Annotated in this window: 108 protein-coding genes, 2 tRNA genes and 4 pseudogenes (2 of these 114 cut by a window edge); 64 read left to right on the forward strand and 50 right to left on the reverse strand. The window is 61.2% G+C overall.

Annotated features, from left to right (window positions below):
* On the forward strand, window positions 1-709 hold the 3' end of the coding sequence (locus LOZ77_RS14755; RefSeq protein WP_230279751.1) for an ABC-F family ATP-binding cassette domain-containing protein. 1,157 nt of this gene lie to the left of the window's left edge; only the last 709 of its 1,866 coding nucleotides appear in the window; its start codon lies off the left edge, out of view; it ends in the stop codon at window positions 707-709.
* Here LOZ77_RS14755 and pyrC read toward each other — a convergent pair.
* Entirely contained in the window at window positions 706-1,743 is a 1,038-nt protein-coding gene (gene pyrC, locus LOZ77_RS14760) for a dihydroorotase (protein WP_230279752.1), read from the reverse strand. The two genes, LOZ77_RS14755 and pyrC, sit on opposite strands and share 4 nt — an antisense overlap.
* Between pyrC and LOZ77_RS17860 the strand changes: the two genes are divergently transcribed.
* The 5 genes from LOZ77_RS17860 (at window position 1,742) to LOZ77_RS14780 (ending at window position 7,272) form a co-directional block, all read left to right on the forward strand.
* Entirely contained in the window at window positions 1,742-1,864 is a 123-nt protein-coding gene (locus tag LOZ77_RS17860) for a hypothetical protein (RefSeq protein ID WP_255671136.1), read from the forward strand. The genes pyrC and LOZ77_RS17860 overlap by 2 nt on opposite strands.
* Before the next feature lie 127 nt (window positions 1,865-1,991).
* Window positions 1,992-3,356, forward strand: coding sequence for an amidohydrolase (locus tag LOZ77_RS14765; protein WP_230279753.1), 1,365 nt, complete (start codon window positions 1,992-1,994; stop codon window positions 3,354-3,356).
* A 118-nt stretch (window positions 3,357-3,474) separates the two neighbouring features.
* A complete protein-coding gene (locus LOZ77_RS14770) occupies window positions 3,475-4,782 on the forward strand; it encodes a DUF1254 domain-containing protein (RefSeq protein ID WP_230279754.1) in 1,308 nt (435 codons plus the stop codon).
* 9 nt (window positions 4,783-4,791) lie between these two features.
* Complete coding sequence (locus LOZ77_RS14775) at window positions 4,792-6,036, forward strand: DUF1214 domain-containing protein (RefSeq protein WP_230279755.1); 1,245 nt, start codon at window positions 4,792-4,794, stop codon at window positions 6,034-6,036.
* Window positions 6,037-6,291: 255 nt separating this feature from the next.
* On the forward strand, window positions 6,292-7,272 hold the full coding sequence (locus LOZ77_RS14780; protein WP_230279756.1) for an LOG family protein: 981 nt from the start codon (window positions 6,292-6,294) through the stop codon (window positions 7,270-7,272).
* Here LOZ77_RS14780 and thiD read toward each other — a convergent pair.
* The 3 genes from thiD to glmM are packed head-to-tail and all read right to left on the reverse strand — an operon-like array spanning window position 7,206 to window position 9,549.
* Window positions 7,206-8,018, reverse strand: a complete 813-nt coding sequence (gene thiD / locus LOZ77_RS14785; protein ID WP_230279757.1) for a bifunctional hydroxymethylpyrimidine kinase/phosphomethylpyrimidine kinase — start codon at window positions 8,016-8,018, stop codon at window positions 7,206-7,208. The genes LOZ77_RS14780 and thiD overlap by 67 nt on opposite strands.
* The gene (locus LOZ77_RS14790) at window positions 8,015-8,218 is read right to left on the reverse strand and encodes a DUF1272 domain-containing protein (RefSeq protein WP_230279758.1); all 204 of its coding nucleotides are present in this window, start codon (window positions 8,216-8,218) and stop codon (window positions 8,015-8,017) included. Before LOZ77_RS14790 ends, thiD begins: the two co-directional genes overlap by 4 nt.
* Window positions 8,218-9,549: a phosphoglucosamine mutase gene (gene glmM, locus LOZ77_RS14795; RefSeq protein ID WP_230279759.1), complete on the reverse strand. Its 1,332-nt coding sequence runs from the start codon at window positions 9,547-9,549 to the stop codon at window positions 8,218-8,220. The genes LOZ77_RS14790 and glmM overlap by 1 nt, the downstream gene beginning before the upstream one ends.
* A gap of 83 nt (window positions 9,550-9,632) precedes the next feature.
* Here glmM and LOZ77_RS14800 point away from each other — a divergent pair, with 83 nt between their 5' ends.
* Complete coding sequence (locus tag LOZ77_RS14800) at window positions 9,633-10,955, forward strand: dicarboxylate/amino acid:cation symporter (protein ID WP_230279760.1); 1,323 nt, start codon at window positions 9,633-9,635, stop codon at window positions 10,953-10,955.
* Window positions 10,956-11,062: 107 nt separating this feature from the next.
* A complete protein-coding gene (locus LOZ77_RS14805; RefSeq protein ID WP_230279761.1) occupies window positions 11,063-11,683 on the forward strand; it encodes a superoxide dismutase in 621 nt (206 codons plus the stop codon).
* A 68-nt stretch (window positions 11,684-11,751) separates the two neighbouring features.
* On the opposite strand, the gene LOZ77_RS14810 is transcribed toward LOZ77_RS14805, so the two are convergent.
* Genes LOZ77_RS14810 through LOZ77_RS14820 form a run of 3 tightly spaced genes read right to left on the reverse strand, consistent with a single transcriptional unit; the run spans window position 11,752 to window position 13,820 of the window.
* Window positions 11,752-12,948, reverse strand: a complete 1,197-nt coding sequence (locus tag LOZ77_RS14810; protein WP_230279762.1) for an AI-2E family transporter — start codon at window positions 12,946-12,948, stop codon at window positions 11,752-11,754.
* Between the two features lie 42 nt (window positions 12,949-12,990).
* Window positions 12,991-13,584: a sigma-70 family RNA polymerase sigma factor gene (locus LOZ77_RS14815; protein ID WP_230281891.1), complete on the reverse strand. Its 594-nt coding sequence runs from the start codon at window positions 13,582-13,584 to the stop codon at window positions 12,991-12,993.
* Between the two features lie 44 nt (window positions 13,585-13,628).
* Window positions 13,629-13,820, reverse strand: coding sequence for a NepR family anti-sigma factor (locus tag LOZ77_RS14820; protein WP_230279763.1), 192 nt, complete (start codon window positions 13,818-13,820; stop codon window positions 13,629-13,631).
* 293 nt (window positions 13,821-14,113) lie between these two features.
* On the opposite strand from LOZ77_RS14820, the gene LOZ77_RS14825 reads away from it, so the two are divergent.
* Window positions 14,114-15,961: a CHASE domain-containing protein gene (locus LOZ77_RS14825; RefSeq protein ID WP_230279764.1), complete on the forward strand. Its 1,848-nt coding sequence runs from the start codon at window positions 14,114-14,116 to the stop codon at window positions 15,959-15,961.
* Window positions 15,962-16,063: 102 nt separating this feature from the next.
* Here the strand turns inward: LOZ77_RS14825 and LOZ77_RS14830 are convergent, their stop codons facing one another.
* A complete protein-coding gene (locus LOZ77_RS14830) occupies window positions 16,064-16,861 on the reverse strand; it encodes a response regulator (RefSeq protein WP_230279765.1) in 798 nt (265 codons plus the stop codon).
* A gap of 175 nt (window positions 16,862-17,036) precedes the next feature.
* Here LOZ77_RS14830 and LOZ77_RS14835 point away from each other — a divergent pair, with 175 nt between their 5' ends.
* Window positions 17,037-17,783, forward strand: coding sequence for a Crp/Fnr family transcriptional regulator (locus LOZ77_RS14835; protein ID WP_230279766.1), 747 nt, complete (start codon window positions 17,037-17,039; stop codon window positions 17,781-17,783).
* Window positions 17,784-18,065: 282 nt separating this feature from the next.
* On the opposite strand, the gene LOZ77_RS14840 is transcribed toward LOZ77_RS14835, so the two are convergent.
* The 9 genes from LOZ77_RS14840 to LOZ77_RS14885 all read right to left on the reverse strand — a co-directional run bounded on the left by LOZ77_RS14840 (window position 18,066) and on the right by LOZ77_RS14885 (window position 27,502).
* Window positions 18,066-18,500, reverse strand: a complete 435-nt coding sequence (locus tag LOZ77_RS14840) for a response regulator (protein ID WP_230279767.1) — start codon at window positions 18,498-18,500, stop codon at window positions 18,066-18,068.
* A 186-nt stretch (window positions 18,501-18,686) separates the two neighbouring features.
* Window positions 18,687-19,844 carry an N-acetyltransferase gene (locus LOZ77_RS14845; RefSeq protein WP_230279768.1) on the reverse strand — a complete coding sequence of 386 codons (1,158 nt, stop codon included), beginning with the start codon at window positions 19,842-19,844 and terminating at the stop codon, window positions 18,687-18,689.
* A 14-nt stretch (window positions 19,845-19,858) separates the two neighbouring features.
* Window positions 19,859-20,704, reverse strand: a complete 846-nt coding sequence (locus tag LOZ77_RS14850) for a sterol desaturase family protein (protein ID WP_230279769.1) — start codon at window positions 20,702-20,704, stop codon at window positions 19,859-19,861.
* Window positions 20,705-20,969: 265 nt separating this feature from the next.
* Window positions 20,970-21,239 (reverse strand): hypothetical protein, encoded by a 270-nt coding sequence (locus LOZ77_RS14855; RefSeq protein ID WP_230279770.1) that lies wholly within the window; start codon window positions 21,237-21,239, stop codon window positions 20,970-20,972.
* An 84-nt stretch (window positions 21,240-21,323) separates the two neighbouring features.
* A complete protein-coding gene (lptG, locus tag LOZ77_RS14860) occupies window positions 21,324-22,421 on the reverse strand; it encodes an LPS export ABC transporter permease LptG (RefSeq protein WP_230279771.1) in 1,098 nt (365 codons plus the stop codon).
* Window positions 22,411-23,625 (reverse strand): LptF/LptG family permease, encoded by a 1,215-nt coding sequence (locus LOZ77_RS14865; protein ID WP_230281892.1) that lies wholly within the window; start codon window positions 23,623-23,625, stop codon window positions 22,411-22,413. The genes lptG and LOZ77_RS14865 overlap by 11 nt, the downstream gene beginning before the upstream one ends.
* 152 nt (window positions 23,626-23,777) lie before the next feature.
* On the reverse strand, window positions 23,778-24,212 hold the full coding sequence (clpS, locus tag LOZ77_RS14870) for an ATP-dependent Clp protease adapter ClpS (protein WP_230281893.1): 435 nt from the start codon (window positions 24,210-24,212) through the stop codon (window positions 23,778-23,780).
* A 184-nt stretch (window positions 24,213-24,396) separates the two neighbouring features.
* Window positions 24,397-25,368, reverse strand: coding sequence for a phasin family protein (locus tag LOZ77_RS17895; protein ID WP_304505994.1), 972 nt, complete (start codon window positions 25,366-25,368; stop codon window positions 24,397-24,399).
* 232 nt (window positions 25,369-25,600) lie between these two features.
* The gene (locus LOZ77_RS14885; protein WP_370638085.1) at window positions 25,601-27,502 is read right to left on the reverse strand and encodes a PHA/PHB synthase family protein; all 1,902 of its coding nucleotides are present in this window, start codon (window positions 27,500-27,502) and stop codon (window positions 25,601-25,603) included.
* A 427-nt stretch (window positions 27,503-27,929) separates the two neighbouring features.
* Between LOZ77_RS14885 and LOZ77_RS14890 the strand changes: the two genes are divergently transcribed.
* Window positions 27,930-29,120, forward strand: a complete 1,191-nt coding sequence (locus LOZ77_RS14890; RefSeq protein ID WP_230279773.1) for an LL-diaminopimelate aminotransferase — start codon at window positions 27,930-27,932, stop codon at window positions 29,118-29,120.
* Window positions 29,121-29,289: 169 nt separating this feature from the next.
* On the opposite strand, the gene LOZ77_RS14895 is transcribed toward LOZ77_RS14890, so the two are convergent.
* Window positions 29,290-30,639 (reverse strand): IS1380 family transposase, encoded by a 1,350-nt coding sequence (locus LOZ77_RS14895; protein WP_230279774.1) that lies wholly within the window; start codon window positions 30,637-30,639, stop codon window positions 29,290-29,292.
* Between the two features lie 243 nt (window positions 30,640-30,882).
* Here LOZ77_RS14895 and LOZ77_RS14900 point away from each other — a divergent pair.
* Together LOZ77_RS14900 and LOZ77_RS14905 are read left to right on the forward strand one after the other, a co-directional pair.
* Window positions 30,883-30,956 (forward strand) — tRNA-Cys (locus LOZ77_RS14900).
* Window positions 30,957-31,033: 77 nt separating this feature from the next.
* Window positions 31,034-31,109: transfer RNA gene (locus LOZ77_RS14905), tRNA-Thr, on the forward strand.
* A 137-nt stretch (window positions 31,110-31,246) separates the two neighbouring features.
* Here LOZ77_RS14905 and LOZ77_RS14910 read toward each other — a convergent pair.
* On the reverse strand, window positions 31,247-31,618 hold the full coding sequence (locus tag LOZ77_RS14910) for a hypothetical protein (RefSeq protein ID WP_230279775.1): 372 nt from the start codon (window positions 31,616-31,618) through the stop codon (window positions 31,247-31,249).
* Between the two features lie 5 nt (window positions 31,619-31,623).
* Window positions 31,624-31,995, reverse strand: a complete 372-nt coding sequence (locus LOZ77_RS14915; RefSeq protein WP_230279776.1) for a PH domain-containing protein — start codon at window positions 31,993-31,995, stop codon at window positions 31,624-31,626.
* A gap of 506 nt (window positions 31,996-32,501) precedes the next feature.
* On the opposite strand from LOZ77_RS14915, the gene LOZ77_RS14920 reads away from it, so the two are divergent.
* From LOZ77_RS14920 to LOZ77_RS14950, 7 genes are all read left to right on the forward strand, one after another.
* Window positions 32,502-33,059 carry a DUF805 domain-containing protein gene (locus LOZ77_RS14920; protein WP_230279777.1) on the forward strand — a complete coding sequence of 186 codons (558 nt, stop codon included), beginning with the start codon at window positions 32,502-32,504 and terminating at the stop codon, window positions 33,057-33,059.
* A 50-nt stretch (window positions 33,060-33,109) separates the two neighbouring features.
* Complete coding sequence (locus LOZ77_RS14925; protein WP_230279778.1) at window positions 33,110-33,361, forward strand: hypothetical protein; 252 nt, start codon at window positions 33,110-33,112, stop codon at window positions 33,359-33,361.
* A 102-nt stretch (window positions 33,362-33,463) separates the two neighbouring features.
* Window positions 33,464-33,868: a hypothetical protein gene (locus LOZ77_RS14930; RefSeq protein WP_230279779.1), complete on the forward strand. Its 405-nt coding sequence runs from the start codon at window positions 33,464-33,466 to the stop codon at window positions 33,866-33,868.
* 97 nt (window positions 33,869-33,965) lie between these two features.
* Window positions 33,966-34,355: a hypothetical protein gene (locus LOZ77_RS14935; protein ID WP_230279780.1), complete on the forward strand. Its 390-nt coding sequence runs from the start codon at window positions 33,966-33,968 to the stop codon at window positions 34,353-34,355.
* An 11-nt stretch (window positions 34,356-34,366) separates the two neighbouring features.
* Complete coding sequence (locus tag LOZ77_RS14940) at window positions 34,367-34,585, forward strand: hypothetical protein (protein WP_230279781.1); 219 nt, start codon at window positions 34,367-34,369, stop codon at window positions 34,583-34,585.
* A 460-nt stretch (window positions 34,586-35,045) separates the two neighbouring features.
* Window positions 35,046-37,640 carry a DNA-primase RepB domain-containing protein gene (locus tag LOZ77_RS14945; protein ID WP_230279782.1) on the forward strand — a complete coding sequence of 865 codons (2,595 nt, stop codon included), beginning with the start codon at window positions 35,046-35,048 and terminating at the stop codon, window positions 37,638-37,640.
* Complete coding sequence (locus LOZ77_RS14950) at window positions 37,589-38,845, forward strand: IS701 family transposase (RefSeq protein WP_119592595.1); 1,257 nt, start codon at window positions 37,589-37,591, stop codon at window positions 38,843-38,845. The genes LOZ77_RS14945 and LOZ77_RS14950 overlap by 52 nt, the downstream gene beginning before the upstream one ends.
* 87 nt (window positions 38,846-38,932) lie before the next feature.
* Here the strand turns inward: LOZ77_RS14950 and LOZ77_RS14955 are convergent.
* Window positions 38,933-39,705 (reverse strand): IS5 family transposase gene (locus LOZ77_RS14955; protein WP_156170621.1). Its coding sequence is split into 2 segments (ribosomal slippage): window positions 38,933-39,387 and window positions 39,387-39,705, totalling 774 coding nucleotides; the frame shifts between segments, so codons are not numbered across the junction.
* Between the two features lie 474 nt (window positions 39,706-40,179).
* Here LOZ77_RS14955 and LOZ77_RS14960 point away from each other — a divergent pair.
* The 6 genes from LOZ77_RS14960 (at window position 40,180) to LOZ77_RS14985 (ending at window position 44,175) form a co-directional block, all read left to right on the forward strand.
* Entirely contained in the window at window positions 40,180-41,346 is a 1,167-nt protein-coding gene (locus tag LOZ77_RS14960; RefSeq protein ID WP_230279783.1) for a site-specific integrase, read from the forward strand.
* Between the two features lie 85 nt (window positions 41,347-41,431).
* Window positions 41,432-41,710: a hypothetical protein gene (locus LOZ77_RS14965; protein WP_230279784.1), complete on the forward strand. Its 279-nt coding sequence runs from the start codon at window positions 41,432-41,434 to the stop codon at window positions 41,708-41,710.
* 92 nt (window positions 41,711-41,802) lie between these two features.
* On the forward strand, window positions 41,803-42,117 hold the full coding sequence (locus LOZ77_RS14970; protein WP_230279785.1) for an excalibur calcium-binding domain-containing protein: 315 nt from the start codon (window positions 41,803-41,805) through the stop codon (window positions 42,115-42,117).
* Window positions 42,118-42,218: 101 nt separating this feature from the next.
* Window positions 42,219-42,617, forward strand: coding sequence for a hypothetical protein (locus LOZ77_RS14975; protein ID WP_230279786.1), 399 nt, complete (start codon window positions 42,219-42,221; stop codon window positions 42,615-42,617).
* Between the two features lie 10 nt (window positions 42,618-42,627).
* On the forward strand, window positions 42,628-43,305 hold the full coding sequence (locus tag LOZ77_RS14980) for a hypothetical protein (RefSeq protein ID WP_230279787.1): 678 nt from the start codon (window positions 42,628-42,630) through the stop codon (window positions 43,303-43,305).
* Between the two features lie 315 nt (window positions 43,306-43,620).
* Window positions 43,621-44,175: an outer membrane protein gene (locus tag LOZ77_RS14985; RefSeq protein WP_230279788.1), complete on the forward strand. Its 555-nt coding sequence runs from the start codon at window positions 43,621-43,623 to the stop codon at window positions 44,173-44,175.
* A gap of 53 nt (window positions 44,176-44,228) precedes the next feature.
* On the opposite strand, the gene LOZ77_RS14990 is transcribed toward LOZ77_RS14985, so the two are convergent.
* Window positions 44,229-44,591, reverse strand: a complete 363-nt coding sequence (locus tag LOZ77_RS14990; RefSeq protein WP_370638020.1) for an excalibur calcium-binding domain-containing protein — start codon at window positions 44,589-44,591, stop codon at window positions 44,229-44,231.
* A gap of 605 nt (window positions 44,592-45,196) precedes the next feature.
* On the opposite strand from LOZ77_RS14990, the gene LOZ77_RS15000 reads away from it, so the two are divergent.
* Window positions 45,197-45,388, forward strand: coding sequence for a hypothetical protein (locus tag LOZ77_RS15000; protein ID WP_230279790.1), 192 nt, complete (start codon window positions 45,197-45,199; stop codon window positions 45,386-45,388).
* Between the two features lie 135 nt (window positions 45,389-45,523).
* On the opposite strand, the gene LOZ77_RS15005 is transcribed toward LOZ77_RS15000, so the two are convergent.
* Together LOZ77_RS15005 and LOZ77_RS15010 are read right to left on the reverse strand one after the other, a co-directional pair.
* Window positions 45,524-46,584 (reverse strand): IS630 family transposase gene (locus LOZ77_RS15005; RefSeq protein WP_230279791.1). Its coding sequence is split into 2 segments (ribosomal slippage): window positions 45,524-46,092 and window positions 46,092-46,584, totalling 1,062 coding nucleotides; the frame shifts between segments, so codons are not numbered across the junction.
* A gap of 40 nt (window positions 46,585-46,624) precedes the next feature.
* The gene (locus tag LOZ77_RS15010) at window positions 46,625-46,939 is read right to left on the reverse strand and encodes a hypothetical protein (protein WP_230279792.1); all 315 of its coding nucleotides are present in this window, start codon (window positions 46,937-46,939) and stop codon (window positions 46,625-46,627) included.
* A 73-nt stretch (window positions 46,940-47,012) separates the two neighbouring features.
* Here LOZ77_RS15010 and LOZ77_RS15015 point away from each other — a divergent pair.
* The 4 genes and pseudogenes from LOZ77_RS15015 to LOZ77_RS15030 all read left to right on the forward strand — a co-directional run.
* Window positions 47,013-47,336: pseudogene (locus LOZ77_RS15015) on the forward strand (IS5 family transposase); the annotation flags it as partial.
* 241 nt (window positions 47,337-47,577) lie between these two features.
* Entirely contained in the window at window positions 47,578-49,050 is a 1,473-nt protein-coding gene (gene istA, locus LOZ77_RS15020; RefSeq protein ID WP_230279793.1) for an IS21 family transposase, read from the forward strand.
* Window positions 49,047-49,883 (forward strand): IS21-like element helper ATPase IstB, encoded by an 837-nt coding sequence (gene istB / locus LOZ77_RS15025; RefSeq protein ID WP_230279794.1) that lies wholly within the window; start codon window positions 49,047-49,049, stop codon window positions 49,881-49,883. The genes istA (LOZ77_RS15020) and istB (LOZ77_RS15025) overlap by 4 nt, the downstream gene beginning before the upstream one ends.
* 101 nt (window positions 49,884-49,984) lie before the next feature.
* Window positions 49,985-50,206: pseudogene (locus LOZ77_RS15030) on the forward strand (transposase); the annotation flags it as partial.
* Window positions 50,207-50,333: 127 nt separating this feature from the next.
* Here the strand turns inward: LOZ77_RS15030 and istB (LOZ77_RS15035) are convergent.
* Both istB (LOZ77_RS15035) and istA (LOZ77_RS15040) read right to left on the reverse strand, forming a co-directional pair.
* Window positions 50,334-51,101, reverse strand: a complete 768-nt coding sequence (istB, locus tag LOZ77_RS15035; RefSeq protein WP_048578302.1) for an IS21-like element helper ATPase IstB — start codon at window positions 51,099-51,101, stop codon at window positions 50,334-50,336.
* Window positions 51,098-52,588 carry an IS21 family transposase gene (istA, locus tag LOZ77_RS15040; RefSeq protein ID WP_081261070.1) on the reverse strand — a complete coding sequence of 497 codons (1,491 nt, stop codon included), beginning with the start codon at window positions 52,586-52,588 and terminating at the stop codon, window positions 51,098-51,100. Before istA (LOZ77_RS15040) ends, istB (LOZ77_RS15035) begins: the two co-directional genes overlap by 4 nt.
* A 119-nt stretch (window positions 52,589-52,707) precedes the next feature.
* Here istA (LOZ77_RS15040) and LOZ77_RS15045 point away from each other — a divergent pair.
* Window positions 52,708-52,914 (forward strand): annotated as a pseudogene (locus LOZ77_RS15045) (transposase); the annotation flags it as partial.
* A gap of 152 nt (window positions 52,915-53,066) precedes the next feature.
* Here LOZ77_RS15045 and LOZ77_RS15050 read toward each other — a convergent pair.
* On the reverse strand, window positions 53,067-53,300 hold the full coding sequence (locus LOZ77_RS15050; RefSeq protein ID WP_230279795.1) for a hypothetical protein: 234 nt from the start codon (window positions 53,298-53,300) through the stop codon (window positions 53,067-53,069).
* A 480-nt stretch (window positions 53,301-53,780) separates the two neighbouring features.
* Here LOZ77_RS15050 and LOZ77_RS15055 point away from each other — a divergent pair, with 480 nt between their 5' ends.
* The 3 genes from LOZ77_RS15055 (at window position 53,781) to LOZ77_RS15065 (ending at window position 57,478) form a co-directional block, all read left to right on the forward strand.
* Complete coding sequence (locus LOZ77_RS15055) at window positions 53,781-55,223, forward strand: GMC oxidoreductase (RefSeq protein WP_230279796.1); 1,443 nt, start codon at window positions 53,781-53,783, stop codon at window positions 55,221-55,223.
* The gene (locus tag LOZ77_RS15060; protein ID WP_230279797.1) at window positions 55,220-55,690 is read left to right on the forward strand and encodes a hypothetical protein; all 471 of its coding nucleotides are present in this window, start codon (window positions 55,220-55,222) and stop codon (window positions 55,688-55,690) included. Before LOZ77_RS15055 ends, LOZ77_RS15060 begins: the two co-directional genes overlap by 4 nt.
* A gap of 333 nt (window positions 55,691-56,023) precedes the next feature.
* Window positions 56,024-57,478 (forward strand): DUF6538 domain-containing protein, encoded by a 1,455-nt coding sequence (locus LOZ77_RS15065; protein WP_370638021.1) that lies wholly within the window; start codon window positions 56,024-56,026, stop codon window positions 57,476-57,478.
* A gap of 351 nt (window positions 57,479-57,829) precedes the next feature.
* Here the strand turns inward: LOZ77_RS15065 and LOZ77_RS15070 are convergent, their stop codons facing one another.
* From LOZ77_RS15070 to LOZ77_RS15080, 3 genes are read right to left on the reverse strand one after another with little or no spacing between them, the layout of a single operon-like run.
* On the reverse strand, window positions 57,830-58,033 hold the full coding sequence (locus LOZ77_RS15070) for a hypothetical protein (RefSeq protein WP_230279798.1): 204 nt from the start codon (window positions 58,031-58,033) through the stop codon (window positions 57,830-57,832).
* Between the two features lie 10 nt (window positions 58,034-58,043).
* Complete coding sequence (locus tag LOZ77_RS15075; protein ID WP_230279799.1) at window positions 58,044-58,310, reverse strand: hypothetical protein; 267 nt, start codon at window positions 58,308-58,310, stop codon at window positions 58,044-58,046.
* Window positions 58,311-58,359: 49 nt separating this feature from the next.
* On the reverse strand, window positions 58,360-58,596 hold the full coding sequence (locus LOZ77_RS15080) for a hypothetical protein (RefSeq protein ID WP_230279800.1): 237 nt from the start codon (window positions 58,594-58,596) through the stop codon (window positions 58,360-58,362).
* A 48-nt stretch (window positions 58,597-58,644) separates the two neighbouring features.
* Here LOZ77_RS15080 and istA (LOZ77_RS15085) point away from each other — a divergent pair, with 48 nt between their 5' ends.
* The 4 genes from istA (LOZ77_RS15085) to LOZ77_RS15100 all read left to right on the forward strand — a co-directional run bounded on the left by istA (LOZ77_RS15085) (window position 58,645) and on the right by LOZ77_RS15100 (window position 62,264).
* Entirely contained in the window at window positions 58,645-60,135 is a 1,491-nt protein-coding gene (gene istA, locus LOZ77_RS15085; protein ID WP_081261070.1) for an IS21 family transposase, read from the forward strand.
* Window positions 60,132-60,899 carry an IS21-like element helper ATPase IstB gene (gene istB, locus LOZ77_RS15090; RefSeq protein ID WP_048578302.1) on the forward strand — a complete coding sequence of 256 codons (768 nt, stop codon included), beginning with the start codon at window positions 60,132-60,134 and terminating at the stop codon, window positions 60,897-60,899. Before istA (LOZ77_RS15085) ends, istB (LOZ77_RS15090) begins: the two co-directional genes overlap by 4 nt.
* A gap of 283 nt (window positions 60,900-61,182) precedes the next feature.
* The gene (locus LOZ77_RS15095) at window positions 61,183-61,743 is read left to right on the forward strand and encodes a hypothetical protein (protein WP_230279801.1); all 561 of its coding nucleotides are present in this window, start codon (window positions 61,183-61,185) and stop codon (window positions 61,741-61,743) included.
* Window positions 61,740-62,264 carry a hypothetical protein gene (locus tag LOZ77_RS15100; protein WP_230279802.1) on the forward strand — a complete coding sequence of 175 codons (525 nt, stop codon included), beginning with the start codon at window positions 61,740-61,742 and terminating at the stop codon, window positions 62,262-62,264. The genes LOZ77_RS15095 and LOZ77_RS15100 overlap by 4 nt, the downstream gene beginning before the upstream one ends.
* Window positions 62,265-62,267: 3 nt before the next feature.
* On the opposite strand, the gene LOZ77_RS15105 is transcribed toward LOZ77_RS15100, so the two are convergent.
* Window positions 62,268-62,891, reverse strand: coding sequence for a competence protein CoiA family protein (locus tag LOZ77_RS15105; RefSeq protein ID WP_230279803.1), 624 nt, complete (start codon window positions 62,889-62,891; stop codon window positions 62,268-62,270).
* A gap of 493 nt (window positions 62,892-63,384) precedes the next feature.
* On the opposite strand from LOZ77_RS15105, the gene LOZ77_RS15110 reads away from it, so the two are divergent.
* From LOZ77_RS15110 to LOZ77_RS15145, 9 genes and pseudogenes are all read left to right on the forward strand, one after another.
* Window positions 63,385-64,734: an IS1380 family transposase gene (locus tag LOZ77_RS15110; protein WP_230279804.1), complete on the forward strand. Its 1,350-nt coding sequence runs from the start codon at window positions 63,385-63,387 to the stop codon at window positions 64,732-64,734.
* Between the two features lie 239 nt (window positions 64,735-64,973).
* Window positions 64,974-65,708, forward strand: coding sequence for a type IIL restriction-modification enzyme MmeI (locus LOZ77_RS15115; protein WP_230279805.1), 735 nt, complete (start codon window positions 64,974-64,976; stop codon window positions 65,706-65,708).
* Between the two features lie 204 nt (window positions 65,709-65,912).
* On the forward strand, window positions 65,913-66,512 hold the full coding sequence (locus tag LOZ77_RS15120; protein WP_230279806.1) for a recombinase family protein: 600 nt from the start codon (window positions 65,913-65,915) through the stop codon (window positions 66,510-66,512).
* A 49-nt stretch (window positions 66,513-66,561) separates the two neighbouring features.
* Window positions 66,562-66,828, forward strand: coding sequence for a hypothetical protein (locus LOZ77_RS15125; protein ID WP_230279799.1), 267 nt, complete (start codon window positions 66,562-66,564; stop codon window positions 66,826-66,828).
* A gap of 10 nt (window positions 66,829-66,838) precedes the next feature.
* On the forward strand, window positions 66,839-67,042 hold the full coding sequence (locus tag LOZ77_RS15130; protein WP_230279798.1) for a hypothetical protein: 204 nt from the start codon (window positions 66,839-66,841) through the stop codon (window positions 67,040-67,042).
* A gap of 308 nt (window positions 67,043-67,350) precedes the next feature.
* Window positions 67,351-67,710, forward strand: a pseudogene (locus LOZ77_RS17970) (Arm DNA-binding domain-containing protein); the annotation flags it as partial.
* Window positions 67,711-67,781: 71 nt separating this feature from the next.
* The gene (locus tag LOZ77_RS15135; protein WP_230279807.1) at window positions 67,782-68,774 is read left to right on the forward strand and encodes an AraC family transcriptional regulator; all 993 of its coding nucleotides are present in this window, start codon (window positions 67,782-67,784) and stop codon (window positions 68,772-68,774) included.
* 101 nt (window positions 68,775-68,875) lie between these two features.
* Complete coding sequence (locus LOZ77_RS15140) at window positions 68,876-70,267, forward strand: DUF1254 domain-containing protein (protein ID WP_230279808.1); 1,392 nt, start codon at window positions 68,876-68,878, stop codon at window positions 70,265-70,267.
* Window positions 70,268-70,277: 10 nt separating this feature from the next.
* On the forward strand, window positions 70,278-71,801 hold the full coding sequence (locus LOZ77_RS15145) for a DUF1254 domain-containing protein (RefSeq protein WP_230279809.1): 1,524 nt from the start codon (window positions 70,278-70,280) through the stop codon (window positions 71,799-71,801).
* Window positions 71,802-71,844: 43 nt separating this feature from the next.
* Here LOZ77_RS15145 and LOZ77_RS15150 read toward each other — a convergent pair whose 3' ends face one another.
* Complete coding sequence (locus LOZ77_RS15150; protein ID WP_230279810.1) at window positions 71,845-72,459, reverse strand: LysE family translocator; 615 nt, start codon at window positions 72,457-72,459, stop codon at window positions 71,845-71,847.
* A gap of 24 nt (window positions 72,460-72,483) precedes the next feature.
* Here LOZ77_RS15150 and LOZ77_RS15155 point away from each other — a divergent pair, with 24 nt between their 5' ends.
* The 4 genes from LOZ77_RS15155 to LOZ77_RS15170 all read left to right on the forward strand — a co-directional run bounded on the left by LOZ77_RS15155 (window position 72,484) and on the right by LOZ77_RS15170 (window position 78,641).
* A complete protein-coding gene (locus LOZ77_RS15155; protein ID WP_230279811.1) occupies window positions 72,484-73,020 on the forward strand; it encodes an Lrp/AsnC family transcriptional regulator in 537 nt (178 codons plus the stop codon).
* A 142-nt stretch (window positions 73,021-73,162) separates the two neighbouring features.
* Window positions 73,163-76,456 (forward strand): DUF748 domain-containing protein, encoded by a 3,294-nt coding sequence (locus tag LOZ77_RS15160; protein WP_230279812.1) that lies wholly within the window; start codon window positions 73,163-73,165, stop codon window positions 76,454-76,456.
* A gap of 7 nt (window positions 76,457-76,463) precedes the next feature.
* Window positions 76,464-77,540: an LD-carboxypeptidase gene (locus LOZ77_RS15165; protein ID WP_230279813.1), complete on the forward strand. Its 1,077-nt coding sequence runs from the start codon at window positions 76,464-76,466 to the stop codon at window positions 77,538-77,540.
* Window positions 77,541-77,609: 69 nt separating this feature from the next.
* Window positions 77,610-78,641 carry a patatin-like phospholipase family protein gene (locus LOZ77_RS15170; protein ID WP_230279814.1) on the forward strand — a complete coding sequence of 344 codons (1,032 nt, stop codon included), beginning with the start codon at window positions 77,610-77,612 and terminating at the stop codon, window positions 78,639-78,641.
* A gap of 44 nt (window positions 78,642-78,685) precedes the next feature.
* Here the strand turns inward: LOZ77_RS15170 and LOZ77_RS15175 are convergent, their stop codons facing one another.
* Window positions 78,686-78,865, reverse strand: coding sequence for a hypothetical protein (locus tag LOZ77_RS15175; RefSeq protein ID WP_230279815.1), 180 nt, complete (start codon window positions 78,863-78,865; stop codon window positions 78,686-78,688).
* 71 nt (window positions 78,866-78,936) lie between these two features.
* Here LOZ77_RS15175 and LOZ77_RS15180 point away from each other — a divergent pair, with 71 nt between their 5' ends.
* Window positions 78,937-80,418: a site-specific DNA-methyltransferase gene (locus tag LOZ77_RS15180; RefSeq protein WP_230279816.1), complete on the forward strand. Its 1,482-nt coding sequence runs from the start codon at window positions 78,937-78,939 to the stop codon at window positions 80,416-80,418.
* Window positions 80,419-80,480: 62 nt separating this feature from the next.
* On the opposite strand, the gene ribA is transcribed toward LOZ77_RS15180, so the two are convergent.
* From ribA to LOZ77_RS15220, 8 genes are all read right to left on the reverse strand, one after another.
* Window positions 80,481-81,554, reverse strand: coding sequence for a GTP cyclohydrolase II (gene ribA, locus LOZ77_RS15185; protein ID WP_230279817.1), 1,074 nt, complete (start codon window positions 81,552-81,554; stop codon window positions 80,481-80,483).
* A 7-nt stretch (window positions 81,555-81,561) separates the two neighbouring features.
* Window positions 81,562-82,356 carry an exodeoxyribonuclease III gene (gene xth, locus LOZ77_RS15190; protein WP_230279818.1) on the reverse strand — a complete coding sequence of 265 codons (795 nt, stop codon included), beginning with the start codon at window positions 82,354-82,356 and terminating at the stop codon, window positions 81,562-81,564.
* A gap of 373 nt (window positions 82,357-82,729) precedes the next feature.
* Window positions 82,730-83,392 (reverse strand): outer-membrane lipoprotein carrier protein LolA, encoded by a 663-nt coding sequence (locus LOZ77_RS15195; RefSeq protein WP_230279819.1) that lies wholly within the window; start codon window positions 83,390-83,392, stop codon window positions 82,730-82,732.
* Between the two features lie 155 nt (window positions 83,393-83,547).
* Complete coding sequence (gene rpmG / locus LOZ77_RS15200) at window positions 83,548-83,715, reverse strand: 50S ribosomal protein L33 (protein ID WP_066764720.1); 168 nt, start codon at window positions 83,713-83,715, stop codon at window positions 83,548-83,550.
* A 209-nt stretch (window positions 83,716-83,924) separates the two neighbouring features.
* The gene (locus LOZ77_RS15205; RefSeq protein ID WP_230279820.1) at window positions 83,925-84,242 is read right to left on the reverse strand and encodes a hypothetical protein; all 318 of its coding nucleotides are present in this window, start codon (window positions 84,240-84,242) and stop codon (window positions 83,925-83,927) included.
* A gap of 173 nt (window positions 84,243-84,415) precedes the next feature.
* Window positions 84,416-84,667 carry a hypothetical protein gene (locus LOZ77_RS15210; RefSeq protein ID WP_230279821.1) on the reverse strand — a complete coding sequence of 84 codons (252 nt, stop codon included), beginning with the start codon at window positions 84,665-84,667 and terminating at the stop codon, window positions 84,416-84,418.
* A 118-nt stretch (window positions 84,668-84,785) separates the two neighbouring features.
* Window positions 84,786-85,040, reverse strand: a complete 255-nt coding sequence (locus LOZ77_RS15215) for a GlsB/YeaQ/YmgE family stress response membrane protein (RefSeq protein WP_230279822.1) — start codon at window positions 85,038-85,040, stop codon at window positions 84,786-84,788.
* A 62-nt stretch (window positions 85,041-85,102) separates the two neighbouring features.
* Window positions 85,103-86,947 carry an ABC transporter transmembrane domain-containing protein gene (locus LOZ77_RS15220; RefSeq protein ID WP_370638022.1) on the reverse strand — a complete coding sequence of 615 codons (1,845 nt, stop codon included), beginning with the start codon at window positions 86,945-86,947 and terminating at the stop codon, window positions 85,103-85,105.
* Window positions 86,948-87,185: 238 nt separating this feature from the next.
* Here LOZ77_RS15220 and LOZ77_RS15225 point away from each other — a divergent pair, with 238 nt between their 5' ends.
* The 4 genes from LOZ77_RS15225 (at window position 87,186) to LOZ77_RS15240 (ending at window position 96,126) form a co-directional block, all read left to right on the forward strand.
* A complete protein-coding gene (locus LOZ77_RS15225; RefSeq protein ID WP_230279823.1) occupies window positions 87,186-88,430 on the forward strand; it encodes a polyhydroxyalkanoate depolymerase in 1,245 nt (414 codons plus the stop codon).
* Between the two features lie 182 nt (window positions 88,431-88,612).
* A complete protein-coding gene (locus LOZ77_RS15230) occupies window positions 88,613-89,821 on the forward strand; it encodes a hypothetical protein (RefSeq protein ID WP_230279824.1) in 1,209 nt (402 codons plus the stop codon).
* Window positions 89,822-90,025: 204 nt separating this feature from the next.
* Entirely contained in the window at window positions 90,026-94,678 is a 4,653-nt protein-coding gene (gltB, locus tag LOZ77_RS15235) for a glutamate synthase large subunit (RefSeq protein WP_230279825.1), read from the forward strand.
* 11 nt (window positions 94,679-94,689) lie between these two features.
* Complete coding sequence (locus LOZ77_RS15240) at window positions 94,690-96,126, forward strand: glutamate synthase subunit beta (protein ID WP_230279826.1); 1,437 nt, start codon at window positions 94,690-94,692, stop codon at window positions 96,124-96,126.
* A gap of 18 nt (window positions 96,127-96,144) precedes the next feature.
* Here LOZ77_RS15240 and LOZ77_RS15245 read toward each other — a convergent pair whose 3' ends face one another.
* Complete coding sequence (locus LOZ77_RS15245) at window positions 96,145-96,822, reverse strand: uracil-DNA glycosylase (protein WP_230279827.1); 678 nt, start codon at window positions 96,820-96,822, stop codon at window positions 96,145-96,147.
* Window positions 96,823-96,939: 117 nt separating this feature from the next.
* Between LOZ77_RS15245 and LOZ77_RS15250 the strand changes: the two genes are divergently transcribed.
* Genes LOZ77_RS15250 through LOZ77_RS15260 form a run of 3 tightly spaced genes read left to right on the forward strand, consistent with a single transcriptional unit; the run spans window position 96,940 to window position 98,810 of the window.
* Window positions 96,940-97,560 (forward strand): ribonuclease D, encoded by a 621-nt coding sequence (locus tag LOZ77_RS15250; RefSeq protein WP_230279828.1) that lies wholly within the window; start codon window positions 96,940-96,942, stop codon window positions 97,558-97,560.
* 31 nt (window positions 97,561-97,591) lie between these two features.
* Window positions 97,592-98,236, forward strand: a complete 645-nt coding sequence (gene lptC, locus LOZ77_RS15255) for an LPS export ABC transporter periplasmic protein LptC (protein WP_230279829.1) — start codon at window positions 97,592-97,594, stop codon at window positions 98,234-98,236.
* A gap of 10 nt (window positions 98,237-98,246) precedes the next feature.
* Window positions 98,247-98,810, forward strand: coding sequence for an LptA/OstA family protein (locus LOZ77_RS15260; protein ID WP_230279830.1), 564 nt, complete (start codon window positions 98,247-98,249; stop codon window positions 98,808-98,810).
* An 11-nt stretch (window positions 98,811-98,821) separates the two neighbouring features.
* Here LOZ77_RS15260 and holA read toward each other — a convergent pair whose 3' ends face one another.
* The 5 genes from holA to LOZ77_RS15285 form a co-directional block, all read right to left on the reverse strand.
* Window positions 98,822-99,856, reverse strand: coding sequence for a DNA polymerase III subunit delta (holA, locus tag LOZ77_RS15265; RefSeq protein ID WP_230279831.1), 1,035 nt, complete (start codon window positions 99,854-99,856; stop codon window positions 98,822-98,824).
* On the reverse strand, window positions 99,843-100,370 hold the full coding sequence (gene lptE, locus LOZ77_RS15270; RefSeq protein ID WP_230279832.1) for an LPS assembly lipoprotein LptE: 528 nt from the start codon (window positions 100,368-100,370) through the stop codon (window positions 99,843-99,845). The genes holA and lptE overlap by 14 nt, the downstream gene beginning before the upstream one ends.
* Entirely contained in the window at window positions 100,370-102,892 is a 2,523-nt protein-coding gene (gene leuS, locus LOZ77_RS15275; protein WP_230279833.1) for a leucine--tRNA ligase, read from the reverse strand. Before leuS ends, lptE begins: the two co-directional genes overlap by 1 nt.
* Window positions 102,893-102,914: 22 nt before the next feature.
* A complete protein-coding gene (locus tag LOZ77_RS15280) occupies window positions 102,915-103,313 on the reverse strand; it encodes a DUF3576 domain-containing protein (RefSeq protein ID WP_230281898.1) in 399 nt (132 codons plus the stop codon).
* 168 nt (window positions 103,314-103,481) lie between these two features.
* Window positions 103,482-103,658, reverse strand: coding sequence for a hypothetical protein (locus LOZ77_RS15285; RefSeq protein ID WP_230279834.1), 177 nt, complete (start codon window positions 103,656-103,658; stop codon window positions 103,482-103,484).
* Window positions 103,659-103,999: 341 nt separating this feature from the next.
* On the opposite strand from LOZ77_RS15285, the gene LOZ77_RS15290 reads away from it, so the two are divergent.
* Together LOZ77_RS15290 and phbB are read left to right on the forward strand one after the other, a co-directional pair.
* Window positions 104,000-104,761 carry a hypothetical protein gene (locus tag LOZ77_RS15290; RefSeq protein ID WP_230279835.1) on the forward strand — a complete coding sequence of 254 codons (762 nt, stop codon included), beginning with the start codon at window positions 104,000-104,002 and terminating at the stop codon, window positions 104,759-104,761.
* 188 nt (window positions 104,762-104,949) lie between these two features.
* Window positions 104,950-105,672, forward strand: coding sequence for an acetoacetyl-CoA reductase (gene phbB, locus LOZ77_RS15295; protein ID WP_230279836.1), 723 nt, complete (start codon window positions 104,950-104,952; stop codon window positions 105,670-105,672).
* 109 nt (window positions 105,673-105,781) lie between these two features.
* On the opposite strand, the gene ctrA is transcribed toward phbB, so the two are convergent.
* The 3 genes from ctrA to lptB form a co-directional block, all read right to left on the reverse strand.
* Window positions 105,782-106,477, reverse strand: a complete 696-nt coding sequence (ctrA, locus tag LOZ77_RS15300; protein WP_230279837.1) for a response regulator transcription factor CtrA — start codon at window positions 106,475-106,477, stop codon at window positions 105,782-105,784.
* Window positions 106,478-106,713: 236 nt separating this feature from the next.
* Window positions 106,714-108,180: an RNA polymerase factor sigma-54 gene (gene rpoN / locus LOZ77_RS15305; protein ID WP_230279838.1), complete on the reverse strand. Its 1,467-nt coding sequence runs from the start codon at window positions 108,178-108,180 to the stop codon at window positions 106,714-106,716.
* 39 nt (window positions 108,181-108,219) lie between these two features.
* Window positions 108,220-109,008, reverse strand: coding sequence for an LPS export ABC transporter ATP-binding protein (lptB, locus tag LOZ77_RS15310; protein ID WP_370638086.1), 789 nt, complete (start codon window positions 109,006-109,008; stop codon window positions 108,220-108,222).
* 242 nt (window positions 109,009-109,250) lie between these two features.
* On the opposite strand from lptB, the gene LOZ77_RS15315 reads away from it, so the two are divergent.
* Complete coding sequence (locus tag LOZ77_RS15315) at window positions 109,251-110,594, forward strand: TldD/PmbA family protein (RefSeq protein ID WP_230279840.1); 1,344 nt, start codon at window positions 109,251-109,253, stop codon at window positions 110,592-110,594.
* A gap of 18 nt (window positions 110,595-110,612) precedes the next feature.
* On the forward strand, window positions 110,613-111,657 hold the 5' portion of the coding sequence (locus tag LOZ77_RS15320) for a BON domain-containing protein (protein WP_230279841.1). It continues 341 nt past the right edge of the window; the window shows 1,045 of its 1,386 coding nt (coding positions 1-1,045); it begins with the start codon at window positions 110,613-110,615; the stop codon falls past the right edge of the window.

Here is a 111,657-nt window from a genome sequence, read left to right on the forward strand (position 1 = left end):
GCCCAGCGATTCCACCCCGCTGGAACTGATGACCCGCGCGATGGAGGGCAAGACCCCTGCCGCCGTGCGCGCGCAGCTGGGGCGGTTCGGCTTTTCGGGCAATCGCGCCACCGCGCAGGTCGAAACCTTGTCGGGCGGCGAGCGCGCGCGGCTGGCGCTGGCGCTGATCACCCGCGACGCGCCGCATCTGCTGATCCTTGACGAGCCGACCAACCACCTCGACGTCGACGCGCGCGAGGCGCTGATACAGGCGCTCAACGATTATGCAGGGGCGGTCATTCTGATCAGCCACGACCGGCACATGGTCGAATTGACGGCCGACCGTCTTGTGTTGGTCGATGACGGCACGGCCCGCGAATATGCGGGCAGCATGGACGATTACATCGATTTCGTGCTGGGCCGGAACCAGCCGAAAGAGAAGAAGGCCTCCACCACCAAACCCGCTGCCAATTCGTCGAAATCGCGGGCGCAGGCGCGTTTCGTGAAATCGGAACTGGCAAAGGTCGAAAAGACCATGGCGAAGCTGCAGGGCCGGATCAGCGAGATCGACCGCGCCATGTATGAACCCGCCAATGCCGCCCCCGAATGGGCCGATCGCACGATGGGCGACCTGCTGGAACACCGCGCGCGTATCGCCGGCGAATTGCAAGGCGTCGAAGCCGAATGGCTGGCGCTGGGCGAGAAGCTGGAAGAAGCCGAAGCGGCTTAGTCAGCCAGCGTCCAGCGCAGGGTTTCGCCCGCGAAATAGGGCACGACGCAGGTCTCGCCTTCTCCCAGCGTGGCGGGGACGGGGTTGTCGCTGCGGGTCAGGGTGATTGTCCCTTCGTTCACCGGCAGCCCGTAGAATGCAGGCCCGTTGAGCGATGCGAAACCCTCGAACCGGTCCAGCGCGCCTTCTTCGTCGAACACCTGCGCATAGGTTTCGATGGCATAGGGCGCGTTGAAGATACCCGCGCAGCCGCAGGCGTTTTCCTTGCGCCCGATTTCATGCGGCGCGCTGTCGGTGCCAAGGAAGAACTTCGGCGATCCCGAAACGCCCGCCTTGCGCACGGCCAGCCGGTGCTTCTCGCGCTTGGCGATGGGCAGGCAGTAATTGTGCGGGCGGATGCCGCCGACAAGGATCGCGTTTCGGTTGATGATCATGTGCTGCGGCGTGATGGTCGCGGCGATATTCGGCCCGCTGCCTTCGACGAAATCCACTGCCTCTGCCGTGGTGATGTGTTCCAGCACGATCTTCAGCGCGGGATAATCGCGCACCAGCGGGGCCAGCGTGCGTTCGATGAACACCGCCTCGCGGTCGAAGATATCGACGTCGCCATCGGTCACCTCTCCATGGATCAACAGCGGCATGCCGATGCGCTGCATGGTGTCCAGCACGCCGGTCAGCTTCATGATATCGGTGACGCCATGGGCCGAATTGGTGGTGGCATGCGCGGGATATAGCTTGCACGCGGTAAACACGCCGCTGGTAAAGCCGCGCTCTATTTCCGCCGGATCGATCCCGTCGGTCAGATAGCAGACCATCAGCGGGGTGAAATCCGCACCTGCGGGCAGCGCCGCCATGATCCTGTCGCGATAGGCCTGTGCCGCCGCGACCGTGGTGACCGGCGGGGTCAGATTGGGCATGATGATCGCCCGCCCGAACTGCCGCGCGGTATAGCCTGCCACGGCCTGCAACATTGCGCCGTCGCGCAAATGGACATGCCAGTCGTCGGGGCGGCGGATCGTGATCGTATCGGTCATGCCCCGTCCCCTAGCGGCTTGGCGTCTGCCCGTCGATGCCCATGCGCTGATCGCGCTGGTCGCCCCGTGCCCCGCCTATATCGCTTTCGCCGACCGCGAATTGGCTGCACGGCAGGACTAAGGCCCAGCCTCGGCGCACTTGGGGTTTTTCCCCGATGGTATGCGTCTGGCCCCCTGTTGCAGTTTTGGTGTGCCGATTACCGGCGCGCGGCCCGCGTGCCGGTTTCGCAGAACGGGGGAAGAATCAGATGAAATACATGCTTCGTGCGGCCGCGGGGGCGACGGCCATGCTTGCTGCCATGCCGCTTTTTTCCGCACCGGTGATGGCCGGACCGGCTGCGGCAGAAATCGATCGGATCGACCGGTTGGTGATGGCCGATAGCGACAGGCTTACCGCGATATTCAAGGATATCCATCAGAATCCCGAACTTGCCTTTGCCGAAACGCGCACGGCCGGGATCGTGGCCAGGGAACTGCAGGCGCTGGGCTTTGAAGTGCAGACCGGCATCGCCGAAACGGGCGTCGTCGGCATTTTGCGCAATGGCGATGGTCCAGTGGTGATGTACCGCGCCGACATGGACGCCAATGCCGTGGCTGAGGCCAACGACCTGCCGTATAAAAGCACTGTCCGTGTAACGCGCGATGACGGGACCGAGGCACCCGTTGCCCATATGTGCGGCCATGACGCGCATGTGACATGGATGCTGGGCATGGCGCGCGCGATGACGCAGATGAAAGAGGCGTGGTCGGGCACTCTGGTGCTGGTCGGCCAACCAGCGGAAGAACCGATTACCGGCGCGCAGGCGATGATCGATGCGGGCATGTACGAAACCCATGGCGTGCCCAAACCGGATTATTTCATCGGTATCCACACCGCACCCTTGCCCGTGGGAACAGTGGTCAGCGCGCCGGGACCCTTGATGGCGGGAACCGATCAGGTCGACATCCTGTTCAAGGGCATCGGCGGTCACGGATCGATGCCGCAAATGACGAAGGACCCGGTGCTGATGGCCGCGCTGGCCGTGGTGGAATTTCAGGCCATCGTCAGCCGCACCGTAACACCGCAGGAAACGGCCGTGCTGACCGTCGGATCGATACAGGCCGGTTCGGACAATAATGTCATCCCCGCCACCGCACTGCTAAAGGCCAATCTGCGCTGGTACAGCGAAGCGACCCGCCAGCAGATGCTGCGCGGCATCAAATCGGTGAGCGAGGGCCTGGCCCGCACCTATGGCATGCCCGAAGACCAGATGCCCGACATTACGATGAAGGGCAGCTCGACGCCGCTGGTGAACGATGCGGACCTGTCCGCGCGTCTGGGCGGCACCCTGTCGGACGTTCTGGGCGAGGATGCGGTGATTCAATCCTTTCCGCCAGCGACGGGTTCGGAAGATGTCCATCTGCTGCTTGGTCCCCACACCGATGTTCCCTTTACGCTGCTGGTGGTCGGCGTGGCGGATCCTGCGGCCTATCGTCAGGCAGTCAGCGAAGGGAAGCAGTTCCCCTTTTCGGCGCATAATCCCAATTTCATGGTCGATCTGAAAGCCATTCCCGAAGGCACGCGCGTGGCCACGATATCGGTGTTCGATCTGATGCGGCCGGAAGCGCCGTAATCGTCCCGACGGCGGCATCGCGCGCGCGGTGCCGCCGCGACGGCCTTGGGGTAAACCCCGATACAAGCGCATTTGCGAACAATTATCGTGCAGTGCCTGACCAACGGAGGCCGCACGAATGACCCCTGACGACGCCCGCGCTCTGGCCGAGGAAGCCTATATCTTCGGGTTCGGAATTGTCGAAAATTACAAGTCGATGTTCGGAATGTCGATCTGGAAGGATTCGCCGCAATTCGCGGGATTCAACAATTACCTTCACGCGCGGCAATTGTTCGGGCCCGATTACGATCTGGTGGTCAGCCCCAACAACGACACGCTGTATTCGACGACGTGGGCGGATCTGCGGACCGAGCCGATCGTGATCACCGTGCCGCCGACGGGCGACCGTTATTTCGTGATCCAGCTGGTCGACATGTTCACCGATAATTTCGCCTATATCGGCACGCGCGCGACGGGGCGCGAGGGCGGGACCTTCCTGCTGGTCGGACCCGGATTTCGCGGGCCCTTGCCCGACAAGGAATTCACGCAGGTCATCGTCTCGCGCAGCCATTTCGCGGCGCTGGCGACACGCACGGCGGTGAATGGCACGGCCGATCTGGCCGCGGTGGCCGCCTTGCAGGACCAGCTGAAGATCGAGGCTTTGAGCGCGCATCTGGGCGAGCTGACCCCCGTGCCTGCCCCCGATATCGCATTTCCGCCCTATAAGGCCGCGGAAATTTACGGGAAACCCGCGCTGTTCGCGATGCTGAACCGGTTTCTGGCGTGGGAACTGCCTACTCTGGCCGAAACCCCGCTGATGGAGCGGCTGGCCGCGATCAATGTCGGCCCCTATCAGGATTTCGACCTGTCCGGCTTTCCGCCCGAGATTGCCACGGCGATCGGGGAAGGCGCCGCATCGGGCCATGCCAAGGTGGAGGAAAAAGGGAACCATCTGTCGCAGAACATTGGCGGCTGGCTCTATATGCCGCCGATGGGCGATTACGGGACCGACTACCTGTTCCGCTCTGCCGTGGCGTGGAAGTTCATCTATACCAACAGCCCCGCAGAAGCGCTGTACCCGATTGCCGAAACCGACGGCGACGGAGCGAAACTGTCGGGCGAGAACAAATATGTGCTGGAATTTCCCGCAGGCGCGCTGCCGCCTGTCGATGCGTTCTGGTCGCTCACCTTGTATGACGGCGTATCGCGGCTGATGGTGAAGAACCCGATCGACCGCTATTCGATCGGCGACCGCACGCCGGGACTGGAAAAGGGCGCGGACGGATCGCTGAAAATCGTAATCCAGCACGACGATCCTGGCGAGGCTGCACGCGCCAACTGGCTGCCTGCGCCCGAGGGTCCGTTCTATATCATCGCGCGCCTTTATATGCCGCGCGAAGAGGCGCAGGACGGCACCTATCGCCTGCCCGCCATCACCAAGGCCTGAGGTGGGAGCATGACGATGATTTCCGATGCGATCCTGTATGACGCCTATGTCTATCTGCTGTCGCGCGCGCTGGTCGTGCGGCAGGAACAGACCGATCTGGGCGCCGATGGGGCGGGTTATAACCGCGTCAAATACAACCCCGTCGGATCGGCGGATTTCGTCAATCCGAATCTGGATGTCGCCTATCTGGAATGCTGGTTCGGTGTGGACGACAATTCCGCCGCGCTGCTGACCGTTCCGCAGGTCGAGGGGCGCTATTACACCGCGCAGATCATCGACGAATGGGGCGAGGTGATCACCAATATCAACGAGCGGAACTATCCGCTGAACCCGTCCGGCCTGTTCGCGCTGGTCACGCCGGGGTCCGGTGTGGCGATCCCCGACGGCGCGGTGCGCGTGGAACTGCACGGGCAAAAGGCGAAGATGCTGGCCCGCGTGGAACTGCAGACTGACAGCGATGCGGCAGTGGCATTGCAGAAACAGTTCACCGTCACCGTACAGGGCGATCCCGATATTCCCGGCGCCATCGACCTGCCGGGGTTCGACAATGTCGCCCTGATCGGGGTGGAGATGTTCGACCATGCCGATGCACTGCTGGAATCGGCAATGGATGTCTGCCCGCTGGCCGCGCAAATGCAGGCGCAGGTGCGCGCCATCGCCTTGGCCATTGCCGATCCTGCCGAACGCGCGCGGATCGACGGGCAGCTTCGCGGCAAGATCGTGCCCGATTTCCTGAAGGCGGCGGTCACCACGGCGGGCAAGTACCAGTCCGGCTGGCTGGGCGTGCTGGTCGCGGGCAATTACGGCGCGGAATACCAGATCCGCACTGCCGCCAATCTGGTCGGCATCTGGGCCAATGCCAGCAGCGAGGTGATCTATTTCGTCGGCACCCGCGACGCGGCGGGTCAGCCGCTGGCGGGGGACAAGGCCTATAAGCTCAGCTTCGATCCCGCCGCGCTGCCGTCATCGGTGGTGGACGGTTACTGGTCGGTCATCCTTGTCGACCTGCCAGATTACCGTGTGGTGCCGAACGATCTGTCGCGCTTCAACTTCAATTCCTATTCCCCGCTTGAGACGGGGGAGGACGGTTCGCTGGTCATCCATGTCGCGCCCGAACCGCCCGCCGGTGTGCCACAGGCGAACTGGCTGCCAAGCCCTAAAGGCAAGGGATTTTCGCTGACCTTCCGCACCTATGTGCCGAGGGACATCGTGAAAACGGGTGAGTGGTTTCCGCCCGCGCCTGCACAAGCGTAAGGCGGATACATCGGCCTTACGCCTGGCCTGACAGCAACCGTTGCCCCTTCAAGGCTGATGTGCAGCGACACGGTTCGCAAGGCAGCGTCCTTAATCGCGGCAGGGCATATATCGCTTGCCAGTTCCCCTTGCGGGCAAAGGGACGGGCACCCCATATTGATCGGGCAGGCTTGGCGGAATGTCGCATGCGTGGCAGACCGGAAAGAAAACAAGGCGCAAACGGCATCGGTCCGGCATGCGCACGATGGAGATAGAATGAACGATCGCAAGGAACCGCCGGTGGAGCCGGGTAAACCCGGCCCGCACGGCAAGCCCGAGGCCGCCGACCGCGAACTGACCCCGCGCAAGTTTTACAAGGCAGAGGACGAGGCCGCATTCAGCGAGGCTTCGCCCAACGACACGGTGCAGACGCGCCACCCCGCCTATCGTCTGGCCTTTCAGGATACCGATTTCCTGCTGCGCGAAGATTTGCGCCCCGTGCGCTTTCAGCTTGAGCTGTTGAAGGCCGAAACCATGCTGGAAGAAGCCGGCGTCGGTTCGACGCTGGTCATCTATGGCTCTGCCCGCATTCCCGCACCCGACAAGGTGGACGAAATGCTGGCCGAAGCCGACGGCGACAAGCGCGGACGCAAGGTCGTCGAAAATCTGGTCGCCAAGGCCAAATATTACGACGAGGCACGCCGCCTTGCCTATATGGCCAGTTCCTGCGCGGTGATCGAGGACGGGCAGCGGCAATTCGTCGTCACTTCGGGCGGCGGACCCGCCATCATGGAAGCCGCCAATCGCGGCGCGACCGAGGCGGGGGCCGAGAGCATCGGCCTTAACATCGTCCTCCCGCACGAGCAGGCGCCCAATGAATTTGTCACTCCGCGCCTGTCGTTCCAGTTCCATTATTTCGCGCTGCGCAAGATGCATTTCCTGCTGCGCGCCCGCGCGGTGGCGGTGTTCCCCGGCGGCTTTGGCACATTCGACGAGTTTTTCGAGCTGCTGACACTGGTCCAGACGGGCAAGATGAAGCCGATCCCGATCTTCCTTTTCGGCAAGGATTTCTGGACGAAGGTCGTCGATTTCGACGCTTTGGCCGACGAAGGCGTGATCAGCCGCGACGATCTGAAACTGTTCCGCATCGTCGAAACCGCCGAAGAGGCGTGGGAACGGATCGTCGGTTTCTACAAGCTGTCGTGCCCCGTCACCGTCCCGATCCCCGAGAAAATGGCCGTCGGTTCCGAAGCCTGAAGCCGCACCGCCTGTTGCCCCAGCGGGCCGTTGCCCCGACCCAGTTGGGGCGCGGCCAGCATGGCGGCGCGGGTAAAAGCACGGCCCTGTTCGATCGCGGGCAGCAGGTCCAGCCCCGCGCCAAGGGCGGTGGCGATGGCGCTGGCCAGCGTGCAGCCGGTGCCATGGGTGTGGCGCGTATCGATGCGCGGGCTTTGCCAGGATAGCGGATCGTGTTCCGGCCGGTACAGCGTATCGGTTACCGGATCGTCCAGCGCATCGCCGCCCTTGGCAAGGAATGTAACGCCCTTTGCCGTCAGCGTAGCGGCCCCGCCCAGAGCTCCCAGTTCGGGGACATTGGGCGTGGTCAGCGTTGCCAGCGCCATCAGCCTTTCAAACGCCGCAATCGTGGCATTATCGGCCAGCACCGCGCCTGTCGTCGCCACCATTACCGGATCGAAAACGACGGGCGCATCGACGCCCGCAAGTAAATCCGCAACGGCTTCGGCAATGGCGGGCGATCCAAGCATGCCGATCTTGACTGCATCGACGCCGATATCGCCCAAACAGCTTTGCGCCTGCGCCACGATCATTTCGGGCGGCAGCACTTCCACCGCCTGAACGCCCAGCGTGTTCTGCGCGGTGATCGCGGTAATCGCCGTCATCGCATGGCCGCCCAGCATGGTGATCGTCTTGATATCGGCCTGAATGCCCGCCCCGCCCGACGAATCCGAACCGGCGATGACCAGAATGCGCGGTGTCGTCATTTGCGGGCCAGATGGGCTTGCACGTCCTTACTGCGCGTGGGCCGGTCGGCTAGCTCGCCGTCACAATTCGGGCATGTATCGTCCAGCGCCTCGGCACAAGGGACGCAAAATGTGCACTCCATGCTGCAGATGAATGCGCCATGCGCCTCGGCAGGAAGGGGCTCTCCGCAGCGTTCGCAGGCCACGCGCATTTCCAGCATCAGGCGTCACCCACCGCGTCGCAGATCGCATCGACCACGCTGTTCACCTCGCCCGCGTCGTCGCCTTCGGCCATGACGCGGATCAGCGGCTCGGTGCCCGATTTGCGGATCACCAGCCGACCGCGTCCTGCCAGCTGCGCCTCGGCATCGGCGATCAGCCGTTTGACCGCGTCGGTCTCAAGCGGGTTGCCAGTGAAACGCACGTTTTTAAGGACCTGCGGCACCGGATCGAACAGATGCAGCAGTTCGCTCGCCCGCTTGCCCGAAGCGACCAGTGCCGACAGCACCTGCAGCGCCGCCACCGTGCCATCGCCCGTGGTCGCATGGTCGAGCAGGATCATATGGCCCGATTGTTCACCCCCCACGTTGAACCCGCCGCTGCGCATTTTTTCCAGGACATAGCGGTCGCCCACCGCCGTGCGGATCAGCGACAGCCCCTCGCCCTCCAGAAAGCGTTCGAGACCCAGATTGCTCATCACCGTGGCCACGACGCCGCCGCCGCGCAGCCGCCCGTCGCGGTTCCAGTCGCGCCCGATCAGCGCCATGATCTGGTCGCCATCGACGGTGCGGCCCTTCTCGTCCACCACGATCAGCCGGTCGGCATCGCCATCCAGCGCGATGCCGATGTCGGCTCCTTCGGACACCACGCGTTCCTGCAGCGCCTTGGGGCTGGTCGATCCGACGCCGTCATTGATGTTGAGGCCATCGGGTTTCACTCCGATCGCGATCACCTCGGCCCCCAGTTCCCACAGCGCCGGGGGCGTAACATCATAGGCCGCGCCATTTGCGCAATCGACCACGATCTTTAATCCGTCGAGACGAGTCTCGTTCGCCAGCGAATTCTTGACCGCGTGGATATAGCGCCCGCGCGCATCCTCGATCCGCCGTGCCCGCCCGATATCCTTGGGCTGCACCAACAGCTGTTCCTGATCCAGCATGGCCTCTACTGCCAATTCATCCTCGTCCGACAGCTTGAAGCCGTCGGGGCCGAACAGCTTGATGCCGTTATCCTCGAACGGATTGTGGCTGGCGCTGATCATCACGCCCAGATCGGCCCGCATGGATCGCGCCAGCAGGGCGACCGCCGGCGTCGGCATCGGGCCCAGCAGCACCACATCCATGCCCACGCTGGTGAAGCCCGCGACCATCGCGCTTTCCATCATATAGCCCGACAGGCGCGTATCCTTGCCGATCACCACGCGATGCTTGTGATCGCCGCGCAGGAAATAGGTGCCAGCCGCCTGCCCCACCTTCATTGCCATGCTGGCGGTCATGTTCCCGCTGTTGGTGCGGCCGCGAATGCCGTCGGTGCCGAAATATTTGCGTCCCAAGTCGAATGCCTTTTCGATCTGCTGCCCGCCCTATGATGGCTGGCATCTTGCGCGCGGGGCCGCGCATTGTCATGGAACACTCCATGTCACTTGGCGGGCGCGCAGGAAAGGGCCCTATCATTCCCCACGACGCGAAACCGCACGCCGCCATGCTGGAAACCCCCGAAATCCGCATGCCCACATGGCTGACGCTGGGCGGGTTGCTGTCTGGCATCGCGCTGGGCGTGTTGCTGCGCGGTTCGGCGGCGGAAGCATGGATCGGCACGGTGCTGGGGCCGGTGGGGACGTTGTGGCTGAACGCGCTGCAGATCACTATCGTGCCGCTGGTCGCCGCGCTGGTGGTGACCGGCATGATGCATATGGCCCGCGCGGCACAGGCGGGGCGCATGGCGGCGCTGACCTTGGGAACATTCGCGGCGCTGCTGGTGGCCGGATCGGTCATGTCCGCGCTGGTTACCCCTGCCTTGCTGCGCATCTTTCCCGTCCCCACAGGTGTGGCCGATGGGTTTGCCGCCGATCTGGCGGGGGTAGAAGCGGGGCCGGTGCCTGTCTTTGCGGATTTCGTCACCTCGTTCATTCCGACCAATATTTTCGCCGCGGCCTCGCAAACCGCGATGATACCGGTGGTGATCTTTGCCGCGGCTCTTGCACTGGCGGCGACGCGGTTGGGTCCGGTGCAGCGCGATGCGATCGCCCTGTTCTTTGCCAGCATCGCCAATGCCATGCTGGTGATGATCGGCTGGGTGCTGCGGATCGCGCCGCTGGGCGTTTTCGCGCTGGGCGCAAAGCTGGGCGCCAGCACGGGGCTGGGCGCGATTGCGACGCTGGGCCATTACGTGCTGACCGTGTCGGCCATCGGCTTTGTGATCTTTGTCGGCGCCTATGTGCTGGCAGCTTTTCGGGTCAGAGCAGGCCTTGGCGCCTTTGCGCGCGCGGTTTTGCCTGCGCAGGCTGTGGCGCTGTCGACGCAAAGCTCGCTCGCCAGCCTGCCGCCGATGCTGGCGGCGTCGCGGCGGCTGAACATTGCAGAGGATACCGCCGATTTCGTGCTGCCCATGGCGGTCACCGTCTTCCGCGCGACCAGCCCTGCGATGAATCTGGCGGTCGCGATCTATACGGCCCATCTGATGGGGGTAGAGATCACGGCGGGAACCCTTGTGGCAGGCGTTATCGTCGCCTCGCTCACCACTCTGGGCGCACCTTCATTGCCGGGGTCGATCAGCTTCGTCTCCTCCATCGGGCCGATCGCCATCGCCATGGGCGTGCCGGTCGCGCCGCTGGCCATTCTGGTCGCGGTGGAGATGTTGCCCGATATCATGCGCACCATCGGCAATGTGACGATGAATGTCGCGGTGACGGGCGCGATCGACCGTTATACCCCCACGAAACCGGTGCCAGACGCATGAAACTTGCCCGAACCAGCGAATTTAGTCCGGTTTGCAACCCCATCGGCCCTTGTGAATTGATGTATCGAGCCCCAAGTCACCCCCGCGAGATCAACAGGAGAAAACCAATGGCGATTGCCTTTCCCGACCTTCCCTATGCCCATGACGCGCTGAGCCCCGCGATTTCGGACACCACGCTGCAAACGCACCACGGCAAGCATCACAAGGCCTATGTCGACAAGACCAATGCCGCCGTCGAGGGCACGCCGCTGGCCGAAGCCACGCTGGAAGAAATCATCGCAGAGGCCGACGCGAAGAAGAATGCGGGCCTGTTCAACAATTCGGCGCAAAGCTGGAACCATGCCTTCTATTGGCATTCGATGTCGCCCGCCGGCAGCGCGCCCTCGGGCGATCTGGCCGCGGCCATCGACGCCGCTTTCGGTTCGGCCGACGCGCTGATCGAAAAGCTGCAGACCGCGGGCGCGGGCCATTTCGCCAGCGGCTGGGTGTGGCTGGCCGCCGACAAGGACGGCAAGCTGTCGATCGAGGAAACGCATGACGCGGGCACGCTGGCCATTGGCGACAAGAACCCGCTCCTCACGCTAGACGTGTGGGAACATGCCTATTACCTCGACCACAAGAATGTGCGTCCCGATTATCTGAAGGCGGTTTCGACCGGCCACATCAATTGGGACTTCGCAGCGGAAAACTATGCGCGCGGCACGACCTGGGCCTATCCTTCGGCCTGAGCGTCAGGATTAGCGCAAAGATGAAAAGGGGCCGGGCGGAAACGTCCGGCCCTTTTTCGTTGCAGGCGCTATTCGGGTTCGTCCCCGTGCGGGTGCACAAACAAGGGTTCGCCGAACAGGAAACCAACGATGTTCGGGTGGCCCAGATGCTGGAAGATCGCGATCAGCGTGATCAGGATCGGCACCGACAGCAATGCGCCCAGCACGCCCCAGATCCATGTGAAATAGCTGATCGCGATCAGGATCAGCACCGGATTGACAGTGAAACGTTTGCCAAGGATCGCGGGCGTTACGACATTCGCTTCCACTGCATGCAGCGCAAGATAGGCGCTGGCGGGGATCAGGCCCAGGAACACCGTCTCCGCCGTGCCCATGCCGACCAGCAGCAGAATGCCCGTCATGATCAGCGGCCCGACATAGGGCAGAAAATTCAACAGCGCGGCCAGCCCGCCCCACATCACCGGCGCATCCAGCCCCAGCGCCCATGCGCCCAGCGCGGCAACCACGCCGACGCCCAGATTGATAAGCCCGACGGTAAGGATATAGCTGGCTACCCGGTCCTGCACGTCGCGGATTGCGCGGGCCGCGCGTAGCGACGATGTGAACTCGGCCCGTTCCAGCAGCAGGCGGCGGCGCAGGCGCACCCGCGCCTCTATCATGAAGAACGCCATCAGCAGGGTCAGCAGCGTTTCCAGAACCAGCAATGGCGTCGCCAGCGCCAGCCGCTCCACCATCGATGGGGTGGCCAGCACAACCTCGCGCGTGGAACTGCGCCCCGCCAACCTGCCGACGCGCTGGTTCAGCTCGTTGATCCAGTCGAGCTGTCCGCGAAACTGGGTGAAGGTTTCGTCGATAGAGGCGACAAGGACGGGAACGCGGTCGAACAAGGCGATTGCGGGGTTCAGAATCGTCGCCAAAGCCGTGACGACGATGGCGATGAACACGATCACCGCCATAAAGGACGCGATGATATTGGGAATGCCCATGCGCGCAAGACTGTCGGCCAAAGGCGACAGCACAATGGTCAGCACCAGCGCCGTCACCAGCGGCAGGAACAGCACCGAACCGATGGACAGCACGAAGGGCAGGGCGAGGAACAGTCCCAACCCGAGTATCAGCAAAAGCGCCGACGCCAGCCGGTTCAGGTCGCGCGAGACCCAGATGACCGTGCGGTTCGTTTCGCCGTCATGATCGGTGCGGTCGATGAAAATCGGTTCGGCGCCGGTTTCGGCGCGTGCATTCTCGGTTTCAACGGAATCGTCCATGGCGGCCCCCAACCCGCTCTGATTCCTGCGCTCGTGCAAGAATCAGCTGTTCCCGTTTACCTGCGGTTCGGCCATCTCGTCGAGTTCGCCCATGATTGCATTGTGCGCAACTACATCATCGGTCGACCGCTGCGGGACATCGCCGTCGTCCAGCATGGCATTCAGCGCGGCACGGGCGCGGCCTACGCGGCTTTTGATCGTGCCCACGGCGCAGCCGCAAATCTCGGCCGCCTCTTCGTAAGAGAAGCCGCCCGCACCGACCAGCAGCAAAGCCTCGCGCCGTTCGGGCGGCAAGGTCAGCAGCGCGCGATGCATGTCGGACAGATGCAGCGGCCCTTCCTGTCCGGCAGGGGCAGTCAGGATGCGTTCCGCCACCGTCTCGTCATAATCGGCGCGGAACCGGTTGCGGCGCATATCGGTCAGATAGGCGTTGCGCAGGATCACGAATGTCCATGCGCGCATCGATGTTCCGGGCTGAAACCGCTCTTGCGCGGCCCATGCCTTCATCAATGCTTCCTGAACCAGATCGTCGGCCAGATCGGGCCTGCCGCACAGCCCGCGGGCGAAGGCGCGCAGATGCGGGATCACCTCGGTCAACTCGCGCTTGAATTCGCGCGCGCGCTCGGCCTCGCTCATGACGTGTGTATCGCCGGTCTGCGCGGCGTCGGAAGCCTCGGACATCAGGCGCCCGCACCCTTGGTGCCGGCAGGTTTGGTCGACGCATCCTTGGCGTCGGGATCTTCCTCGTCGAACTTGGACAAAAGATCGCTGAAACTGTCGGGCAGGGGTTCCTCGACGACCGAGTCGTAAAGTTGGCGCAGGCCCGTCGCCCAATCGGGGCGCTTGCGGCTGCGCATCGGTTCGTCTGACATCTGTTCCTGTTTCACCCTGCTCTGACCTGTCATTCCATCATTTCGCCATCGGGGGCGGCAACCTGCCGGTCTGCCAGTACGCCCGTCCGTTCAATTCCTGCAGCGCCGGATAAACATGGAAAGCGGCCAGATACAGCCGTTCCCTCAACCTTGGACCCCGACGCCGACCCCGCTCACACCGGCATTATCGCCATGTATTTATCGGGGGCCTGAAATCGGGAACGAAACCGGTTGCGGTTGGTTCCCGCTGCAACAAAAGTTTACGCGACCCGTTCGATCTTGCCTGCTTGAATATGCAGGCGACCGGCGGCATCGCCGGGGCACAAGCGGCGGATCGGGCGGATCTTCTGCAGCCGAACGACACAAGGGGCGTTCCGATCGCCGACGGAGTGAAACAGGGGTTAGGGCCTGCGGGGCAGCAAGCGGGCGGACCGCAAGGCAGCGGGCTGACGCGGGCAGAGCGGCGGATGGGCGGAACCCTGCGCTGGTTCTCGCGCTTTCCGCGGGCGTTGCCACTGGCCATCTTCATCACGATTTTCGCCATGACCCTGCTGGGCGTGTGGGCGATCGAACGTGCCGAAAGCGATGCGCGCCGCGCCGATCTGGAGCAATTGGCAGTGGAAGCGGGGGCCGCGCTGGAACGGCGGGCCAATGCCAATGCCGCCTATCTGCGGTCGGGCGCGGCGCTGTTCGCCAGCCAGGACAGCGTGCCCGTGCCCATGTTCCAGACCTTCGTCGGTCAATTGCGGCTCGATTCCAATTTCCGCGGCGCCGACGGCATCGGCTGGGCCGCGCGGGTGAACACCGGCGATGTCGCGGCATTCGAAAACAGGATGCGCGAAGTGGGCGTAGCCGATTTTGCGGTCGACCCCTTGCCGAGCGCCGATCAGGCCTACGCCGTGCCGGTCACCAATCTGCAGCCCGAAACCGAACGGAACCGCCGCGCGCTGGGCTTTAACATGTTTTCCGAACCCGTCCGCCGCGACGCGATGATAGAGGCAGAGGAGAGCGCCCGCCCCACGGCATCGGGCCGCGTCGTGCTGGTGCAGGAAGGCGACGTCGATGCCGCGGGCTTTCTGGTCTATATGCCCGTGTTCCACACCGGCGCAGACGGGATGCGCGAATTGAAGGGCTATATCTACAGCCCGTTCAACGCGCAGGATTTCGTCGATTCCGCGATGCAGGGCATGGAAAACCGCGCCGTGCAAATGGCGATATACGACGAGACGGTCGCGCCCGACCGGCTGATGGCACAGCGCGCCACGGGCGAGGCCGGGGGTGAGAGTGTGCGCAAGATCGTGCAGATCGCCAATCGCGAATGGGTGCTGGAACTCCATTCGCTGCGTCCCGCCGCGCTGAGCCAGCTGTCGCTGATCGCGCTGATCGCGGGTCTGATCTGTTCGACGCTGGCGCTGGCTATTGCATGGTTGCTGACGCGGCAGGCGGTAGAGGCGCGGCAGGTGATCGAATTGCTGGAAGAACAGGCCGCGATCCGCAATTCACTGACCCGCGAACTGAATCACCGCGTCAAGAATACGCTGGCCAATGTGCTGTCGATCGTATCACTGACCCGCCGCCGCGCCGATTCCATCGAGAGTTTCGCCGAATCGCTCGACGGGCGTATCCGCGCGCTGTCGGCCACGCACGATCTGCTGACCCAGTCCGAATGGGGCACCACGCCCGTCCGTTCGGTGATCGAGGTCGAGATGGCCCCCTATGCACAAGGGCGCGATGCGGTGGTCGAAATGAACGGCCCGCATGTCGAGCTGGCACCCAACGATGCGCTATCGATGGGTCTTGCCATTCACGAATTGGCGACCAATGCCGCCAAATATGGCGCGCTGTCGACTGCCGACGGCAAGGTAGAGGTCGACTGGGATCTCATGTCCGACGATCTGGTGCGCGTCCGCTGGCGCGAGAGCGGCGGGCCCGAGGTTTCGCAGGACCGCAAGCGCGGTTTTGGTACCGATCTCATCGAGAAGATCGTCGCCCATGAACTGCGCAATCCGGTCGAGCTGGTGTTCGAACCGACGGGCGTGCGCTGTACCATGCTGATCCCCGTGCGCTCGCGCAGCGAATTCGTGCTGCGGGCCAAGCGCATGAAGCAGCGCATCGACCGCGCGCAATTCTGCCCTGACTGATTGGCGCCGGCCGATAACGCGTCCGCGTAGCTTGGTTACCAATGCAAAACGCCCGAAGATCGATGACCTTCGGGCGTTCGGGCGTGACCTGTTCGAAAATGGTTAGGGCAGCGGGCGGCTCGATCCGAAGAACAGCGCCTGGCTGATCGCGGCGCGCACCGTGCTTTCCTGAAACGGCTTGGTGACCAGATAGGTCGGCTCGGGCCGGTCGCCCGTCAGCAGGCGTTCGGGATAGGCCGTGATAAAGATCACCGGCACCGACCCGATGGAGAGGATGTCGTCCACCGCGTCGAGGCCCGACGAACCGTCGGCCAGCTGGATATCGGCCAGCACCAGACCTGGCATCGATTCCGCGATCACCGCCTGCGCCTGCGTGCGCGTGGCGGCGGTGCCGCAAATATCGTGGCCCAGCGAGCGGACGAGATCCTCAAGCTGCATCGAAATCAGCGGCTCGTCCTCGATAATCAGAACGCTGGTCGCGGATTCGCGGTCGATCTCGCTCACCGCTTCCTGCACCAGAGCCTCGACCTCGCCTTCGGTCAGATCCATGATCTCGGCCGCTTGCGGGATCGAGAAATCTTCCAGCGTGGTCAGCAGCAAAGCCTGCCGGTTAAGTGGCGTGATGACCGAAAGACGTTCCTGCGCGGCGGTTTCATGGTCGCCGACCATGTCGTCGCCGTCTGCGACCTGCAGAAACGCGCTCGACCACAGCTTGCTGAAAGCGCGGTAAAGCGGCACCCGGCCGCCTTCGGCAAGGCTTTCCTTTAATTCGGTGTCGGCAAGAATCGCCTCAAGCGTGGCACGCACAAATGCGTCCCCCGTGCTTTGCGATCCGGACAATGCGCGCGCATAGCGCCGCAGATATGGAAGATTGGCGGCAACCTTGGCCCCAAGAGACATGAAAACCCTTCCCTATTTGGCAGTTCCGGCATCAACGAACACGCATCGCTTCGGTTCCCGAGGCGATGGAATGCTTCGCGTGATGAATCATAAGTTATTGCGATGAACCGTGGAAACAATATGGAAAGCGATGAAATTTCGCTGATAGCCGTACAGCCGGGGAGGGCCGAGCGACATGATGACGGGAACCGCAACAACATCGTGCATCAGCTGCCCGCTGGTCGAATGCCCCGGTTTGCGGGATTCGGGTGCCGAACGCCGGCGCGAGATCCAGACGTTCAAACAGGGTGAGATCGCGCTGGAACGCGGCGGACAGGTTCTGACGCAAGGCACAAAGAGCACTGAGATCTATACGGTACTGTCAGGCGTGCTGATCCGGTTCCGCCTGATGGAGGACGGGCAGCGGCAGATCATCAATTTCCTGTTTCCCGGCGATCTGATCGGTCTGCAATCCATGCTGGACGAACCGATGACGCATGGGGTGGAGGCATTGACCCCCGCGCGGCTGTGCGTGTTCCCGCGCGACCGCTTTCTGAACTTTGTCGGGCGCAATCCGCAACTGGGTTATGACATCATATGGCTGGCCGCAAAGGAAGAGTCCGCGCTGGAGGAACATCTGGTCGCGCTGGGGCAGCGCAATGCGCGCGAACGTATCGCCTATCTGGCGCTGTTCCTGTTGAAACGGGCCGAGGGGACCTGCCTTGCCGGATCGGATCACCGCGTCGAATTGTCGGTCACGCAGGGGCAGGTGGCCGATATGCTAGGGCTGTCGCTGGTGCATACCAACCGGTCGATGCAAAGCCTGCGGCGGGACGGTCTGGTCCGATGGTCGCTGAATGCGATCGAAATCCCCGATCCTGAGGAAGTGAGCCGGTTCGTGCGATACGATCCCAGCCTGTCCGCGCCGCGGCCGTTCTTGTGACGGGGCGCTTTGTTTCAGAGTGTTTCTGGAAAAGAATCACCTAAAAACAGTCCTATATGAAAAAACTTGCGGCAATCGCAAAAAATTCGACCGCGCCATGGAACCGCTTGGCTGGCGGTTCATTATAGGCTTGTCACCCACCGAGACCCCCCTCCCGTCCAATGCGGTTGGTGATACGATCCCGAAAGGCCTTCGCCCCACCCAAGGGGGCGGAGGCCTTTTTACATGGCTGGCATTTGCGAGCGGAGTAGCGATTCCTCTGCGCCGCAAGGGCGAGGCGTTTCAGTCGTGCGAGATAGCGCCGCGCAGGCGTTGCAACAGGCCGGTGCGGCGCGTGTCGCGCACCGCTTCCAGCAGCGCTTCGGGGGCATAGGGCTTGACCAGCACCTTGCCCATTTCCTTGATCGCGGGCGGGATCGCTTGCGGATTGCCGGTAGAAAACACGATGCGCGGCACCTGCGGACCCAGTTCGGTGACCAGTTCCGCGACGGCCCAGCCATCGTCGCGGTCCACCAGATGCACGTCCAGCACCAAAACATCGGGCCGTTTGCGTTCCAGCGCAGCCAATGCCTGACGAGTGCTGGAACAGACGGTCACCTCGGGCGACCCGCCGCTCAGCAGGATGTCTTCTAGCGATAGGGCGAGAATGGGATCGTCCTCAACAACCAAGGCTGTACCGATCCGGTAATCGGTATCCCTGGCAGATGTGGTCGTCATGGACGGCGCTTCCCTGAACATGGCCGCGCGCGAACGGAAACGGCGGCGGCTCTTGCTATATCATCACTCGGACTGCGGGCGGAAGGAATTGCACGGTTTACCTGCGCCATCGCCGCCCCAAAGCAACGCGCAAAAGGGCAGGCAGGTTCCCGTGCAATGCCGCGAGCAGGCGGCCTGACGGGCTGATCAGCCGACCAGCGCCTTACCATAGATCGTATATTCGCGGTTGACCGTGGCGTCGATCGCCTCGGCAATGGCGTTCATCCCTTGATTATCGTCAAGGATCCAGCCGATCTCGCCCCGCTTCGATCCGTATTTCACCACCGCCTCGCGGCGGATATATTCGATCATCATAAAGGCCAGCTGACTGGCAAGGCGCGAGCTTTGCAAATGACTGCGCACCCCCATCAGCGGCACGCGCATGTCGGCGGGATAGGGATGGCGCAGCCAGCGCAGCAGCTTGATCCAGCCGAACGGGAACAGCTTTCCGCCAATCTCCTTGATCGGGCGGTTCAGGTCGGGCAGCGTCATCATAAAGGCGACCGGCTCGCCCTCGTACTCGGCTACGCGGATCAGGTCTTCGAACACCAGCGGCTTCAGCTTCTTGCCGGTATGCGCGACCTCTGCATCGGTGATCGGCACGAAACCCCAATTGCCCGACCATGCATCGTTGAGGATGTCGAGGATCAGTGCCGCTTCCTCGTCGAACCGGCTTTTGTCGACCTTGCGAATGCGGATCTTGTCGTTCTTTTCGCCCGAGGCGATGATGCGTTGGATCAGCTTGGGATATTCGACCCGCACGTCGAGGTCGAAGGTGCGCAACATCTTGGCCGCTTCATATCCCAGCGCCTCGATCCATGGCTGATATTGCGGCTTGTCATGGCCCATCATCACCATGGGCGGATGATCGTGGCCCAATGTCAGCAGGCCGGGTTCTTCCCAGATCGACAGCGAAATCGGCGCCAGCACGCGGGTCATGCCCTGATCGCGCAACCATTGTTCTGCCGCGGCGATCAGCGCGTGACAGACCGATTCGTCCTCCGCCTCCAGCAGGCCCCACTGGCCGCAGCCGGGGCCAAAGCCCTGCTCCACCGGCATTTCGAGCGCCAGCCGGTCGATATGGGCGGAAATACGCCCCACGACGCGGCCGTCGCGGCGGGCCAGAAACAGCTGCACATCGGCATGCTGGAAAAACGGGTTCTTCGCCGGATCGACCAGCTCCGCCGCTTCGGATCGCAGCGGCGGCACCCAGTTCGGATCGTCTGCGTTCAGCCTGTAGGCGAGATCGGTGAATTGCTTGCGACCGGCCTTGTCTGCCACCGGCGCGACGGTGATCTCACCCATTGTAATGGCAGCCCTCAGCCGATGGTGTTCTTGGAGGCGTTCGGGTCGAAACCCTCCTTGCCCTTGACCCGGCGACGCGGATGGCCCGACGCGATGCCGCCCGACAGATCCTTCACATAGGGCCATTTCGCGGCCACCGCCTCGTCATAGCCGAGGTTGAAGACTGTGGCCGAACGCTTGGGCCGGTCCTTCTTTTCGTAATAGGTGCCGAGAACGCGGTCCCAGAAATAATTCGTGATGCCGTAATTCCCGTCCTCGTCGAAATAATGATGTTCGACGTGGCGCTGCTTCATATGCTGCACCCATTTCCACTTCGGCTTGAAGGCCAGATGCTGGATGCAATGCATGAATTCGTAATAGCAGGTCGTCAGCAGCCCGCCCGCGAACGCAGCCGCCGCGCCCCCGATCCCGCCGATGGTATAGCCGATGGGTGCGGTCGCAAGGAAGATCGTGGGCACGGTGGTGTGCAGCGCGCCGAACAGCACTTCCAGATGGTTCGGGTCTTGGTGGTGATCGTAATGGATACGCTTCCACGTGCTGGCCAGCGGCTTGATCTTGTACATCCACTGACCGTGCAGCACATATTGGTGCAGCAGGTGCCACACCAGCGGATAGACAACCAGCGCCACCGCGAATGCCGCCAGCGCGCGCAGCGGCGTGGTGGGATAGAGCGCGAAAGCGACCACGCACAGCGCCGTCAGGCCCAGATAGGCGACGATCGTGTAATGCTGGAAATAGGCGACGATCAGCTGACGCAGCGTCATGCGGTCCAGATAATGGGACCTTTTCCAGAAGGGGAGCTTTTCGGTGCCGTCCCCGTTTGCCTTGGCGGTCGGAGTGGCGGTGTTGCTGTTTGCCATGTCTAAATGCTTTGTAGCGGACAGGCGGGTTTGACCCGCAATCGTCCCGGAACGCGCGGCCCTTAGCACAGTCGGCACCGCGCTGGCCAGCAAGGGCAGGCAGGGTGACTGTGCAAGAGCCGCGCGGCGTAACTAAGATGCAACGGCTGAATATCAACTGACTGGCATGTCAGCGCCTGATTGCCGCAAACCCCTGATTGCCGCGAACCACGACAAAGGGCCGCACGGTTGCCCGCGCGGCCCTTCGGTAATGCCGTGAACCGGATTATTCGGTTTCGACCGCCACCGACGGATCTTCGTCGATATCGACGGTGGTGGTGGTGTCGCCATCGGTAACGGTGGCGTCCATGCCGTCGGTGTCGATCACCACGCTGTCGCCTTCCACTTCGCCCATGGCGTCGGTGGCGACAGGCTCGGTCATCGCGGGTTCTTCCATGGTCTCATCCTCGACCACGACGGTATCGGCGGGCTCGTTACAAGCCGACAGGCCGATCACGGCAATCGAGGCGAGGGCGGGCAGTACGATCTTCTTCATTGCAGCGTCTCCATCAAATAAGGCGCAATTGTGGCAAAGACGCCCCAATCGCCAGATGGTTCCGCGAAAAGCCGAAAAGCGTTCCTATTCCTCGGTCTTGAGCAGCACGGTTTCGCCGATCAGCGCGAACAGCAGGAACGGCGCCCAGGCCGCCAGAAACGGCGGATATCCGCCGAAATTACCGATGGCGATGGCCGCATTATCGACCACGAAATAGGCGAAACCCAGCCCCATGCCGGTAACGGCGCGCACGAATAATTGCCCCGACCGCGCCAACCCGAATGCCGCCACTGCGCCCAGCAATGGCATCAGCAATGCCGACAGCGGGCCCGAAATCTTGTGCCACCATTCGCCGCGGATTTCCTGCGTCCGCCGTCCCGCCGCTTCCAGTGCATCGATGGATTCGGTCAGGTCGATCAGGTTTTCGGACTGCGCATCGACCTTGCTGATCGCGATTTCACGCGGGGTAATCCCCTCTGCCACAACGGCAGAGGCGTATTTTTCCTGCTTGGCAGTGGCGATATTGAACCGGACCGGATTTTCCAGACGCCAGCCCGGATTGGCATAGGTGGCGCGATCGGCGCGCCATTGTTCGGACAGCATCAGTTGCGGGTCGCGGCGATACCATGTCACCCCGATCAGCTGCATCGCATCGCCCGTCCCCACTGCCGATCGCGCGGCCAGAATGGCATCGCCCTCGGCCAGATAGATATTGCTGCGCGTCTTCTCCCCCGCCGGGATCGCGCCATATTCGGCATCTTCCCATGCCGACAATGTGGCGGTGGCGCGCGTCACCACGCGTTCGTTGAAAACGAAACTGCCGACCGACACGATGGCCGCCGTCGCCACCAGCGGGGCAAGGATCTGATGCGCCGAAAGCCCTGCGGCCTTCATCGCGATCACTTCGCTGTTCTGGTTCAATGTCGCCAGCGTGATGATCGTTGCGAGCAGCACCGAATAGGGCAGGAAGCGCGCAATCAGCTGCGGCACGCGCAGGGTGACATAGGTCCATAATTCGCCCTGCCCGTTGCCCGGGGCGGCCAGAATATCGCCGCTGGTGCCCAAAAGGTCGAGCATTTGCAGCACCAGAACCAGCATGGCGAGCACCGCGAAAATGCGCACCGCGAACATCTTGGCCAGATAGACCGTCAGCCGCTTTGACGGAAAGAAATCAAGCCGCACGCGATTGCTCCGCATCGTGGGCCGCTTTGGCGCGGGCGGCCAGTTCGCGGTTGCCGGTGAAACGCAGCAGGCGGAAAATCACGGTCAGCTTCTTTGCCAACACGGCAGCGCCTTTTTCCAGCCAGCCGATCGCCTGACCGCCGGGGACATAGGCGACGCGCCAGTACATCCACATGATCAGCGCGGCGAACAGCACAAAGGGCACCCATAGCGAGATGATCGGGCTGACCAGCCCCAGCGCGGCGACGTCTTCGCCATATTGGTTCACCTTGTGATAGGCGACCACCATCACGATCGAAACGAACACGCCCAAGGTCGAGCTCGACCGTTTGGGCGGGATCGCCAGCGATACCGCGAGGAAGGGCAGAAGCAGCATCATCACCACCTCGACCAGCCGGAAATTCAGGCTGGCAAGCGTCTGGTTGCGCACTTCTTCCGACACGTCGCTGTTCCAGCCGAAATGCAGCAGTTCGGGCAATATATACTCCCGCTCCGCCCCGCCGCGCGTGCGAAAGCGTTCGATTTCGGGGAGATCGATGGGCAGGTCATAGCTGGCGAAACTGAGCACGCGGGGTGTGGGGATCGATGCCTGATCCTGTACGATGGTGCCGTCGGTCAGGCGCAGGATGATCGTGTTGGGCTCTTCCTCGTTCGCAAGGAATTGTCCCTGCCGTGCCGAAATCGACAGCATATCGCCATCGGGCTGCGTCACGCGGGCGAAAATGCCGCCCAATTCGCGCCCGTTATCGCGGCTTTCCTCGATCCGAAGCGCGGTGCGATCCTCCAGCGTGGTAAATTCGCCCACCTTGATCGATGCACCCAGAGCGCCCGATTGCAGTTCGAACGACAGGCGCGAATAATCGTAACGCGCCACCGGCTGCACGAAATAGACGAGCAGGAAATTGAGCCCGACCAGCGCGAACGTGATGATGAACGGCACGCGCAGCAGTCGCGTATAGCCCAGCCCGACCGCGCGCATCACATCCAGCTCTGAACTGGTTGCCAGCTTGCGGAATGCGAACAATATGCCCAGCATCAGGCCCAGCGGTATCGCAAGGCTCATATATTCGGGCAGCAGGTTCGCCAGCATGCGGAATATCACGCCGATCGGGCCGCCTTCGTCGGCAACCACCTCGAACAGGCGGAGCATCTTGTCGAGAACCAGCAGCGAGGCCGCAAGCGCCAGAGTCCCCAGCATCGGCATCAGCACGAGCTTGAAGATATAGCGGTCGACGTCGGTGATGAAGTTCTTGAACAAGTCCGGTCGGGCTTTCGGATGACTATGATCGGGCAGACATTGCGCCCGCCATAATAGCATCGGGCCGGAAGGTCACGCCCCAGACGCGACCGGTGCGATCAATCCTTTTCCAGCGTGCATTGCAACGGATGCTGATTCGCGCGGGCGAAATCCATCACCTGGTTCACCTTGGTCTCGGCAATTTCATACGGGAACACGCCGCACACGCCCACGCCGCGCTGATGCACATGCAGCATCACGCGGGTCGCCTGCTCCATATCCATCCGGAAATAGCGTTTCAGCACCATGACGACGAATTCCATCGGCGTGTAATCGTCGTTCAGCATCAATACTTTGAACTGGCTGGGCTTCTTCGGCTTGGCGCGAGTGCGCGTGGCGATGCCGACCTGTCCGGCACCGTCGCCGGTTCCGCTATCGTCGTCACCTTCATTGCCGTCCCCTTCATCGCCGCAAACAGGTGCGGGCCCGCGCGCATCGCTGGCCAGCCGCGATGCGGGGTCGAAAGGGGCAGGGGAATCGGATCGGAAAGCCATCATCACGTCCCAGAATATCGTATCGCGGGCCCGCCATACAAGAGGGCCATGCAAGAGAGACCTACAAGTGCACCCCGCAAGGCCGCCGCGTACCGGCATCAAACGGAAAGGGCCGAATGCGGCAATGCGCATCCGGCCCTTTCCTGTATCGCGCACCCGTTCGGGCGCGCTGCCGATCGTGCGATCAGGCAGCCTTGATCTTTTCCATGGCAAGGCTGACGCGCGTCGACAGCGGCTGCGTCGCGTCATTGGCCAGCTTCAGCATGGCTTCGGTGTTCTTCGACGACATGGCAACGGCCTTGTCAAAGTTCTTGCGCAGCAGGGCGCTCTGCAGCTGGAAGAAATCGGTCGGCGATTTCACCGATGCCATTTCCTTGACCTCGGCGGTCAGCGCTTCGAACTCGGCCTTGCTGTCGGCAACGGCGGCCTTGCCCATTTCCTGCATGCCGGCGGCGAAAATCTTGCTCGATTCGACCATGGCTTCGAAATTGCCTTTGGTGAACTCGCCTGCTTCCTTGAACATCTCGCTACCCTTTTTATAGGCGTCCTGCGACTTGGCGGTCATTTCCGACATCGCATTCTGGAACGACTTGGTCATCATTTCTGCATCGGTCATTGTTACGAACTCCTGGGTGAACTGTTTTATTTTCGCTGGCGCAACGGGGGTAAACGATGCCGGCTTTGCAGGAGCCGGATTGGCCGGGGTCTTGGCGGCCAGCGGCGCCTCCTCCTTGTGACCAGAAACTGGTTTGGTTGCGGGTTTCGCCGCAACGGGTGCGGGCTTCTTTGCGACCGGTTTCCTGGCGGCAGGCTTCTTTGCGACGGGCTTTTTCGGCGCCGCCTTTTTCACCGCCGCCTTTTTCACCGCCGCTTTCTTTGGCGCTGCCTTCTTGGCGACCGGCTTGGGAGCCACAGGTGCCACTTCCGCTTTGGCGGGCGCCGGTTCGGGTGCCTTTACCGGCTCGGCTGCCTTTTTATCCGCCTTTGTCGCGGCGGGCGCCTTTTTGTCGCCTGCCTTTTCGGGCGCTGGATTTTTCGCCTCTGCCTTCGGGGCTTCTGCCTTTACGGATGGGCTCTTGGCCGTTTCGTCCGCCAGCTTTCCGGCCGCTGCTTCATAGGCTTTGGCCGCGTTACTGTCCTGCTTGTCGTCTGCCATAGCAAACACCTTTGCGTTTCGGGTCCGGGGGGGTTCTCCCTTGCGCCGATCCGGAAAAGCTGGCCCGCGACGGGCCCGGCGCATGCATCGCATTTCCAGCGATGTTGCGCTGCACAATAGGGCGGCGAACCGTTGAAGTCAAAAGTTTTTGTGCAGTGCACAAAAAGTGGCGTCAGCGCTGCAGCATAAAATCCGAAACATGATTCGGATACCGATTAAAGCTGCGCCTTTTTCAGCCCCTTACGTACCGGCCGGGTGCATCCTCTATTACCTTGTCGCCGCGTCCGCCGGGCTTGCGCTTGCCGGTCGCATTTGTTTCGCCGTCGTCAAGATCGCGAATCCAGCCCAGCCAGTGGTCCCACCAACTGCCCGGATTCTCTATTGCCTGCTCTACAAACGAATCGAGCGTCGCTGGCAATGCGCGGGCGGATCCGGCCTTACTTTTCTTGTTGCCAGTTTGCGGTCCGGTTTCCGGCAGCGTCCAATATTGATATTTCTTCGCCTCGGGCGGGTTCACCACGCCTGCGATATGGCCCGATCCCGCCAGCATGAATTCCATCGGTCCTGAAAACTGTCCGGTCATCTTCCACACGCTTTGCGGCGGCGCGATATGATCCTCGCGCCCTGCCTGAATATAGCAAGGCGTTTCCACCTTTCGCAGATCGATGGGCGTACCGTTCAGCGTGATCGCATCGGGGACGACCAGCAGGTTCTGGTGATAGAGCTGCCGCAAATACTCGCGATGGAAACGCGCGGGAAGGTTGGTCCCGTGCCCGTTCCAGAACAGCAGGTCGAAAGGCTTGTAATCCTCGCCCAGCAGATAGTTGTTGATCACATAGGACCACAGCAGATCTGGGCTGCGCAGCAGGTTGAACGTCAGCGACAGATAGCGCCCGTCAAGGAAACCCTCGCTGGCCAATGTGTCGACCGCGGCCATCTGTTGCTCGTCGATAAAGGCTTTCAGCTCGCCCGCTTCGGAAAAATCGACCTGCGCGGTAAAGAACGTGGCCGACGCGACCTTCTCCGCCTCGCCCCGCCGCGCCAGCATGGCGAGCGTTGCCGCCAGCGTGGTGCCTGCCACGCAATAGCCGATGGTATGGACCGCAGGCACCGTCAGCCGGTCGCGCACCACGTCGATCGCCTCGGCCTGCGCGGCGACGTAATCTTCCCAGCCGACATCGGCCATCGACGCATCGGCCGATTTCCAGCTGACCATGAACGTGCTGATCCCGTGATCCAGGCACCATTTCACAAAGCTTTTCTTTGGCGAGAGGTCGAGGATGTAGAACCGGTTTATCCATGGCGGAAAGATCACCAGCGGCACATCCAGCACCTTGTCGGTGACGGGCGTATACTGGATCAGCTGGAACAGCTGCGATTCGTAAACGACCTTGCCGGGGGTCGCGGCGATGTTCTCGCCGATGATAAAGGCCTTGTTATCGGTATGGGTCAGCTGCCCCGCCTGAAGATCGGCGATGAAATGGGACATCCCTTTCACCAGATTCTCGCCGCCGGTTTCCAGCGTGCGTTCGATCACGACGGGATTGGTCAGCGGGAAATGCGCAGGGCTCAGCGCTTCGGTCAAAAGGCGGGTGAAAAAGGCCAGCTGCATCTTGCGCTCGGGGGGCAGCCCCTCGGCCTTGGCGGCGGCGTCCATGATCTGTTCGGCGGCCATCAGATAGGCCTGATGCAGCATTGCGAACACCGGATTGTCGCGCCACAGCGGATCGGCAAAGCGCCGGTCCGAACGTGGCAGACCGAGCAGCCCGGCTGGTCCGCCTTCCTTGCCGGTGGCCAGCATGAACTGGCCGATCACAGATTCCCATAATGCCAGAATATCGGTGAAGATTTGGCTGCCCGCATCGCCGTCGGCGGGCATGAACTGCCCCATCCATTGGCCCGCCATATCCATCCAGCGCGCCGGATCGGCCATGCCGCTGGCGGCAAGGGCGGGGTTCTGCTGCGCGAAATCCTGCCACATGGCGACCAGGCGGGCGGTCACTTCGTTCCAATCTGTGCCTTGACCCTTGGGTGATGCGCCTGTTTCCGTGTCTGCACCGGTCTTACCGCTGCCGCCCGCGGGCAGAAACGCATCCAGCATCTGCTGCGCCGCTTCGGATTGCAGTGCAAGCATGTCGCGCAGCGGACCCCCCATAAGATCCGCAAACGGACCCGCCAGCAGCGACGGGGGCAGCGTCGCCGTTTCGGCGGCAGCTTTCGGCTGGCTGGCTTCGGGACGGACGTCTTCGGGCTTTGCCTTGGCGGCAGCCGGTTTCGGCTTGCGCCCGGGCCGCTCTGCCTTGGGTCCGCCAGCCGGTTTGCCCGTCTTGGGTCCGCTTCGCTGCTTCGTGGCCATGGCATCCTTCCCGAGGGTTGCGCGTGTCTGTCGCCGATAGCTTAGACTGATGCGGCTTGCGCAGCAAAATGGCAACAGCATCATCGGTTTTGCGTAACATCGCGGCGCGAATTGCCTTGCGGCGGGAATATTCTGCAAGCATGGGCAACATCGGCGCGGGCCCGAAGTTTTCAGCCGCGCATCAATGCCTATGGACAAGAGAGAGATGAGTCAGGACTTTTACCGCATCAAACGCCTTCCCCCCTATGTCATCGCAGAGGTGAACGACATGCGGGCTGCGGCGCGTCGAGCGGGCAAGGACATCATCGATCTTGGCATGGGGAATCCCGATCTGCCGCCGCCCGCGCATGTGATCGACAAATTGTGCGAAGTCGCGCGCAAGCCCGATGCCCATGGCTATTCGCAGTCCAAGGGCATTCCGGGGCTGCGCCGCGCACAGGCGAATTACTATGCCAACCGCTTCAACGTAGAGCTCGATCCCGAGCGTGAGATCGTCGTCACCATGGGGTCAAAGGAAGGGCTGGCCAGCCTTGCCACCGCGATCACCGCGCCGGGCGACGTGGTGCTGGCTCCCAACCCATCATACCCGATCCACACTTTCGGATTCATCATCGCGGGCGCAACCATTCGCGAAGTGCCGACCACGCCGGACGAACGGTACTGGAAGGCGCTGGAATCCGCGATGCGCCACACCGTGCCGCGCCCGACCGTGCTGATCGTGAACTATCCCTCGAACCCCACGGCAGAGACGGTCGATCTCGCCTTTTACGAGCGGCTGGTCGCATGGGCGAAGGAGAACAATGTCTATATCGTCTCCGACCTTGCCTATTCGGAGCTGTATTACGACGGCAATCCCACGCGCTCGATCCTCGAAGTGCCGGGGGCCAAGGATGTCGCGGTCGAGTTCACCTCGATGTCCAAAACCTATTCCATGGCGGGCTGGCGCATGGGTTTTGCCGTGGGCAACCGCGAACTGATCGCCGCGCTGACGCGTGTAAAAAGCTATCTGGATTACGGCGCGTTCACGCCCATTCAAGCGGCGGCCTGCGCGGCACTGAACGGGCCGCAGGACATTGTCGAAAAGAACCGCCAGCTGTATCAGGCGCGGCGCGACGTAATGGTCGAAGCGTTCGGACGCGCGGGCTGGGAGATTCCCCCGCCGCCTGCATCGATGTTCGCATGGGCGCCGCTGCCGCCCGCGCTGAAAGACATGGGCAGCCTGGAATTTTCCAAGCAATTGCTCACCCATGCCGAAGTCGCGGTGGCACCGGGCGTCGGCTATGGCGAACAGGGCGAGGGTTTTGTCCGCATCGCCATGGTGGAAAACGAACAGCGTCTGCGTCAGGCCGCCCGCAACATCAAACGGTGGTTCCGCACGATGGGCATGAACGTCTAGCCCGTCCTATTCATGAGGCTACCGCTTCGTGTTGTTCGGACGGCGATGTGGCGGTGCCTGATTGATCAAGGCGCACGCCTCCACCGGCGTTTTTCACCGCGGCAGGAGCAATGGGCTTTTCGAGGTTGATGGACTGGGGCTCAGGGGTTCGGCGGCACCGCCGCTCTTGCTATGTGGGCGCTGGTCGCAGACTGGTGGTGATGGCCTTGAACACACCGGCATCCGGGCAAGCCGAAGCGAAGGCGACGCGGATACGCGTGGCGGTTTCGATGACGCGGGCAGCGACCTTGAGCAGGCGCAGGCGCAGCGTGGCGAACTCGGCGGTGGCGAGTGCGGTGGCTCTTGGGATTTCCTGCTGGATTCGCCACAGGAGCCAGTATGCGGCGGTGTGCAGGATGAGGCGCATCTGGTTGGCGCCCGCCGAGCGGCACGAGGTGCGATCGCTGGCGAGCTGGCTCTTGTGGCGCTTGATCAGGTTCTCGGCCTGACCGCGGGCGCAGTACAGCGTGTCGTAGATGTGCTCGGCCGAGCCTTCGGTCAGCGAGGTGACGACATAGCGGATGTCCATGCCCATCGTACTGGCCTCGATCCGGGCGACGACGCGGCGCTGGCACTTCCAGCTTTTGGCCCCGTAGCGGGTCTCGGCATAGGTGCGCAGGACCGGGTACTGGCGCTGAGCGCGTTTGACCGCACAGGCATCGGCGGCAACGACGATTTCGGGATGGGCACGCAGCACGGCGTTGGTCGGCAGACCAAATACGTAATCGACGCCGGTCGCCTCGCACAACGTCATGACCTCGGGCCGCCCATAGTGCCCGTCGCCGCGGATGGTGATGTGGGTATCGGGCCAGTGCCGCCGAAGATGGCGCACCAGGCGCCGAATGTGTCCGGCAGCCTCGGCGCCCGACGGTGTCTTGCCGGCGCGCAGCAGCATTGCCACCGGCCGACCGGTGGCGGTGTCGTAGACATGAATCGGCAGGAAGCAGCGCTCCCCGTGATGACCGTTCCAGAACGAGAGTTGCTGATAGCCGTGCACGACATCACAGGTGTCATCGATATCCAGCGTCACCGCCGCCGGCGCGGCGGGATAGCTGGCGCAGTAGATGTCGATCATCGCGGCCATCATCCTGGCCAACTCGCGCGTAGTCGGCGCATTTTCCCACCGGCTCATGGTCGGTTGGCTCGCAAGCCCCACGCCCGATCCCGGCAGCTTGCCCAGCGCCAGGCGGAAGCCCGGATCGTCGCGCAGAGCGTCGAGATCATCGGCGTCCTCATAGCCACAGCTGATCGCAAAGATGCGGGCGCGCAGGATATCGTCGAGGTGATGCACCACTCTGCCCGGGTCACGCGGATCGGAAATGCAGGCTGCAAGCCGCTGGCAGATCCCCATCGCTCGTTCGGCCTGTGCCAGCAGCAACACGCCGCCATCCGAGGTAAGCCGGCCGCCGTCGAAAGCGGCTGTGACTTTCTTGCGGCCGACTGCTGGGAATCCAAATGCGCTTGCGATATCGTTGTTCATGCGGGGGTGACCTGTGGCATTTTCTGCCCTGCGGCAGGTTCGGCTTAGACACCCAGTTCCTAATTCAGATCAGAGGCTTAGGCCACTCCCGCTAACCCTTTAGGACCGGTTTGGTGAATACGACGGGCTAGATTGATCTTTGCCCGATCCTTTTTGCCCTTCTGCCCGATTTGCATGATTGTCATGCGGGCAGAAGGGCGCTAGGGGCGCTTTCCTCACACCACATGCCCTTGCGCATACAGGGGCCCGATGGCGGAGTGGTGACGCAGCGGACTGCAAATCCGTATACGCCGGTTCGATTCCGGCTCGGGCCTCCATTATGCGCACGGCATCTTTACGCCTTGCCGCCCGCAGAACTTGCGGGTAACGGGCGCAAGGAACAGCATGGGTTTGGGCCGCTTTAGCTCAGTTGGTAGAGCATCGCATTCGTAATGCGGGGGCCACAGGTTCGAGTCCTGTAAGCGGCACCATCCTTCCCAAAGCATGATACGCCTTAGTGCGTCGGCGGTTGCTGGCGAACGAGCCTCGCCGTGGGTTCAGGCTGGGTGGCGTCTGAAAGTGGGTGTGAGCAGGAAGTAAGGCTCACCCACACTATACCGCAACGAAATCAGTCCCCGGTTTGCCAGCCTCGTTTAGCGGCTTCCGCCCATATGTCGCCCTGAGTGCGTACCAAGCGGTAGATGCGAGTTGTTGGGTGATAAGCGTCGTGATCTACTATGAGGAATGCGTCTCGATCTCCGCATGCAAGCCAATAGTTTACTCCTCCTGGGCCGGGGTCAAAGATTTGAATTACGCCATCGGGCCGGTTCTGGCGTTCGGCAAAAACACGACCATAGTCGAGGTAGAGAATAGAAAGCGCTGTGGGCTGAACTTCAACCGAAAATGCGACTTCAGCGTCTCGGTCGGTCGGTAAATAAGAATAGAATCCCGCGCATGGGGAAGCTGTGGAGAGTGCCGCAGCAAGAGCGAAGACGATCATGTGAGTTACAAGACCTGACCGAGATAGTCTGCAAGCTTCTTTATATCGAAACCTTTTGTGAACTGCATTTCCGCTCGTCCCCAGCCTGACCCATAGACTTTCAATTCAGCATCAAGATCGAACGTGCCCGAATTTTCGATCGAGAAAGCCGTTATTGACCGCAAAGGCAGCGAAGCAAATTCTATTTTTTTCCCGGTGATTCCCTGCCGATTTACGATCACGATTCGCTTGTTCGTGAAGACAGCGCCGTCTCTCAGTCCCTTTGTTGCTATTAATATTTCTTCGCCGGAAACGAGAAGCGGACGCACCAGATCTGCCGTGACTCCGCCATCACGCTCGTCTCCCAGAAATAAGCCTGTAAATAGTACCTCAGACATAGTGCGCTCCCCTTTATCAAGTCGGCATTGGGATCAACAATCGCCGAATGCGTCCTCTCGGCACAGCGATATGCTGCATCTTCTGAATGCGCAAAGCCAGCCATCTTATATGAACAGGCAGCAGGCGCACGTGAGAGCCCTATTGCGATCCCACTGAACTGGCGGCAAAGCTTGTCTCGCCTTCCGTGAAAGCCGGAAGGTGGGGCGTGGAAACCTCAAATCACTAGGAACTCGGCACCGATTATCGGGGCCGGGTGGCATACACGTATGTCCAGCCGGTAACGGTAAAGGTGTGTGCGCCTGATCCTAGTGACGGGTTTCCAACATCCGGCTTCGGCCGTCGCTCCGAGAGGTACATAGGGGCGGCTGGAAGGTTGAAGCCAACAATCGCTCTGCAACAGGGGGGCGAGATCCATGCGCGATCAGCAAGTTAGGGGGTCAGCTTTTTGCTGTCTGTTCGCCTGCGCCCATCGGGCCGGGACATCTCAAAATGGAAAGGACAGCATATGATTGATGATAATGCGCTCGCCAGCATCGAGCGACTTCATAAGATGAAGACCGAAGGCATCATCACCGAAGCCGACTTCGAAAAGGCGAAATCCGAAATCCTCAGCGGTCAGACCAGGGCAACGACAAGTAAACCTACTGTTGCGAGTCCTTCTGAAGCGCCGAAACCTGAAGACTTGATCGAGTGGGCGCTTTTACCGCTAAAGCGCTATGCCGACTTCAAAGGGCGCTCTGGACGAAGGGAATTCTGGAGTTTCCATATTCCGCTGATCATCGCGCTGATGATCACGGCCAGTGGAGCGGGGTCGAGCGACTGGGGATATGAGGGGGTGACTGCCAGCAGCGCGTTTTTCATGCTTATGTTCATTATCGTACTTCTAGGGTCGATTGTTCCGGTTCTAGCCCTTCAGGTTCGCCGGTTTCACGACATGGATAAGAGCGGTCTTTTGGCGCTGCTGAACCTCATTCCATATTTTGGCCTCTTGGTTGTGTATGTCATGATGATGCTCCCCGGTACCGAAGGCGACAACCAATACGGTCCGGCCCCATTGGGTTGAGCTTTTTCGCTTTCCACCATGCACCCTCGACCAAAATCAGGAATTACGCCATGACCACGATCCTTATCGTCGGCATAATCGTGCTCGGCATTCTCCATTATCTGTATCCGGAGCACCGCAAGAAGGTCAGGATCCCGATCGTGATCTTGATCGGTATCGTATTGCTGACGTTCGCATCACCTTCATTCAAATGCGCTATTAACCTGCCGCCGCGTTCGATCGCGACGCTAGATTGGGACAACATTAGCTACGGGCATCGCATATGCATGCTCAACCATCGATTGAGCGGTATAAGAGACTAGCGACCACACAATCACGGCGCGGTAGTTCTGCCGCCACCTGCACCCACTAAGCCCTCGGATAATTTCCGCGGGCTTTTTTGATTCCAGCAAAAGGAAAACCCCATGCACTATATCCGCACGGCGGAGGCGATGGCGCGCGTTCTCGACACGCAGCTTGAGCCCGAACTGACCAAAATCCTGTCAGAACATCAGGAACGGCTTGCCGCCTACTACGACTTTCCGTTCGAAGACCTGGCCGAATTCCTGATTGTCGAAGGCGGCGAAACGCTGGCCGACACTGAAGCAGCCTACGGGCGGCGGCTGGTCGAGAGCGACACCTTTATCATGCCGGTGGAACTGGCATTTCGGCACAGCAGATGGATTGAAGTGGTATTCATCCTGTCTGACGATGGCTTCGGCTTGGTCTTGCTGGCCGAGACGGGCGAGGGCACCGACGCTTTGCTGCTGTCTGCCTGTCAGCAAGCCCTCACAGAACGTGAAAACTTCGATCCCGGCCATGATGGCTGAATAAGCTTTGTGCCGGTGACTTCCCTGCTGACCGGTTCTCCAATTGCAAACCCATACAGCGCCTTACGGGCGCTTTTTTTATGGAAGGAATACACCCATGCTTTCCTTACCCAATGCTGCGGCCATTGAAGCCGCCTTGCTCCAGCCGCTTTCTGCCGAACTTGCGAAAATCCTTGCAGCGCGATTGCAGCACATGGAGGCACAGGGCCTTGCCGACCTGACGCACATCGTTGTGATCGAAGCCGAAGATTCCGATGCTGAAGTTGAACAAGCGATCGGTTGGTCACCCTTGTACCATCCCATCGATGGGACGCGTTATGACGACAGCGAGTTTCACCCATACTGGGCGTGGCTGAACGATCTGGGCGGCTGGTATGAGATTATAGAGCCAGTCGGTAATGATGGGTTCGCCTACATCCTTCTAATCAAACACGGCGAAAGCGCTTTTGCTGCGATGTGCAGGGAGGCGCTGCAATGCGCGTTCTAGGTTACCTTGCCATGGGGTTCGTACTGATCGCGGCCTTCAAGGCCGCCATCGTTCTTGGCGCTGTTGTCCTGCTAATCATGTTCCTATTCCAGTTGATCACCCGGCCAGCAGAAACCTTCGCCTTGGCGCTGGGGCTTACCCTGCTCGGTATGGCGCAAGCCCATCCCCTCGCAGGCTTAATCATCTTGGGAGGCATTATCGCCACTGGGCTGATTGCACGCGACAAGTAGGACAATTCCCGTTCCGGCGTTCACGTGCCGGAGCGTGGAATCTCTGCAGCACCTTTTTTGCCGAAGCTGCTCTTGATCCTCTAGGCACAACACCTATCTCAAGGTTTGCCCGGCAATAGGCAGTTCGCTGACCACCGCCGCGGAAGTCCTCACAGCAAGTGCACAGGGGGCGTCGTTCGAATCGAACACGCCACACTTGCGTCGAGGGCTGATTATGCCCCCAACACAGATAGTCGGTCGTGGAAGGTTCGACCTTTCGCTTCGCCCGCGAGAGGCTCGTTATCTAACGCCGGGGGGCGACCGGCATAACGATGAAATGAAACATGAATCGCATCACATCGCTGGGTCTAAAGATTGCCGTGACCTGGCACCAAATTATCGACCATCTAGACAAACTCACACAATTTGAACGGGATGCCCTTCAGGGCGAGCAGCCAGTGGACGGGGAGGGGGCAGACCGATGAGTCGTTCTCAAACCGATACGTCACACCGAATCGACCCAGCCGCAATTTCCGTACCGGGGGCGGCGAAAGCTGGAAAAGGGGGTGAAGGGGGAGACGCCACAGCCACCCCCTTTACCGCCTCTACCCCCACGAACGCGGACTTCCTTGCGGAAATATTTGGAACAGTGCCCAAAGACGCGACAATCGCAGTGGCGTCCAAGGAAGGTGATCCTCAGCAAGGTGGTTGGCACCCAATGGCAGGAGAACAGGTGGGGAAGGCCTGTCCCAACAACCGCAACAACTATTTCAACTGCGCCAGCTTGAACGCGACCGACGGAGGGATCGCAGCGAGAAAAGACCGGGCTGCGGCTTATCATGCACTCGTGCTGGACGACGTCGGCACAAAGGTTGATCGCAAAAGCCTTGGAAAAATTGAACCGACATGGGAACTTGAGACCAGCCCCGGCAATTTCCAGATCGGCTTCAAAATCAGCCCGCCAATGACCGATGCCAAGGCGGTAGAGCAATTACAGCAGCGGATTGCCGCCGCAGGAATGACCGACAAAGGGGCGCTCGGCATGGTCCGTTGGGCGCGGCTTCCCAACGGCATTAACGGTAAGCCGAAATACCGGTCGGTCGATGACAAACCGTTCGCATGCAAATTGCACACATGGAATCCAACGCGCTGCTATTCGGCAGAAGCCATTGGAAACCTGCTTGCCCCGGTTTCAACCAACACGGCAAGCAAAGCAGTTCCATCCGTCAAATCACCTAGGCAGATGAAGGGCCGTGAAACCAGCGGGGGAGTCTTTACCCCTGCATCGGAAGCAAACCCAGTTCTCGCCGCGTTTAAGGAGCGGGGCCTTTATAAGAAGGCGATTGGCGACGGCCGACATGAAGTCACCTGTCCATGGGTCGAAGAGCATACGGACAGCTTGGACACTGGGGCAGCGTATTTCGAACCGAGCGACGGTTACCCGATCGGAGGCTTTTGTTGTCAGCATTCGCACAAAGACAAATACCGAATCAGGCAGGTCCTTGATGCCATGGACCTTAGGGAATCGCAGGCGAGAAACCGTGCGCTGATCCGGTTGTGTCCCGGTGAAATGCCCGCGATTCAGGATGTATCCGAACGGCTGTTGGCCCAACGCGGCGATCTCTATCAGGCGGGCGGGCTGATTGTCGGCGTCTCACTAGATCACAAGACTGGCGACGCTAGAATTGTCCCGATCGGTGACTCCGCGTTGACATTGGCACTTTCGTCCGTTTGTGACTGGGAGAAGTTCGACGGCCGAAGCAAAAGTTGGGTGCGGTGCGATCCGCAACCTCGCCACGTCGGCCTTCTTTATAAGTCGGACACATACAGCCACCTGCCCGTGCTGCAGGGCGTGGCGCGGCAACCGTACTTCGACCCCAAGACTGGCAAGCTTGTGACGAAATCCGGATATGATCCAGATTCGCAGCGCTTGGGCACCTTCAATCCAGACCTGTTCAGTTTCCCGGAACCAACAGAGCAGGCAGCGCGTGAAGCTCTAACCTTGTTGCAGGACTTGATCGGGGAATTTCATTTCGCAACGGACCACGACCGGGCGGCAGCGTTGTGCGCGATCCTGACGGCCACGGTTCGCCCATCTCTCGATCTTGCACCTGCGTTCCATGTCACTGCGCCAAGTTCGGGTTCAGGCAAATCCTATCTATCGGAAGTGATTTCGCTGTTCGCCGGTCCAGCGGGGTCTTCACGGGTCAGCTATCCACGAACGTCGGAGGAAGCGACCAAGGTCATTCTGTCACTGCTGATGTCTGCACCTGCCGTGATCGAGTTTGACGATATGGACACGGATTGGCTCCCCCATGGTGCGATAAATCGCATGCTCACGTCTTCCTCGATGACCGACCGGGTGCTTGGTGTCAGTAAGGTGGCGACCGTAAGCACGTCGACGCTCGTTCTCGGTTCAGGAAACAACGTAGGGCCATTGCGAGACCTTGCGAGACGCGTCCTGACGATCAACCTGAACGCGAAATCGGAAGCCCCCGGAACGCTTACGTACAAAGGCAATCCGGTGGCGGCCATCAAAGTCGATCGTGAACGTTATGTAAGTGCCGCCCTAACCATCGTTGCTGCATGGGAAGCCGCCGGACGCCCGAGAGCGAGCGTTCCGTCCATTGCCAGCTACGGAGGGGCGTGGGCTGATCATTGTCGTCACCCCTTGATCTGGCTGGGGTTGCCCGATCCTGCATTTGCATTGCTGGAGCAAATGCGCAGTGACGTCGATGCTGATAACCTATTGCGCCTCTTGCAGGAATGGCATCAGAAATTTGGTGACAAGCCGATGTCGGTCCGACGCCTTTTGCAGGACGGCCATGGCACTTACGTACACGACGCGCTCTTAGAGTTGCCCGTTGTCGAACGTGGCGAGATCAACCGTTCCCGCCTTGGTCATTACTTCAAGCGCAATCGTGACCGCATCCTAGCACTACTTTGGCAGAAATCTGATTTTTGGGATTCCCAAGGTGGGATTCCAGTGATTCATAGGGAGCCAGCTTTTCGAAGGGGCTGGCGATGGATACGGATTGGCGTGGCGAACTGGACGAGTGGTTGGCACCGTTTGTAGCGGCGTTGCGACACAAGACGCGTGGCCGGATGTGTCCGGCGTATATCGCGGGACTGATCGGCCCGGGGGATCGCAAAAGCATACAGCCGATGGCCGCCCGGACAGATGATGTCAGCTACGATCGGCTGCATCATTTCATCGCCAGCGGCGTGTGGGACGAAGCACCGCTGGAGGCAGCTCTGCTCGCCGAGGCCGACCGGCAGGTAGGCGGCGAGAAGGCCTGGCTGATCATCGACGACACGGCGCTGCCCAAGAAGGGGCGCCATTCCGTCGGCGTGGCGCCGCAATATGCGTCGGCACTGGGCAAGAATGCCAACTGCCAGACGCTGGTGTCGGTGACGCTGGCATCTGGCGAAGTCCCCATCATGGTCGGCCTGCGCCTGTTCCTGCCCGAGAGCTGGACCGGAGACGTGGCCCGCCTGGAACGGACTGGAGTTCCTCTCGATTGCTGCCCCTACAGGACCAAGCCCGAGATCGCGCTCGCTGAGATCGATCGGGTCGGCGCTGCGGGTGTTCGTTTCGGCTGTGTCCTGGCGGATGCGGGCTATGGCATGTCCGCACCGTTCCGACAGGGGCTGAGTGAGCGCGGGCTTGCATGGGCGGTGGGCATACCTTTCAGACAGAAGGTCTACCCCGCCGATGTTGGGATGATCTTCCCGATCGCTGGAAGAGGTCGCCCTCGCAAGAACGCCATCCCCGACGCGAAATCGATATCCGCCAAGGCAATGCTGGAGATGGCAAGGTGGCGCAAGGTGAGTTGGCGGCGCGGTACCAAAGGGCCACTCTCGGCGCGGTTCGCTGCCGTTCGCGTGCGTGTCGCCGATGGTCCGCCCCAGCGCATCCGGGACATGGGTGCGCAACATCTGCCCGGCGAGGAGGTGTGGTTGGTCGGGGAGCATCGCTCGACTGGCGAGCGCAAATACTACCTCTCCAACCTGCCTGCCAGCACGCCAATCAGGCAGCTTGCCGGCGCCATCAAGGCCCGCTGGGTCTGTGAGCAGGGGCATCAGCAACTCAAGGAAGAACTCGGCCTCGATCACTTCGAGGGTAGATCATGGAAGGGGCTGCACCGACACGCGCTGATGTCCATGATCGCCCTGGCCTTCTTGCAGACCCAGCGCCTCAAGCAGGCCAAGGGGGAAAAAAAGGACTGCCGGTCCGCCTCCACAGCCGAGCTTACCAGCGATCAGACAGGCCATCATTGACCGCTTCTCCAAGCCACCGGATCGGCCATGCCCGCACTGCGGTCGCTGCATATCTGACCCGACACCAAAAAATCTGCCAAAGTAGTGCTAGGGCGTAGACTCATTAGCGGCGATCCATAGGCGTGTGCAGAAGAGCTTGATGGCAGCGAGGAAGTTATCGCTTCGTTTGTCGTATCTGGTGGCCAAGCCTCTGGCGTTTTTGAGTTTCCCGAAGAAACGCTCGACCAGATTACGGTAGCGATACAGGAAGCTGCTGAACGCGAAGCCTTTGCGACGATTGCGCTTGACTGGGATGTTGGCGAAGCCACCCTGCGCGGTGATCTGACTGCGAATGGCATCGCTGTCATAAGCCTTATCGGCGAGAAAGGTGGTGGCGTTCGGCACGGCGGCCAGCAGCCTCTCGGCCTCACGGCAATCGCTCGCCTGGCCTTCGGACAGATGCAGTTGGATCGGCAGGCCGCGACCATCAACCAGGGCATGGATCTTGGTTGTCAAACCGCCCCGGGAACGTCCCATGCAGCGATTTGGGTCCCCCTTTTTAGGGTCGCACCGTGCTGGTGGACCCGGATGGAAGAACTGTCGATCATGACCAACTCGCCGTCGAAGGCTTGGCTCACCGCTTCGAGAAGGCGGTCCCACACACCGGCTTTGCGCCAGCGCACGAAACGGTTGTAGCAGGTGGTATGTGGGCCATAGCGCTCGGGAATATCAGCCCAAGGACTGCCCGTGCGAAAGCGCCACAATATCCCGTCGATGACCCGCCGGTCATCCACACGCGGAACCCCGCGAGGCTTGTTCGGCAACAACGGCTCGATCACCAGCCACTCATCATCGGTCAGTTCAAATCTACGACGCGTCATCCAAAGCTCCTTCCCGAAGCCTTGAATCAACCGCGCCCGCGCCGCGCAAGTCAGTTTATGAGTTTACGGCCTAGGCGGATTTATGTTGCAGCGGGTCGAAAATTCAGAACGGACGGCTTGGCGAGTGATCGTCGTAGAGGGAGGCGTCCAAACTTCGCTTCCCGAGTCACCGGCTTCACCCGCTCTACCGGTAAAGGAAGCGCCGCCAGCCGCAAAGCCAATCGCGCCGGAGGACGAGTACTGATTAGGCGGCAGGGGGTGGGCAAGCGTCTGCCCCCATTTCGTCCGAGCATGTTTCCGCCGACGAAACCCCACCCTGCTCTCGTGCGCAGCCTGCCCCACCGTGGCCCAGAGTTGGCGACTGTGGACCGTTTCGTGCTGCCCGATACCCACCCCATCCGCGCCCGCCAGCTGTGCCTCTCCGGGGCTGTCAGCGGCTGGGCGTCAAACCCAATCTCACAAGGAAATCATACCATGCCCAAGCATAAGCTTGATGCCGCGTTTTGCGCGATCGCCACCTGTCCACCGACCAAGAAGCGGGTAGACTATTACGACACACAGACAACCGGCTTTGTACTGGAAGTCCGCCCGAATGGCGGAAAGACGTACTACCTGCGTTACCTTGATGCTTCTAACCGCCAAAAGCAGCACAAAATCGGCGGCTACACCGACATCACCTTCGATCAGGCCCGGAAGAAGGCCAGAACGCTGCGATCGGAGGTAGTGCTGGGCGAAGATCCAGCCGCCAAGAAGGCAAAGCACAAAGCCATTCCGCTGTATGGCGACTTGGCGAAGCAGCACCTCGCCGACGCCGAAACCTACCAACGCAGTTACGGAACGACCGAAATGTATATGCGCCGTCACATTATCCCGCGTTGGGGTAAGCTGCGGCTGGACGAAATCAAACCGCAAGCCATCAGCCAGTGGCTGGCGGAGAAGGGGCAAACCCTCGCTCCTGCCACAGTCGAAAAGCTTCGCGTCCTGTTCAGCCGATCGTTCGAACTCGGCCTGAAGTGGAACATACCGGGCTGCGAGCGCAATCCGGTCAAGGCAGTCCCCCGCAAGCGCTTCAACAACAAGCGGGAACGGTTTCTGTCTTCGGATGAGGCCGATAAGCTTTTGGCCGCAGCGGGTCGATCGAAGAACCCGCAGCTGCGAAACATTATTGCCTTGCTGTTGCTGACGGGGGCAAGGCGCAACGAACTGCTGACGGCAGAGTGGCAGCACGTCGATGTCGAAAGGCAGTCTTGGCTGATACCAGACAGCAAGACCGGCAAGCCAAGGTATGTTCCGCTGTCAAAAGCGGCGATCGAGGTGATCGAGGGGCTGCCTCGCTTTGAAAAGTGTCCTTACCTCGTTCCCAACCCGAAAACTCGCAAGCCGTTCGTCGGTCTGAAGACAGCTTGGGACTGGGTGCGCAGGGAAGCGGGAATGCCCGACCTTCGGCTGCATGACCTGAGGCATTCTGCCGCCTCTTTCATGATCAACGCAGGAATCAACCTGTTCGCGGTCGGAAAGGTGCTTGGTCACGCCGATCACCAGTCCACCATGCGCTACAGCCACCTTGCCGACGATACGTTGCTTGCCGCCGTAGAAGCGGGGGCAGCTAAGCTACGCGGTGACCAGCCGCAGACGATCTAACCACTTACCGGGCTCGGGTTTCCTTCGCGGGAGCTCGAGTCCGGTCCATCTTCTGCATCTTTTTTTTTTTGAAAGTGAGAAATCAATGAATGATGTAACGCCTGAATTCATCGCCGGTCTTCGCGCGCTCGACGCCGAGGTTGGATCAACCAGCAACAAGCATGACCGCGCAGTCGTCTTGATCCACGCCTGCATAGCTGGAGGTCACAACGACGGAAGCACGATCGTTAAAACGCTGACGAGCCTAAATTTTGATCCGAAACATGTCGGCCTCACGCTGAGCGCAGGCTGCGGTCCAAGCGCCGATCGGCATCATTGGGAAAAGTTGACTGACGGGAGCTACCGATCGCACGGCGTAAGCTGATCCGGTGTTTGTCGGAAGTTAAGCAGTTTTGCTGACCAGTTTGTTGGAAATCAACGCTAGGAGGCAGGCACAGGAAACGGCGAGGGTGAACGATGAGAAGTTTGGGATTGGCACTGGCGGCGTTGACGCTGCTTTCGGTTCCACCTGTCTCTGGTGTCGCCTTCGCCCATCCTGGTGGACTGGCTTCGGACGGCTGTCACAACGATCGTAAAAACGGAGGACGGCACTGCCATAGAGCTCCCAGTGGCCAAAGCAGTTCGCCCGCTCCTGTAAGCCGATTAAGCGCTGGGAGTGCGTACCCGAACTGTGCTGCGGCACGTGCGGCTGGTGCTGCGCCTGTCCGGCGGGGAAAACCGGGTTATGGCCGACACCTCGACCGTGATAATGACGGGATTGGGTGTGAGTAGGCCGTAGTCTCAAATCGGGAATTAGTCAGTTGCTATCTTGACTTACAGTTCTTGCAGGACAAGTTGGCGATTGCCGTCAGGGGGACGGCTGGAGGGTAAACATGAAAGCCAAGGTTATTTTGGCAGCCGTTGGGCTGCTAACCCTAAACGCGTGCGCAGCTACGCCAGCACCAGTCGACAATCGCAACAGTGCGCTCACGCAGGGCAATGTGCAAATGAATCTGGCAGTAGGGCAGACCACCAAGACGGAAGTTCTTGAGGTTTTTGGCGCCCCGAACGTGACGACACGCGATGCAAGCGGGCAAGAGGTTTGGAGCTACCAACGGCATGCGCAGGTTTCCCAATCGAGTTCGTCAGGGAGTTTTTGGACGATTCTCTTGGTCGGAGCAGGCTCCTCTGCATCTGGCTTCTCATCCACAAGTCGCACGATGACGCTTATAATAAAGTTCGATGATAAAGATGTGGTTTCCGATTTTAGAAGTCGGACAAGCGATTTTTAAGGGGCGGGTGATGTTTAAGAAACTGGTTTACTTTGCTCTTATGGGAGCAATTTTGGGTGGAACACCTGCTGCAGCAAAAAAGGGCGACCTCACTCCAATGGAGTTGCAGGCTATTCAAGCTCGAGAGTTTGAGGTTGATAAAGGTACTGCGTTCGGCGCTATCATGACGGTGATCCAGGACTTCGGGTACATTGTCGAATCAGCCGACGTTTCAAGCGGCTTCATCACCGCTGCTAGCCCGGTCGAAAACAAGACGGGATTTTTTGACGCGCTTGGGGGTATGCAGGCACACGGCAACACTCGTGTCACGGCATTCTTAATGCAAATGCCTAATGGTTCGACTAAAATCCGCTTGAATTTTGTAAACTCGAAAAGAAGTTCCGGTTCATGGGGGCGTTCAAACGAGCAGGAAAAGCCGATTTTGGACGGGGAAGTATATCGAAACGCGTGGGAGCGAATTGATGAAGCATTGTTCGTTATGGGCGCATTGACAGACACTGCTCCATCGGCCGCGCCGAGCGCTGCCCCGGTAGTAAACTCGACTACGACGGCTCCTGAGAATGTAGCAAGCCCGGTCATTCAAGAGACGCCGCTGGCTACAACTAGCGGTTCAGCACCCAAGTCGGAAGTCGTAAACGAAAATGCTAGAAAGCAAATCGCTCCCGGCGTGATTTGTGCAACCTGCTGATCGGCGCTAGAATCTGCTCAATTCGACAGCAGGTTGAGTAACTTCTCTATTCGCTTCTAGCGATAGATTGCGGTTGGATTCCTGGCCACAAAATGTGGTCAGGAATTGACGTGCCGAAATATGTAATGGGGCGATGCACTTCTGACCCTGGAACTCATGCCCCGTTAAGTCTGGCCGATCGAGATTAACATAAATATAATAAATACAACCTGTTGATAAATAAATCACGAAGTTGCGCAAGCGCGATTTTCAACTAGAGGCGCTCCTCGCCGCGTAAACACAAAACAGTGCGGCATTGTTCAATGAGGAGTAGTTATGAAGAAAATCGCTGTAGTCGCTGCAGCAGCAGTGGTCGCTTTTCCGGCCGCTGCCCACGCACAGGCCTATGTCCAGGTGCAGGCAGGTTTGGACAGCGTTTCGGTCGAAGGCGAGTCTGAAGAAGGCGTCGCGTATGGTGGCGCCATCGGTTATGACTTTGCCCTGACTGACAACTGGTTTGTCGGCGTCGAAGGGAGCATCGACGATAGCACGACCAAGGCCTGTGTGAGCGATGTTCTGTCGATTGACGATGAAGTTTGCGTCAAAACCGGCCGGGATCTGGCCGTAGTCGGTCGCATCGGGACAAAGCTTGGCGAAGCCAGCCAGATTTATGTTCTCGGCGGTTATACAAACGCTCGCATCAAAGCCACCTACGACGACGGTGTCGATAGCTTCAGCGAAGGTGACAACGGCGACGGTTTCCGCCTTGGCGCTGGTTATCGTCTCAACTTCAGCGAAAACATGTTCGGTAAGCTTGAATATCGCTATTCCAACTACGAAAGCGATTTCAGCCGTCACAACGCGCTTGTGGCAGTTGGCATGAGCTTCTGAACTTAGACAGGGGAGGTGCGGCCTGGACGTCGCGCCTCCCCCATAGTGCCTTTTCAAGGGTAGGGTTCGCATGCGATTCCGTCGCCGTCAGCGTCAAGGTCTGGTCGGTAGCCGGGAGAACCTCGATAGAGAGGGGCTGCGCCCGCATTTTGTGCCTCGGAACAGTACCGATAATAGACGCTGGTCTCAGAGTGGATAAATCTTTGAGATGAAGTGTCGGTCCTGCCGTCGATCCATTGCACCACGGTTGTTATGGCGAGTGCAACCGCAATCGCTGCAGTTAAGGCGAGTTTGATAGGGAAACGTCGTCTGCGTCGGCGTCCACCCATGCCATAGTAATTGAATTTGCGTTGCGGGGAACGGGGCGACCGACGACTTTGCACCTGCAATCCTCCCACTTTTACTACAGTCAACATTTATGACCGCGCCAATAGCGATCCCAACGAAGAGCAAATCCGCTATTGAGCATGGCACAGGAAAGGTCGCCGCCTAAAGGCGAAACGCACCAAGCGGCTGTACGACTGCCGCCACCTGAACCGTCAGACACACACGTCATGGTTGGTCCGGAAACTAGCACATGGCCTTCGCGAGATTTACCATAGGGTTGACCGACCAGTGCAACCAAGTAGTCCCTTGCTTCGCTTGCATCGGCGGCTGGACAGGGCTGGTTGCTGCGGCAACTGCCGTCCATTTCGCGTGCAGCGATGCCTGAAAGCCTTATGCGCGGCCCTTCTTTGCACCAAACCGGTCCATCGCCATCCCAGACGCGGATTGGTGTGCATTCAAAGGTCTGTCCAGCAGGGACAATGGCTTGAAGAAGGAGCAGGCTTGCGAACATGACATTCCTTTGAAACTGTACCCTAAGATTGGAAGAGCGGAAGTGATATCAAATGCGCGACTGGCTGACTGACGAAGAGCGGGCAAACGAAGAGCAAAACGCGTGGAAGCTGGAGTTGGAAGCCACTTTGCTCGGTATCCTCATGCTTGTCGCAGCATTGACGACTGTATTCGGATAGTCGTGATGCCGATTACCCGCGATAAAGAGCTTTGGATGGCAGCGCTCCTTCTCGAGAAAAAGCACGGTGCGGCCGCTGCGACGTATGTCGCGGGACGTTGTCGAAAGTTTGAAGCCGAAGGTGACGACGGCGGGGTTAAGCTTTGGACCGAGATTGGTCAAAAATTGCACGAACTGAAACCTGCAGGCCGAAATTAGGTCGTGAACCCATAAAGCGGGCTACGACACGGATTGCTGCGCAGCGAATTTTTGCCAACGCTTTTCCAGCTTTTGGACCATCGTAGCTTCGGTCGTTCGGATGTCGTCGATCGATCTAATACCAAGGCGCGCTGATCAGAACCCATGAGCCCATTGTCGCATTCCAATGGACATGATGCGCCACGGCTGATCGACGAGCTTGTTCCATGCGAAGCAGCAGTGGTCGACGATATCGTCGTAGGATTTGAAGATGCGGTTCGACAGCCAGTTGTCGCGCATGAACTGCCACAGGTTCTCGACCGGGTTCAGTTCAGGGCATCGTGGCGGCAGCGGCATCAGCGTGATGTTGGGCGGAACGATCAGTTCGGCCGATCCGTGCCATCCAGCCTGGTCGAGGATCAGTACGGCGTGGGCGCCCGGCGCGATATGGAAGGCGATTTCCTCCAGATGCATACTCATCGCTTCGCTGTTGCACCGGGGCATGACGATGCCGGCAGCCTTGCCTTCAGCGGGACAGATCGCGCCGAAGAGCCAGGCTGAAGAGCGCCGCTGATCTTTGGGCGCCGACGGTCTCGTGCCGCGCTTCGCCCAGCGCCGCGTGAGCTTGGTCTGCTGACCGATACGGGCTTCATCCTGCCACCATAGCTCTACAGGCGTTCCTTGCGGGAGGCTGCATCTGATTTGCGCCAGGCGGGCAGCGAACTCTTTTTAAAAATGGCAATGTCTTCACGCTTCTGGCCGCGATGGCGGGGTCGGGCCGAGAGCTTGCGATAACCCATCGCACGCAGTTCGCGCCCAAGAGTGTGGCGCGTGACCGACAGTTCGAATTCGTCCCAGACCCACTGCGCCAGATCACACAGCCGCCAACGCACTACGCCATGCGACGCGGGGATCGGGCCCGCCTCGACGATCTCGGCCAGCCGGGCGCGCTGATCGTCATTCAAGATCGAAGCCCGCCCCGGAGCCTTGCGAGTGGCAAGACCGTCGGGGCCACCCTCGTTGAAGCGCAGAACCCAGTCGCGCACGATCTGCAGCGTCACGCCGGCAATCTTCGCCGCTTCGCTGCGGCTCCCGCCGTCAAGAACCAGCGCAATGGCCAATAGGCGCCGGACCTGATCGGCATCATCGCATCGTCGCGCAAGCCCTCGCAAATCCGTCGAAGTGTAGTCAGATCTAATCTCAATCGCTGCCGCCATCGCAAGCCTCCTGTGCTTGCCATGGTGAATCAGAAAATCATCAACTTGGGAATCCCCGGCGTGAGTCAGCCTCAGCGCGCCTTGGTATAAGCCATTTGTCGAAAGCCGTTTTCACAAAGGCTTGGCCCACATCGTTCAACTCGGACCATTTGATCACGAGATCGGGTGAGCGGGCGATAACACTCCTTCCCGGTGTGAGCCCCTTGGCGGCCAATAGCTCTGCAAATACATATAGACTTGTGGAAACGTGACGGTGCCATTCTCCATCGTCGGGGATTTGGTTGCCGTCAGCGTCATAGGAACTCACCGGAACACTCAGCATTCCTGGGACGTCGATCACCTTAAAGTCCGTCATTGGCACCTCGTCGCCGTATGCAATCCGAACTTAGGACCTTTTATTCGACGGCGGAATCTGATTCAGGCTCCACATGAGCCGATATGACCTGACCGACTTTGAATGGCGCGTGATCGAACCGCTGCTGCCCAACAAGCCTCGTGGCGTGCCTCGAGTCGATGATCGGCGCGTTCTGAACGGGATATTCTGGGTGCTTCGTTCCGGTGCGCCGTGGCGCGATCTGCCCGAGCGTTACGGCCCACGTACCACCTGCTACAACCGTTTCGTGCGCTGGCGAAAAGCTGGTGTATGGGATCGGATGATGGACGCCATTACCGCTGCCCAAGACGGCGATATCCAGATGATCGACAGCACTTCCATTCGCGCCCACCAACAGGCCGCGACGGCAAAAAGGGGGATCGAGATCATTGTCTCGGTCGCTCCCGAGTGTCGCGCGACATTCACGGTGAGAATGCGCGACAATCAAGATGAGAATCTGGTGTGTCGGGGTTGGCGTAGGGCGTAGCCCGGAGCCGATCCCGACACACCGGAGCGCCCCTTTGTGGGGAGGCCGAAGATGATCGCGGCGTCAGGTATGGTTGGGTTTTCCCGGGAGGAGGACCTGCCGTGTGCCTGGCCGTCACATAACCGATCATCAGATGAGGCTTTTCATGAACATCAGAAGGAACGATCCCGTCACCGTTACCGCGGCGAAGGCGGGGTTCAGCACGGCGACGGGTTACCGGCTATTGGAGCGGGCAACGCTGCCTTCTCAGGCGAAGACACCGCGAGAGCGGCGACGTCCCGATCCGCTCGCCGGGATATTCGAGGAAGAGGTTGTGCCGCTACTGGAAGCCGCGCCCGCTCTTCGCCCGATCGCGATCTTCGAGGAACTGCGCCGTCGGCACGGCGATCTGCCGTTTGCGCGTCGGACATTGGAGCGGCGGATCAGGGGCTGGCGGGCGATTCATGGGCCTGAGCGCGAGGTCATGTTCCGCCAGGTGCACGAACCCGGCCGACTCGGCTTGTCGGACTTTACCGCGATGGCCGATCTGGGCGTCACCGTTGTCGGCGAGACGTTGGAGCATATGCTCTATCACTTCCGGCTGATCCATGGCGGCTTCGAGCATGCCCATGTGATCCTGGGCGGCGAGAGCTTCGTCGCGCTCGCCGAAGGGATGCAGAATGCCTTGTGGTCGGCAGGCGGCGTGCCCCGGCTCCACCGCACCGACAGCCTGTCGGCAGCGTTCCGCAATATCGGCGCCGATGCCCGTGCCGACCTTACCCGGCGGTACGATGCGCTGTGCCAGCATTACGGGATGGAGCCGACCCGCAACAACACTGGCGTAGCCCACGAGAATGGCTCGATCGAGAGCGCCCACGGCCACATCAAGGCTGCGATCAGGGATGCCCTGCTGCTAAGGGGCAGCAGCGACTTCACCGACCTTGCCGCCTACCGGCGGTTCATTGACGAGGTCGTGACCGCACGCAACCGGCGTCATGCCCCCTCGATCGATGCGGAGCGCCGCGCCTTGCAGCCGCTGCCTGACGTGCGCACAAGTGATTACGAGGAAGTTCTGGTCACCGTCACTTCGTCGGGCGGGTTCACGCTGCGCAAGGTGTTCTACACCGTTCCTTCGCGTCTGATCGGCCACCGGCTCAGGGCCCGGCTTTACGATGACCGGATCGACCTGTTCCTGGGCGGCACCCGGCTGATGACGCTGGTGCGCGGCCGCGCCGGCAGCAATGGCAAGCATGGCCATATCGTCGATTACCGGCACGTCATCCACTCGCTCAGGCGCAAGCCAATGGCGCTCATGGGACTGGTCTACCGCGATAGTCTGTTCCCGCGAGAGGCCTACCGGCGGATGTTCGAGCACCTGTTGGAATGCGAAGGAGAACGCAGTGCCTGCCGGATCATCGTCGACCTGCTTGCCATGGCGCACGAGCGGGCCTGCGAGGCAGAACTGGCGGGCCTTCTCCAAGCAGACCTTGTCGCAGGGCGAACCCCGGACATCGCCGCCTTGCGCGCCCGGTTCTCGCCAGATCCGGCAGCGCTGCCCGAAGTGGTGGTCGAGCTCGGCGAACTGGCTTCCTACGACAGCCTGATCGGCCTCGGAGAAGCGGCATGAGCGCGGACCCGGCGATCGACGCCCAGCGGCTCAGCCTGATGCTGAACGAACTGCGCCTGCCCGCGATCAAGCACATGTGGGGTGACTTCGCCGCGCGGGCCGATAAGGAAGGCTGGCCTGCGGCCCGGTTCCTTGCCGCGGTGGCCGAGCACGAAATAGCCGAGCGCGACCAGCGGCGAATGGAGCGCCACCTGAAGGAGGCCCATCTTCCCGCCGGGAAAACCCTCGACACCTTCGCGTTCGATGCCGTTCCGATGATCTCCAGGGCGCAGGTCATGGCCCTGTGCGCAGGTGACGGATGGCTCGAACAGGGCGCCAATCTGATCCTGTTCGGGCCGCCAGGCGGCGGCAAGACGCATCTGGCTTCCGCCATCGGCCTTGCTCTCGTGGAAAATGGCTGGCGGGTGTTGTTCACCCGAACATCCGATCTTGTGCAGCGGCTCCAGGTCGCACGCCGCGAACTTGCGCTGGAATCCGCGTTGGCGAAGCTCGACAAATACCATCTGCTGGTGCTCGACGACTTCGCCTACGTCAGCCGCGACCAGGCCGAAACCTCGGTCCTGTTCGAACTGATCAGCGCCCGATACGAAAGACGCTCGCTGCTCATCACCGCCAACCAGCCCTTCGGCGAATGGAACCGGGTCTTCCCCGATCCGGCCATGACGCTCGCCGCTGTCGACAGGCTCGTTCATCACGCGACGATCTTCGAGATGAACGTCGAAAGTTACCGACGCAAAACCGCTGAAACCCGGCGATCAGGACCAGGACGACCCGCAGCGTTCACAACGCCAAAGGTCCTGGAGGCCGTCCGCGACAATCAGGACGACCGATAAACCTTGCCAGCGACAATCAAAATGACCACAAACTGTCGCGCCGCGACAATCAACTTCTTATCCTGATAGTCGCGCTCTTCTCACCCAGATCGTCGCGCCACACCCGAGGCGGGCTCACGACCAAAATCCACGCGGTCGTCGATGGGCAAGGCCTCCCGATCCGACTGAGCCTGACCGCCGGGCAAAGCCACGACGGCCAAGCCGCCGATAATCTGCTTGGCCATGTTGGTGCCGGAACAATCGTGCTGGCGGACAAGGCCTATGATGCCGACCGCATCCGGGCATCTCTCCGCGATAAAGGCGCGTTCGCCAACATCCCACCCATGTCAACGGCGGCGTAAAAGTCGTCCATTGGGCGGAGCAAAACCAGGCCACTTGATCCGGGTGTTGGCGAGCGCCGGGAGGGCGTAGCCCGAGCGGGGGTCGCCAACACCCGGATTGCCGTTTCTGTCAGGGGTTGGGACGTGCTTTGCGTGCCTGGCTCTGGGCCAGGCGATAGCTCTCGCCGTTCATCTCGAGGATGCTGACGTGGTGGGTGAGCCGGTCGAGGAGCGCGCCTGTCAGGCGCTCGGAACCGAACGTCTCGGTCCATTCGTCGAACGGCAGGTTGCTGGTGATCAGCGTCGAGCCGCGTTCGTAGCGCTGTGAGATCAGCTCGAACAGCAGTTCCGCGCCGGTTTTGGAGAGGGGCACGAACCCCAGCTCATCGATGATGAGAAGCTTATAGCCGGTCATCTGCTTGTGTAAGCGCAGTAGGCGGCGTTCGTCGCGTGCCTCCATCATCTCGCTGACCAGCGCGGAAGCAGTGATGAACCCGACCGTCAGGCCCTTCTGGCAGGCCGCCAGGCCAAGACCGATCGCGACATGGGTCTTGCCGGTCCCCGACGGGCCAAGGGCGATGACGTTCTCGCGACGGGTAATCCAGTCACAACGCGCCAGTTCGAGCACCTGCATCTTGTTGAGCTTCGGAATGGCGGCAAAGTCGAAGCTGTCGAGGCTCTTGGCGGCCGGGAACCGCGCGGCCTTGATCCGGCGCTCGACCATCCGGCGTTCCCGGTCGATCAGTTCCAGTTCGACAAGCCGAGCAAGGTAGCGGACATGATCTACGCCCTCTGCTGCGCATTGCCGGGCCAGCTTGTCATGCTCGCGCAGGAAGGTTGGCAGCTTGAGCGTCTTGAGGTGGCTGGCGAGCAGCAGTTCGGGAGCTTGGCTGCTCATGCCGCTGCTCCGCCGGTCAACAGCCGCATGTACGAGCGCGCCGATGTTGTCTCCACTCTGGCCCTGGGCAGGTAGGGATAGATCGCCATGTCCAGTCGGGGCGGGCGGCGCTCCACCCGGCATAACAGGAGATGCTTCACCGCATCGAAGCCGATCGCGCCCATATCAAGGGCCTGCTTCACCGCGCCATGCAGATCGGCCAGAGCGAAGCTCTCCAGCAGGCGCAGTACCTGCACATATTCGCGCCGGCCATGCTTGCCCATGCGCGTCTCCATCAGCCGGCGCAGCGTTGTAAATACCTCGGGCAGGTCCCAGCCCTGCAATGGTGCGGCCTGATCGAGGGCATTGATCTTCTGTTCGATCAGGGGAAGGTAATGGATCGGATCGAAGATCACATCCTCGCGCTCGTAGCTGCGCACATGGCGGGCAATGATCTCGCCCCGGCAACCGATCACCACCTCGTCGACATAGCCCCTGATCCACACCTCCTGGTGGCCGAAGCGCACCGGCACCGAGTAATCGTTGGTCCGGTAACGCACCAGCGCCTGCGATGAGACCTGGCCGCTGGTCTGGTCACAGGCCTCGAAGGGGGAAGCCGGCAGTTCCTGCATCGCCGCCAGATCGCGCCGCAGCCTCTCGCCAATCGTCTCACTCTCGCCCCGCAGCCGGTCGTTCTGCCGTTTGCGGCATTGCTCCTCGAGCCACAGGTTGAACGCCTCCCATGTCGGGAACCGGGGGATCGGCACCATGAAGTTGCGCCGGCAATAGCCGACAAGGCCTTCAACGCCGCCCTTATCGTTACCCTTGCCGGGGCGGCCGTAACGATCACGGATCAGGTAGTGCGACAGGAAGGCGCTGAACAGCCTCGCGCGCAGCCGCGTCCCGTCAGGCAGGATCTTCGAGACCAGGCAGCGGTCGTTGTCGTAGACGATCGACAGCGGCACCGCGCCGAAGAACGCAAAGGCGTGGACATGGCCGTCCATCCAGGCCTCGGCAACGGCAGCCGGATAGGCGCGTACGTAGCAGGCGTCGCTGTGCGGCAGATCGAGCACGAAGAAGTGCGCCTTCTGCTCCACCCCGCCGATCTCGACCAGAGCTTCTCCAAAATCTGCCTGCCCATGGCCGGGTGCGTGTGCCAGCGGCACGAACATCTCCCGGCTGCGCTGATCCCGATCCCGGATGTAATCCTTGATGATCGTGTAGCCTCCGGTGAAGCCATGCTCTTCGCGAAGGCGATCGAACACACGCTTCGCCGTATGGCGCTGCTTGCGCGGGACCGACCGGTCCCCATCCAGCCAGCCGTCGATGATCGGTATGAACGCTTCCAGCTTCGGTCGCCGCACCGGGGCGCTGCGACGGTAACCGGGCGGCTCGGAATACGACAGCATCTTGCGGACCGTGTCGCGCGATATGTTGAAATGCTTCGCTGCCGCCCGGGCGCTCATGCCGCCCGCGCAGGCAAGACGAACCTTCAGGTAAAGTTCCACGGTGTAAATCCCTCATCCCTCCTCGCCAGCATCGCGAAAAGGGAAAAAGTGGACGACTTTTACGCCGCCCGCAGCAGCACTTCGCCGCCGCTACCGTGGTCTAATTTTGCACCGCCGTTCTCAAACCCAAGGCCAATCGGCGGTCGAAACCCTATTTTAGCACATGGCTGTACCGTGAGCGCAACCTGATCGAACGCTTCTTCTCAAAGCTGAAGCACTTCCGCAGGGTCGCAACACGCTATGACAAGCTGGCCGAAAACTTCCTGGCCATGGTCCAACTGGCTTCAATGCGCCTGTGGCTTCGCGTTTATGAGTCTACGGCCTAGCTGTCCTACATCGAACAAATAGTGAACATGAGGTGCCTCGAACGAATCGGAGGCTTTCTATGCTTATTCTCGATCCCGCGATGGTGGTCGCTTTAGCCCTCGCTCTGTCGGCAGCATCTGGTCTTGTATGGGCCGTCAGACGGAAGCCTTAGTTACTGGTCGTTATGGGCGACACATTCAAAAACGTCCGGCCCGGCCAGAAAAGCACAACGAACGTCCTGCTCTGTTCCGGCCACTGCGAGCCTGCGCACAAGCTCCTGCTCAGCAGCAATCAATTCATCCTCGCTCATATCAGCGAAGAAACCGAACTCCGGTCGATCAGCGATGTGCGCTAAGCAATCAATACGTTCAAGCCAGTCACAGAAATGTTGAACGCGGTAGTTCACCTATTAAATCTCGCTTGGATGCATGCAGCCGTTGTCTTCTAGGGCAGACTACCAGCCGCTCCTGAAGATTTGCTTAAATGGCATTCTGGTCGAGAGAGACACTTGCCAACTGCATTCGAGGTGCCGCGCTCGGTACGGCCGGCTCGAGAACGGGCGTTATGTGAAATGCGTTGGATGCCATTCGTTTGGGCGAACAATCTGCAGCTTAAAAGTTCCAATCTATCCAAGCTGGGCGCGTCCCCGGCAGATGAGTGCCACCTCACCCGATCAACCCTCGATCACAATGGATACGATTTTTTCTCGGCATGAACATCCGACCGAGATTGGCAAGTTGGCAGCCCTATTAACGTCAACTGCTTGTCAAGCGGTTTGAAGAAAGTTCTGCTATATTGGCTATTTCGTCTTCCGTTCAGATAGCCAATTATCCATAACCATCTGAACCAGTCCGATATTTGTCACCATTCGGAACAAGGAACGAGAATGATCCTGTCAGACGCCAGCAAATTGAGTGGTGCCACATATGATGCTATTATCGTTGGATCAGGTTTTGGCTCTTCATTCTTCCTTAGCGAGATAATAAAAAATAGAAGGTTCAAAAATATCTTGGTTCTAGAGTGGGGTCAGCATAACACCTACGACTGGCAGTGGGATAATCAGAAAAATACGCCGACTTCACCGTCAGAGACCTACAGTACAAATTCCAAGAAGTCTTGGAATTATACAATCGGTTTGGGTGGCGGAACAAATTGTTGGTTTGCACAGACGCCCAGATTGCATCCCAGTGATTTCGTTCTCCAATCGAAATATGGAATCGGTTCCGACTGGCCGATCAGTTACGATGAGCTAGAGCCCTTCTACGTCTCGGCGGAGGACATTATGTCGGTGTCAGGGGACAACGACATGCACCTATGTCTGCCCCGTTCTGCCCCCTTTCCTCAGCCCCCTCACAATCTTTCCAAGCCTGACCGGATTATGAAAGATGCGAGCCCCGACTTGCATTTTGCCATGCCAACCGCGCGTGCCCGTCTGCCAACTGAACAACGCAGTTCTTGTTGCGCTTCAATGCGTTGCTGGTTGTGTCCGGTGAATGCGAAATTTACTGCAAATAATGGCCTAATGCACCTGTTTGCAAATGATCGTGTCGAGGTCGTAACCGAGGCAGAAGTCCGCAGCTTCGAACACACAAGCAATACTATTTCAGCCGTAAATTTTCGCGCGGGTAATCGCGACTACCGGGTAGCAGGCGACCTTTTCGTATTAGGGGCCAATGCCATTCAAAGCCCAGCGATCCTCCTGCGGTCCGATCTTGGCGGAGGAAAAGTTGGATTGGGACTGCACGAATCCTATGGTGCGGAATTTGAAGCCATGCTGGACGGGGTGGATAATTTTGATGGCAGCACAATCACAACCGGATTGAATTACAGTCTCTACGACGGCGAGCATCGTCGAACCCATGGTGCAGCGCTAATCTACTTCGAAAATCGCTGGAAGCACGGGCTGCGCGCCGAAGTCGGTCGTCTTCGTCAAATCTTGCCGCTGACGATCGTGACCGAAGATTTGCTCGAGGACCACAATCGTGTGATCCTCAATGCTAAGGATCAGGCCTATGTGGAGTATCATGGTCCATCTGATTACGCCTTGCAGGGCATGGAATTGGCGCGTTCACGATTAGAGGATGTCTTGAGGGCATTGCCGATCGAAAAAATCGAAGATCGCGGGATCAGAGGAACAGAATCCCATTTGCAAGGCACACTAAGGATGGGCAACGATCCTGATGCGTCGGTTGTTGACGCCAATATGATACATCATAGGTTGCGTAATTTGATGGTTGTAGGAACTGCTGTGTTTCCTACTTCCTCTTGCTCCAATCCGAGCCTCACGGCAGCGGCACTTTCACTTCGGGCGGCGAGAAAGCTGGCATGACCCACTTTACGCGACGCGCCATTCTAGGCTCTACTGCCGCAGCCGCGATAACAGTCAGCGCTATAGGCGGCTGGACCTTAGCGAAAACATCACCAATTGGCCTTTTGCGGCAAACGCTTGAACGGTATTTGGGACCTGTTCCAATCTCGAATGACGAACTTGATAGATTCCTATCAGCGGTGACGGGGGACAAGCCTTGGCTATTCCCAACGAGAAAGTTGGCCGCAACGTACGAAGTAGCTCTCGACCACGGGATAACGGATATAATTACTCCATATCTTCCCGATGACGATCAAGCACAGATATTATTGTTTGAGCGTAGAATTTTGGGTGCTTTTGTTTCTATGACAAATTATGGTTTGCGATCCGGCCAAGATGACGAAGTAATATACATCGATAATCAGGCTTGCATCAATCCGTATGCCAATCTCGAAATTCTGAACAACTATCCTACATGGGCGCCATAGGGGCGCCGTATTCCTTGGATTGCGATATCACTGTCACAGTACCCCCGAAGCGGCATAGGCCGGGTCGAAAATTCAACTCTCATCCTGTGAAGGCGCTTTCGGTAGGATGACACCGACAAGAAGAATTTGCAGACTTTGGGTAATCGGTGGGTAATTTCTTTCCCGCTGCGAAAATGGATGACAACACCCTTGAAAACCCTAGCTTATCTTTAAGCCCTGATTTGATTTCGTAATGCGGGGGCCACAGGTTCGAGTCCTGTAAGCGGCACCAGTTTTCCTAAAATCGTTGAAAAACAGCCTCTTGAGCAGGCTCCGTGCGACGATTGTAGCACAATGGTGTCGCACACAAGCCGCCCTGATCGTGCCTTAAAGCATTCAAAACAATCAAGAATCGCCTCTTCAAACTGTAGCACAGGTGTGTCGCACAGAAGGCATGTCGGGCTATGGCGTCGTGGTGCCATCTATCAGTATCGCGTCCGCGTTCCTGCCGATCTGCGTTCGAGAATCGGCTCGACGCACATAAATCGTTCGTTGCGGACGGCTTCGTTCACCGAGGCGATACGCTGTGTGCGGATGCTCGCTTACGAAATCGAAAAGCGATTTGACGCTGTTCGAGATCAGCATGTCTTTGATCCGTCCGAGATACCGCAGAGGCAATCGCGGGCAGGGTCGATCAAGCGAGAAGAGCAGCGTCTCGTTCCCCCACAAACCTTTTCGGATATCGCCAACCAGTATCTCGATGACCCGACTTCCAGTCGCACAGCGAAAAGCAAGGCGATCTATCGGACGACCTACGCCGCCTTCGCGAGCATCTTCGAGACCGACATTCCCGCAGCTTCGATAACGCGAGAGATGTGTCGCGAAGCACTTGGAGTGCTGCAAACCCTGCCGTCCAACGCTTCCAAAAGGTGGCCCGATCTCACCTTGCGGGAATTGGCCGCAAAGGCTCGCGCGGAAGGTATTCCAGCCATGAGTCCAGCCAATGTGAACGAGTATATGAATAAGCTCTCAACGCTGTTCAATTGGGCGGTCAAAGAAGAGAAGATCACCCGCAATCCAGCCAAGGGTCTGCGCATTGCAGACCTCGTTGCTCGTCGCGATAAACGGAAGCCATTCTCGACCGTTCAGCTTCGACGCATCTTCAACGCGCCGATATATCGCGGTTGTCGAGATGATGGCGCTGGTTTCGCATGCGCGGGCGACGCAAAACCTCGACGTGCACGATTTTGGATTCCGCTAATCGCTCTATGGTCGGGGATGCGGCAAAACGAGATTTGCCAACTCCACACTGCCGATGTTCGAAAGGTCGAAGGCATCCTTTGCTTTGTCGTTGGACGAGGGGAAGCAGGCGACAAGCACCTCAAAACCGTCGCCAGTGAGAGATTGGTCCCGCTGCATCCTGAACTCATTCGGATGGGATTGCCCCAGTATGTAGATGAGCGGCGTCGTGCTGGCGACACGAGGCTGTTCCCTGAATTGAGTCTCGATGGATACGGGCATTATTCCAGCAGATTTTCGAAATGGTTCGCCCGCTTCCTTCTCTCTTGCAATGCTGCGGATGAACGAACCTGCTTTCACAGTTTCCGCCACTCATTCAGGGACGCTCTGCGCGAAGCCAAGGTCGAACGGGAGATCGTGTTGGCCATGGGTGGTTGGACTTCCCCACTCGGTTCGGGAGGGGCATCAGTCGCTGACACCTATGGGAAGGGTTTCAGCACGCAATTGCTTTTCGATGCGATAGCGAACGTGGAATACCCAGCGCTGGATTTGACCCATCTTCGCCTTTGATCAGGCGAAGATAGACATGCCTTCTGTGCGACACACCTGTGCTACAGTTTGAAGAGGCGATTCTTGATTGTTTTGAATGCTTTAAGGCACGATCAGGGCGGCTTGTGTGCGACACCATTGTGCTACAATCGTCGCACGGAGCCTGCTCAAGAGGCTGTTTTTCAACGATTTTAGGAAAACTGGTGCCGCTTACAGGACTCGAAACGGGATCGATGTCATGAGGATCAGTCATGGCGGGATTTATCCTGACAATTCAGTGGTGGTGAGTTTGAGTCCGCTTACAGGACCGTGATTGAGGACCGTTGCCATGCCGTGGGCGACGATGCGCAAGCGTTGTCGCCAGCGGCTTGACTACACGCTGCGTTGATCGTCGATCCATCGATGTTCGCAGTTTTGGCAGGAACGGTTTGGCGCATTGATTTCCTGCATGCAGCCTCCGAGGATGACTTCACCGCGTTTGGCTCGTTTGATGAGGCCCTGACTGGGATAGCCGTAGATAATCGGCACGCCCGCTTTCGTTTCGCATTCAGGGCAGTCGAAGCGCTTGCGGTTCATGCGGACCAGACTAGTGAAGCGTGGGATTATCGATCTCATCGTCGAGGAAGGTTTCCATGCCGTCTTCCTCAACGGCTTGCTCGAAGGCTGCGAACGCTTCCTCATCGGTATCGAAGGGATCGTCCCAGACCGATGAGGTGCCATGGATGTTCACCACTTCCAGCGCCCACTGCGTTTCGTGTTCGAGGCGATAGATGTGGACCTCGACGCTGATGTCATCGCGCGTGATGGCGCAGGACAGGGGCGAGGTGATGATGTTGGGCTCACGATCTGGCATGACAGGCTCCTCAACGAGAAGGCAGATATAGCCGCAGTTTATCGGACGGTCATGCAGCAATGGCTTCCTCGGCCATGCGAGTCTTGATGCGATGGACAGTGCCGACGCCGACCTTGAGCTTGCGGGCGGTCTCATTGATGGAAGTGCCAGATTTGAGTTGCCGCTCGATCTTGGCGACCTTCTGCGGATCGAGTGCGGGACGGCCTCCTTTTGAGAACGGCGGTGCAAAATTAGACCACGGTAGCGGCGGCGAAGTGCTGCTGCGGGCGGCGTAAAAGTCGTCCACTTTTTCCCTTTTCGCGATGCTGGCGAGGAGGGATGAGGGATTTACACCGTGGAACTTTACCTGAAGGTTCGTCTTGCCTGCGCGGGCGGCATGAGCGCCCGGGCGGCAGCGAAGCATTTCAACATATCGCGCGACACGGTCCGCAAGATGCTGTCGTATTCCGAGCCGCCCGGTTACCGTCGCAGCGCCCCGGTGCGGCGACCGAAGCTGGAAGCGTTCATACCGATCATCGACGGCTGGCTGGATGGGGACCGGTCGGTCCCGCGCAAGCAGCGCCATACGGCGAAGCGTGTGTTCGATCGCCTTCGCGAAGAGCATGGCTTCACCGGAGGCTACACGATCATCAAGGATTACATCCGGGATCGGGATCAGCGCAGCCGGGAGATGTTCGTGCCGCTGGCACACGCACCCGGCCATGGGCAGGCAGATTTTGGAGAAGCTCTGGTCGAGATCGGCGGGGTGGAGCAGAAGGCGCACTTCTTCGTGCTCGATCTGCCGCACAGCGACGCCTGCTACGTACGCGCCTATCCGGCTGCCGTTGCCGAGGCCTGGATGGACGGCCATGTCCACGCCTTTGCGTTCTTCGGCGCGGTGCCGCTGTCGATCGTCTACGACAACGACCGCTGCCTGGTCTCGAAGATCCTGCCTGACGGGACGCGGCTGCGCGCGAGGCTGTTCAGCGCCTTCCTGTCGCACTACCTGATCCGTGATCGTTACGGCCGCCCCGGCAAGGGTAACGATAAGGGCGGCGTTGAAGGCCTTGTCGGCTATTGCCGGCGCAACTTCATGGTGCCGATCCCCCGGTTCCCGACATGGGAGGCGTTCAACCTGTGGCTCGAGGAGCAATGCCGCAAACGGCAGAACGACCGGCTGCGGGGCGAGAGTGAGACGATTGGCGAGAGGCTGCGGCGCGATCTGGCGGCGATGCAGGAACTGCCGGCTTCCCCCTTCGAGGCCTGTGACCAGACCAGCGGCCAGGTCTCATCGCAGGCGCTGGTGCGTTACCGGACCAACGATTACTCGGTGCCGGTGCGCTTCGGCCACCAGGAGGTGTGGATCAGGGGCTATGTCGACGAGGTGGTGATCGGTTGCCGGGGCGAGATCATTGCCCGCCATGTGCGCAGCTACGAGCGCGAGGATGTGATCTTCGATCCGATCCATTACCTTCCCCTGATCGAACAGAAGATCAATGCCCTCGATCAGGCCGCACCATTGCAGGGCTGGGACCTGCCCGAGGTATTTACAACGCTGCGCCGGCTGATGGAGACGCGCATGGGCAAGCATGGCCGGCGCGAATATGTGCAGGTACTGCGCCTGCTGGAGAGCTTCGCTCTGGCCGATCTGCATGGCGCGGTGAAGCAGGCCCTTGATATGGGCGCGATCGGCTTCGATGCGGTGAAGCATCTCCTGTTATGCCGGGTGGAGCGCCGCCCGCCCCGACTGGACATGGCGATCTATCCCTACCTGCCCAGGGCCAGAGTGGAGACAACATCGGCGCGCTCGTACATGCGGCTGTTGACCGGCGGAGCAGCGGCATGAGCAGCCAAGCTCCCGAACTGCTGCTCGCCAGCCACCTCAAGACGCTCAAGCTGCCAACCTTCCTGCGCGAGCATGACAAGCTGGCCCGGCAATGCGCAGCAGAGGGCGTAGATCATGTCCGCTACCTTGCTCGGCTTGTCGAACTGGAACTGATCGACCGGGAACGCCGGATGGTCGAGCGCCGGATCAAGGCCGCGCGGTTCCCGGCCGCCAAGAGCCTCGACAGCTTCGACTTTGCCGCCATTCCGAAGCTCAACAAGATGCAGGTGCTCGAACTGGCGCGTTGTGACTGGATTACCCGTCGCGAGAACGTCATCGCCCTTGGCCCGTCGGGGACCGGCAAGACCCATGTCGCGATCGGTCTTGGCCTGGCGGCCTGCCAGAAGGGCCTGACGGTCGGGTTCATCACTGCTTCCGCGCTGGTCAGCGAGATGATGGAGGCACGCGACGAACGCCGCCTACTGCGCTTACACAAGCAGATGACCGGCTATAAGCTTCTCATCATCGATGAGCTGGGGTTCGTGCCCCTCTCCAAAACCGGCGCGGAACTGCTGTTCGAGCTGATCTCACAGCGCTACGAACGCGGCTCGACGCTGATCACCAGCAACCTGCCGTTCGACGAATGGACCGAGACGTTCGGTTCCGAGCGCCTGACAGGCGCGCTCCTCGACCGGCTCACCCACCACGTCAGCATCCTCGAGATGAACGGCGAGAGCTATCGCCTGGCCCAGAGCCAGGCACGCAAAGCACGTCCCAACCCCTGACAGAAACGGCAATCCGGGTGTTGGCGACCCCCGCTCGGGCTACGCCCTCCCGGCGCTCGCCAACACCCGGATCAAGTGGCCTGGTTTTGCTCCGCCCAATGGACGACTTTTACGCCGCCGTTGACAGTCTCAAGTTGCGAACGAGAGAATTGCTGCTTCATTCGGCAATTCGGCATGATACGCCTTACCGAGTCAATCACTTGTAGGATTCGTCATGCGAAGACCCGGATCAGTCTCTGCTTTGGAAGACCTTGGACGGGTCAGGTTGTCCGAGAACTTCTTCATGCGCGATATGCTCTATTCGGAGATTGCCAATCATTATGGCATACCGAATATCCCCGACGATCCCGACTTGGCCATCGCCGCTGGAACACGCCTATGCGAGGACTTGCTTGAACCGATTTGGGCGAAGCTTGGTCGCATCTCGATCCGCTCTGCTTTCCGATCCTGCGCTGTGAATGAGGCCGGTATCGGCAAGCACAACTGCGCCCGAAACGAAGCCAACTATGCGGGCCATATCTGGGATGTGCGTGACGCCGATGACTGCATGGGCGCGACGGCCTGCATCGTGGTTCACAGCTTCCTGTCCTATTACGAAAAGACAGGCCACTGGCAGGCGCTGGCTTGGTGGCTTCATGACAATATGCCCCACAACGGCGGCATCACATTTTACCCCAAACTCGCAGCGTTCAACATCAGTTGGTATGAGCAACCCGTTCGCCATATTTACAGCTATATACCACCCAATCGAGGCTGGCTGACCAAGCCCGATATGGAGAATTATGAAGGCTCGCACGAAGCGGAATATCAAGCTTGGATCGACGAGGCAGGAGTTGGCCGTTGAACGTTGACAAGATTATCGCGTCCCTCCCTGCCATGTCTCAGCAAGAGCGTGATCGGGTCCGAGCGAATGCGCAAAACCTCATTGAGAAAGGCTCGACGGTTCAACAAGCCGCCGCCGCAAAGGTTGTCGCCGAACTGGATGAAGTGGCCGAGGCCGAACATCGGCAACTGGTAGATCGGCTAAGCGGAATGGAAGTCAGCGCACGGGTTGTCGAGGCATTTACGACGCAGCCGATGACAGAGACCGAGGAGAAGATTGTCCGTGCCCTGATCGAGAACCCCAATTCGAGTTCGACCGAATTGTCGCGAAAGTGTGGCTGGGGTGGGCAGTCGTGGCACATGCACTTCGGCACCATGTGCTTCAACCGAGCCATCTATCTTTGGCCTGCACCGAAGTCAGAGGCTCGGGAGACCGATTTCTACTCCGGGATTCTGGCGGACTGGTCTGAGGAAAATCAGTGGACGATCAAGCCTGAGGTTGAGGCCGCGTTCGCTGAACTTGGCGTCACTGCGAAAGCCTGAGGCTCAGCGCTGCGCCGTTCTAAATATTTTCTCAAGCAGCGCCTCCTCCGTCAGTGGTGGGAGCAACATCCCATTTTCGTCAATTTTGGGAGACAGAGGCGTTAGCAGTTCGGGTTTCCATCGCCACCATTCGCGAGAGGCTGACCGGCAAAACGCGTTCCTCAATTCTTCATCAGACTTGGTCCTGTGGCAGACTAGTGAAACGAAGATCGCCGATAGCGTCGAACGCCCAATGAGTTCCCGCATTTCCCGCGCTCCTGATTTTTTCACCTCCACCACGACGAGCAGCTTTCGATCTGCTTGATCGTAAAGCAGCAAAACGATCAGTCCCGCGCGCACTACGGATTCCACGACAATCGCATCCACCATGCCCCGCCGATTATCCTTTGGTGGGAGTTCAATCCGAAAATCGAGAGCAGCGTTTTCGAGGAACCGTCTCATCTGACCATCGATGGCAATCCGACAGCTTTTCAAGCCCGCTTGGTGTGCGAAATGCCAATCGCGTTCTGGACCCTTCTTCGCGACTACTGGCACGCCGCAATCGCAAATGAGTCCGTCTCCGCCCCCACTTTCTGCCTCATCGACATCCACGGCAGTGCCGTCTTCGCGATAAGCGGTGGTGATCATCGCGGTGCCGGGTTCCCGCCACGGCCTCCCTATAGAAAAGCCTAAAGCATTCCGCGAAGTTTGAACCATCGGTGGGCTACCTCACCGAGGTAGTCGGTATCGAATGGTCAGCGACGCACCCTTCCCACTCTTCGGCGAGGAGATAATCTCATCTTCGCTTTTCAGGTGGCTGTGCATCACACCACAGCATGTTGGCATCTGGTGTTTCTGGCTCGGATAGCCGCCGAGCGCGCGATGCATTTCCCCCGAGTTCACCTCAACGCTATCCGCTCCCCGTTCGCGGGCTCGACGAAACCGTGCGCGCAATTCGGCATCGAACTCATCTTTTGTAGGCACGTGCGAGCCCCCCTTGATTCGCAAATCTAGCCCGTCGTATTCACCAAACCGGTCCTAAAGGGTTAGCGGGAGTGGCCTAAGCCTCTGATCTGAATTAGGAACTGGGTGTCTAAGCCGAACCTGCCGCAGGGCAGAAAATGCCACAGGTCACCCCCGCATGAACAACGATATCGCAAGCGCATTTGGATTCCCAGCAGTCGGCCGCAAGAAAGTCACAGCCGCTTTCGACGGCGGCCGGCTTACCTCGGATGGCGGCGTGTTGCTGCTGGCACAGGCCGAACGAGCGATGGGGATCTGCCAGCGGCTTGCAGCCTGCATTTCCGATCCGCGTGACCCGGGCAGAGTGGTGCATCACCTCGACGATATCCTGCGCGCCCGCATCTTTGCGATCAGCTGTGGCTATGAGGACGCCGATGATCTCGACGCTCTGCGCGACGATCCGGGCTTCCGCCTGGCGCTGGGCAAGCTGCCGGGATCGGGCGTGGGGCTTGCGAGCCAACCGACCATGAGCCGGTGGGAAAATGCGCCGACTACGCGCGAGTTGGCCAGGATGATGGCCGCGATGATCGACATCTACTGCGCCAGCTATCCCGCCGCGCCGGCGGCGGTGACGCTGGATATCGATGACACCTGTGATGTCGTGCACGGCTATCAGCAACTCTCGTTCTGGAACGGTCATCACGGGGAGCGCTGCTTCCTGCCGATTCATGTCTACGACACCGCCACCGGTCGGCCGGTGGCAATGCTGCTGCGCACCGGCAAGACACCGTCGGGCGCCGAAGCTGCCGGCCACATCCGGCGCCTGATGCGCCATCTGCGTCGGCACTGGCCTGAGACGCACATCACCATCCGCGGCGACGGGCACTATGGCCGGCCCGAGGTCATGGCCTTGTGCGAGGCGGCCGGCGTCGATTACGTGTTCGGCCTGCCAACCAACGCCGCGCTGCGTGCTGATCCCGAAATCGTCGTTGCCGCCGATGCCTGCGCGGTTAAACGGGCTCAGCGCCAATATCCGGTCCTGCGAGGCTATGCCGAGACCCGCTACGGCGCCAAAAGCTGGAAATGCCAGCGCCGCGTTGTCGCCCGGATTGAGGCCAGCACGCTGGGCATGGACATTCGCTATGTCGTCACCTCGCTGACCGAAGGCTCGGCCGAGCACATCTACGACACGCTGTACTGCGCCCGCGGTCAGGCCGAGAACCTGATCAAGCGCCACAAGAGCCAGCTCGCCAGCGATCGCACCTCGTGCCGCTCGGCGGGCGCCAACCAGATGCGCCTCATCCTGCACACCGCCGCATACTGGCTCCTGTGGCGAATCCAGCAGGAAATCCCAAGAGCCACCGCACTCGCCACCGCCGAGTTCGCCACGCTGCGCCTGCGCCTGCTCAAGGTCGCTGCCCGCGTCATCGAAACCGCCACGCGTATCCGCGTCGCCTTCGCTTCGGCTTGCCCGGATGCCGGTGTGTTCAAGGCCATCACCACCAGTCTGCGACCAGCGCCCACATAGCAAGAGCGGCGGTGCCGCCGAACCCCTGAGCCCCAGTCCATCAACCTCGAAAAGCCCATTGCTCCTGCCGCGGTGAAAAACGCCGGTGGAGGCGTGCGCCTTGATCAATCAGGCACCGCCACATCGCCGTCCGAACAACACGAAGCGGTAGCCTCATGAATAGGACGGGCTAGAATATCTGCTTGAATAACCTTCGCACAGGCTTGGCGGTTAGTCTTTCTCTTCCTATCCATTGCCGCATGAACCCCGTCGAGATCGAAGAAGCCGTCACCCAACTCGCCTCCGAGCCGTTTGACCGAGCCGACTTTCCATTTCAGTTCCTCGCGGCGTTCGGAAATAAAAAGACCACGATTGATCGGCTGAGAAAGGGCAATACGAACCAGTCCGATCTGATGGACGGCGTGCTTCAACGCAGCAACATCCACATCGCAACCTGCTCAAGCGGTGCGGTCGGGCAGACGCTCAGCGCCCTGAGGGACAGCCCGAAGACTGCCAGCAACAAGGCTAAGTTCATCCTCGCTACTGATGGTGAGGAGTTTCAGGCCGAAGACCTGACCAGCGGTGAAACCGTTGCCTGCGACTACGCCGATTTTCCCGACCATTTTGGCTTCTTCCTACCTCTCGCGGGCATCACCACGGTCGAGCAGATTCGCGAAAGCTCGTTCGACATCCGCGCGACCAGTCGGTTGAACCGTCTCTATGTCACGCTGCTCCAAGACAACCCGCAATGGGCGAGTGCCGAACGCCGCACCGACATGAACCATTTCATGGCGCGGCTGATCTTCTGCTTCTTTGCCGAAGATACAGATATTTTCCCGATCACCTCGGGGTTCACGCAGACGGTTGAGCGGATGAGCGCCGGGGGAGCGGACAACACTGCTGAGGTCATCAGCGAGTTGTTCCGCGCCATGAACACCAAGCATTCTGATCGCGACACTGCTGGGATCGCGCGGTGGGCGATCAATTTCCCCTAGCCGACGATCCGTCGCTGTTTGTCGCGTCCGATCAATTGCGATTGCGTCGTCTCGATGTAGCCGATGATCATGTGATGTTTATCGCGGATAATCTCTTCGGCCATACATCTCTCCTGCTGGGACCGCCGATCTACCGTAGGATCGAGAAAATATCGAACTAAAAGAACTACTTGACGCATTCCAGAACTGTGAGAGTCTTCTGGAATGACCAAGCGCATCGCCCTCTATACCCGCGTCTCAACCGACAATCAGACGACCGAGAACCAGCGCCGCGAGCTTCTCGCCGTCGCTGAGAAGAACGGTTGGGAGATCGTCGCCGAGTATGAGGACCACGGAATCTCAGGGGCCAAAGGTCGCGACAAGCGTCCCGGATACGATGCGCTCATGAAGGCGGTGGCTCGTCGTGAGATCGATCTGGTCGCAAGCTGGGCCGTGGATCGTCTGGGACGCTCACTCCAAGACCTTGTGTCCTTCCTCAACGAGATCAACGCTAAGAATGTCGATCTCTACCTGCACCAGCAGGCGCTCGATACCTCCACGCCAAGCGGGCGCGCAATGTTCGGGATGCTCAGCGTCTTCGCCGACTTCGAACGCGAGATGATCCGCAGCCGCATCATGGCGGGGTTGGCGCGATCCTCGAAGAAAGGAGGCCGTCCCGCACTCGATCCGCAGAAGGTCGCCAAGATCGAGCGGCAACTCAAATCTGGCACTTCCATCAATGAGACCGCCCGCAAGCTCAAGGTCGGCGTCGGCACTGTCCATCGCATCAAGACTCGCATGGCCGAGGAAGCCATTGCTGCATGACCGTCCGATAAACTGCGGCTATATCTGCCTTCTCGTTGAGGAGCCTGTCATGCCAGATCGTGAGCCCAACATCATCACCTCGCCCCTGTCCTGCGCCATCACGCGCGATGACATCAGCGTCGAGGTCCACATCTATCGCCTCGAACACGAAACGCAGTGGGCGCTGGAAGTGGTGAACATCCATGGCACCTCATCGGTCTGGGACGATCCCTTCGATACCGATGAGGAAGCGTTCGCAGCCTTCGAGCAAGCCGTTGAGGAAGACGGCATGGAAACCTTCCTCGACGATGAGATCGATAATCCCACGCTTCACTAGTCTGGTCCGCATGAACCGCAAGCGCTTCGACTGCCCTGAATGCGAAACGAAAGCGGGCGTGCCGATTATCTACGGCTATCCCAGTCAGGGCCTCATCAAACGAGCCAAACGCGGTGAAGTCATCCTCGGAGGCTGCATGCAGGAAATCAATGCGCCAAACCGTTCCTGCCAAAACTGCGAACATCGATGGATCGACGATCAACGCAGCGTGTAGTCAAGCCGCTGGCGACAACGCTTGCGCATCGTCGCCCACGGCATGGCAACGGTCCTCAATCACGGTCCTGTAAGCGCACCATTATCCTGTCTCTGAATACCCCCTAAAGCTTGAATTTCTGCGGGTTTCGGGTGATGTAATGTATCCCGACGGTTCGCAATGTTTCTGGCGATGCCCCCAAAATCCAGACAATCTGGGGGCATTGCACCAATTGCATTGAATAAATGCGCCCAAATCCCCTGACTGCCGCAGAGATTCGCGCCTTTTCGCCTGAGGCATCCAGATACCGATAGACGGACGAAAAGGGTGTTTATCTGGAAATCATGTCGAGCGGTTCGATGCTTTGGCACCTGACGTATCGCTTCAATGGTAAGGAGAAGCGGCTGTCAATTGGAGCATGGGTTAAAGTAAGCCAGCAGACGCTCGCGAGCTGCTTGATGAATCGCGGCGCAAGGGTCGGGCGACAGCTTTCAGAGTGTCGCGGATGGCTTCATCGATTTGAAGATGAACAAGAGCGAGGGCGGCGCCAACGATCAATAATGCTTGATGGTATCTCGCGCCCATCCTCTGCCGAAACATACGCCAAGCACTCGCAGCGGTTTTTCGCGCGCGGTGTAGGTTTTGCCCAAACCGCTCAGGGTTATTCCCGATGCGCAAGCAGCGGATAGGGACCTAGCCTTGCCGCCGCTGGCAGCGGGATGGTGGTATGGGTTCTTGGGACAGTAACGCGCAGGGTGGGATGGTTACGTCGACTTGGGCGCGCGCGTCCATCGACAGCATTGAACATTTGCAGGATGCCGTTTTGGGTGCCGGTCTGGAGGCGATCCAGTTGTCGCGCGGGCGGATGCGGGGCAGTCTTGCCTTTGCCAGCCATGACGACATAACTTACAGCAGCGGACGCATCGACGGCGATGTAGTGCTGTCGGGCGCGCTTTCGGAAACCATGGTGACATTGGGCGTCGGCGTCGTGCTGGCTCCGGGATCGCGGCACTGGTTCCGCGAAGTGGAAAGCGGCGGGATCGGTGTGTTTCTGGGCGGCGATGCCCATCATGCCGTTTATACTCCCGGCTCGGTCTATGCCTGCGCCACACTGCCTGCCGACCGGCTGGAGGGGATCGCGGCCGAGATGGGTCTGGTGATGGATAACTCGCAGCTTGGCGCGACGGGCATCAGCCCACGATCGATCCCGCTGGATTGCCTGAACTCCATGCAGCACGATTTTGCACTCCTGCACAGCGGGCGCGCGGATGCTTCGGGGGCCGAAGGCTTTAACGGTCGCGGCATGCTGGAGGCGATCATCGATATGCTGGCCCGCGAACCGCGCGCGATCCCTCCCGCATCGCTGCATGTCGGCTATGGCAGGCTGGTCGCGCGCGCGCTGGACTATATCATCGCCAATCTCGACGAACCGCTGTCCATCGCCGCGATTGCGCGAGAGGCGGGGGCATCGCATCGTACGCTTTACCGCGCGTTCCACTACGTGCTCGACGAAACGCCGCAAAGCTATATCCGCAAGCTGCGGCTCAATCGCATCCGCTATGAAATCGCCAATGATGCCGAGGCGCTTTGCACCATCACCATTATCGCCAATCGCTGGGGAATCAGCGAATTGGGGCGGTTTTCGGGTTGGTATCGCCAACTGTTCGGCGAATTGCCCTCCCAAACCCGCGCAAGCCTGAGCGCCGCGGCCCCGCGGATGGAGGCGGAAGGCAGTTTGGCATTATCTGCATAGCCCGTTCCGGCATGTTGAGAGAGTGTTGCAGGAAACCCCGAAGGCTGAACCTGATAGTTCCATAAAGCCGGTGAGGGGGATAATTACAGGAGCGTTCGAAAATGCGTGCGACTATGATTGCGGTAGCAGCCCTTTGTCTTGCAGGGTGCGGACAGGCCGATCAGGCCGAGACTTCGATCGCGGCATCTCCGTCCGAACTGACCGCAGAGCAGGCGCGGCAATATGCGCATGACAGCTATGTCTTCACCTACCCGCTCGCCCTCTATTACCGGACGATGTATAATCAGGCGATCAAGCCGGGTATGGCATTCGGCCAGTGGTTGCACCTTGGCACGTCCACCCCTGACGATACCGATATCGTCACCCCCAATAACGACACGCCCTATTCCTATGCATGGGTCGATGTGCGGGCAGAGCCATGGGTGCTGACCATGCCTGCCATCGACAAGGACCGGTATTACACCAGCCAGTGGGACGACAGCTGGGGTTATGTCATCGACAACCCCGGTTCGGTGCTCGATGGCAACGGAGGCGGCAACTATCTGCTGGCGGGCCCCGACTGGAACGGCGAATTGCCCGACGGGATCAATCGTGTGATCCGCGGCGAAAGCACGCTGCTGGGCACGATTACCCGCACCCAATTGCTGGGCGGGCCGCAGGACATGCCGGCCGTCCGCAAGATTCAACAGCAATACAAGCTCCAGCCGCTCAGCGCATTTCTGGGAACGGAACCGCCTGCGCCGGCACCGGCAGTGGAGTGGCCCGAATGGACCGAAGGGGATGAAAAGACCGAGAAATACTGGGACTACGTCGCCTTTATGCTGCCCTTTATCGCACCCAATCCGGACGATGCCGATGCAATGGCCAAGTTGTCCGCGCTGGGTGTCGAGGCCGGCAAGGACTGGAACCCCGAAACGCTGGACCCCGCGATCCGCGATGCCGTGGCACAGGGCGTGCAGGACGCGATTGCAGAATTCGACGAATGGGGCACCAATCCCAAGCTCGATTCGGGCAAGATCTTTGGCAGCCGCGCCACGCAGGGCACCGACTATCTGAACCGCGCGCTGGGCACCTATCTGGGCATATTCGGTAATGTCAGCCAGCAGGCGATGTATTTGCAGATCCCGATCGACGCCAGTGGCGAACCGCTGGACGGCAGCAAACATAATTACACGATCACCTTCCCCAAGGGAGAGACGCCGCCGGTCGACTATTTCTGGTCATTCACCATGTATAAGGTGCCCCAACGCTGGCTCGTCGCCAATCCGATCGACCGTTATTCGATCTCGAACCGGACGAAGGGCATCAAGACCAATGCCGACGGTTCGCTGACGCTGTATTTCCAGCATGAATCGCCCGGCAAGGACAAGGAAAGCAACTGGCTGCCCGCGCCCGACGGCCCGTTCTGGATGGTGCTGCGCAATTACGGTCCGGACGAGACGATCATCGACGGCACCTTCCCTGCGCCGCGCCCCGTGCCGACCGGTGAATAGGGGGGACGCCATGCAATCGAACAACCGCCTGCGCCGCGCCGTCACGGCAACGGCCATTTTATGCCTGCTGATCGCGGCCGGAACCAATGCCCATGCACGAGAGGACGAGTCCATGACCACCACGTTGGAACAGGCACGGTTGCAGGGGAATGAGACGATCGAAACCCCCATCGGCGCCATCGAACTGACGCATAATTATTTCGACGACGACGCCTCTGCGCGGTTGTTCGACGAGATGGATTACCAGCGTGCCGCCCAGGCCTATATCTGGAGCACGCCGATGACGAGCCTGACCACATGGCGCGACCAGCAGGCATCGGTCTATGGCGCGTCGGACATGGATTTCGTGGTCTATGAAACGCTGAAGGAAAAAATCGGCGTCGTTACCGGCAATCTGACTACGCCCTATATCATGAACTTCACTTCGCTAAAGGACGGGCCGCTCGAGATTGCCTATCCGGCAGGGCAGACGGCAGGCGGCATCCTCGATTTCTGGCAACGTCCGGTGTTCGATCTGGGGCTGACCGGCCCCGACAAGGGCGAGGGCGCGACCTATATCGTGGTCGGCCCGTCCGAAGATCCGGCGCAATATGAACGTGACGGCGCCTATGTCTATCAAAGCGCGACCAATAATATTTTCATCGGCATCCGCCTGCTCGACACGGCGGCGGGCGCGCTGGATGCATTCGGTGCCGCCTACAAGATGGGACCGGTGGGCCAGCCGCTGAAGGATGTCGGCATCATCAAGGGCAAGGATCTGGCGTGGAGCGGTACGGCGGCGCGCGGTCTGGATTACTGGAAAACATTGGCCAGCGTGCTGCAAGACGAACCCGTGCGCGACATCGACAAGCCGTGGATGGCGATGCTGGCCCCGCTGGGCATCGAACCGGGGCAACCGTTTCAACCAGACGCGCGGCAGGCCGCGATCCTGACCAAGGGTGCCGCGATGGGCGAGCTGATGGCGCGCAACCTGCAGGTCAATCCGCGCTATACCGAACCCTATTGGACCGGCACGCAATGGTACAAGAGTTTCGACTTTCATATCCCGCAGGAAACCGAGACCCGTCAGGAACTGGATGAACGCGCGACCTGGTTTTACGAGGCGATCGGCAGCACCGAAGGCATGGTGAACCCCACGCCCGGCGCGGGCCAGGTTTATATGACCACCAAACGCGACAGCAATGGCGACATGCTGCGCGCCGACCGCACCTATCGTCTGCATGTTCCTGCGAATGTGCCGGTCGCGCAGTTCTGGTCGCTGACGCTTTATAGCGAGAATACGCGCCGCCCCTATGAAAACGGCGGAACCGAAATCCGCAGCACCAGCCTTGACAGCCGCGACGACCAGCTGGCGTTCAACGACGATGGCAGCATCGACCTCTTTGTCGGCGTGAAGCCGCCTGCAGGCATGGAATGCAATTTTATGAAGACCGTCGATCAGGACGGCTGGTTCGTCTATTTCCGCCTCTACGCACCCGAACAGCCGTTCTTCGACAAGAGCTTTAGGCTGCCCGATTTCGAACGGATCGACTGATCTGGCATCAAGTCTGCTCTTCCGCCGGTCAAGTATGGCTTTCTCAAGACCATATCTTGTCGGCGGCAAGTGCAATGGCCAGAACGATCATGATTGCGCCCGAACACCGGCCGAAGACACGTGCGGCGTTCGGGCGGCTGCGAAGAACGGCACGCGAACCGAGGCCGACGAGGGCATACACCGCGCAGCAGTTCACGATATGGACAAAGCCCAGAACGCCAAGCTGCATGCCGACTGGCAAGACCGCGCCCAAGCTGGTGAATTGGGGTAATAAGGCAAGAAACAGTAACAATGCTTTCGGATTCAGCCCGCTGATGCCAAATCCGGTTGCGATCCGCTGCATGCCTGTCCGGCCATCGGATTGCGCTGGGGCCGGAACAGGTGGGTGCCGTAGCATGCCAATGCCGAGCCATATCAGGTAGCCCACGCCCAACGCCGTCAACGCTGCCATCAAGGATGGAGCCTGCGCCACCAATGCACCAACGCCTGCCGCGACCAAAATCGTGATTGCGACATAGCCCAGCATCAACCCCGATAACGCAGCGACAAGCGCGCGCTCCTTTAATCCGGATGCGATCACATAGGCCCAATCCGCCCCCGGCGTGGCAGCCAGCGCCAAGGAAACGACCCAAAACGACAGAAGAAGACCGATATTCATGCCTGCGTGCCACCTGACCAATTGATGGGCAATGGATTATCGTCGATCTCCGGCAAAGTGCTGCCTAATTTCTTCCATTGGGCAGACATTTTGGGTAGAAGTTTCTCGATGGACAGCTTTGACAGGAAGATTCTTTCGGCCCTTCAGGCCGACGGGCGGCTGACAATTACCGAACTGGCCGACCGCGTCGGTCTCAGCCTCTCTCCATGCCATCGCAGGTTAAGGCGGCTGGAACAGAACGGTTTGATTGCGGGATATCACGCGCGCCTCGCAGCACCGAAACTGGGGCTGAATTTTTCGGCTATCGTGTTTGCCACCGTGCGCAGCAGCCAGCATGACGAGCTGGAGTCTTTCGAACAGGCATTGCTGCGCGTTCCGGAAGTCATCACCGCACAGCGCCTGTTCGGAGATCCGGACTATATGCTGCATATTGTCTGCGCCGATCTGGGATCGTTTCAGCGGTTGTACGACGATCGCCTGGCAACCATGCCCAATGTGCAAAAGTTGACGTCGACACTCGTGATGAAGGACGTGATCAGGAACGGCCTTTTGCCACTGTGACATGCGTGGCGGGCCGTCGCCCGATCCGGCCCGCGCGCCATAGTGACAAATACCCCCTTTTCCCTAGGGACTTGCCCGATTGCGGTCGGGGTATCGACGGGCCTAATCTGCGGCGAACGGGCAACAGGCGGGGGCGGCGGGAATGAAAACTTGGGTGCGCAGGTCGGTCATCGCGCTGGCGTCGGTGGCGGCGCTGGTGGGGCTCTATGCGCTGGCGGGCTATTATCTGGTGCCGAAAATGGTCCGCAGCATGGCGACCGACTGGACGCAGGAGGAGCTGGGCAAGACACTGACGATGGGCGAAGTCGCCTTCGACCCCTTTACCCTAACGCTCGATATTGCCGATGCCGCCATTGCCGGGCCGACGAATGCGAACGGGGCAAAGCCCATGGTCGCGGCCAGCCATCTGCGCATCGACGCGCAGGCGTCCTCGCTGTTCACGGGCACCTATCACCTCAAGGAATTTACGGTCGAGGCACCCTATGCCGATGCGGTGCTTTATCCTGACGGCACGCTCAATCTGATAGAGCTGATGCCCGAAACCGATCCGGACGAACCGTTCCCCTCGCTGCGGATCGACCGTTTCACCATCGACCGCGGACATCTGGACTTTGCCGATCACAGCAAGACCGACAGGCCTGCCAAGGCGCTGAAGCCGATCAGCTTTACCCTGCTGGATTTCCAGACCGACAGCAGCGACGGCGGCCAGTTCAACTTCGATGCCAAAAGCGTGCGGGGAGAAGCGCTGGCATGGCGCGGCACGGCGTCCATGGCGCCCGTCGCGTCGAAAGGCGCGCTGACGCTTGACGATCTGCAGATGGAAACCGTCGCCAAGTTCTTTGGCGATTATCTGCCGGTGGGTCTGGATGCAGGCAGCGCCAGCCTTGCCCTGAATTACGATTTCGCCTTTCGCGACGGGGCAATGGCCGTGCGGGCCGATATGCCCGAAATCAGCCTGTCGGGAATGGAAATCAGCGGCAGGCCCGGCATGTTCAGCGGCGCGGTCGGCCTGGCCAGCGTGGAAACCTCTTTGCGTGGGATACGCTGGCAGGATGGCGGGATGACCGCGAAAGTGCCGATGGTCGCGGTAAAGGACCTGCGCGTCGCGGGACCGGGCGAAAGCGCGGATAATGCTGCCATCGCCGTGCCCGAATTGCGCGTGGCCGATATCGCCATCGACCAGCCCGCATCGCGCCTGACCATCGCCAGCCTTGTGATTGCCGAACCCAGCATGGCGGTCCGGCGCGAGGCGGATGGCTCGATCAGCCTGATGAAGATGATGCCCGCATCATTACCGCAAGCCGCACCCGCACCCGCAAATGACAATGGCGCGGCAGGCTGGACCGTCGAACTGGGCGAGGCACGGGTCGAAAATGCGCGCCTTGCGGTCGAGGATCGCGCCGTCTCTCCCGTCGCGCGGTTCAATGTCGCACCCGTCAATATCGCGGCGCGCGATCTGGGCAGCGATATGGCGCGCGCAGCCTCGGTCGAGCTCGACGGCAAGCTTGACGGGCGCACCGCCTTTCGCGCCAGCGGCAATGTGACCCCCGCGACGCTGGATGCCGATATCGATTTCCAGATGGCGGGCCTCTCGATCGATCAGCTGCGGCCCTATATGCCCGCGATGCAGGGGATGGAGGTGCGCAGCGCGCTGATGGGCGCGGCGGGCAAGATCCGCGTGGCGGGCGGCGATGCCACCAAGGCGCGGTTCAACGGCAGGATGCGGGTCGATAATCTGGCAGTCAACGATGCGGCATCGGGCGCGTCGCTGGTCGCATGGCGCAGCTTTGCGCTGAACGGCATGGATTATGCGCCCGGACGGCTGACCATCGCCAACGGCCTGCTGGTCGAGCCTGTGGGACGGGTCGAGATACTGGCCGACGGCACCTACAACTTTACCGGAGCTACCGGATTCGCGCCTGCCCCGACCGGCGCCGATGGCCCCACCGTTGGCGATGCCGCGATCGCCGAAGCGGAACCTGCCATTGCCGTGCCGCCCGCTATCGCAAAGCCCGAACAGGCCGGCGAAGGCGTATCGCTGGTCGAATTGCCCGCATCCAGTGCCACGGGCGAGAATTACCGTGTGGTCGACGGGCAAATCATGCCGCAAGTGGCAGGTTTTACGTCCGCGCCTGTGCCCGCATCGACACCCGCGCCGGTGAGGGCAGGCGGCGCATCGGCCATGCCCGATATGGATATCACCCTTAGGCGGCTGGACGTGCGCAACGGCACGGTGGGATTTGCGGACTATGCGATCGAGCCCAATTTTCAGGCACAGATCCAGTCGCTCTCCGGCTTGCTCACCAATATCACCACCAGTCCGGGCCAGCTGACGCAAGTGGATCTGGAAGGTTTCGTCGTCGACCGGTTCTCGCCCGCGACAATTGCGGGGACGATGGATGTGTTCGGCTATGACCGGCAAACAGACATGAACGTGGTGTTCCGCAATATCGAACTGCCTGTCTTCAATCCCTATTCGGGTCGCTATGCCGGCTATGCCATTGCGCGTGGCAAGCTGACGGCGGATTTCACCTATCATATCGAAAACCGTGCCTTGCAGGCCGAACATCTGGTTATCATCGATCAGCTGAAATGGGGCGATCCGACCGAAAGCCAGGAAAAGGCCCCGTTCCCCGTGCGGCTTGCCGCGTCGCTGCTGAAAGACAAGGACGGGGTGATCAAGCTGGACGTGCCGGTAAAGGGCACGCTGGACGACCCGACCTTCCGCGTCGGGCCGATCATCTGGCAGATCGTGGGCAATTTGATCGAAAAGGCGATCACCGCGCCCTTCCGTCTGCTGGGTTCGCTGTTCGCAGGGGCAGAGGATGCGAAAGTCGTCGATTTCGCGCCCGGCAACGCCGAACTGCCCGCCGCTTCGGGAGAGGCGATTGCCGCCCTGTCGAAAGCCATGGCGGACCGCGAGGAACTGCAGCTTGATATCCCCGCAGGCCCCGGCATTCGCGAGGATGCGGTCGCCATCGCGGACGAGCGGATCGATGCGCTGATGCTGGCCAAAGAGATCGAGGATGGCGAGGTGCCCGATCTTGCCAGCCTGTCGGTCGACAAGCGCTATGACCGGATGAAAAAGATCTACAAGGACCGCACCGGCACCAAGCCGGAGCCGCCCGATTTCGAAACCGGCCTGAAAGACGGCAGCATCCCCGCGCCAGTCGACGGTTCGGGCGAGGATGCGGGGGAGCTGGATGGCGGCAATGCGCGCAAATATCTGGAAACCGACTGGATGAGAGAGGAATTGCGCCCGTCCTTCATGCCGACCGACGCCGAACTGGACGAGTTGGGCATGGCCCGTGCCCGCGCGGTGCGCGATGCGTTGCTGGCCGACGGCACGGTCGCGCCCGAACGCGTGTTCACAAACACCGATCTGGCCGTTTCGGCGCATGAGGATTTTGCGCGGCTGGAATTGCAGATCAAGTGACGGGCCCTTGCGGCAGGCATGGCGGCCATCTGGCGCTGCGGGCGCGGCGTGCTATGGCGCGATGATGGCAAGCAGGCGGACGATCTTGGGGGCAGCGGCGGGAATGGCGCTGGGCGGCGGTTTCCCGGCTCTTGCGAAACCGGCCCGCCTGGCGACACGCCTGCCTCCGCGCTTGCGCACGGGCGATATTGTCGCGCTGGTCGAACCGGCCAGCCCGCTGGAGGACCCGTCGCAAATTGCCGAGGTGGCCGATATGGTCCGCGCCATGGGGCTGCGCCCGAAACTGGCGCCTCATGTCGGCGCGGTCGAAGGCTATCTGGCGGGCACCGACGATGAACGCGCATCCGACATCAATGCGATGATCGCCGATCCCGACGTGCGCGCCCTGTTCGCGGTGCGCGGCGGCTGGGGCAGTGCGCGTATCCTGCCGCTGATCGACTGGAACGCGGTGCGGGCCGATCCGAAACTGCTGATCGGCTTTTCCGACATCACCGGCCTGCATCTGGCCTTTGCCGCGCGCGCCGGTTTTCCCACGCTGCATGCCCCCAATGCGGGCGGTCGCTGGCCTGCGGATAGCTGGAACAGCCTGTGGTGGTTGGCCTTTGCCGGTTCGGCCCCCGTGCTGGATTTGCGGCGACATGGCGGCTGGCCGCACCCCGAGTTCGCAGTGCTGTCGGACGGGGTGGCACAGGGGCGGCTGCTGGGCGGCAATCTGTCGGTCCTGTCGGCGCTGATTGGCACGCCATGGATGCCCGACATGCGCGGCGCGGTACTGTTTCTGGAGGATGTGGGCGAGGCCCCCTATCGCATCGACCGGATGATGAGCCAGCTTGCGCTTTCGGGCATGCTGGCAGAGGTGGCGGGCGTGATATTCGGGCAGTGCACCAATTGCGCCGCGCGCACCGCCGACAGCGTCAGCGTGGCCGATGTGATGCGCCACCATCTGGGTGCGCTGGGCGTGCCGGTGTGCATCGGGGCCAATATCGGCCATGTGGCGAACCAGCTGAGCCTGCCGTCGGGCGCGCAAGTGCGCCTTGACGCGGGGCAGGGCACGCTGGCGATATTGCAGGCGATCGTCGCCTGACAGCGCGGCTGCCATTGCAACCGGCACCTTGCAAGCCTATGTTGCAGTGCAGCATAAACGGAGCCGCATATGCCCCACACGGTCCATCATCTCGACGTGGCGCTTCAGGGCGGCGGGGCGCATGGCGCGTTTACATGGGGCGTGCTCGATTTCCTGCTGGAACAAAAGAATATCCGCATCGGCGCGGTCAGCGGGGCCAGTGCGGGCGCGCTGAATGCCGCGGTGCTGGCGTCGGGGCTGGCCATCGGCGGTCCGGAAGAAGCCGGACGACGGCTGTGGGCGTTCTGGAAGGCGCTGAACCGTTCGGGCCGTGACGCGGGGCCGATGATCCCCATGGCCGAGGCATTCCCCTTTGCCTTTGAGGCAATGAGCGAATGGTGGACCGCGATGTTCAAGGACATATCGCTGCCCACATCGCCCGAATTGGGCCGTCCCGCGCAGGATATATTGCGCCGTCTGATCGATGAATTCGTCGATTTCGACGCGATCAGATCGAAAGGCGCGCCGCTGGTCTTCGTATCGGCCACCAATGCGCGCACCGGCGGGGCGCATATTTTCCGCAATGCCGATCTGTCGACCGATGCGCTGCTTGCCTCGGCCTGCCTTCCGCTGCTGTTTCCGCCGGTCCGGATCAATGGCGCGGATTACTGGGACGGCGGTTACAGTGCCAATCCGCCGATCATCCCGCTGGTGCAGGACAGCGCGAACGACGATCTGCTGCTGGTCACCATCAACCCGATCACGCGCGACACCACGCCGCACAGCCCCGCAGGGATCGCCAATCGCATTACCGAGCTGGGTTTCAACCAGACCCTGATCAAGGAATTGCGCGGGCTGGACCTGATGCAAAAGGCGGTTTTGCACCTGCGGCCCACGAATGGCCTGCTGGGCAGCCTGCAACGGCTGCGCATTCACGAGATTCACGATCAGCCTTTATTGGCGGGGATGGATCCGGAATCGAAACTGCTGCCGGTGTGGCGCATGCTGATCACCTTGCAATGCGCGGGTCGCCGCTCGGCCAAAGAATGGCTGCGCAAAAAGGGGCGGCAACTGGGTAAGGCCAGCACGGTGGACCTGACCGACCGTTACGGGCCTTCGTAAGGGTTAGCGGGGCGCCAGACCGGGGTCCGGCGCCCGTTATCGGCTCAGGCGGCTGCCTTCGCAGCATCCTGGGCTGCGATCTGGCGGGTTGCCCAAACCGAAGCGGCGAAGCTGACGCCGGTGCCGACGATGGCCATTGCGGTGATCATTACGGTTCTCCTGGTTGCGGCCCGATTGGCGGACCCGGTGAGAATATGGCGGCGAATGGTTAAAATTTTGGCCATTCGCGTTGCGCGGGGGTCAAAAGCTGTCCCTCGCTTGACCGTGCAGGGCGCGATGGGCACCCCTTTTCCCTATGCGGGAACAGGCGGACAGGCAGGACGAAACGCAGGCATTTCTGGCCGGCCTGCCGCAGCCTGCCGCCAGCCGCGGGCAGGATGTGTCGCTGGAATGGAAAGGGCGCGGCCAATGGCTTGAAGGGGGGCTTGGCCACGACGATCGGGCTGCCCCGCGCCTCTACCGCGATCCTGTGCGCGAGCCGCAGGAAGTCGCCCGCCTGCTATCGCCCAAGCTGCTGACGGATTTCGCCCGATGGGACGGCGGCGACATGCCGCAGCCCTGCACGCATCTGGATCTGAACGACAATCTGCTGGTTCAGGGCGAAAACCTGCAAGTCCTTGCCACGTTGCGCCACCGTTATCGCGGCAGGGTTACGCTGATCTATATCGACCCGCCCTATAACACGGCCAGCGGGTCCTTTGCCTATAACGACCGGTTCACGCGGGCCGACTGGCTGGGCTTCATGCGCGCCCGCCTGCTGTTCGCGCGCGACCTGCTGGCACCCGACGGCAGCATCTATGTGAACATCGATTTCAACGAGGCGCATTATCTGAAAGTGCTGATGGACGAAGTGTTCGGCCCGGCCAATTTCCAGCGCGAAATTATCTGGCGCATCGGCTGGCTTTCCGGCTTCAAGACGCGGGCACAAAATTTCATCCGCAATCACGACACGATCCTGTTCTACAGCCAAGACGCGCAGCGGATGAAGTTCAACAAGGCCTATCTGGGCCCCGACGATTTCGCCCCGCGCTTCAAACCGGCAGAGGCGGCGCAGCTGTCATCGCTGCTGGAGGGTGAGGGCCTGGCCAAAACCGCCGTGCGCCGCGTGATGAAAGCCGCGCAAACCATCGGCCTGCCCGCCCGCTATCCGGTCGAGGATGTGTGGAACGCCAGCAATTACGACCGGCTGAATTCGGTCGCCATCACATCCTATGCGGGCGAAAGCGTGTCGAAACTGCTGGGCACACCCGATGTGAAGGGCCAGAAGTCCGAAGCACTGCTGAAACGCATTATCGAGGCCTCGACCGATCCGGGCGATATCGTGCTGGATTTCTTCGCCGGATCGGGCAGCACCGCCGCCGCCGCGCACAAGCTCGGCCGCCGCTGGATTGGTGTGGAGCAGATGGGTTACGCGGGCACCATCACGCTGGAACGCATGAAGAAAGTGGTCGCGGGCGACAATGTCGGCATCTCGAAACGCACCGGCTGGAAAGGTGGCGGCTCGTTCGTGTTCTGCCGACTGGCCGACTGGCGCGACCGCGTGGCGGAGCAGGGTTTAGCCAGACGTGCGCGCGATCTGGGCTGGCTGCTCCATGATGGCCAGGGCGGTCTGTGGGACTGGGCGGCGTTCGACACGCTGCCCGTCGCACAAAGGCGCGCGGCGCTGTCCTTGGCGCTGGCGGCCAATGCCATGCCGGTGGACTTCGCATTCGCGGACGATACCGAACTGGCATTGCCGCCCGCCGAACGCGCGATCAACGCGGCGTTGCAGGGCTAGGGGCTTGGCAGATGGGGAGGATCGATTGATGCACCGCCGTCTCAAGGCTTTGATCGAAGCACCTACAGCAGATGCCCTGTCCGGTCGCGCTTGGTGTCGAGATAGCGGGCGTTGTGCGGGTTCGCGGGCAAGGCATGGGGCACGCGTTCGGCCACCTCGACACCCAGCGCGGCCAGCGTGTCGACCTTCATCGGGTTGTTCGTCAATAATCTGATCCGCCGCACACCCAAAAGGTCCAGCATGCGCGCCGCCACGGGAAAATCGCGCGCGTCGGTGGGCAGGCCCAGCCGGTTATTGGCATCGACCGTGTCGAACCCCTGATCCTGCAGGCGATAGGCGCGCAGCTTGTTGATCAGGCCAATCCCGCGCCCTTCCTGCCGCAGATAGAGCAGCACGCCCCAGCCGCCTTGCGCCGATTCCTCTGCCATGGCGGCCAGCGCGGCATCCAATTGCGGGCCGCAATCGCACTTCAGGCTGCCCAGCACATCGCCCGTCAGGCATTCGCTGTGCAGCCGGACCAGTGGCACGCGTTCGGCGTTCTGCCTGCCGATCACCAGCGCTACATGTTCGCGCAGATCGTCGGGCGCCCGAAAGGCGACGATCTCCGCCTGTTCGGCCGCATGGGTGGGCAGATGGGCGCGGGCCTGCACGGTCAGGCGGGCCGGATCCTCGAACGCGGCGATGTCGCTGGCGCTCAGCTCCACCGCTTCGCCCGCAGGCTCGGGCGCGACCAGAAAGGCAGGCAATATGCCCGCGATGCGCGCCAGCGCCATGGCGGCCTTTGCGGCCTCGCCCGATTGAAGCGGCTCGGCGCGAAACGGGCCCGACAGCGGATTGGCCAGATCGCGCGAGGGATCGGCCAGTTCGCGCGCACCCTGCAGCGTGAAGGGCTCTGCCGCGCGGATCAGCGCGGGCGCATCGGGAACGGCGGCGTCTTTCTGGTTGATCAGCTTGAGAGTCGCCGCCCGCGCGGCCGAGATCAGCAATCGCCCCGCCGCCGTGTCGCCCGCGTCATGCCCCGTTTCCGCAGGCATCAGCAGCAATGCGCCATCCCCGCCCGCGATCCGCACCGGCCAGCCATGGCGCAGCGCATCCACTGCCTGCGCCGTCCGGCGAGAGGGAGAGGGAGCACTCATCGCGGCATCAAAGCTCGAAGCTGGTGATCAGCGGAATATGGTCCGACGGGCGCTCCCAATCGCGGCAATCCAGCAGCACGCGATGATCGCGCGCCTGCGCCGCCAGATCGGGCGAGGCCCACATGTGATCCAGCCGCCGCCCGCGGTTGGACGCCTTCCAGTCCTTGTTGCGATAGCTCCACCAGCTATAGCTCTTTTCCTCGGGCGCGACATATTCGCGGCCGATGTCGACCCAGCCGTGGGCATTCCTGAAACGGTCCAGCGCCTCGACCTCTATGGGCGTATGACTGACAACTTTCAGCAGTGCCTTGTGGCTCCACACGTCATGTTCCAGCGGGGCGACGTTGAAATCGCCGACGATCAGGCTGGGACGGTCCACCGTGTCGGCCCAGAACGCCATGCGTTCAAGGAAGTCGAGCTTCTGGCCGAACTTGGGATTGATCTCGCGGTCGGGCTCGTCGCCGCCAGCCGGAATATACACATTCTCCAGCAGCAGCCCCTTGCCGGCGCCGCCGATCTCTACGCCGACATGCCGCGCCTCGCCATTGTCCTGCCAGTCGTGCCGGGTCAGTTCGGCCAAAGGCAGTTTCGAAACGGTGGCGACACCGTGATAGCCCTTTTGCCCGTGCACCGCGCGGTGGGTATAGCCAAGGCGTTCGAAGGCGGCATGTGGGAACAGATGTTCGGCCACCTTGATCTCCTGCAGGCACAACACGTCGGGTTGCTGCTCTGTCAGAAAACGCTCGACCTGATCGAGGCGGAGGCGGACGGAATTGATGTTCCAGGTTGCGATGGTGACCATGCAGCGGGCCATAGGGCCTTCGCCAGCAAAGTCCAATCGTGCAGTTGCACCGCTTACCCTGAGATAGGTTTGGGCACGATGGAGCGAGTGATTGTCACAAGACCGACACCGTTGTCATGCAAGGGAACCGGACATGCAAAACCCCCGACCCGGGGGCATTGGGTCGGGGGTTGCCATTCGCGTTCGTCACGCTCGGCAAGATGCGGTTTGTTGGGACGGGCAACAGGGGGGAAACCCGATTCCCTCGCATCTTGCTCGGTAATTTCTACGCCCGAACGCCTGTCGATTAGATGAACGAAGCTGTTAGGGAAAGGGCCGTTCGTCCCTATACCCGCACAATTGACCGTTAATTAGCCCTAAAGAGCCTTAATGGTCAGCGTTTCTGCCTCGGACGGACATCCTTGAATGCAAAAGTGCCGTCGCTGACGGGGATTCCATAGCGCTGGTTGTCAAGAAAGATCTTGGTGATCTTGTTTTGGGAATCAACCGAGACCCAACTTTCCAGTTCCAGCCCGCCGGGGGCCGATGCGTTCTTGTTGAAGATCAGGGTAATCGTCCCGTATTCGGGATGCTTGGGATCCTTGACCTGCACGCTGATCAGATCGGGATGGCGCACCGGCATCAGCCTGCCATAGCGCATCACATCCTTGTCAGGGTCAAGCAGGGCGCCCAGCGGACTGTTGCTGATTGGCCAGACCTGCTTTTGCCGGACTTCGTAATCCAGCATGGTCAGCCGCGAACCGTCGGAGACGATCAGGACGGGGACGTCCTTTTGATATTCGAAGCGGATCTTGCCGGGGCGCTTCAGTACCATCTTGCCGGTCAGCTGCTGACCGTTGCGGTCGACCTGCACGAAATCCGCGCTCATCGTCTTGATGGCGCGAAGCGCTGCGACGGCGCGGGCCAGATCGTCCTGTGCCTGTGAGGCAGAGCTGGCGGTGGCGGGTGCTGCTGGAAAGGCCAGCGCGGCGGGCATGGCCAGCGAAGCAGCGGCAGCAAGGGCGAGCGTGCGCCCGGGGCGAGCGTTTGAAAACATTGCGGAAATCATCCCGGTGTCATGACGTGTCGCCATTGAACCCGTGGTGAACCGGCGGGTTCCGGAATTCCGTCCGATTTTTCCGGCAACGAATGGCCCGAAAAATACCCGAAGACAGGAGCGCGGGCCGGCGACAGGGCCGCCCGCGCGCAAGATCACTTGATCTTGGCTTCCTTGAATTCGACGTGCTTGCGAACGACGGGGTCGTACTTACGCTGCACCATCTTCTCGGTCATGTTGCGCGGGTTCTTCTTGGTCACATAGAAGAAGCCGGTATCGGCGGTGGAGACCAGCCGGATCTTGACAGTTGCGGGCTTCGCCATGGCGTATTCCTAAATATCCTAATGCGGGCAGCACCAATTGGCGTTACCGCGCGGTGTTCCGGTTCAAGTCTGAGAATCGATTCTCGTGGCAGTGCGGTTGCGGTAATCCGTCGGAATCACCGGCAGGCCTTGCCAAAGCGTGGGGGCCTTTGCTGGAATTGGCGGCGCAAGTCAAGCTCTGCGCCGCATTCGGGCATTGGGCGCGGCGATTAGCGGCCCCTTCGGCCCAGTACCACACCCGCAATCACGCCCAGCACGGCGGCCACGCCCGCTCCGCCATAGAGCCAGCCCTTGCGCGCCTTGCGCAATCGCGTCAGCGCGGCCTCATCCAGATAGAAGCCGCCTTCCGCCCCGCGAATCACGCCATCGGCGCGCATGGCATCGAAACGGTCGGCCTCGATCGGGTCGGTCGGCACGATATCGACGGCCTTGTCGGGCGACGTCGCCTGGAACGAGCGATAGCGGGACGCGACGACTTCTTCCATCTCGCGCTCGCCCCGTGCGATTTCCGCGACATTGCTGCTCATGCTGAACTCTCCCGAAACTGGACCGGCCTGAACCGTGCAGGCTCCTGCCCATCAAGCATTCGCAAGCCGCTTTGTTCCGGCGGCATCGCAATAACGACATGAAAGCCGGAGCAACCAATGCAAAACGGCGCCGGATCGCTCCGGCGCCGCTGGAAAGTGCGAAACGCGCGCTCTTATTGCGGAGCAGCGTCCATTTCGTCGGCCGCGTCTTCCATCGCGTCCTTCGTTTCTTCGCCCTGCTCTTCGATGGCGTCGGCCTGCTCGTCGGTGATCATGCCGGCATCTTCCATCGCATCGGCCTCGGCTTCAGCCTGCTCGTCAATCGCTTCGGCCTGGTCTTCCATGGCGTTCTCTGCCGGGCTGTCACAGGCGGCGAGAGCAAGGCCAAGAGCGGCGGTGCTGGCGATAGCAATGATCTTCTTCATGGTCTGTCCCCTTGAAAGGTTTCGGATTTTGTCGGTTGGCGGCCTTGGCCGTTGAACCTGACAATGAATCGGGATGGCGAAAGGTTCCGTCACCCCGACAGAAAAATTGTTATGCCCGTTAGCGGACGGTGCCGCGACGGAACAGGTTGACGATCGCCAGCAGGACGACTGCCCCCAGGAACGAGAACAGCAGTGCCGTCAGGTTAAAGCCGTTCAGAATGGTGTTCCCACCGGCCACCAGACCGGCCAGAAGCGCGCCGGCGATGCCGACGACCACATTCAGCAGGATACCCTGCTGTGCGTCGGTGCGCATGACGATGCTGGCAAGCCAGCCGATGATGCCGCCGACGATGATCATGATAATAATGCCCATCGTGAATTCCTCTTGATTGCGTTTGCCAAGGAAACGAGGGGCTGCCGGATTTGGTTCCGCCGTTACGCGTCCTGTTCGAACTGCAATGCGGCCAGACCGGCATAAAGGCCGCCACGCTCGACCAGCTGGGCATGGGTGCCATGTTCGACGATGGCGCCGTGTTCCATCACCACGATCCGGTCCGCCGCGCGCACGGTGGCCAGCCGGTGCGCGATGACCAGCGTGGTGCGCCCTTTCATCAGCGTTTCCAGCGCGCCTTGCACCAGTCTCTCGCTCTGCGCGTCAAGCGCGCTGGTGGCTTCGTCCAGCAGCAGCAGCGGGGCATCGCGCAGCAGGGCGCGGGCAATGGCGACACGCTGGCGCTGCCCGCCCGAAAGCCGCGCGCCGCCTTCGCCGATGAACGTGTCCAGCCCGTCGGGCAAAGCGCGCAGGAACTGTTCGGCATTGGCGGCGCGGGCGGCTTCCCAGATGGCCTCGTCGCTTGAATCCCATGCGCCATAGCGCAGATTGTCACGCGCGCTCGCAGCGAACAGCACGCTTTCCTGCGGGACAAGGGCAAGGCGGTGGCGAATGTCTTCGGGATCGGCGCGGGTCAGGTCGATCCCGTCCACCCGCACGCTGCCCGCCTGCGGGTCATAGAAACGGGCGATCAGCTGAAACAGAGTCGATTTGCCTGCGCCCGACGGGCCGACGATGGCCACGGTCTCGCCCGGCTCTACCGTCAGCGAGAAATCGTCGAGTGCCTTGTCGTCGGGCCGTGTGGGATAGCGGAAGGTGACATTCTGGAACGCGACCGATCCGCGCGGCGGGAAGGGCAGCGCTTGCGGACGGGCGGGGGCTGCAATGGCGGGCCGGGTCGCCAGCAATTCGCCCAGCCGCTGCGCCGCGCCCGCCGCGCGCAGCAGATCGCCGTAAACCTCTGCCAAAGAGCCGAATGCGCCGCCGACAAGGCCCGCCGTAATGACGAAAGCCGCAATCGTGCCGCCGGTGATATGCCCAGCCTGCACGTCCAGCGCGCCGCGCCACATCAGCGCGACCAGCGCACCCAGCACCAGCCCCATGGCCAGCGCCGTCAGCAATGCGCGCATGAAGATGCGCTTTTTCGCGGTTTCGAACGACCGCTCTACCGCACCGCCGAACCGTTGCGCCTCGCGCTTTTCCTGATTGAAGACCTGCACGATGCGGATGCCGCCCAGCACTTCGCTGACCATCGCGCCCAGATCGGCGATGCGGTCCTGGCTCGACCGTGACAACAGGCGTACGCGGCGGCCCATGAGCACCAGCGGGATGACCACGGCGGGAATCGCCAGCAGCAGCCACACGGTCAGCTTCGGGGCGAGAAAGAACATATAGATCGTGCCGCCGATCGCCGTCAGCGCGTTGCGCAGCGCGACCGAAATGGTCGAGCCGACCACCTGTTCGATAATCGCGGTGTCCGACGTCATGCGTGAAGAGATTTCACGCGGATTGTTCTCTTCGTAAAACGACGGAGGCAGGGTGACGAGATTGTCGTAAACCCGCAGCCGCAGATCCGCGACAACGCGTTCGGACAGCCACGAGACGAGGAAGAACCGGAACGCGGTGCCGATGGCCAGCACCAGCACGAGGATCAGCAGATACTGGAACCAGCGCGTGATCTCCCCCTCGCCAAAGCCGCGGTCGATTACCAGCTTGAAGCCCGACGGAATCGCAAGCGTCGCCGCCGATGTGGTCAAAAGCGCCAAAGCCGCGCCGATCATGTGCCCCGGATAGCGCCCTGCCGCGCCGATCAGCATCCATAATGGCCCCATCGAACGCGCGGGCTTGGCATTGTGGCCGTGCGCGGCACTTTCGTCGGCCCCGCCCGTCGATGGCGGTGATTCGCTTGCGGGTCCGGTGGCTGGAGTCAGGCTGGTCGGCTCGGTCATGACAGCCGCCTAGAGGAAAGCGTGCCCCGATTGAAGCGGGTTAAATGGCTGATCCCCGTGCAATCTGTACCCGCCCTGCCTATATCCGGAACCGTGGGCGGGATTGCTGCATTGCAACGAACGCCCGTAACGATCTAAACAGGGGCAATATCGCCCGCATCTGGCGGACGGAATGGCCGGTTTTGCTGCAACGGCAACAAGACAGTTTGCAAGCGGCTGAAGGCAAGGAGAATCGCACGTGCTCTATTCGCTTTACGAGATTCAGCAGGCCTGGCGCACTTCGGCTACCGCGATGGCGTCGGTCACCGCCGAATGGCTGAATAATCCCAAGAATCCAATGGGTACGATGGGGTTCGGACCGACTGTCTCGTCCGCGTTGGAAGTGTTCGCCCATGCTGCCGAACCGCGCGGCAAGCCCGCATTCGGCATCGGGTCGGTGCAGGTGGGCGGCAACACCCACGAAGTGACCGAGGCCGATGTGCTTCACAAGCCATTCGGCAATTTGAAGCGCTTTACTCACTCCGGTTTGCCCGCCGACCGGCCCAAAGTGCTGATCGTCGCGCCGATGAGCGGGCATTATGCCACGCTTCTGCGCGGGACGGTCGAGCGTATGCTGCATAATGCAGAGGTTTATATTACCGATTGGGCCGACGCGAAGATGGTGCCCATGGCCGACGGGCTGTTCGATCTGGACGATTACATCGACTATATTATCGAGTTTCTGGAGCATATCGGCCCCGGCGCGCATATGGTGGCAGTGTGTCAGCCATCGGTGCCTGCCTTTGCGGCGACGGCGGTGATGGCGGACGACGGCAATCCCTGTCGCCCCGCCACGCTGACCATGATGGGCGGCCCGATCGACACGCGCGAAGGCCCGACCGAAGTGAACGAGATGGCGGTCAACCGCCCGATGCACTGGTTCAAGCAATATCTGATCCAGACCGTGCCTATGCATTATCCCGGCGCGGGCCGAAAGGTCTATCCCGGCTTCCTGCAGCTGTCGGGTTTCATGTCGATGAACCTCAGCAACCATATGATGAGCCAGTACGGCCTGTTCAAACATCTGGTGGCGGGCGACGGCGAAAGCGCCGATGCGACCAAGACCTTTTATGACGAATATCTGTCGGTCTGCGACATGACGGCGGAATTCTACCTTCAGACCGTGAACGCGGTGTTCAAGGAATATCTGCTGCCGCGCGGCCTGCTGACCCATCGGGGCAAGACCGTCGATCTGGGCAAGATCACTGACACTGCGATCCTGTGCGTAGAGGGCGAGCGCGACGATATTTCTGGCGTGGGCCAGACCAAGGCAGCATTAGAGCTTACGCCCGGCCTGCCCGATGCGCTGAAGAAATATCATCTGCATCCCGGCGTCGGCCATTACGGCATCTTCAACGGGTCGAAATGGCGCGGCAAGATCGCGCCCGTGGTCGAAAAATGGATGGCCGATCACGCGCGCGCCAAATTGCAGGCTGTCGCCTAGGATCCCGGTCATTCGCCGCTATTGCGGTTACCGCTCGCCCGAGAGGGCGTATTCACCTTTGTTTGCAGCTATTTGCGCCCTGAAATCAGGGGGGCGGGCCGCCCGCGATCTTATGCCGGCGTTTACCCTTTCCGTTTAAGATGCCTTCGCGCACCGCGGTGCATGATGGATGAATGAACGGAATGACTCGCATAATTGCTTTCGTATTGCGTGCCGGCGGTGCCGTCGGCGGGGCCTTTGCCGGATTGCAAATGCCGCCCGAAATCCTGACCAGCCTTTTGGCCAGCGCAGGCCTTGGGCCAGAGGCGGGGGTGACGGCGGGCATCGCCACTATCGCGCTTTGCGTATTGGGCGGCGTTTTCGGCTTGCTGCTGGGTTCGGCCGTTTCGGGCATTTTGCCCGAAGGCGCGAACGACCCAGTCGGCACGCGCGAGGAAGCTGCTGCATCGGTGCCGCGTTTGCGCCGCCATCTGGGTGAGAATAACGGCATGCCCAAACGCGGCGGATCTCCGCTTGAGCGTTTGTCCGCGCCGCCTGCGGGGCAGCAATTGCCCAAGCATGACCTGAGCCATATTCCGCCCGCACCCAAGGATGATGAGATCAGCTTCGACCGGATTCCGAACACCGGCTTTTATGCCGATATCGAATCGCCGGTGCAGTTTGAGGACGATGGCGAGGATCTCGCCCGCTTTGCCGCCGCGCATGACGAATCGCCTGTCCGCCCCGCGCCCGATGCCGACAATGGCTGGGGTGACGAGGATGCAGGATGGGATATGCCCGATGCCGCAAGCGAACAGCCCGCCGAAGGGCCGGTCGAACGCGAAGCGGTCGAATCCGAAGCGGTCGATTCCGAACCGGTCGAGCCGGAAGCATTCGAGGAAGAGCCGGTCGCGGAGAGCGAGGAGCAGCCCGCAGGTTTTGAGCCGGAGCCTGCCGCCTTTGCCCGGCCCGAACCCGTTTTCGAGCCCGGTGTCGAAGCCGCACCAGAACCGGTGCAATGGCAGCAGCCCGAACCCAAGCCTCAGTCGGTGCGTGAACCGGCGCATGCGCGCGTACAGCCGCTGCATCGCGATACCGGCCATGATGGCCACAGTGCACCGCGTTTCGCGCCGGGCCTGACCGGCGGCATGGATGCCGACTGGTTCGCGGGCGAAGCGGACGAGGAAGAGGATGCCGACGACGACGGCGCGGGTTATGGCTCGCTGATGGCGATCGGACTTGGCAAAACGCATCAGCCGCGTCCCAATGCGCCCACGCACCGGCTGGGCGAGGCGAATCTGTCGCCCATGCCCTTGCTCGACGCCAGCCGCGAACATCGGCCGATACCGAACGGCGCCGGTCCGCAGGATTTCCGCCTGCGCGAGGCTTTGCAGGAGCTGAAGCGGGTCTGAACTGCCGTTCCGGCCTTGCCGGAAATCGGCGGAATCCTGCGATTCAACGCCTTGCAGATCAAAGATTTCCGTCAGCAGAGTTGCAAAGACAGCTTCCTGTCGTCATTGGGATCAAACGCGCAATAACTGCGCCTCTCAGGGGGCGGGCTGATTCGCGCATATATTCCGGGTAATGGTGCCCGGGCCCCGACAGGATAGGTGACAATGGGTTTTCCGCCGGTTCAAGGCCTCTACGACGCGCGTAACGAACACGAGAATTGTGGTGTGGGCTTTGTCGCCCATATCAAGGGCGAAAAATCGAACGCGATTATTCAGCAAGGCCTGACCATTCTGGAAAATCTGGACCACCGCGGCGCGGTGGGCGCGGACCCGCTTTTGGGTGACGGCGCGGGCATCCTGATCCAGATGCCCGATGCGCTGCTGCGCAAATGGGCAGAGGGTGAGGGCAAAGCGCTGCCGCCTTTGGGCGATTATGCCGTGGCCATGTGCTTCCTGCCGCAAGATGCGCCTTCGCGCGATTTCGTGGTCGCCCAGTTCGAAAAATTCGTCGGCAAGGAAGGCCAGCAGCTGGTGGGGTGGCGCGATGTGCCGACCACTCTGGACGGTCTGGGCAAGACCGTGCTGGAACAGATGCCGGTGATCCGCATGGCGGTCATCGCGCGCGGCGGCAATTGCGAGGATCAGGACGCGTTCGAACGCAAGCTCCTTTCGATTCGCAAGCAGACGCAGAATCCGCTGGCGGCACTGGCCGAAAAGCACGGGCTTCCGGGGCTGACCGAACTGTACATGCCCAGCTTCTCCAGCCGGACCATCGTGTACAAGGGGCTGCTGCTCGCCAACCAGGTCGGCAGTTTCTATGACGATCTGCGCGATCCCGACTGCACCTCGGCACTGGCGCTGGTGCACCAGCGGTTCAGCACCAACACCTTCCCCAGCTGGAAGCTGGCGCAGCCGTTTCGCCTGATCGCCCATAATGGCGAGATCAACACGGTTCGCGGCAATGTGAACTGGATGAACGCGCGCCGCCGCACCATGGAATCGCCGCTGCTGGGCGCCGATCTCGACAAGATGTGGCCGATCATCCCGCATGGCCAGTCGGATACGGCCTGCCTCGACAATGCGCTCGAACTGTTGCTGGCGGGCGGGTACAGCCTTGCCCATGCGATGATGATGCTGATCCCCGAAGCGTGGGCCAAGAACCACGAAATGGATCCGGCGCGCCGTGCATTCTATGAATATCACGCCGCGCTGATGGAGCCGTGGGACGGCCCCGCATCGGTTGCGTTCACCGATGGCCGCCAGATTGCCGCCACGCTGGATCGCAACGGCCTGCGCCCCGCGCGCTATTGCGTGACCAAGGACGATCTCGTCTGCCTGGCGTCGGAGAGCGGCGTGCTGCCGTTTGCCGAAGAGGACATCACCCGCAAATGGCGCCTGCAACCCGGCAAGATGCTGCTGATCGACCTTGAAGAAGGCCGCATCGTCGAGGACGAGGAGCTGAAAGCCGAACTCGCCAACGCGCATCCTTATGAAAAATGGCTGCGTGATACGCAGTACAAGCTGGAAGATCTGGACATTGTCGAGATCGAGGCGGACGACGTGCCGGTCGATCCCACTGCCGACAGCGAGCTGTTCCTGCGCCGCCAGCAGGCGTTCGGCTATACGCAAGAGGATGTGACCAAATTCCTCGAGCCGATGCTGTACAACGGCGACGATCCGATCGGTTCGATGGGCACCGACACGCCGATCGCCGTGCTGTCAAAGCGTTCGCGCCTGCTGTACGACTATTTCAAGCAGAACTTTGCGCAGGTCACCAATCCGCCGATCGATCCGATTCGCGAAGAGCTGGTGATGAGCCTGCTGTCGATGATCGGTCCGCGCCCGAACCTGTTGGGCCGCGATTCCGGCACGCACAAGCGGCTTGAAATTACGCAGCCGATCCTGACGAACAGCGATCTGACCAAGATCCGTTCGGTCGAATCGGGCCTTGACGGTGCGTTCCGCACCGCGACCATCGACATGACCTGGGATGCCGCGTCCGGCGCCGAGGGGCTGGAGATGGCGATCAAGGAAATGTGCTGGGCCGCGACCGAGGCAGTGCTGGCCGACAAGAACATTCTGATCCTGTCGGACCGCGCGCAAGGGCCTGACCGCATCGCCATGCCTGCATTGCTGGCGACGTCGGCCGTGCACCACCACCTTGTGCGGCAGGGCTTGCGCATGCAGACCGGCCTTGTCGTCGAAACGGGCGAAGCGCGCGAAGTGCACCATTTCTGCGTGCTGGCGGGTTATGGCGCGGAAGCGATCAACCCCTATCTCGCGTTCGAAACGCTGGAGAGCATCCGCGTTCACCGCGAGGCGCCGCTCTCGGCCGAGGAAGTCGAATACAACTATATCAAGGCCATCGGCAAAGGCATCCGCAAGGTGATGTCGAAGATGGGGATCAGCACCTATCAGTCATACTGCGGTGCCCAGATCTTCGATGCGGTCGGCCTGTCGACTGCGTTCATCGACAAATATTTCACCCGCACGGCGACGACCATCGAAGGCGTCGGCCTGGCCGAAGTCGCGGAAGAGACGGTGCGCCGTCACACGGCCGCCTATTCGGAAGAGCAGATCTATCAAAAGATGCTCGATGTCGGCGGCATCTATCAATATCGCGTTCGGGGCGAGGACCATGCGTGGACCCCCGCCAATATCGCGAATTTGCAGCATGCGGTGCGCGGCAACGACTGGTCGAACTATGAAGAGTTCGCCAGGTCGATCAACGAGCAGTCGGAACGCCTGCTGACGATCCGCGGCCTGATGGAGCTGAAGAAGGCCGACAAGCCGATCCCGCTGGACGAGGTGGAGCCCGCTGCCGAGATCGTGAAACGTTTCGCAACCGGTGCGATGAGCTATGGCTCGATCAGCTGGGAAGCGCATACCACGCTGGCGCTGGCCATGAACCGGATCGGCGGCAAGTCGAACACCGGTGAGGGCGGCGAGGATCCCAAGCGTTTCCTGCCCTTGGAAAACGGCGATTCGATGCGTTCGGCGATCAAGCAGGTGGCATCGGGCCGTTTTGGCGTGACTACCGAATATCTGGTCAATGCCGACGACATCCAGATCAAGATGGCGCAGGGCGCAAAGCCGGGCGAAGGCGGTCAGCTGCCGGGTCACAAGGTCGACAAGACCATTGGCGCGACCCGTCACTCGACGCCGGGCGTGGGCCTGATCTCGCCCCCGCCGCATCACGACATCTATTCGATCGAGGATCTGGCACAGCTGATCCACGATCTGAAGAACGTGAACCCCTCGTCGCGCATCTCGGTGAAGCTGGTGTCCGAAGTGGGCGTCGGCACGGTGGCTGCGGGCGTGTCCAAGGCGCGTGCCGATCATGTCACCATCTCGGGCTATGAAGGCGGTACGGGCGCGTCCCCGCTGACGTCGCTGACCCATGCGGGAAGCCCGTGGGAAATCGGGCTTGCCGAAACGCAGCAGACGTTGCTGCTCAACGATCTGCGTGCGCGGATTGCGGTGCAGGTCGATGGCGGGCTGCGCACGGGCCGCGATGTTGCCATCGGCGCGCTGCTGGGCGCGGACGAGTTCGGTTTCGCCACCGCGCCGCTGATCGCGGCGGGATGCATCATGATGCGCAAATGCCACCTCAATACCTGTCCGGTGGGCGTGGCGACGCAGAATCCCGAACTTCGCAAGCGCTTCACCGGAATGCCCGAGCATGTGGTGAACTATTTCTTCTTCGTCGCCGAGGAACTGCGCCAGATCATGGCGGAGATGGGCTTCCGCACGCTGGAAGAAATGACTGGCCGGGTCGACCGCATCGATATGAAGCGCGCCGTTTCGCACTGGAAGGCGCATGGCATCGACCTGTCGAAACTGCTGCATCAGGTAAAGCCGGTCGAAGGGCACGAGCTGTTCCGGACCGAAACGCAGGATCACGGGCTTGAGGCGGCGCTGGATCAGGACCTGATCAAGGCGGCGGCTCCTGCGCTGGAAAAGGGCGAAAGCGTCCGGATCGAGCGTGCGATCAAGAATGTGAACCGCACGGCGGGCACCATGCTTTCGGGCGAAGTTGCCAAGAAATACGGCCATGCCGGCCTGCCCGACAACACGATCCGCGTATCCTTCACCGGCGTTGCAGGGCAGAGCTTTGCCGCATGGCTGGCGCATGGCGTGACGCTGGAACTGACGGGCGATGCCAATGACTATGTCGGCAAAGGCCTGTCGGGCGGCCGCGTCATCGTGAAGCAGCCCGACGGCATGGACCGCGATCCGACGAACAATATCATTGTCGGCAATACGGTGCTTTACGGCGCGATTGCGGGCGAGGCGTTCTTCAACGGCGTGGGCGGCGAGCGTTTCGCGGTGCGCAATTCGGGTGCCATCGCGGTGGTCGAAGGCACCGGCGATCACGGCTGCGAATATATGACCGGCGGCACCGTCATGGTGCTGGGCCCCACGGGCCGCAATTTCGCGGCGGGCATGTCGGGCGGCATCGCCTATGTCTATGACGAGGACGGCCAGTTCGCGAAGCGTTGCAACACCGAAATGGTTGAGCTGCGCGAGATTGCCGCGACGGACGAGGATGTGCCCCACGCGGCGAAACCGCAACAGCGCGGCCAGTCGGTCAATGATTTCGGCATGGGCGATCCGCTCTACTTCGATGCGCAGCGGATCAGGGTGCTGCTGGAACGCCATATCCTGCACACCGACAGCAGCCGGGCGAAGGCAATCCTCGACGATTTCGACAACGCGGTCACCCGCTTCGTCAAGGTGATGCCGCGCGATTACGAGAATGCACTGAAAATGCTGGAGACCGAACGGCTTGAAGCCGAAACGGTCGCGGCGGAATAAGGGAGGCACGCATGGGTAAGGAAACGGGCTTCCTGGAACTCGACCGCCAGGATCGCACTTATGAGGCGCCGACCGAGCGTCTTCAGCACTATAAGGAATTCGTCGTTCCGCACGATCCGCAGGCCCTGAAGGGGCAGGCGAGCCGCTGCATGAACTGCGGTATTCCCTACTGCCACAATGGCTGTCCGGTGAATAATATCATCCCGGACTGGAACCACCTTGTGTACGAGGGGAACTGGAAGGAGGCGCTGGTCAACCTGCACTCCACCAATAATTTCCCCGAATTCACCGGCCGCGTCTGCCCCGCACCTTGCGAGGCGAGCTGCACGCTGAACATCGTGGACCAGCCGGTCACCATCAAGTCGATCGAATGCGCGATCGTCGATAAGGGCTGGCAGGAAGGCTGGATCGTCCCGCAGCCGCCCGAGAAGAAGACCGGCAAGTCGATTGCCGTCGTCGGTTCGGGTCCGGCGGGCATGGCCTGTGCCCAGCAACTGGCGCGGGCGGGCCATTCGGTGACGCTGTTCGAAAAGAACGACCGTATCGGCGGGCTGCTGCGGTACGGCATCCCCGACTTCAAGATGGAAAAGCACCTCATCAATCGCCGCGCGGCGCAGATGGAGGCCGAAGGCGTCTCGATCCGCACCAGCACCGAAGTGGGCGTCGATATTTCGATGAAGACGCTGAAGGAAAACTTCGACGCGGTGGTGCTGTCGGGCGGCGCCGAAGAGGCGCGCACGCTGGATATTCCGGGATCGGAAATGAGCGGGGTGCGCCTTGCCATGGAATTCCTGACCCAGCAGAACAAGCGCAATGCGGGCGACAGCGAAGAACGTGCAGCCCCGCGCGGCACTCTGGTCGCGACCGACAAGCATGTCATCGTGATCGGCGGTGGCGACACGGGCTCCGACTGCGTCGGCACCTCGAACCGTCAGGGCGCAGCCAGCGTCACCCAGATCGAGATCATGCCCAAGCCGCCCGAGCGTGAAGACAAAGCCATGACCTGGCCGGACTGGCCACTGAAACTGCGCACCTCGTCCAGCCACGAGGAAGGCGTCGACCGCGACTGGGCGATCCTGACCAAGCGCGTGGTGGGCGAAAACGGCAAGGTGACGGGCCTCGAATGCGTCCGCCTCGAATGGGAAGGGCGCGAGATGAAGGAAGTGCCGGACAGCACTTTCACGCTCAAGGCCGACCTGATCCTGCTGGCCATGGGCTTCGTCGGCCCGCGCAAGTCGGGCATGCTCGACCAGGCGGGTGTCGAATATGATCCGCGCGGCAATGTGCTGGCCGATACGGTCAACTACAAGACCAGCGACGACAATGTCTGGGCTTGCGGGGATATGCGGCGCGGGCAGAGCCTTGTCGTCTGGGCCATCCGCGAGGGCCGCCAGTGCGCGCGTTCGGTGGACGAGGCGCTGATGGGGGTGACCGACCTGCCGCGTTAATTGCGGCAGGGCACTGCTTTACCAATCGATCGGATCGCGTCCATGTTCGCGCAGAAATGCGTTTGCGCGGCTGAACGGGCGCGATCCGAAAAAACCGCGATGCGCCGATAGCGGGCTGGGGTGCGGGCTTTCGATCACCAGATGGTGAGAGGACGATCCCAGCGCGGCAATGCGCCGCGCCTTTTGCTGCGCATGGCTGCCCCACAGGATGAATACGCTGGGCGTGTCGCTGGCGGCCACGGCTTCTACGCAGGCATCGGTAATGGCATCCCAGCCGCGTTTCGCATGCGATCCGGCCCTGGCGGCCTCCACCGTCAGCGTGTTGTTGAGCAGCAGAACGCCCTGCCGCGCCCAGCGCGTCAGATCGCCGCCCGTGCGCGGTTCGACGCCCAGATCGCTGGCAAGCTCCTTATAGATATTGCGCAGCGACGGCGGCAGCCGCACCCCGTCGGGCACCGAAAAGGCCAGCCCGTGCGCCTGCCCCGGCCCGTGATAGGGGTCCTGCCCCAATATCACGATTTTCACCTCGTCCAGCGGCGTCAGCGCCAACGCGGCCAGCCTTTGGCCGCGCGGCGGATAGACCGTGCGCCCTGCCGCTTCCTCCTCCTTGAGCCATGCGCCCAGCCTGCGCGCTTCCTCGCTGGCGAGAACGGGATCGAGTGCGGCGGACCAGCTGGCAGGGACGGAATCGGACATGGCGGCTACGATAGCGGCCGGGGCGCACCGGCCACCAGCCCTCAACCTGTCGCTTTCCCCTGCGCAGCGGCGCTCTCGCCCCTTTCCCAACGGTGCAATCCCCCCTAAGGACGGGCCATGACAGTCTATCTCCACGAAGAAGACCTGCCCGAAGGCGTGCTCGCGCCCGGGCCGATCGCCGTCGACACCGAGACCATGGGCCTTATCACCCCGCGCGACCGGCTGTGCCTTGTCCAGATCAGCGACGGGCAGGGGGATGAACATCTCGTCCGCTTTCGACCCGACAGCCCCTATAACGCGCCCAATCTGTGCGCCGTGCTGGCCGACCCGTCGCGAGAGAAATATTACCATTTCGCCCGCTTCGATCTGGCCGCAATCCAGTATTATCTGGGCGTGATGGCCGCACCGGTGTTCTGCACCAAGATCGCCAGCAAGCTGACGCGCACCTATACCGACCGGCACGGGCTGAAGAATCTGGTTAACGAATTGCTGGGCAAGGACATTTCCAAACAGCAACAGTCGAGCGACTGGGGCGCGCCCGAACTGAACGAGGCGCAGCGCGAATATGCCGCCAGCGACGTGCGCTATCTGCACGACATGGTCGCCATCTTCCGCGAAAGGCTGGAGCGCGAGCATCGCACCGGCATGGCGCAGGCCTGTTTCGACTTTTTGCCCGCCCGCGCGCTGCTGGACCTTGAAGGTTGGGCCGACAAGGACATCTTCAGCCACGAGGCATAAGGCCCGAAGGTTGTTGCGATAGTCGAACCCCATGAGCGTCGAGGCCACCATTGTCCGCCACAAGCGCCGCGAGCAGGCCGCGCCGGGCGGGTCGCATGACCGGCTGATCCATTTCCTGCTGGTCGCACTGCCCGTGTGCATTGGCGTGCTGGTGGCGCTGATGGTGCTGGCGCCCGTGGCATCGCAGGGAGAGGTGAGCTTCCTGCTCGACCGCAATCAGGTCGAACTGACCGAAAACCGCATGATGGTCGATAATGCGATGTATCGCGGCGCCGACAATCGTGGGCGGCCCTTTTCGGTGCAGGCAGGCAGCGCCCTGCAACGCACCAAGGAGCGCGGACTGGTCGAGATGAACGATCTGACCGCGCGCATGTTGCTCAACGAAGGGCCTGCCGTGCTGACGGCGCAGAACGGCACCTATGACCTTGATGCCGACAGCGTGCGTTTTCCTGGCGCCGTCAATTTCACGGCGGCCGACGGCTATCGCATGATCGCGCGCAATGTCTCGGTCCTGCTGGCCGATAAGAAGATCATGGGCGACGGGCGCGTCAACGGGCGGGTGCCGTCGGGCACATTCTCGGCCGACCGGCTGGAAGGCGATTTACAGGCGCGCACGGTTTCGCTTATCGGCAATGCGCGGCTTCGGATGGAGCCGGGGGCGCTGAATGCGCGGTGACGGAAAGATCATGACGAACAAGACCATCACTCTCCGCAAGATCGCGATGCGCGGCGCCATCGGCTTTGCCGTAACGGCGGCGGCCCTTCTGGGCGCGCAGCAATTGTCGGCACAGGCGATTGCCGGTTTCAATTCGCGCCAGCCGGTCGATTATGCGGCGGACCGGATCGAATTGCAGGACCGTGCCGAACGGGTGGTGCTGTCGGGCAATGTGGTGGTGAACCAGGGCGATCTGCGGCTGACGGCGGCGCGCACCATCGTCGATTACACCAATACCGATGCGCTGCGGATTCAGCGCATTACCGCCACCGGCGGCGTATCCGTCACGCGCGGCAGCGAGAATGCGCGCGGCAATGTCGGCGTCTATGATTTCAACCGCCGCACCATCACGCTGGTCGGCGATGTGGCGCTGCGGCGCGGCACCGATACGCTGAACGGCGGGCGTCTGGTGATCGATCTGAACACCGGCGTGTCCAGCGTGGATGGCAGCGCGGCGGGCAGTTCATCTGCGGTGGGCGGCACGACCAATTCGCGCGGCCGCGTTTCGGGCAGCTTCTCCGTCCCCGAAAACTGATTTCCTGAAGATCAGCGGCGCGCGCCGGCGGCGCGGGCAATCTCGGTACAGCCGGCCGCGAACAGCAGCGGCGCGGCCTGGCTGTCGGCCAGCAAGGCGCGGTGCAGCGCAATCAGCCGGTCGCTCAGCCGCGCCAGTTTCGGCCCGTGCCATTGCTGCAACTGGCGCGAAATGGCGGCGCGTTCCTTGAAGAAGATGCGCGGATCGTTCTCGACCGCCTTGGCGACATTCTCGCCGGGGCGGATGCGTGCGGCGATCTGCGTCAATTGCGCAACCCGCCGCTCCATCGCCAGCACCGTGCCGACGGGGTTCAAACCGTGCTGGCGGAACCGTGCCAGCTCGTGCGGCAGGCGGGCGACATCGCCCGAGATGACCGCATCGACCAGCGGCATCATGCCATCGTCCTCGGTCTCCGCGCCGATCGCGTCGATATCCTCTGCGCTTACGCTGCGCGGCGCATGGCTGTCGGCATCCAGATAAAGCGCCAGTTTCTGCACCTCTGCAGCGGCCATGCGCGTATCCAGCGCGACGGATGCGGCGATTCTCTGCGCCAGTTCGGCGCCCATGCGCAGCCCCGCCCCGTCAGCCAGCCTGCGCACCTCTGCCGTGACGGACCGCAGGTCGGGTGGATAGAACATCACCACCAGCGCATCGTCGCGCTTTTCCAGCAGCTTGGCACTGCGCGACTTGTCGGTCGCGCTGCTGGCGATGACGATAACGGGCCAGCCATCGGCCAGTTCGGCCTCGCTCGCATCGGTCAGTATTTTCAGCGCGTCATGCGCTTCCTCGCCATTGGCGCGCACGATGATGTGGCGCTTGTCGCCGAACAGGGACGTAGAGCGCGTCTCGTCCGACAGGCGGACCGGATCGCGTTTCAGCTCGCTGCCTTCGATTTCCACCCGCTCGCCCGCATCGGGCAACAGTTCCACGATGCGCGCCGCCGCGCCATGCGCGCCCGCTTCGTCCGGACCGCAGAAAAAGAAGACCTTGACCGAACCGGCAGCGCGCGGTGCGGTCTGGGCGAACTTGCTGCTATTGATCTTCAACTTGGGGCTGCATTTGCTGGCGCAGGGTGGTGGACACGCGGGTCACGATGCTGTCCGCGACATCATCGGTCAGATTTTCCAGCGCGGTCTGTTCGGCGGCGATGGTCGCATATTCGCTGGAGACCACGTCGATGCCCGCATCGGCCCCGTCGGTTGCATCCAGCAAGGTCTCGCCGCTCGCCAGATCGACAAGGCGATAGCGCGCGCGCAAGGTGCGGCGTTCGCGGCCGATGGTGTCGTCGCCCAGCAGGCCAAGGCCGGTCAGCTGATCGTCAAGCACGACATCCAGCCGATAGCGGGCAGAGCCGCCGCCATTACCCATCCGCTGGTTCAGCGCATCGCGCATCAGCCAGCCACTTCGTCCCGGAATCGGCGCGACCTCGATCGCGGACAAGCCCTGCGCCACCGCGCCCGATCCGCCGCCCGCATAGACAGGTTCCAGCGAACAGCCACCCAGAACCGGTGCCATGACAGCACCAAGGATCAGGGCAGGCAGCAGGGCGGATTTGCGCATCAGATAACCAGATTAACAAGGCGATCGGGCACCACGATCACCTTGCGGATCTCTGCCCCTTCAAGGTTACGCTGAACCTTCTCGCTGGCAAGCGCAAGCGCCTCCAGCTCTTCCCTGGGCAGGCCCTTGGGCACGGTCAGCGTGTCGCGCAGCTTGCCCTTGACCTGTATGGCGACGGTCACCTCGTCATCCACCAGCAAGGCGGGATCGACGTCGGGCCATGCAGCCTGCGCGACCAGTCCGGCCTGTCCGGCATTCGCCCATGCTTCTTCGGCCAGATGCGGCATCATGGGCGAGACAAGCTTCATGGTCGCAAGGATCGCCTCGCTGCGGCTGGCTGAAGGAGCGGCCTTTTCGACCACGCCCGTCAGCTCGTAAATACGCGCGACGGCCTTGTTGAAGGACAGCGCCTCGATATCCTCGGCCACGGCGGCGACGGTCTGGTGCTGCTTGCGGGCGACGGTCTTGTCGCCGCCGATTGCAGCGGCATCGTACTGGCCGAACAGGCGCCACAGGCGCTGAACGAAACGGCCGCATCCTTCGATGCCTGCTTCGCTCCACGGCAGATCGCGTTCGGGCGGGCTGTCGGACAGCATGAACCAGCGCACTGCATCGGCGCCGTATTGGGCAATGATCTCGTCCGGGTCGACGACGTTCTTCTTCGACTTGGACATCTTGATCACGCGGCCCACGTCGACCGCGTCGCCGCCATCGACCAGTACCGCCCCGTCGCTGCTGCGGTTCACTTCCGCGGGCGAGTAATAAACGGTGCGGCCATCGACCTCGCGGCTATAGGTTTCATGCGTGACCATGCCTTGCGTGAACAATTGCGCGAAGGGTTCGGTCACGTCGATCAGCCCGCAATGGGCCAGGGCGCGCGTCCAGAAACGGGCATAGAGCAGATGCAGGATCGCATGCTCGATCCCGCCGATATACTGACCGACGGGCAGCCACTGGGCGATTTCGTCCGCGTCGAACGGCTTGTCGCCGGGCTGGCTGGCAAAGCGCAGGAAATACCACGAGCTATCGACGAACGTGTCGAGCGTATCGGTCTCCCGCCGTGCATCGCCGCCGCATGTGGGGCATTTGGTGTGCTTCCACGTCGCGTGGCGTTCCAGCGGGTTGCCCGGCGTCTTGAAATCGACATCCTCGGGCAGTTTTACCGGCAGCTGGTCTTGCGGGACCGGCACCACGCCGCACTTGTCACAATGGATGAACGGAATCGGCGTGCCCCAGTAGCGCTGGCGCGAAACGCCCCAGTCGCGCAGGCGGTATTGCGTTTTGGCGACGCCCCAGCCGTCCTCGCCCGCGCGGGTGATGATGGCGGTCTTGGCGGTATCGACCGGCAGGCCCGTCAGGAAATCGGAATTGACGATTACGCCTTCGCCCGATTCCGCTTCTCCATCGAAAGGCTTGTCGGCATCCGACAGCGTGGGTGCGACGACGCGAGGAATCGGCAGGCCGTATTTGGTTGCGAATTCAAAGTCACGCTGGTCGTGGCCGGGGACCGCCATGATTGCGCCGGTGCCGTAATCCATCAACACGAAATTGGCGATCCAGACCGGCAGGTCCTCGCCCGTGAACGGATGCGCGACTTTCAGGCCGGTGTCGAAGCCCAGCTTCTCCGCCGTTTCCAGTTCCGCAGCCGTAGTACCGCCCGCGCGGCATTTCTCGATGAATTCCTGCGCCAGATGATCGGTGGCCGCCACTGCATGGGCGATCGGATGCTCTGCCGCGATGGCGACAAAGCTGGCGCCGAAAATCGTGTCGGGACGGGTGGTATAGACCTCGATCGTCTCATCGAAATTGCTGCCCTTGAAATGGGCTTGCAGGCCGGTCGACTTGCCGATCCAGTTTTCCTGCATCAGCCGGACCTTCTCGGGCCATTTGTCGAGGTTCGACAGACCCTCCAGCAGCTCGTCCGCGAATTGGGTGATCTTCAGGAACCATTGCGAAAGCTTGCGCTTTTCCACCAGCGCGCCCGAACGCCAGCCGCGTCCGTCGATCACCTGCTCGTTCGCCAGCACGGTCATGTCGACCGGATCCCAGTTCACCGCCGATTCCTTGCGGTAAACCAGCCCCGCTTCATACAGCTTCAGGAACAGCGCCTGTTCCTGCCCGTAATATTCCGCATCGCAGGTGGCGAATTCGCGGCTCCAGTCCAGCGCAAAGCCCAGACGCTGCAATTGCGCCTTCATGTTGGCGATATTGTCGCGCGTCCAGCCGCCGGGGTGCACGCCCTTTTCCATGGCGGCATTTTCGGCGGGCATGCCGAATGCGTCCCAGCCCATCGGGTGGAGCACTTCGTGCCCTGTCATCGCCTTGAAGCGCGCAAGCACGTCGCCCATCGTGTAATTGCGCACGTGCCCGATATGGATGCGCCCCGAGGGGTAGGGAAACATCTCAAGCACATAGGTTTTGGGCTTGGTGCTGGCGCTGTCGGCGCGGAAAATCCCCGCCTCGTCCCAGGCGCGCTGCCAGCGTCCGTCGGCGCTGGACGGATCAAAACGCTCTTCACTCATCAGTTGCAAATACCTGCTTGGATCAGCCCATCAACGCATCGCGGCGCATTTCACGCGCGCGGGTGAGGATAATGTCTTCAAGCTTTTGCACCGTCGCGGCCTGAACCGGCGCGCCCACCCACTGGCCGCCGCTCATCACCTCGCGGCTGGCGTTCACGCGCAGCGCATCGGCGCGCAGATCCTGATCGAGGATCGAGACGGTCACCTTCATGCGTTCGGCCGGATTTTGCGGGTTGGTGTACCAGTCGGTCACGATGACGCCACCATTGCTGTCGGTTTGCAGCATGGGCATGAACGACAGCGTGTCCAGGCTGGCGCGCCACAGATAGGCGTTGATGCCGATGGTGGTGACATTCGCCGCCGCCAGATCGGTTTCCACCCGCTTGCTGTTCCCGCCGCAAGCCGCCAGTGCGGCGATCATCCCCGCCGCCAGAACGGCACGGGCGGAAAGGCGGCGCAGATTGGCGGCGTCTGCGAGTTGCACGGGGGTCGCGGTCATGATGCGAAATTCTTCCTGTTCTGCTTGCTCTGGCCCGAATGCGCATGATGCCTGTCGGTTACGCGCATCGGGCAACGCGCGGCTGCTCTATCACCGCGATTGCACGGCGGGCAAGCTTTCAGCACCACCCTTTGTGACACTGGGCTGAACGGGCGATTGAAAGAGGGTCTGGTTGGCGGGTTTGGGTGGCGCCGTCACGACGTACGCAGCGGGCTGCGGCGAAAGATTCTGCGCCGACGCATAAAAATGGCTGTCGATTTCATGCAACAGCAACAATCAAGAGTCATGCGGGCGCCGGTAAATCGCTTTGCAGCCATTGCTTTTTCGATTTATACACAGCTTCGCATTTCGCATCTTGCGTTCGGCCCATTGAGTCGCCGCAAATCTTGCGAAAAACGCCTTGGCGCCATTGCAATCGTTACCCCCGGCGGGATCCGGACTGGTTGCAGGGCGGTTAAGGTCAAGGTCAGGCGGTTTGTGGGAACCGTCTTTCGGATAAGGATCCTTTATCGGCTACGCGCCGTTACAGGATCGCAGGGAAATGAATTGAGGTAGTTGTGACCGTGTCGGTGGGGGCTCTTACAGGAAAGCGCGTTGCGCGGGCGGCAATGGCCGCTGCGGCGGCATGTGCCTTTCTGGCTGCGCTGCCGCCTGCCGTCGCTGCCGTTTCCGATCTTGTGGCTGCCGATGATTCGCGCCGTTCGCTCAGCATTGCGGCGGGTGGCGATCTGGGCGGCTTTACCCCTGCATCGGCGGATCCGCGCCTTCTGGCCTCGCTTAATGCCCTTCGCGAGGGACAAAGGGGTGATGCTGGCATGTTCCGCTTTACGCCTGCGGGCGTAAAGGAAGCGTCGAGCCGTGCGGTCACCGTGGCGGTGCGCGTCGATTCGCAAATGGCCCGTGCAGCTTCGATGCGGAAATCGGCTGGCCCCGATGCCGGATTGAACGTGGCGGGTGTTGCGCCGGTTGCTTTCAACCTTGGTATGGCGCGCGGCTATCAAAGTTTTGCGCAGACGGCGAAGATCGCTGATGCGGTCGAGCCGGGTCTGCGCAAGAGCTATCTGCCCGAAGGCGTGCGCGAGATCGACGCACCCGATCTGTCGCGCTTTACGCCTGCGAAGAAGAAATCGGGCGACAGTCGTTTCGGCGGTGTGGTCGAACTGAACGACGGCGCGGTCGCGGGCCGCTCGCCACGCACTTTCGCGGATGGCGAGCAATCGGTCGACGTCAGCGGCTCCTATCGCGTCACGGGCAATCTGCGGGTGACCGCCGGTGTCCGCTATTCGGCAGAGCGTGAGCGGCTGGCCCCGCTGGCCGATGGGCAGCAGGACAACCAGTCCGTCTATGTCGGAACGCGTTTCCGCTTCTGATCGGGGCTTTCCGCCCGTTTTTTCCTGTTTCCATCCGACCGTCGCCGCGCCATGCGGCCATTGTCGCACGCGCGTAAAATCCCTGTTGCACTGACGGTTAAGGCGGAATTGCAAATCCGCTTGCCGCCTCTCTGGCGACTGCTTAGGCTGCCGACTGGAGAGGAAGGCGCGTTGAAGGGGAAGCTAGAATGAGCAGAGTTGCAGTCGTCACCGGCGGTACGCGCGGTATTGGCGAAGGGATCAGCCTCGCGCTGAAAGACATGGGGTATACGGTCGTCGCCAATTTCGCGGGCAACGAACAAAAGGCGCAGGAGTTTACCGAACGCACCGGTATTCCCAATTACAAGTTCGACGTTGGCGACCACGACGCAGTCATCGCGGGCTGCGCGCAGATCGCGTCCGACATTGGCGAGATCGATATTGTCGTGAATAATGCGGGCATTACCCGTGATGGCGTGCTGCACAAAATGAGCTGGGATGACTGGAACGAGGTGATGCGTATCAACCTTGGCGGCTGCTTCAACATGGCCAAGGCAACCTTTCCCGGCATGCGCGACCGGAAATGGGGCCGCATCGTCAATATCGGTTCGGTTAACGGTCAGGCCGGCCAGTATGGGCAGGTCAATTACGCCGCCGCCAAATCCGGCATCCATGGCTTTACCAAGGCGCTGGCGCAGGAAGGTGCGAAATATGGCGTGACCGTCAATGCGATCGCGCCGGGCTACATCGATACCGACATGGTCGCCGCCGTGCCGCAGCCGGTGCTGGAAAAGATCATCGCCAAGATTCCGGTCGGCCGCCTTGGCCATGCGGATGAAATTGCGCGCGGCGTCGCCTTTTTCTGTGCCGAGGAAGCGACGTTCGTCACCGGATCGACGCTGTCGATCAACGGCGGCCAGCACATGTATTGATTCGCCGCCATCCGCCACGCGCGGAACGGCCAAGACAAAAGGGGCAGGCACTTCGCAGTGCCTGCCCCTTTTTTATCCCAGCGCTTGAATGCTGCGTCAGGCGGGTGCCTCAGGCAGCTTGGGCCTCGGCGCCCGGATCGCGCAGCACATAGCCGCGGCCCCAGACCGTCTCGATGTAATTGTCGCCATTGCACGCGGTCGACAGCTTTTTGCGCAGCTTGCAGATGAAGACGTCGATGATCTTCAGCTCGGGCTCGTCCATCCCGTTATACAGGTGGTTGAGGAACATTTCCTTGGTCAGCGTGGTGCCCTTGCGTAGCGAGAGCAGTTCCAGCATCGCATATTCCTTGCCGGTCAGATGCACACGGGCGCTGTCGACTTCCACCGTTTTGGTATCGAGGTTGACCGAGAGCTTGCCGGTGCGGATCACCGATTGCGAGTGGCCCTTGGAACGGCGCACGACAGCGTGGATGCGGGCGACCAGCTCTTCGCGGTGGAACGGCTTGGTCACGTAATCGTCGGCGCCAAAGCCAAAGCTGCGCACCTTGGAATCCATTTCAGCAATGCCCGACAGGATCAGAACCGGCGTCTGCACCTTGGCGACGCGCAGCTTTTTCAGCACGTCGTAACCGTGCATGTCGGGCAGGTTCAGGTCGAGCAGGATGATGTCGTAATCATACAGCTTGCCCAGATCGAGCCCCTCTTCACCAAGGTCCGTCTGATAGACGTTGAAACCCTCGGTCGTGAGCATCAGTTCGATAGCCTTTGCCGTCGTCGGCTCGTCTTCGATCAGCAGGATACGCATATGGATTTAGCCCCCTTCGTGGTCGGCCGGTCCACCCTGTCGGACGCCAACCGTAAACGCGATCTTCAATTAACCATACGAAAGGTGACCCAGAAAGGTTAATAAAGCTTAAAAGAGCTTAACGGAAAATTTTGAGTCATGATTGCAACAGTTTCCCGTGCGGAATCGCTGTTTCGAATCGCGGCGGGCATTTTCCGAATCAATGATGGCAACGATCGGAAGCGATGCGCCTGCATTCAGCCCGCGCGGGCCAGCGCCTTTTGCCGCCGCCTCTGTACCGACGATCCTAGCCCCGCCGCCTCGCGGTATTTGGCAACCGTGCGGCGGGCAATTTCGTAACCTTGTTTCTTCAGCTCTGTTACCAGCGCATCGTCGGACAGGATTGCATCGGCAGGCTCTGCATCGATCAGCGCCTTGATCGCTGCCTTCACTGCCTCTGCCGATGCAGCACCCTGATCGCCGCCGTCGCCGCCTGCTGCCGATGCGCTGACCCCCGATGCGAAGAAGAAGCGCAATTCGAAACAGCCGCGCGGACAATGCAGGAACTTGTTCGCGGTCACGCGGCTGACAGTCGATTCGTGCAGATCGGTCGCCTCGGCAATCTCGCGCCGGGTCAGCGGGACGAGGGCGGAAACGCCGCGACGAAAGAAACCCTCCTGCCGTTTCACGATCTCGCGTGCGACGGTCAGGATTGTGCGTTGCCGCTGGTCCAGCGCGCGGACAAGGCGATTGGCATCGGCCAGTTGCTCGCCCAGCCAGCTGGAGGCTGCCTTGTCGCGGCAAGAGGGGCTGACCCGCGCGTGATAGGCGCGGTCGATGACCAGTCGCGGCAGGTTCTCGCGGTTGAGCGAAACGAGCCAGCCGACCACCCCGTCGCCCCTGACCAGCACATCGGGCACTACCGGCGGCGCGGCTTCGACGCCGAACACATGGCCAGGGCGCGGGTCGCAACTGCGGATATCGGCGATCATCTCGGCAATATCCTCGTCATCGGCGCGGCACATGCGCTTCAGCTGCGCCAGATTGCCGCGCGCCAGCAGGTCGAGATTGGCGAGCAGCAGCCGCATGCACGGGTCGAGCCGGTCACGCTCCGCCAGTTGCAGCGCGATGCATTCGGCCAGATCGCGCGCGCCCACGCCAGTCGGCTCCAGCGACTGAACCAGTCGCAGCGCCGCTTCGGCATCCGTGGGTGAGACGCCAAGGTCGCGGGCCAGTTCTTCCAGAGGCACGGTGAGATAGCCAGCCTCGTCCAGCCGGCCGATGATCTGCCGCGCGACAAAGATCTGAACTGGCGAACCATGCGCCATGCACAGCTGGTCCTGCAGATGTTCGCCCAATGTGGGGCCGCTGTCGCCGGCGAAATCGCTTCCGAAGTCGCCGTCGAACGACCCGCCGCCCGACGCAGCGCCAATCCCGGCGAAATCGCCCGTATCGCGGTCGCGGTCCAGCATTTCGGGCGCGATATCCAGCGCCGTATCGCCGCCTGTCGAGCCTGCCTCCGCCGGTTCCTCGGCCTTGGGCTTGACCTCTTTCTCACCCTCCTGCCCCGAAACGCGCAGCAACGGATTGGCGGCGGCGGCGTCCATCAGCACCGCTTCCAGTTCCAGATTGGAAAGCTGCAACAGGCCGATCGCCTGTTTCAGCTGCGGCGTCATCACCAGCGATTGCGACTGCCGCAGATCGAGGCGGGGTGCCAAAGTCATGGGGCGGTATGGATCGTCATGCGGTGCGGCCCGTTCACGTCAAAGCGTAAAGCCTTCGCCCAGATAGAGCCTGCGCACATCGTCATTGGCGACCAGATCCTCGGGACTGCCCGCGAACAGCACTTGCCCGCCATAGATGATCGCCGCGCGGTCGACGATTTCCAGCGTTTCGCGGACGTTGTGATCGGTGATCAGCACACCGATGCCGCGGTTTTTCAGATCGATCACCAGATCGCGGATATCGCTGATCGACAGCGGATCGATACCCGCAAACGGCTCGTCCAGCAGCATGATCGACGGCTTGGCGGCAAGCGCGCGGGCAATTTCGCACCGGCGGCGTTCACCGCCCGACAGCGCCATGGCAGGGCTCTCGCGCAGCCGCGTCAGCCCGAATTCGTCAAGCAGCCGCTCCAGCTCGCGCGAGCGGCTGGCCGCGTCGGGTTCGGACAGTTCCAGCACGCAGGAAATGTTCTGTTCCACCGTCATGCCGCGAAAGATCGATGTTTCCTGCGGCAGATAGCCAAGGCCCAGAATGGCGCGGCGATACATCGGCAGGTTGGTGATATCCTCGCCGTCCAGCAGGATGCGGCCCGAATCGGGCTTCACCAGACCCATCACCGAATAGAAGCACGTCGTCTTGCCCGCGCCATTGGGACCAAGCAGGCCCAGCACCTCGCCCTTGGCCACGGTCAGCGAGATGTCGGACAGCACCGTGCGCTTGTCATAGCTTTTGGCGATCGACACCACTTCCAGCCCACCCTGCGGCACGGGCGGGGCGGCGGTTTCGGCCGGATCGACCGAGGGGTCGAGCGTGGTCTGCGTATCGATGACTATGCTCCTGCCGCCAGTGCGGCGAAAATGCCGGTGCGGCCCATATGGGCGCGCTATACGGCCCCCTCAATACCATCTTGCCGATACGATTGAAGCCCCGATCCTGCCGATAGTGGATGAATTGGCAGGGTATTTGCATCCGGTTTGACCCGTATCGCCGCCTTGCGCGTGCCAATCGGCCCGGCTTGCCCTCTTGCCCCGCGCACCCTATCCGGCGGGACGATGACGGGGAATTTGCAATGTTGACGACGGATCAGGCCAAGGATTTCTGCGCGCAGCTGGTGGCCAAGGCACAAGCCATGGGCGCGGACGCGGGCGATGCGGTCTATCTGGGCAAGGGGTCGCAATCGGTGGAAATCCGGCTGGGCGCGCTGGAAAGCGTCGACCGGTCGGAGGCCGAGCATCTGGGCCTGCGCGTATTCGTGGGCAAGCGCAGCGCCACGGTCGGGACCAGCGCCCTCGATCCCGCTTCGCTGGACGAGCTGGCCGAACGCGCCGTGGAGATGGCCAAGGGCGCGCCCGAGGATCCCTATGCGGGACTTGCGCCCGAAGAACTGCTGATGCGCGATGCCCCCGTCGACCTCGATCTGGTCTCCGCTGCTCCCGCGCCCGAGGAATTGCGCGCGATCGCAATGGAGATCGAGGATGCCGCCCGCGCGGTCGAAGGCGTGAACAATAGCGAAGGGGCCAGCGCGTCATACGGTCGCGGGATCGTCGGACTTGCCACCAGCCACGGTTTTGCCGGTGCCTATGAACAGGCCAGCCATGTCCGGTCGGGCGCGGTTGTCGCGGGCGAGGGCAGCGGGATGGAACGGGGCATGGCGTGGCGCATGGCGCATCATGCCGAAGACCTGCTCTCGCCAGCCGAAATCGGCCGTATGGCAGGCGACCGCGCGGTCGAACGGCTGGGGCCGGGCACGATGAAAAGCGGGCCCATGCCCGTGGTGTTCGACCGGCGCGTCGGCCGTTCGCTGATGGGCCATCTGGTCCATGCCATTTCGGGGTCGGAAATCGCGCGCGGCGCCAGCTTTCTTGCCGATTGCGAAGGCAAACCCGTGTTCCCTGCAGGCATCACCATTACCGACGACCCGCTGCGCCCGCGCGCCATGCGTTCGCACCCGTTCGATGGCGAGGGTCTGCCCGTCGCGGCCAGCCGCCTTGTCGACGGCGGGGTGCTGACGGGCTGGCTGCTCGATTCGGCATCGGCGCGCAAGCTGGGCCGCCAGCCGACAGGCCATGCAGCGCGCGGCGGTGGGGGATCGCCGGGCGTATCGGCCTCCAACATCACCCTGCTGGCCGGACAGGAAAGCGTGGCCGACATGATCGCCGATATTGCCGACGGCGTCTGGGTGACCGAGGTGATCGGCATGGGCGTCAATGTCGTCACCGGCGATTACAGCCGCGGCGCATCGGGCTTTCGCATCGTGAATGGCGAGATTGCGGGCCCGGTTGCGGGAATTACCATTGCCGGTAACATGAAGGATATGTTCGCGAATATGCGGGCCGCCGACGATCTGGACTTTGTGCAGGCGATCAACGTGCCCAGCCTGCGGATCGATGGCATGACGGTCGCGGGATCATGACGATAGCGGGGGATTGAGATGATGCGGCGCAGTTACGGATTTCTCGCTGCGCTGCTGTTGATCCTGCCATCATTGCCCGCAGGTGCGGCGGCGATCCTGACGGGCGGCGGCGATGATGCGCCTGCCGAAACCGTGGAACCGGCAGCCACCGGCGCGATCGAGGCCGAGCGCGACGCGAATGAGGACGAGCGGATCGCCGAGCGCATTCGCGGTATTTTCGCGGCGATTGCGGCGCTTTCGCATATCGAGGTTACTGTCCAGCAAGGCGTCGTCACGCTGACCGGCACGGTCGCCAGCCCCGAACAGGTGGAACAGGCAGGTGCCATCGCTGGCCGCGTGGCGGGCGTGGTGACGGTCGACAACCAGATCGAGCGCGATGTCGCCGTTTCCTCCAATGTCGCCCCCGCGATCGAGAATGTCGTGTCCCAGTCGCGCGGCGTGCTGCGGGCGCTTCCGCTGTTCGGCGTGGCGCTTGTGGTGGCGGGACTGGTCATTGCCTTCACCCGCTGGCTGGCGCGGCGCAAATCGCTGTGGGCGCGGCTGTCGCCCAATCTGTTCGTGGCCGAATTGCTGGCCAGCGCGGTGCAATTCGTGGGCGTGCTGTTCGGCATTTATCTGGCGCTGAAAATTTTGGGTGCCACGGCCCTGCTCGGCGCATTGCTGGGTATCGGCGGCGTGATCGGCATCGCCATCGGTTTCGCGGTGCGCGACACGATCGACAATTACATCTCGTCCGTCATGCTGTCGCTGCGCCAGCCGTTTCGCGCCAACGATCATGTGGTGATCGGCGATGACGAAGGGCGTGTGGTGCGGTTGACCAGCCGCGCGACGATCCTGATGACGCTGGACGGCAATCATCTGCGCATCCCCAATTCCACCGTGTTCAAGGCGGTGATCCTGAATTACACGCGCAATCCGCAACGGCGGTTCGATTTCGATCTGGGCATCGATGCCGACGACGATCCGGTCGATGCGATGGAAACGGGGATCAGGGCGCTGGCCGCGCTGGATTTCGTACTGAACGATCCCGAACCCACCGCACGCATCATGGAGGTGGGCGATT

Origin of the sequence: Croceicoccus sp. Ery15, from assembly GCF_020985305.1 — a bacterium.
Classification (GTDB): domain Bacteria; phylum Pseudomonadota; class Alphaproteobacteria; order Sphingomonadales; family Sphingomonadaceae; genus Croceicoccus.

Excerpts from the sequence above, each read along its gene's own strand:
- LOZ77_RS17860 (WP_255671136.1), top strand. The coding sequence starts at position 1,742 with ATGCCCCGTCCCCTAGCGGCTTGGCGTCTGCCCGTCGATGCCCATGCG.
- pyrC (WP_230279752.1), bottom strand. The coding sequence starts at position 1,743 with ATGACCGATACGATCACGATCCGCCGCCCCGACGACTGGCATGTCCAT.
- LOZ77_RS14765 (WP_230279753.1), top strand. The coding sequence starts at position 1,992 with ATGAAATACATGCTTCGTGCGGCCGCGGGGGCGACGGCCATGCTTGCT.
- LOZ77_RS14770 (WP_230279754.1), top strand. The coding sequence starts at position 3,475 with ATGACCCCTGACGACGCCCGCGCTCTGGCCGAGGAAGCCTATATCTTC.
- LOZ77_RS14775 (WP_230279755.1), top strand. The coding sequence starts at position 4,792 with ATGACGATGATTTCCGATGCGATCCTGTATGACGCCTATGTCTATCTG.
- LOZ77_RS14780 (WP_230279756.1), top strand. The coding sequence starts at position 6,292 with ATGAACGATCGCAAGGAACCGCCGGTGGAGCCGGGTAAACCCGGCCCG.
- thiD (WP_230279757.1), bottom strand. The coding sequence starts at position 8,018 with ATGACGACACCGCGCATTCTGGTCATCGCCGGTTCGGATTCGTCGGGC.
- LOZ77_RS14790 (WP_230279758.1), bottom strand. The coding sequence starts at position 8,218 with ATGCTGGAAATGCGCGTGGCCTGCGAACGCTGCGGAGAGCCCCTTCCT.
- LOZ77_RS14800 (WP_230279760.1), top strand. The coding sequence starts at position 9,633 with ATGTCACTTGGCGGGCGCGCAGGAAAGGGCCCTATCATTCCCCACGAC.
- LOZ77_RS14805 (WP_230279761.1), top strand. The coding sequence starts at position 11,063 with ATGGCGATTGCCTTTCCCGACCTTCCCTATGCCCATGACGCGCTGAGC.
- LOZ77_RS14810 (WP_230279762.1), bottom strand. The coding sequence starts at position 12,948 with ATGGACGATTCCGTTGAAACCGAGAATGCACGCGCCGAAACCGGCGCC.
- LOZ77_RS14815 (WP_230281891.1), bottom strand. The coding sequence starts at position 13,584 with ATGAGCGAGGCCGAGCGCGCGCGCGAATTCAAGCGCGAGTTGACCGAG.
- LOZ77_RS14820 (WP_230279763.1), bottom strand. The coding sequence starts at position 13,820 with ATGTCAGACGAACCGATGCGCAGCCGCAAGCGCCCCGATTGGGCGACG.
- LOZ77_RS14825 (WP_230279764.1), top strand. The coding sequence starts at position 14,114 with ATGCAGGCGACCGGCGGCATCGCCGGGGCACAAGCGGCGGATCGGGCG.
- LOZ77_RS14830 (WP_230279765.1), bottom strand. The coding sequence starts at position 16,861 with ATGTCTCTTGGGGCCAAGGTTGCCGCCAATCTTCCATATCTGCGGCGC.
- LOZ77_RS14835 (WP_230279766.1), top strand. The coding sequence starts at position 17,037 with ATGATGACGGGAACCGCAACAACATCGTGCATCAGCTGCCCGCTGGTC.
- LOZ77_RS14840 (WP_230279767.1), bottom strand. The coding sequence starts at position 18,500 with ATGACGACCACATCTGCCAGGGATACCGATTACCGGATCGGTACAGCC.
- LOZ77_RS14845 (WP_230279768.1), bottom strand. The coding sequence starts at position 19,844 with ATGGGTGAGATCACCGTCGCGCCGGTGGCAGACAAGGCCGGTCGCAAG.
- LOZ77_RS14850 (WP_230279769.1), bottom strand. The coding sequence starts at position 20,704 with ATGGCAAACAGCAACACCGCCACTCCGACCGCCAAGGCAAACGGGGAC.
- LOZ77_RS14855 (WP_230279770.1), bottom strand. The coding sequence starts at position 21,239 with ATGAAGAAGATCGTACTGCCCGCCCTCGCCTCGATTGCCGTGATCGGC.
- LOZ77_RS14865 (WP_230281892.1), bottom strand. The coding sequence starts at position 23,625 with ATGCCGATGCTGGGGACTCTGGCGCTTGCGGCCTCGCTGCTGGTTCTC.
- clpS (WP_230281893.1), bottom strand. The coding sequence starts at position 24,212 with ATGGCTTTCCGATCCGATTCCCCTGCCCCTTTCGACCCCGCATCGCGG.
- LOZ77_RS17895 (WP_304505994.1), bottom strand. The coding sequence starts at position 25,368 with ATGGCAGACGACAAGCAGGACAGTAACGCGGCCAAAGCCTATGAAGCA.
- LOZ77_RS14885 (WP_370638085.1), bottom strand. The coding sequence starts at position 27,502 with ATGCTTGCACTGCAATCCGAAGCGGCGCAGCAGATGCTGGATGCGTTT.
- LOZ77_RS14890 (WP_230279773.1), top strand. The coding sequence starts at position 27,930 with ATGAGTCAGGACTTTTACCGCATCAAACGCCTTCCCCCCTATGTCATC.
- LOZ77_RS14895 (WP_230279774.1), bottom strand. The coding sequence starts at position 30,639 with ATGAACAACGATATCGCAAGCGCATTTGGATTCCCAGCAGTCGGCCGC.
- LOZ77_RS14910 (WP_230279775.1), bottom strand. The coding sequence starts at position 31,618 with ATGATCGTCTTCGCTCTTGCTGCGGCACTCTCCACAGCTTCCCCATGC.
- LOZ77_RS14915 (WP_230279776.1), bottom strand. The coding sequence starts at position 31,995 with ATGTCTGAGGTACTATTTACAGGCTTATTTCTGGGAGACGAGCGTGAT.
- LOZ77_RS14920 (WP_230279777.1), top strand. The coding sequence starts at position 32,502 with ATGATTGATGATAATGCGCTCGCCAGCATCGAGCGACTTCATAAGATG.
- LOZ77_RS14925 (WP_230279778.1), top strand. The coding sequence starts at position 33,110 with ATGACCACGATCCTTATCGTCGGCATAATCGTGCTCGGCATTCTCCAT.
- LOZ77_RS14930 (WP_230279779.1), top strand. The coding sequence starts at position 33,464 with ATGCACTATATCCGCACGGCGGAGGCGATGGCGCGCGTTCTCGACACG.
- LOZ77_RS14935 (WP_230279780.1), top strand. The coding sequence starts at position 33,966 with ATGCTTTCCTTACCCAATGCTGCGGCCATTGAAGCCGCCTTGCTCCAG.
- LOZ77_RS14940 (WP_230279781.1), top strand. The coding sequence starts at position 34,367 with ATGGGGTTCGTACTGATCGCGGCCTTCAAGGCCGCCATCGTTCTTGGC.
- LOZ77_RS14945 (WP_230279782.1), top strand. The coding sequence starts at position 35,046 with ATGAGTCGTTCTCAAACCGATACGTCACACCGAATCGACCCAGCCGCA.
- LOZ77_RS14950 (WP_119592595.1), top strand. The coding sequence starts at position 37,589 with ATGGATACGGATTGGCGTGGCGAACTGGACGAGTGGTTGGCACCGTTT.
- LOZ77_RS14960 (WP_230279783.1), top strand. The coding sequence starts at position 40,180 with ATGCCCAAGCATAAGCTTGATGCCGCGTTTTGCGCGATCGCCACCTGT.
- LOZ77_RS14965 (WP_230279784.1), top strand. The coding sequence starts at position 41,432 with ATGAATGATGTAACGCCTGAATTCATCGCCGGTCTTCGCGCGCTCGAC.
- LOZ77_RS14970 (WP_230279785.1), top strand. The coding sequence starts at position 41,803 with ATGAGAAGTTTGGGATTGGCACTGGCGGCGTTGACGCTGCTTTCGGTT.
- LOZ77_RS14975 (WP_230279786.1), top strand. The coding sequence starts at position 42,219 with ATGAAAGCCAAGGTTATTTTGGCAGCCGTTGGGCTGCTAACCCTAAAC.
- LOZ77_RS14980 (WP_230279787.1), top strand. The coding sequence starts at position 42,628 with ATGTTTAAGAAACTGGTTTACTTTGCTCTTATGGGAGCAATTTTGGGT.
- LOZ77_RS14985 (WP_230279788.1), top strand. The coding sequence starts at position 43,621 with ATGAAGAAAATCGCTGTAGTCGCTGCAGCAGCAGTGGTCGCTTTTCCG.
- LOZ77_RS14990 (WP_370638020.1), bottom strand. The coding sequence starts at position 44,591 with ATGTTGACTGTAGTAAAAGTGGGAGGATTGCAGGTGCAAAGTCGTCGG.
- LOZ77_RS15000 (WP_230279790.1), top strand. The coding sequence starts at position 45,197 with ATGCCGATTACCCGCGATAAAGAGCTTTGGATGGCAGCGCTCCTTCTC.
- LOZ77_RS15010 (WP_230279792.1), bottom strand. The coding sequence starts at position 46,939 with ATGACGGACTTTAAGGTGATCGACGTCCCAGGAATGCTGAGTGTTCCG.
- istA (WP_230279793.1), top strand. The coding sequence starts at position 47,578 with ATGAGGCTTTTCATGAACATCAGAAGGAACGATCCCGTCACCGTTACC.
- istB (WP_230279794.1), top strand. The coding sequence starts at position 49,047 with ATGAGCGCGGACCCGGCGATCGACGCCCAGCGGCTCAGCCTGATGCTG.
- istB (WP_048578302.1), bottom strand. The coding sequence starts at position 51,101 with ATGAGCAGCCAAGCTCCCGAACTGCTGCTCGCCAGCCACCTCAAGACG.
- LOZ77_RS15055 (WP_230279796.1), top strand. The coding sequence starts at position 53,781 with ATGATCCTGTCAGACGCCAGCAAATTGAGTGGTGCCACATATGATGCT.
- LOZ77_RS15060 (WP_230279797.1), top strand. The coding sequence starts at position 55,220 with ATGACCCACTTTACGCGACGCGCCATTCTAGGCTCTACTGCCGCAGCC.
- LOZ77_RS15065 (WP_370638021.1), top strand. The coding sequence starts at position 56,024 with ATGGTGTCGCACACAAGCCGCCCTGATCGTGCCTTAAAGCATTCAAAA.
- LOZ77_RS15070 (WP_230279798.1), bottom strand. The coding sequence starts at position 58,033 with ATGAACCGCAAGCGCTTCGACTGCCCTGAATGCGAAACGAAAGCGGGC.
- LOZ77_RS15075 (WP_230279799.1), bottom strand. The coding sequence starts at position 58,310 with ATGCCAGATCGTGAGCCCAACATCATCACCTCGCCCCTGTCCTGCGCC.
- istB (WP_048578302.1), top strand. The coding sequence starts at position 60,132 with ATGAGCAGCCAAGCTCCCGAACTGCTGCTCGCCAGCCACCTCAAGACG.
- LOZ77_RS15095 (WP_230279801.1), top strand. The coding sequence starts at position 61,183 with ATGCGCGATATGCTCTATTCGGAGATTGCCAATCATTATGGCATACCG.
- LOZ77_RS15105 (WP_230279803.1), bottom strand. The coding sequence starts at position 62,891 with ATGATCACCACCGCTTATCGCGAAGACGGCACTGCCGTGGATGTCGAT.
- LOZ77_RS15110 (WP_230279804.1), top strand. The coding sequence starts at position 63,385 with ATGAACAACGATATCGCAAGCGCATTTGGATTCCCAGCAGTCGGCCGC.
- LOZ77_RS15115 (WP_230279805.1), top strand. The coding sequence starts at position 64,974 with ATGAACCCCGTCGAGATCGAAGAAGCCGTCACCCAACTCGCCTCCGAG.
- LOZ77_RS15120 (WP_230279806.1), top strand. The coding sequence starts at position 65,913 with ATGACCAAGCGCATCGCCCTCTATACCCGCGTCTCAACCGACAATCAG.
- LOZ77_RS15125 (WP_230279799.1), top strand. The coding sequence starts at position 66,562 with ATGCCAGATCGTGAGCCCAACATCATCACCTCGCCCCTGTCCTGCGCC.
- LOZ77_RS15130 (WP_230279798.1), top strand. The coding sequence starts at position 66,839 with ATGAACCGCAAGCGCTTCGACTGCCCTGAATGCGAAACGAAAGCGGGC.
- LOZ77_RS15135 (WP_230279807.1), top strand. The coding sequence starts at position 67,782 with ATGGTTACGTCGACTTGGGCGCGCGCGTCCATCGACAGCATTGAACAT.
- LOZ77_RS15140 (WP_230279808.1), top strand. The coding sequence starts at position 68,876 with ATGCGTGCGACTATGATTGCGGTAGCAGCCCTTTGTCTTGCAGGGTGC.
- LOZ77_RS15145 (WP_230279809.1), top strand. The coding sequence starts at position 70,278 with ATGCAATCGAACAACCGCCTGCGCCGCGCCGTCACGGCAACGGCCATT.
- LOZ77_RS15150 (WP_230279810.1), bottom strand. The coding sequence starts at position 72,459 with ATGAATATCGGTCTTCTTCTGTCGTTTTGGGTCGTTTCCTTGGCGCTG.
- LOZ77_RS15155 (WP_230279811.1), top strand. The coding sequence starts at position 72,484 with ATGGGCAATGGATTATCGTCGATCTCCGGCAAAGTGCTGCCTAATTTC.
- LOZ77_RS15160 (WP_230279812.1), top strand. The coding sequence starts at position 73,163 with ATGAAAACTTGGGTGCGCAGGTCGGTCATCGCGCTGGCGTCGGTGGCG.
- LOZ77_RS15170 (WP_230279814.1), top strand. The coding sequence starts at position 77,610 with ATGCCCCACACGGTCCATCATCTCGACGTGGCGCTTCAGGGCGGCGGG.
- LOZ77_RS15175 (WP_230279815.1), bottom strand. The coding sequence starts at position 78,865 with ATGGCCAAAATTTTAACCATTCGCCGCCATATTCTCACCGGGTCCGCC.
- LOZ77_RS15180 (WP_230279816.1), top strand. The coding sequence starts at position 78,937 with ATGCGGGAACAGGCGGACAGGCAGGACGAAACGCAGGCATTTCTGGCC.
- ribA (WP_230279817.1), bottom strand. The coding sequence starts at position 81,554 with ATGAGTGCTCCCTCTCCCTCTCGCCGGACGGCGCAGGCAGTGGATGCG.
- xth (WP_230279818.1), bottom strand. The coding sequence starts at position 82,356 with ATGGTCACCATCGCAACCTGGAACATCAATTCCGTCCGCCTCCGCCTC.
- LOZ77_RS15195 (WP_230279819.1), bottom strand. The coding sequence starts at position 83,392 with ATGTTTTCAAACGCTCGCCCCGGGCGCACGCTCGCCCTTGCTGCCGCT.
- rpmG (WP_066764720.1), bottom strand. The coding sequence starts at position 83,715 with ATGGCGAAGCCCGCAACTGTCAAGATCCGGCTGGTCTCCACCGCCGAT.
- LOZ77_RS15205 (WP_230279820.1), bottom strand. The coding sequence starts at position 84,242 with ATGAGCAGCAATGTCGCGGAAATCGCACGGGGCGAGCGCGAGATGGAA.
- LOZ77_RS15210 (WP_230279821.1), bottom strand. The coding sequence starts at position 84,667 with ATGAAGAAGATCATTGCTATCGCCAGCACCGCCGCTCTTGGCCTTGCT.
- LOZ77_RS15215 (WP_230279822.1), bottom strand. The coding sequence starts at position 85,040 with ATGGGCATTATTATCATGATCATCGTCGGCGGCATCATCGGCTGGCTT.
- LOZ77_RS15220 (WP_370638022.1), bottom strand. The coding sequence starts at position 86,947 with ATGACCGAGCCGACCAGCCTGACTCCAGCCACCGGACCCGCAAGCGAA.
- LOZ77_RS15230 (WP_230279824.1), top strand. The coding sequence starts at position 88,613 with ATGACTCGCATAATTGCTTTCGTATTGCGTGCCGGCGGTGCCGTCGGC.
- gltB (WP_230279825.1), top strand. The coding sequence starts at position 90,026 with ATGGGTTTTCCGCCGGTTCAAGGCCTCTACGACGCGCGTAACGAACAC.
- LOZ77_RS15240 (WP_230279826.1), top strand. The coding sequence starts at position 94,690 with ATGGGTAAGGAAACGGGCTTCCTGGAACTCGACCGCCAGGATCGCACT.
- LOZ77_RS15245 (WP_230279827.1), bottom strand. The coding sequence starts at position 96,822 with ATGTCCGATTCCGTCCCTGCCAGCTGGTCCGCCGCACTCGATCCCGTT.
- LOZ77_RS15250 (WP_230279828.1), top strand. The coding sequence starts at position 96,940 with ATGACAGTCTATCTCCACGAAGAAGACCTGCCCGAAGGCGTGCTCGCG.
- lptC (WP_230279829.1), top strand. The coding sequence starts at position 97,592 with ATGAGCGTCGAGGCCACCATTGTCCGCCACAAGCGCCGCGAGCAGGCC.
- LOZ77_RS15260 (WP_230279830.1), top strand. The coding sequence starts at position 98,247 with ATGACGAACAAGACCATCACTCTCCGCAAGATCGCGATGCGCGGCGCC.
- lptE (WP_230279832.1), bottom strand. The coding sequence starts at position 100,370 with ATGCGCAAATCCGCCCTGCTGCCTGCCCTGATCCTTGGTGCTGTCATG.
- leuS (WP_230279833.1), bottom strand. The coding sequence starts at position 102,892 with ATGAGTGAAGAGCGTTTTGATCCGTCCAGCGCCGACGGACGCTGGCAG.
- LOZ77_RS15280 (WP_230281898.1), bottom strand. The coding sequence starts at position 103,313 with ATGATCGCCGCACTGGCGGCTTGCGGCGGGAACAGCAAGCGGGTGGAA.
- LOZ77_RS15290 (WP_230279835.1), top strand. The coding sequence starts at position 104,000 with ATGGCCGCTGCGGCGGCATGTGCCTTTCTGGCTGCGCTGCCGCCTGCC.
- phbB (WP_230279836.1), top strand. The coding sequence starts at position 104,950 with ATGAGCAGAGTTGCAGTCGTCACCGGCGGTACGCGCGGTATTGGCGAA.
- ctrA (WP_230279837.1), bottom strand. The coding sequence starts at position 106,477 with ATGCGTATCCTGCTGATCGAAGACGAGCCGACGACGGCAAAGGCTATC.
- rpoN (WP_230279838.1), bottom strand. The coding sequence starts at position 108,180 with ATGACTTTGGCACCCCGCCTCGATCTGCGGCAGTCGCAATCGCTGGTG.
- LOZ77_RS15315 (WP_230279840.1), top strand. The coding sequence starts at position 109,251 with ATGTTGACGACGGATCAGGCCAAGGATTTCTGCGCGCAGCTGGTGGCC.